The 111,633-nt window shown below is 69.2% G+C and carries 118 protein-coding genes, 4 tRNA genes and 1 pseudogene (1 of these 123 only partly in view); 31 read left to right on the forward strand and 92 right to left on the reverse strand.

The features are described 5' to 3' along the window. Positions 1-105: 105 nt before the first annotated feature. The 41 genes from truA to ABZ342_RS12480 all read right to left on the reverse strand — a co-directional run bounded on the left by truA (position 106) and on the right by ABZ342_RS12480 (position 26,002). Positions 106-945 carry a tRNA pseudouridine(38-40) synthase TruA gene (gene truA, locus ABZ342_RS12280; RefSeq protein WP_155549470.1) on the reverse strand — a complete coding sequence of 280 codons (840 nt, stop codon included), beginning with the start codon at positions 943-945 and terminating at the stop codon, positions 106-108. Between the two features lie 65 nt (positions 946-1,010). Continuing rightward, complete coding sequence (gene rplQ / locus ABZ342_RS12285) at positions 1,011-1,685, reverse strand: 50S ribosomal protein L17 (RefSeq protein ID WP_155548884.1); 675 nt, start codon at positions 1,683-1,685, stop codon at positions 1,011-1,013. 44 nt (positions 1,686-1,729) lie between these two features. Continuing rightward, positions 1,730-2,800, reverse strand: coding sequence for a DNA-directed RNA polymerase subunit alpha (locus ABZ342_RS12290; RefSeq protein ID WP_004558887.1), 1,071 nt, complete (start codon positions 2,798-2,800; stop codon positions 1,730-1,732). 105 nt (positions 2,801-2,905) lie between these two features. Then, positions 2,906-3,511: a 30S ribosomal protein S4 gene (gene rpsD, locus ABZ342_RS12295; protein WP_155548883.1), complete on the reverse strand. Its 606-nt coding sequence runs from the start codon at positions 3,509-3,511 to the stop codon at positions 2,906-2,908. Positions 3,512-3,534: 23 nt separating this feature from the next. After that, entirely contained in the window at positions 3,535-3,942 is a 408-nt protein-coding gene (rpsK, locus tag ABZ342_RS12300; RefSeq protein ID WP_004558885.1) for a 30S ribosomal protein S11, read from the reverse strand. Positions 3,943-3,960: 18 nt separating this feature from the next. Then, a complete protein-coding gene (locus ABZ342_RS12305) occupies positions 3,961-4,146 on the reverse strand; it encodes a hypothetical protein (RefSeq protein WP_086681363.1) in 186 nt (61 codons plus the stop codon). Beyond that, positions 4,143-4,523: a 30S ribosomal protein S13 gene (gene rpsM, locus ABZ342_RS12310; RefSeq protein WP_004558883.1), complete on the reverse strand. Its 381-nt coding sequence runs from the start codon at positions 4,521-4,523 to the stop codon at positions 4,143-4,145. The genes ABZ342_RS12305 and rpsM overlap by 4 nt, the downstream gene beginning before the upstream one ends. A gap of 205 nt (positions 4,524-4,728) precedes the next feature. Then, the gene (gene rpmJ, locus ABZ342_RS12315) at positions 4,729-4,842 is read right to left on the reverse strand and encodes a 50S ribosomal protein L36 (RefSeq protein ID WP_004558882.1); all 114 of its coding nucleotides are present in this window, start codon (positions 4,840-4,842) and stop codon (positions 4,729-4,731) included. Between the two features lie 96 nt (positions 4,843-4,938). Beyond that, entirely contained in the window at positions 4,939-5,160 is a 222-nt protein-coding gene (gene infA / locus ABZ342_RS12320) for a translation initiation factor IF-1 (protein WP_004558881.1), read from the reverse strand. Positions 5,161-5,424: 264 nt separating this feature from the next. Next, positions 5,425-6,201, reverse strand: a complete 777-nt coding sequence (gene map, locus ABZ342_RS12325) for a type I methionyl aminopeptidase (protein ID WP_360471936.1) — start codon at positions 6,199-6,201, stop codon at positions 5,425-5,427. 44 nt (positions 6,202-6,245) lie between these two features. Beyond that, the gene (locus ABZ342_RS12330; protein ID WP_360471939.1) at positions 6,246-6,800 is read right to left on the reverse strand and encodes an adenylate kinase; all 555 of its coding nucleotides are present in this window, start codon (positions 6,798-6,800) and stop codon (positions 6,246-6,248) included. Then, the gene (gene secY, locus ABZ342_RS12335; protein WP_155548880.1) at positions 6,797-8,104 is read right to left on the reverse strand and encodes a preprotein translocase subunit SecY; all 1,308 of its coding nucleotides are present in this window, start codon (positions 8,102-8,104) and stop codon (positions 6,797-6,799) included. Before secY ends, ABZ342_RS12330 begins: the two co-directional genes overlap by 4 nt. 267 nt (positions 8,105-8,371) lie before the next feature. Then, positions 8,372-9,004, reverse strand: coding sequence for a LysE family translocator (locus ABZ342_RS12340; protein WP_360471943.1), 633 nt, complete (start codon positions 9,002-9,004; stop codon positions 8,372-8,374). A gap of 31 nt (positions 9,005-9,035) precedes the next feature. Beyond that, entirely contained in the window at positions 9,036-9,578 is a 543-nt protein-coding gene (locus tag ABZ342_RS12345; protein WP_360471946.1) for a hypothetical protein, read from the reverse strand. Between the two features lie 603 nt (positions 9,579-10,181). Beyond that, positions 10,182-10,763, reverse strand: a complete 582-nt coding sequence (locus ABZ342_RS12350) for a hypothetical protein (protein ID WP_360471949.1) — start codon at positions 10,761-10,763, stop codon at positions 10,182-10,184. A gap of 119 nt (positions 10,764-10,882) precedes the next feature. Then, positions 10,883-11,329, reverse strand: coding sequence for a 50S ribosomal protein L15 (rplO, locus tag ABZ342_RS12355; protein WP_155548878.1), 447 nt, complete (start codon positions 11,327-11,329; stop codon positions 10,883-10,885). After that, positions 11,326-11,511, reverse strand: coding sequence for a 50S ribosomal protein L30 (rpmD, locus tag ABZ342_RS12360; protein ID WP_155548877.1), 186 nt, complete (start codon positions 11,509-11,511; stop codon positions 11,326-11,328). Before rpmD ends, rplO begins: the two co-directional genes overlap by 4 nt. A gap of 1 nt (position 11,512) precedes the next feature. Beyond that, on the reverse strand, positions 11,513-12,160 hold the full coding sequence (gene rpsE / locus ABZ342_RS12365; protein WP_155548876.1) for a 30S ribosomal protein S5: 648 nt from the start codon (positions 12,158-12,160) through the stop codon (positions 11,513-11,515). Between the two features lie 34 nt (positions 12,161-12,194). Beyond that, positions 12,195-12,593, reverse strand: coding sequence for a 50S ribosomal protein L18 (rplR, locus tag ABZ342_RS12370; protein ID WP_230863078.1), 399 nt, complete (start codon positions 12,591-12,593; stop codon positions 12,195-12,197). Positions 12,594-12,595: 2 nt separating this feature from the next. Then, positions 12,596-13,135, reverse strand: a complete 540-nt coding sequence (gene rplF, locus ABZ342_RS12375; protein WP_155548874.1) for a 50S ribosomal protein L6 — start codon at positions 13,133-13,135, stop codon at positions 12,596-12,598. A 16-nt stretch (positions 13,136-13,151) separates the two neighbouring features. Beyond that, positions 13,152-13,550, reverse strand: a complete 399-nt coding sequence (gene rpsH, locus ABZ342_RS12380) for a 30S ribosomal protein S8 (protein WP_155548873.1) — start codon at positions 13,548-13,550, stop codon at positions 13,152-13,154. 88 nt (positions 13,551-13,638) lie between these two features. Further along, a complete protein-coding gene (locus tag ABZ342_RS12385; RefSeq protein ID WP_004558870.1) occupies positions 13,639-13,824 on the reverse strand; it encodes a type Z 30S ribosomal protein S14 in 186 nt (61 codons plus the stop codon). Positions 13,825-13,828: 4 nt separating this feature from the next. Further along, positions 13,829-14,392, reverse strand: coding sequence for a 50S ribosomal protein L5 (rplE, locus tag ABZ342_RS12390; protein ID WP_155548872.1), 564 nt, complete (start codon positions 14,390-14,392; stop codon positions 13,829-13,831). Then, the gene (rplX, locus tag ABZ342_RS12395) at positions 14,392-14,706 is read right to left on the reverse strand and encodes a 50S ribosomal protein L24 (RefSeq protein ID WP_086675498.1); all 315 of its coding nucleotides are present in this window, start codon (positions 14,704-14,706) and stop codon (positions 14,392-14,394) included. Before rplX ends, rplE begins: the two co-directional genes overlap by 1 nt. After that, entirely contained in the window at positions 14,706-15,074 is a 369-nt protein-coding gene (gene rplN, locus ABZ342_RS12400; RefSeq protein WP_004558867.1) for a 50S ribosomal protein L14, read from the reverse strand. The genes rplX and rplN overlap by 1 nt, the downstream gene beginning before the upstream one ends. 78 nt (positions 15,075-15,152) lie before the next feature. Further along, complete coding sequence (rpsQ, locus tag ABZ342_RS12405) at positions 15,153-15,431, reverse strand: 30S ribosomal protein S17 (RefSeq protein ID WP_086675499.1); 279 nt, start codon at positions 15,429-15,431, stop codon at positions 15,153-15,155. Then, complete coding sequence (gene rpmC / locus ABZ342_RS12410) at positions 15,428-15,673, reverse strand: 50S ribosomal protein L29 (protein ID WP_086675500.1); 246 nt, start codon at positions 15,671-15,673, stop codon at positions 15,428-15,430. The genes rpsQ and rpmC overlap by 4 nt, the downstream gene beginning before the upstream one ends. Further along, positions 15,673-16,092, reverse strand: a complete 420-nt coding sequence (gene rplP, locus ABZ342_RS12415; RefSeq protein WP_004558864.1) for a 50S ribosomal protein L16 — start codon at positions 16,090-16,092, stop codon at positions 15,673-15,675. The genes rpmC and rplP overlap by 1 nt, the downstream gene beginning before the upstream one ends. A 3-nt stretch (positions 16,093-16,095) precedes the next feature. After that, positions 16,096-16,935: a 30S ribosomal protein S3 gene (rpsC, locus tag ABZ342_RS12420; protein ID WP_013222607.1), complete on the reverse strand. Its 840-nt coding sequence runs from the start codon at positions 16,933-16,935 to the stop codon at positions 16,096-16,098. Beyond that, complete coding sequence (rplV, locus tag ABZ342_RS12425) at positions 16,935-17,354, reverse strand: 50S ribosomal protein L22 (RefSeq protein ID WP_086675501.1); 420 nt, start codon at positions 17,352-17,354, stop codon at positions 16,935-16,937. Before rplV ends, rpsC begins: the two co-directional genes overlap by 1 nt. 29 nt (positions 17,355-17,383) lie before the next feature. Continuing rightward, the gene (gene rpsS / locus ABZ342_RS12430; RefSeq protein WP_003102083.1) at positions 17,384-17,665 is read right to left on the reverse strand and encodes a 30S ribosomal protein S19; all 282 of its coding nucleotides are present in this window, start codon (positions 17,663-17,665) and stop codon (positions 17,384-17,386) included. An 18-nt stretch (positions 17,666-17,683) separates the two neighbouring features. Then, positions 17,684-18,520: a 50S ribosomal protein L2 gene (rplB, locus tag ABZ342_RS12435; RefSeq protein ID WP_155548871.1), complete on the reverse strand. Its 837-nt coding sequence runs from the start codon at positions 18,518-18,520 to the stop codon at positions 17,684-17,686. Positions 18,521-18,535: 15 nt separating this feature from the next. Beyond that, positions 18,536-18,847, reverse strand: a complete 312-nt coding sequence (gene rplW, locus ABZ342_RS12440) for a 50S ribosomal protein L23 (RefSeq protein WP_003102087.1) — start codon at positions 18,845-18,847, stop codon at positions 18,536-18,538. Next, on the reverse strand, positions 18,844-19,533 hold the full coding sequence (gene rplD, locus ABZ342_RS12445; protein ID WP_155548870.1) for a 50S ribosomal protein L4: 690 nt from the start codon (positions 19,531-19,533) through the stop codon (positions 18,844-18,846). Before rplD ends, rplW begins: the two co-directional genes overlap by 4 nt. After that, positions 19,530-20,186 (reverse strand): 50S ribosomal protein L3, encoded by a 657-nt coding sequence (gene rplC / locus ABZ342_RS12450; protein WP_086675504.1) that lies wholly within the window; start codon positions 20,184-20,186, stop codon positions 19,530-19,532. The genes rplD and rplC overlap by 4 nt, the downstream gene beginning before the upstream one ends. Before the next feature lie 33 nt (positions 20,187-20,219). Further along, complete coding sequence (rpsJ, locus tag ABZ342_RS12455; protein ID WP_003102098.1) at positions 20,220-20,525, reverse strand: 30S ribosomal protein S10; 306 nt, start codon at positions 20,523-20,525, stop codon at positions 20,220-20,222. A 407-nt stretch (positions 20,526-20,932) separates the two neighbouring features. Then, positions 20,933-22,126, reverse strand: a complete 1,194-nt coding sequence (gene tuf, locus ABZ342_RS12460) for an elongation factor Tu (protein WP_155548869.1) — start codon at positions 22,124-22,126, stop codon at positions 20,933-20,935. Positions 22,127-22,257: 131 nt separating this feature from the next. Next, entirely contained in the window at positions 22,258-24,357 is a 2,100-nt protein-coding gene (gene fusA / locus ABZ342_RS12465; protein WP_360471959.1) for an elongation factor G, read from the reverse strand. A gap of 63 nt (positions 24,358-24,420) precedes the next feature. Continuing rightward, positions 24,421-24,891, reverse strand: coding sequence for a 30S ribosomal protein S7 (gene rpsG / locus ABZ342_RS12470; protein WP_003102106.1), 471 nt, complete (start codon positions 24,889-24,891; stop codon positions 24,421-24,423). Beyond that, the gene (gene rpsL / locus ABZ342_RS12475; protein ID WP_003102113.1) at positions 24,891-25,265 is read right to left on the reverse strand and encodes a 30S ribosomal protein S12; all 375 of its coding nucleotides are present in this window, start codon (positions 25,263-25,265) and stop codon (positions 24,891-24,893) included. Before rpsL ends, rpsG begins: the two co-directional genes overlap by 1 nt. A 581-nt stretch (positions 25,266-25,846) precedes the next feature. After that, positions 25,847-26,002 (reverse strand): hypothetical protein, encoded by a 156-nt coding sequence (locus tag ABZ342_RS12480; protein WP_155548867.1) that lies wholly within the window; start codon positions 26,000-26,002, stop codon positions 25,847-25,849. A 164-nt stretch (positions 26,003-26,166) separates the two neighbouring features. Between ABZ342_RS12480 and ABZ342_RS12485 the strand changes: the two genes are divergently transcribed. Genes ABZ342_RS12485 through ABZ342_RS12500 form a run of 4 tightly spaced genes read left to right on the forward strand, consistent with a single transcriptional unit; the run spans position 26,167 to position 28,956 of the window. After that, positions 26,167-26,721, forward strand: coding sequence for a YbaB/EbfC family nucleoid-associated protein (locus ABZ342_RS12485; protein ID WP_360471962.1), 555 nt, complete (start codon positions 26,167-26,169; stop codon positions 26,719-26,721). Then, entirely contained in the window at positions 26,721-27,068 is a 348-nt protein-coding gene (locus ABZ342_RS12490; RefSeq protein WP_360471965.1) for a hypothetical protein, read from the forward strand. The genes ABZ342_RS12485 and ABZ342_RS12490 overlap by 1 nt, the downstream gene beginning before the upstream one ends. Before the next feature lie 11 nt (positions 27,069-27,079). Beyond that, the gene (locus tag ABZ342_RS12495) at positions 27,080-28,333 is read left to right on the forward strand and encodes a hypothetical protein (protein WP_360471968.1); all 1,254 of its coding nucleotides are present in this window, start codon (positions 27,080-27,082) and stop codon (positions 28,331-28,333) included. Then, positions 28,333-28,956: a hypothetical protein gene (locus ABZ342_RS12500; protein WP_360471971.1), complete on the forward strand. Its 624-nt coding sequence runs from the start codon at positions 28,333-28,335 to the stop codon at positions 28,954-28,956. Before ABZ342_RS12495 ends, ABZ342_RS12500 begins: the two co-directional genes overlap by 1 nt. On the opposite strand, the gene ABZ342_RS12505 is transcribed toward ABZ342_RS12500, so the two are convergent. Beyond that, positions 28,940-29,161 (reverse strand): hypothetical protein, encoded by a 222-nt coding sequence (locus ABZ342_RS12505; RefSeq protein WP_155548863.1) that lies wholly within the window; start codon positions 29,159-29,161, stop codon positions 28,940-28,942. The genes ABZ342_RS12500 and ABZ342_RS12505 overlap by 17 nt on opposite strands. A gap of 58 nt (positions 29,162-29,219) precedes the next feature. On the opposite strand from ABZ342_RS12505, the gene ABZ342_RS12510 reads away from it, so the two are divergent. Then, positions 29,220-29,699 carry a GNAT family N-acetyltransferase gene (locus tag ABZ342_RS12510; RefSeq protein ID WP_360471974.1) on the forward strand — a complete coding sequence of 160 codons (480 nt, stop codon included), beginning with the start codon at positions 29,220-29,222 and terminating at the stop codon, positions 29,697-29,699. Between the two features lie 37 nt (positions 29,700-29,736). Here the strand turns inward: ABZ342_RS12510 and ABZ342_RS12515 are convergent, their stop codons facing one another. After that, positions 29,737-30,378, reverse strand: coding sequence for a zinc ribbon domain-containing protein (locus ABZ342_RS12515; protein ID WP_230863075.1), 642 nt, complete (start codon positions 30,376-30,378; stop codon positions 29,737-29,739). 61 nt (positions 30,379-30,439) lie between these two features. Then, a complete protein-coding gene (locus ABZ342_RS12520; RefSeq protein WP_360471977.1) occupies positions 30,440-31,612 on the reverse strand; it encodes an MFS transporter in 1,173 nt (390 codons plus the stop codon). 95 nt (positions 31,613-31,707) lie between these two features. On the opposite strand from ABZ342_RS12520, the gene ABZ342_RS12525 reads away from it, so the two are divergent. Beyond that, positions 31,708-32,058, forward strand: coding sequence for an Lrp/AsnC family transcriptional regulator (locus ABZ342_RS12525; RefSeq protein ID WP_360471980.1), 351 nt, complete (start codon positions 31,708-31,710; stop codon positions 32,056-32,058). Positions 32,059-32,104: 46 nt separating this feature from the next. Then, a complete protein-coding gene (locus ABZ342_RS12530; RefSeq protein ID WP_360471983.1) occupies positions 32,105-32,887 on the forward strand; it encodes a M15 family metallopeptidase in 783 nt (260 codons plus the stop codon). A 49-nt stretch (positions 32,888-32,936) separates the two neighbouring features. Here ABZ342_RS12530 and ABZ342_RS12535 read toward each other — a convergent pair whose 3' ends face one another. The 17 genes from ABZ342_RS12535 to rplJ form a co-directional block, all read right to left on the reverse strand. Beyond that, positions 32,937-34,382, reverse strand: coding sequence for a SpaA isopeptide-forming pilin-related protein (locus tag ABZ342_RS12535; protein ID WP_360471986.1), 1,446 nt, complete (start codon positions 34,380-34,382; stop codon positions 32,937-32,939). Positions 34,383-34,564: 182 nt separating this feature from the next. Next, positions 34,565-38,476 carry a DNA-directed RNA polymerase subunit beta' gene (locus ABZ342_RS12540; protein ID WP_155548859.1) on the reverse strand — a complete coding sequence of 1,304 codons (3,912 nt, stop codon included), beginning with the start codon at positions 38,474-38,476 and terminating at the stop codon, positions 34,565-34,567. 94 nt (positions 38,477-38,570) lie between these two features. Further along, positions 38,571-42,074: a DNA-directed RNA polymerase subunit beta gene (locus tag ABZ342_RS12545; protein WP_155548858.1), complete on the reverse strand. Its 3,504-nt coding sequence runs from the start codon at positions 42,072-42,074 to the stop codon at positions 38,571-38,573. Between the two features lie 1,000 nt (positions 42,075-43,074). Further along, positions 43,075-44,124 (reverse strand): hypothetical protein, encoded by a 1,050-nt coding sequence (locus ABZ342_RS12550; protein WP_360471989.1) that lies wholly within the window; start codon positions 44,122-44,124, stop codon positions 43,075-43,077. 19 nt (positions 44,125-44,143) lie between these two features. Continuing rightward, positions 44,144-44,731 carry a hypothetical protein gene (locus tag ABZ342_RS12555; RefSeq protein ID WP_360471992.1) on the reverse strand — a complete coding sequence of 196 codons (588 nt, stop codon included), beginning with the start codon at positions 44,729-44,731 and terminating at the stop codon, positions 44,144-44,146. A 36-nt stretch (positions 44,732-44,767) separates the two neighbouring features. Next, positions 44,768-46,033, reverse strand: coding sequence for an MlaD family protein (locus ABZ342_RS12560; RefSeq protein ID WP_155548856.1), 1,266 nt, complete (start codon positions 46,031-46,033; stop codon positions 44,768-44,770). Then, complete coding sequence (locus ABZ342_RS12565) at positions 46,033-47,211, reverse strand: MCE family protein (RefSeq protein WP_155548855.1); 1,179 nt, start codon at positions 47,209-47,211, stop codon at positions 46,033-46,035. Before ABZ342_RS12565 ends, ABZ342_RS12560 begins: the two co-directional genes overlap by 1 nt. Next, the gene (locus ABZ342_RS12570; protein WP_360471995.1) at positions 47,208-48,392 is read right to left on the reverse strand and encodes an MCE family protein; all 1,185 of its coding nucleotides are present in this window, start codon (positions 48,390-48,392) and stop codon (positions 47,208-47,210) included. Before ABZ342_RS12570 ends, ABZ342_RS12565 begins: the two co-directional genes overlap by 4 nt. After that, the gene (locus ABZ342_RS12575; RefSeq protein WP_155548853.1) at positions 48,389-49,375 is read right to left on the reverse strand and encodes an MCE family protein; all 987 of its coding nucleotides are present in this window, start codon (positions 49,373-49,375) and stop codon (positions 48,389-48,391) included. Before ABZ342_RS12575 ends, ABZ342_RS12570 begins: the two co-directional genes overlap by 4 nt. Further along, positions 49,372-50,400 carry an MCE family protein gene (locus ABZ342_RS12580; RefSeq protein ID WP_360471998.1) on the reverse strand — a complete coding sequence of 343 codons (1,029 nt, stop codon included), beginning with the start codon at positions 50,398-50,400 and terminating at the stop codon, positions 49,372-49,374. The genes ABZ342_RS12575 and ABZ342_RS12580 overlap by 4 nt, the downstream gene beginning before the upstream one ends. After that, positions 50,397-51,722, reverse strand: a complete 1,326-nt coding sequence (locus tag ABZ342_RS12585; protein WP_360472001.1) for an MCE family protein — start codon at positions 51,720-51,722, stop codon at positions 50,397-50,399. The genes ABZ342_RS12580 and ABZ342_RS12585 overlap by 4 nt, the downstream gene beginning before the upstream one ends. After that, positions 51,719-52,555: an ABC transporter permease gene (locus ABZ342_RS12590; RefSeq protein ID WP_003060266.1), complete on the reverse strand. Its 837-nt coding sequence runs from the start codon at positions 52,553-52,555 to the stop codon at positions 51,719-51,721. Before ABZ342_RS12590 ends, ABZ342_RS12585 begins: the two co-directional genes overlap by 4 nt. 4 nt (positions 52,556-52,559) lie before the next feature. Further along, positions 52,560-53,312, reverse strand: a complete 753-nt coding sequence (locus tag ABZ342_RS12595) for an ABC transporter permease (RefSeq protein WP_086675527.1) — start codon at positions 53,310-53,312, stop codon at positions 52,560-52,562. A gap of 38 nt (positions 53,313-53,350) precedes the next feature. Continuing rightward, complete coding sequence (locus ABZ342_RS12600; protein WP_155548850.1) at positions 53,351-54,547, reverse strand: ABC transporter ATP-binding protein; 1,197 nt, start codon at positions 54,545-54,547, stop codon at positions 53,351-53,353. A 288-nt stretch (positions 54,548-54,835) separates the two neighbouring features. After that, positions 54,836-54,973 carry a hypothetical protein gene (locus ABZ342_RS12605; RefSeq protein WP_155548849.1) on the reverse strand — a complete coding sequence of 46 codons (138 nt, stop codon included), beginning with the start codon at positions 54,971-54,973 and terminating at the stop codon, positions 54,836-54,838. Between the two features lie 107 nt (positions 54,974-55,080). Further along, positions 55,081-55,467, reverse strand: a complete 387-nt coding sequence (gene rplL / locus ABZ342_RS12610) for a 50S ribosomal protein L7/L12 (protein ID WP_155548848.1) — start codon at positions 55,465-55,467, stop codon at positions 55,081-55,083. A 50-nt stretch (positions 55,468-55,517) separates the two neighbouring features. Then, complete coding sequence (rplJ, locus tag ABZ342_RS12615) at positions 55,518-56,072, reverse strand: 50S ribosomal protein L10 (protein ID WP_155548847.1); 555 nt, start codon at positions 56,070-56,072, stop codon at positions 55,518-55,520. 311 nt (positions 56,073-56,383) lie between these two features. Between rplJ and ABZ342_RS12620 the strand changes: the two genes are divergently transcribed. Beyond that, positions 56,384-57,283: a hypothetical protein gene (locus tag ABZ342_RS12620; RefSeq protein WP_360472006.1), complete on the forward strand. Its 900-nt coding sequence runs from the start codon at positions 56,384-56,386 to the stop codon at positions 57,281-57,283. A 1-nt stretch (position 57,284) separates the two neighbouring features. On the opposite strand, the gene ABZ342_RS12625 is transcribed toward ABZ342_RS12620, so the two are convergent. The 6 genes from ABZ342_RS12625 to ABZ342_RS12650 form a co-directional block, all read right to left on the reverse strand. Further along, a complete protein-coding gene (locus ABZ342_RS12625) occupies positions 57,285-58,058 on the reverse strand; it encodes an alpha/beta fold hydrolase (RefSeq protein WP_360472009.1) in 774 nt (257 codons plus the stop codon). Positions 58,059-58,128: 70 nt separating this feature from the next. Beyond that, a complete protein-coding gene (gene rplA, locus ABZ342_RS12630) occupies positions 58,129-58,848 on the reverse strand; it encodes a 50S ribosomal protein L1 (RefSeq protein ID WP_155548844.1) in 720 nt (239 codons plus the stop codon). A 97-nt stretch (positions 58,849-58,945) separates the two neighbouring features. Then, positions 58,946-59,377: a 50S ribosomal protein L11 gene (rplK, locus tag ABZ342_RS12635; RefSeq protein WP_155548843.1), complete on the reverse strand. Its 432-nt coding sequence runs from the start codon at positions 59,375-59,377 to the stop codon at positions 58,946-58,948. 73 nt (positions 59,378-59,450) lie between these two features. Next, positions 59,451-60,281, reverse strand: coding sequence for a transcription termination/antitermination protein NusG (gene nusG / locus ABZ342_RS12640; RefSeq protein WP_360472013.1), 831 nt, complete (start codon positions 60,279-60,281; stop codon positions 59,451-59,453). Between the two features lie 74 nt (positions 60,282-60,355). Continuing rightward, positions 60,356-60,796, reverse strand: coding sequence for a preprotein translocase subunit SecE (gene secE / locus ABZ342_RS12645; RefSeq protein WP_155548841.1), 441 nt, complete (start codon positions 60,794-60,796; stop codon positions 60,356-60,358). A gap of 26 nt (positions 60,797-60,822) precedes the next feature. Then, a tRNA-Trp gene (locus ABZ342_RS12650) sits at positions 60,823-60,895 on the reverse strand. 206 nt (positions 60,896-61,101) lie between these two features. Here ABZ342_RS12650 and ABZ342_RS12655 point away from each other — a divergent pair. Then, a pseudogene (locus tag ABZ342_RS12655) lies at positions 61,102-62,054 on the forward strand (TIGR03619 family F420-dependent LLM class oxidoreductase). 4 nt (positions 62,055-62,058) lie between these two features. Here ABZ342_RS12655 and ABZ342_RS12660 read toward each other — a convergent pair. After that, on the reverse strand, positions 62,059-62,274 hold the full coding sequence (locus ABZ342_RS12660; protein ID WP_155548840.1) for a hypothetical protein: 216 nt from the start codon (positions 62,272-62,274) through the stop codon (positions 62,059-62,061). A gap of 152 nt (positions 62,275-62,426) precedes the next feature. Between ABZ342_RS12660 and ABZ342_RS12665 the strand changes: the two genes are divergently transcribed. Continuing rightward, positions 62,427-63,329, forward strand: a complete 903-nt coding sequence (locus ABZ342_RS12665; protein WP_360472017.1) for an SGNH/GDSL hydrolase family protein — start codon at positions 62,427-62,429, stop codon at positions 63,327-63,329. Between the two features lie 179 nt (positions 63,330-63,508). On the opposite strand, the gene ABZ342_RS12670 is transcribed toward ABZ342_RS12665, so the two are convergent. From ABZ342_RS12670 to ABZ342_RS12695, 6 genes are all read right to left on the reverse strand, one after another. Then, on the reverse strand, positions 63,509-63,907 hold the full coding sequence (locus tag ABZ342_RS12670) for a MaoC family dehydratase (protein ID WP_155548838.1): 399 nt from the start codon (positions 63,905-63,907) through the stop codon (positions 63,509-63,511). Further along, positions 63,904-64,353, reverse strand: coding sequence for a MaoC family dehydratase N-terminal domain-containing protein (locus ABZ342_RS12675; protein ID WP_196425873.1), 450 nt, complete (start codon positions 64,351-64,353; stop codon positions 63,904-63,906). The genes ABZ342_RS12670 and ABZ342_RS12675 overlap by 4 nt, the downstream gene beginning before the upstream one ends. An 81-nt stretch (positions 64,354-64,434) precedes the next feature. Continuing rightward, entirely contained in the window at positions 64,435-64,599 is a 165-nt protein-coding gene (gene rpmG, locus ABZ342_RS12680; RefSeq protein ID WP_005152047.1) for a 50S ribosomal protein L33, read from the reverse strand. A 51-nt stretch (positions 64,600-64,650) separates the two neighbouring features. Further along, positions 64,651-64,723 (reverse strand) — tRNA-Met (locus ABZ342_RS12685). Positions 64,724-64,773: 50 nt separating this feature from the next. Further along, a tRNA-Thr gene (locus tag ABZ342_RS12690) sits at positions 64,774-64,846 on the reverse strand. An 80-nt stretch (positions 64,847-64,926) separates the two neighbouring features. Continuing rightward, the gene (locus ABZ342_RS12695) at positions 64,927-67,572 is read right to left on the reverse strand and encodes an EAL domain-containing protein (protein ID WP_155548837.1); all 2,646 of its coding nucleotides are present in this window, start codon (positions 67,570-67,572) and stop codon (positions 64,927-64,929) included. A gap of 283 nt (positions 67,573-67,855) precedes the next feature. Here ABZ342_RS12695 and ABZ342_RS12700 point away from each other — a divergent pair, with 283 nt between their 5' ends. From ABZ342_RS12700 to lon, 3 genes are all read left to right on the forward strand, one after another. Continuing rightward, positions 67,856-68,794, forward strand: coding sequence for a GNAT family N-acetyltransferase (locus tag ABZ342_RS12700; RefSeq protein WP_360472021.1), 939 nt, complete (start codon positions 67,856-67,858; stop codon positions 68,792-68,794). Positions 68,795-68,864: 70 nt separating this feature from the next. After that, positions 68,865-69,719 (forward strand): SAM-dependent methyltransferase, encoded by an 855-nt coding sequence (locus ABZ342_RS12705; RefSeq protein ID WP_155548835.1) that lies wholly within the window; start codon positions 68,865-68,867, stop codon positions 69,717-69,719. Between the two features lie 100 nt (positions 69,720-69,819). Next, the gene (gene lon, locus ABZ342_RS12710) at positions 69,820-72,222 is read left to right on the forward strand and encodes an endopeptidase La (RefSeq protein ID WP_360472024.1); all 2,403 of its coding nucleotides are present in this window, start codon (positions 69,820-69,822) and stop codon (positions 72,220-72,222) included. A gap of 67 nt (positions 72,223-72,289) precedes the next feature. Here the strand turns inward: lon and ABZ342_RS12715 are convergent, their stop codons facing one another. The 4 genes from ABZ342_RS12715 to ABZ342_RS12730 all read right to left on the reverse strand — a co-directional run bounded on the left by ABZ342_RS12715 (position 72,290) and on the right by ABZ342_RS12730 (position 76,936). Beyond that, positions 72,290-74,854, reverse strand: a complete 2,565-nt coding sequence (locus ABZ342_RS12715; RefSeq protein ID WP_360472026.1) for a DUF4407 domain-containing protein — start codon at positions 74,852-74,854, stop codon at positions 72,290-72,292. Beyond that, positions 74,851-75,708 carry a hypothetical protein gene (locus ABZ342_RS12720; protein ID WP_360472029.1) on the reverse strand — a complete coding sequence of 286 codons (858 nt, stop codon included), beginning with the start codon at positions 75,706-75,708 and terminating at the stop codon, positions 74,851-74,853. Before ABZ342_RS12720 ends, ABZ342_RS12715 begins: the two co-directional genes overlap by 4 nt. Further along, the gene (locus tag ABZ342_RS12725) at positions 75,701-76,492 is read right to left on the reverse strand and encodes an FHA domain-containing protein (RefSeq protein WP_360472259.1); all 792 of its coding nucleotides are present in this window, start codon (positions 76,490-76,492) and stop codon (positions 75,701-75,703) included. Before ABZ342_RS12725 ends, ABZ342_RS12720 begins: the two co-directional genes overlap by 8 nt. A 361-nt stretch (positions 76,493-76,853) precedes the next feature. After that, a tRNA-Tyr gene (locus tag ABZ342_RS12730) sits at positions 76,854-76,936 on the reverse strand. A 118-nt stretch (positions 76,937-77,054) separates the two neighbouring features. Here ABZ342_RS12730 and ABZ342_RS12735 point away from each other — a divergent pair. Both ABZ342_RS12735 and ABZ342_RS12740 read left to right on the forward strand, forming a co-directional pair. After that, complete coding sequence (locus ABZ342_RS12735) at positions 77,055-77,546, forward strand: YajQ family cyclic di-GMP-binding protein (protein WP_155548830.1); 492 nt, start codon at positions 77,055-77,057, stop codon at positions 77,544-77,546. A 173-nt stretch (positions 77,547-77,719) separates the two neighbouring features. Beyond that, a complete protein-coding gene (locus ABZ342_RS12740; RefSeq protein ID WP_360472031.1) occupies positions 77,720-78,118 on the forward strand; it encodes an HIT family protein in 399 nt (132 codons plus the stop codon). A 62-nt stretch (positions 78,119-78,180) separates the two neighbouring features. Here ABZ342_RS12740 and ABZ342_RS12745 read toward each other — a convergent pair whose 3' ends face one another. Next, a complete protein-coding gene (locus tag ABZ342_RS12745) occupies positions 78,181-78,837 on the reverse strand; it encodes a hypothetical protein (protein ID WP_360472034.1) in 657 nt (218 codons plus the stop codon). 146 nt (positions 78,838-78,983) lie between these two features. Here ABZ342_RS12745 and ABZ342_RS12750 point away from each other — a divergent pair, with 146 nt between their 5' ends. Together ABZ342_RS12750 and rfbA are read left to right on the forward strand one after the other, a co-directional pair. Then, on the forward strand, positions 78,984-80,120 hold the full coding sequence (locus tag ABZ342_RS12750; protein ID WP_196425871.1) for a sialidase family protein: 1,137 nt from the start codon (positions 78,984-78,986) through the stop codon (positions 80,118-80,120). Between the two features lie 51 nt (positions 80,121-80,171). Then, positions 80,172-81,053, forward strand: coding sequence for a glucose-1-phosphate thymidylyltransferase RfbA (gene rfbA, locus ABZ342_RS12755; RefSeq protein WP_360472037.1), 882 nt, complete (start codon positions 80,172-80,174; stop codon positions 81,051-81,053). On the opposite strand, the gene ABZ342_RS12760 is transcribed toward rfbA, so the two are convergent. The 3 genes from ABZ342_RS12760 to htpX are packed head-to-tail and all read right to left on the reverse strand — an operon-like array spanning position 81,050 to position 84,368. Continuing rightward, complete coding sequence (locus tag ABZ342_RS12760) at positions 81,050-82,360, reverse strand: NtaA/DmoA family FMN-dependent monooxygenase (RefSeq protein WP_155548825.1); 1,311 nt, start codon at positions 82,358-82,360, stop codon at positions 81,050-81,052. The two genes, rfbA and ABZ342_RS12760, sit on opposite strands and share 4 nt — an antisense overlap. 1 nt (position 82,361) lies before the next feature. Next, positions 82,362-83,456, reverse strand: coding sequence for an LLM class flavin-dependent oxidoreductase (locus ABZ342_RS12765; RefSeq protein ID WP_360472040.1), 1,095 nt, complete (start codon positions 83,454-83,456; stop codon positions 82,362-82,364). A gap of 60 nt (positions 83,457-83,516) precedes the next feature. Beyond that, positions 83,517-84,368: a zinc metalloprotease HtpX gene (gene htpX, locus ABZ342_RS12770; RefSeq protein WP_360472043.1), complete on the reverse strand. Its 852-nt coding sequence runs from the start codon at positions 84,366-84,368 to the stop codon at positions 83,517-83,519. 132 nt (positions 84,369-84,500) lie between these two features. Between htpX and ABZ342_RS12775 the strand changes: the two genes are divergently transcribed. Both ABZ342_RS12775 and ABZ342_RS12780 read left to right on the forward strand, forming a co-directional pair. Further along, positions 84,501-85,469, forward strand: a complete 969-nt coding sequence (locus ABZ342_RS12775) for a hypothetical protein (protein ID WP_360472046.1) — start codon at positions 84,501-84,503, stop codon at positions 85,467-85,469. Between the two features lie 40 nt (positions 85,470-85,509). Continuing rightward, on the forward strand, positions 85,510-86,385 hold the full coding sequence (locus tag ABZ342_RS12780) for an LLM class F420-dependent oxidoreductase (RefSeq protein ID WP_360472049.1): 876 nt from the start codon (positions 85,510-85,512) through the stop codon (positions 86,383-86,385). A gap of 251 nt (positions 86,386-86,636) precedes the next feature. On the opposite strand, the gene ABZ342_RS12785 is transcribed toward ABZ342_RS12780, so the two are convergent. Both ABZ342_RS12785 and ABZ342_RS12790 read right to left on the reverse strand, forming a co-directional pair. After that, positions 86,637-88,106 (reverse strand): hypothetical protein, encoded by a 1,470-nt coding sequence (locus tag ABZ342_RS12785; RefSeq protein WP_360472051.1) that lies wholly within the window; start codon positions 88,104-88,106, stop codon positions 86,637-86,639. A 234-nt stretch (positions 88,107-88,340) separates the two neighbouring features. Then, positions 88,341-88,709: a YrdB family protein gene (locus ABZ342_RS12790; protein WP_196425869.1), complete on the reverse strand. Its 369-nt coding sequence runs from the start codon at positions 88,707-88,709 to the stop codon at positions 88,341-88,343. Positions 88,710-88,906: 197 nt separating this feature from the next. On the opposite strand from ABZ342_RS12790, the gene ABZ342_RS12795 reads away from it, so the two are divergent. From ABZ342_RS12795 to ABZ342_RS12850, 12 genes are all read left to right on the forward strand, one after another. After that, positions 88,907-90,139 carry a class I SAM-dependent methyltransferase gene (locus ABZ342_RS12795; RefSeq protein WP_360472054.1) on the forward strand — a complete coding sequence of 411 codons (1,233 nt, stop codon included), beginning with the start codon at positions 88,907-88,909 and terminating at the stop codon, positions 90,137-90,139. 1 nt (position 90,140) lies between these two features. Then, positions 90,141-90,932, forward strand: a complete 792-nt coding sequence (locus ABZ342_RS12800; RefSeq protein ID WP_360472057.1) for a glucose-1-phosphate cytidylyltransferase — start codon at positions 90,141-90,143, stop codon at positions 90,930-90,932. Then, the gene (locus ABZ342_RS12805; RefSeq protein ID WP_360472060.1) at positions 90,929-91,576 is read left to right on the forward strand and encodes a PIG-L deacetylase family protein; all 648 of its coding nucleotides are present in this window, start codon (positions 90,929-90,931) and stop codon (positions 91,574-91,576) included. Before ABZ342_RS12800 ends, ABZ342_RS12805 begins: the two co-directional genes overlap by 4 nt. Positions 91,577-91,580: 4 nt before the next feature. After that, positions 91,581-92,600 (forward strand): SDR family oxidoreductase, encoded by a 1,020-nt coding sequence (locus ABZ342_RS12810; protein ID WP_360472062.1) that lies wholly within the window; start codon positions 91,581-91,583, stop codon positions 92,598-92,600. After that, on the forward strand, positions 92,600-93,880 hold the full coding sequence (locus ABZ342_RS12815; RefSeq protein WP_360472065.1) for a DUF4910 domain-containing protein: 1,281 nt from the start codon (positions 92,600-92,602) through the stop codon (positions 93,878-93,880). The genes ABZ342_RS12810 and ABZ342_RS12815 overlap by 1 nt, the downstream gene beginning before the upstream one ends. 5 nt (positions 93,881-93,885) lie before the next feature. Continuing rightward, positions 93,886-95,259 carry a hypothetical protein gene (locus tag ABZ342_RS12820; protein WP_360472068.1) on the forward strand — a complete coding sequence of 458 codons (1,374 nt, stop codon included), beginning with the start codon at positions 93,886-93,888 and terminating at the stop codon, positions 95,257-95,259. 7 nt (positions 95,260-95,266) lie between these two features. Then, positions 95,267-96,211, forward strand: coding sequence for a glycosyltransferase family A protein (locus ABZ342_RS12825; protein ID WP_155548811.1), 945 nt, complete (start codon positions 95,267-95,269; stop codon positions 96,209-96,211). Next, a complete protein-coding gene (locus ABZ342_RS12830) occupies positions 96,208-97,392 on the forward strand; it encodes a polysaccharide pyruvyl transferase family protein (RefSeq protein WP_360472070.1) in 1,185 nt (394 codons plus the stop codon). The genes ABZ342_RS12825 and ABZ342_RS12830 overlap by 4 nt, the downstream gene beginning before the upstream one ends. Next, positions 97,389-97,937, forward strand: coding sequence for a dTDP-4-dehydrorhamnose 3,5-epimerase family protein (locus ABZ342_RS12835; RefSeq protein WP_155548809.1), 549 nt, complete (start codon positions 97,389-97,391; stop codon positions 97,935-97,937). The genes ABZ342_RS12830 and ABZ342_RS12835 overlap by 4 nt, the downstream gene beginning before the upstream one ends. A 5-nt stretch (positions 97,938-97,942) precedes the next feature. After that, on the forward strand, positions 97,943-99,259 hold the full coding sequence (locus tag ABZ342_RS12840) for a glutamate-1-semialdehyde 2,1-aminomutase (protein ID WP_360472072.1): 1,317 nt from the start codon (positions 97,943-97,945) through the stop codon (positions 99,257-99,259). A 147-nt stretch (positions 99,260-99,406) separates the two neighbouring features. After that, positions 99,407-100,888 carry a right-handed parallel beta-helix repeat-containing protein gene (locus ABZ342_RS12845; RefSeq protein WP_360472075.1) on the forward strand — a complete coding sequence of 494 codons (1,482 nt, stop codon included), beginning with the start codon at positions 99,407-99,409 and terminating at the stop codon, positions 100,886-100,888. 167 nt (positions 100,889-101,055) lie between these two features. Further along, positions 101,056-101,670: an HAD-IA family hydrolase gene (locus tag ABZ342_RS12850; protein WP_360472078.1), complete on the forward strand. Its 615-nt coding sequence runs from the start codon at positions 101,056-101,058 to the stop codon at positions 101,668-101,670. On the opposite strand, the gene ABZ342_RS12855 is transcribed toward ABZ342_RS12850, so the two are convergent. The 8 genes from ABZ342_RS12855 to asnB form a co-directional block, all read right to left on the reverse strand. Continuing rightward, positions 101,657-102,271 (reverse strand): maleylpyruvate isomerase family mycothiol-dependent enzyme, encoded by a 615-nt coding sequence (locus ABZ342_RS12855; RefSeq protein WP_360472081.1) that lies wholly within the window; start codon positions 102,269-102,271, stop codon positions 101,657-101,659. The two genes, ABZ342_RS12850 and ABZ342_RS12855, sit on opposite strands and share 14 nt — an antisense overlap. 354 nt (positions 102,272-102,625) lie before the next feature. After that, positions 102,626-103,273 (reverse strand): phosphatase PAP2 family protein, encoded by a 648-nt coding sequence (locus ABZ342_RS12860; protein WP_360472084.1) that lies wholly within the window; start codon positions 103,271-103,273, stop codon positions 102,626-102,628. Beyond that, complete coding sequence (locus ABZ342_RS12865; protein WP_360472086.1) at positions 103,270-104,445, reverse strand: glycosyltransferase family 4 protein; 1,176 nt, start codon at positions 104,443-104,445, stop codon at positions 103,270-103,272. Before ABZ342_RS12865 ends, ABZ342_RS12860 begins: the two co-directional genes overlap by 4 nt. Continuing rightward, positions 104,442-105,614: an O-antigen ligase domain-containing protein gene (locus ABZ342_RS12870; RefSeq protein ID WP_360472261.1), complete on the reverse strand. Its 1,173-nt coding sequence runs from the start codon at positions 105,612-105,614 to the stop codon at positions 104,442-104,444. Before ABZ342_RS12870 ends, ABZ342_RS12865 begins: the two co-directional genes overlap by 4 nt. A gap of 82 nt (positions 105,615-105,696) precedes the next feature. Beyond that, complete coding sequence (locus tag ABZ342_RS12875; RefSeq protein ID WP_360472089.1) at positions 105,697-107,217, reverse strand: right-handed parallel beta-helix repeat-containing protein; 1,521 nt, start codon at positions 107,215-107,217, stop codon at positions 105,697-105,699. A gap of 9 nt (positions 107,218-107,226) precedes the next feature. Further along, positions 107,227-109,173, reverse strand: coding sequence for an alginate lyase family protein (locus ABZ342_RS12880; RefSeq protein ID WP_360472091.1), 1,947 nt, complete (start codon positions 109,171-109,173; stop codon positions 107,227-107,229). A gap of 147 nt (positions 109,174-109,320) precedes the next feature. After that, positions 109,321-111,498, reverse strand: coding sequence for a bi-domain-containing oxidoreductase (locus ABZ342_RS12885; RefSeq protein WP_360472094.1), 2,178 nt, complete (start codon positions 111,496-111,498; stop codon positions 109,321-109,323). After that, positions 111,495-111,633, reverse strand: the 3' end of a protein-coding gene (gene asnB / locus ABZ342_RS12890) for an asparagine synthase (glutamine-hydrolyzing) (protein ID WP_360472097.1). The gene runs 1,772 nt beyond the window's last position; only the last 139 of its 1,911 coding nucleotides appear in the window; its start codon lies off the right edge, out of view — the gene reads right to left on this strand; its stop codon occupies positions 111,495-111,497. The genes ABZ342_RS12885 and asnB overlap by 4 nt, the downstream gene beginning before the upstream one ends.

Consider the following 111,633-nt stretch of genomic DNA (forward strand, 5'->3'; position numbering starts at 1 on the left):
GCAAGTACGACGTCGAGGTGCTGGGCGTGCTGGCCCTCGGGGTGAAGGTCGAGTGGACCCAGGACGACCTGGGCCGCGTGGCGACGCTCGCGGCGGGCCTGGCGCTCACTCACGACCGGCAGGCGAGGTGCGGACGTTGCGCGTCTGCTCGGCCCGCGCCGCCAGCTCGGCGTCCGGCGGGTAGTCGACCGCGGTCAGCGTCAGGCCGTGCGCCGGGGCCACCGCGCTGTCGCGGACTCCGCTCGCCAGGACCTGTTCCGGCCAGCCGGGTGCGCGACGGCCGTCGCCCACCAGGAGCAGGGCTCCCACCAGGCTGCGGACCATCGAATGGCAGAACGCGTCCGCCGAGACCGCCACCTCCAGCAGGTGCTCGTCCACCCGGCGCCACTCCAGGCGCTGCAGCTCGCGGATCGTCGTGCCCGTGTCGCGCTGCTTGCAGTACGCCGCGAAGTCCTGCAGCCCCAGCAGTGCCGACGCCGCCGCGTTCATCGCGTCCGTCGAGAGTGGACGGTTCCAGGCCAGCGTGTCCTTGCGGCGCAACGGGTCCACGCCCCACGGTGCGTCGGACACGCGGTAGCGGTAGTGGCGGCGGATCGCCGAGAAGCGGGCGTCGAAACCGTCCGGGGCCACCCGGGCGCCCAGCACCCGGACGTCGCCCGGCAGGAGGCGGTTCCAGCGGCCCGTCATGCGGGTCAGGTCCGGGATGCCGTCGGCGGAGACCGGGATTCGCCCGGCCGAGGAAGCGAGCGGCACGACGTCGACGTGCACCACCTGGCCGGTCGCGTGCACCCCGGCGTCCGTGCGGCCCGCGACCACCACGGACTTCGGCACCGAAGCCCCCGGCGGCTGCCGGTGCAACGCCTCCTCCAGGACCCCCTGGACCGTGCGTCGCGACGGCTGCCGGGCCCAGCCGGAGAAGTCCGTGCCGTCGTAGGAGACGTCCAGGCGCAGACGAACGAGCCCGCCCTCCCCAGGGGGAGTGGCGGGCTCGTCCGGAACGGCTTCCGTCGTCAGGACTCGTCGTCCTGCTGCGACGGCGGCAGCGAGAAGCCCGCGGCTTCGGCAGCCTCGGCGGAGGCGAACCACACCTCGGCCTTGGTCTGCTCGTAGTACGGGCTTTCCTCGGTGTGGTAGTACTTCGACTCGTCGTTGCCCTTGATCGGGAAGCCCTCGGGCTGCGTCCCGTCCTCGAGCGCGGCGTGGCTGCCCTCACCGTAGGGAGCCTCCGAAGCGGCTTCCTCGGTGGCGGGGGCCTCGACCGCGGCGGCCGGCTTCTCGTCCTTCGCGAACTTGGTCTTGCGAGCCCGCTCGGCTTCCGAAGTCACGGTCTTCTCGGGCACCAGTTCGATGACCGCCATCTTGGCGTTGTCGCCCTTGCGCGGCATCGTCTTGGTGATCCGGGTGTAGCCACCGTCGCGCTCCGCGAAGTGCGGACCGATCTCGGCGAACAGCTTGTGGACGACGTCCTTGTCACGGACGACGCGCTGTACCTGACGACGGTTGTGCAGGTCGCCCCGCTTCGCCTTGGTGATCAGCTTCTCGGCCAGCGGGCGGACCCGCTTGGCCTTCGCCTCGGTCGTCGTGATCTTGCCGTGCTCGAACAGCTGCGTGGCCAAGTTGGCCAGGATCAGCCGCTCGTGCGCGGACGACCCGCCGAGCCGGGCTCCCTTGGTAGGGGTGGGCATTGGTTCTCCTACTAGTTCAGCTCGCAGCGTCCAGGCACAGAGCCCTAGAGCTGCTCGGTCTCTGCGTAGTCCTGGCCATCGTCGTGGCCGTCCGAAATCCCGTCGGCGATGCCACCGACACCCTCCGACCAGCCTTCACCGTCGTAGCTGGCGGCAGCCGCGGTCGGGTCGAACCCGGGCGGGCTGTCCTTCAGCGCGAGGCCGAGGCCGACGAGCTTGAGCTTGACCTCGTCGATCGACTTGGCGCCGAAGTTGCGGATGTCGAGCAGGTCCGCCTCGCTGCGCGAGACCAGCTCGCCCACCGTGTGGATGCCCTCGCGCTTGAGGCAGTTGTACGACCGGACGGTGAGGTCCAGGTCCTCGATCGGCATCGCGTAGGCAGCGATGGTGTCCGCTTCCTGCGGCGACGGGCCGATCTCGATGCCCTCGGCGTCGACGTTCAGCTCGCGGGCGAGACCGAACAGCTCCACCAGCGTCTTGCCGGCCGACGCGACCGCGTCGCGCGGCGTGATCGACGGCTTGGTCTCGACGTCCAGGATCAGCTTGTCGAAGTCGGTGCGCTGCTCGACACGGGTGGCCTCGACCTTGTACGTCACCTTCAGCACCGGCGAGTAGATCGAGTCGACCGGGATCCGGCCGATCTCCGCGCCCGCCTGCTTGTTCTGCAGGGCCGGAACGTAACCGCGGCCGCGCTCGACGACGAGCTCGATCTCGAGCTTGCCCTTGCCGTTCAGCGACGCGATGTGCAGGTCCGGGTTGTGCACGGTGACGCCGGCCGGAGGCACGATGTCGGCCGCCGTGACCTCACCGGGGCCCTGCTTGCGCAGGTACATGGTGACCGGCTCGTCCTCTTCCGAGGACACCACGAGCTCCTTGAGGTTCAGGATGATGTCGGTGACGTCTTCCTTCACCCCGGGAACGGTGGTGAACTCGTGCAGCACGCCGTCGATGCGGATGCTCGTCACGGCCGCGCCCGGGATGGACGACAGCAGCGTACGACGCAGCGAGTTGCCGAGCGTGTAGCCGAAGCCGGGCTCCAGCGGTTCGATGGTGAACCGGGAGCGGGTCTCGTTGACCGTCTCTTCGCCGAGAGCCGGCCGCTGGGAAATCAGCATTCTTCCTAATTCCTTTCCAGACGACGCCCGCCATATGACGTCGAAGGGATGGCGCGGCGGCGGCGCACCTGTTGCGCCGCCGCCCTGCGTCCGACCGGGGCCGGACTACTTCGAGTAAAGCTCGACGATCAGCTGTTCCTGAACCGGAACGTCGATCTGCGCGCGCTCCGGCAGCTGGTGGACCAGCACGCGGAGGTTGGACTGGACGACCTGCAGCCACGCCGGGACCGGACGGTCGCCGTAGGACTCCTTGGCCACGACCAGGGGCAGCATCGAGAACGACTTCGGCCGCACGTCGATGATGTCCCACTTCGAGACCTGGTAGGACGGGACGTTGACCTTGACGCCGTTGACCAGGAAGTGGCCGTGGCTCACCAGCTGACGCGCCTGACGGCGGGTGCGGGCGATGCCGGCGCGGTAGATCACGTTGTCCAGGCGGGACTCGAGGATCTGCAGCAGGTTCTCACCGGTCTTGCCAGGACGCCGGACGGCTTCCTTGTAGTACCGGACGAACTGACGCTCGAGAACGCCGTAGGTGTAGCGAGCCTTCTGCTTCTCCTGCGACTGCAGGAGGTACTCGGACTCCTTGATGCGCCCGCGGCCGTGCTGGCCCGGCGGGTAGGGGCGACGCTCGAAAGCCTGGTCGCCGCCGATGAGGTCAACCTTGAGGCGACGCGAAATACGCGTCGCGGGGCCGGTGTAACGAGCCATTTCTTCTTACTCCTCCCCGTTCCTCAGACCCGGCGCCGCTTGGGCGGGCGGCAGCCGTTGTGAGGCTGCGGGGTCACGTCCTGGATGGTGCCGACCTCGAGGCCGGCCGCCTGCAGCGAGCGGATCGCCGTCTCGCGACCCGAACCCGGGCCCTTCACGAAGACGTCGACCTTCTTCATGCCGTGCTCGGCGGCCTTGCGGGCAGCGTTCTCGGCGGCCATCTGCGCGGCGAACGGGGTGGACTTACGCGAGCCCTTGAAGCCCACGTGACCACTCGACGCCCACGCGATCACGGCACCGGTCGGGTCCGTGATCGAGACGATGGTGTTGTTGAAGGTGCTCTTGATGTGCGCGTGACCGTGCGCGACATTCTTCTTTTCCTTGCGGCGGACCTTCTTGGCCCCGGCCGCAGTACGAGACTTCGGTGGCATGTTCTGAGGGTTCTCCTGTTAGCGCGCGTTCTCTTGGTGAGCGGCGACCGCTTCGGCCTGTCCGCGCCGGATGATCGACCCGGCGTCGGTGTACAGGTTGCGGAGCGCCATCGGGCGGGCGTAGAGCGCCTTGGGCGAAACGCAAGCCGTGCCGCGGCGCTGGACGCCGCCCATCTGCACGACCTTCTTGCCCTGGACGCTCACTTCTTGCCAGCCTTCTTCTTGCCGGCGACCGTCTTCTTCGGACCCTTGCGGGTACGGGCGTTGGTCTTCGTGCGCTGACCACGGACGGGAAGTCCGCGGCGCCAGCGAAGGCCCTCGTAGCACCCGATCTCGATCTTCCGACGGATGTCGGCGTTCACCTCGCGGCGAAGGTCACCCTCGACCTTGAAGTTCTCTTCGATGTACGTACGCAGCTTCGCGAGGTCGTCATCGCTGAGGTCTTTGACGCGGGTGTCCGCGTTGAGCTCGGCAGCCTTGATCAGCTGCTTCGAGCGGGTACGGCCGATGCCGTAGATGTACGTAAGCGCGATCTCCAACCGCTTTTCGCGGGGGAGGTCTACGCCAGCGAGTCGTGCCATTGGCGTTGATGCTCCTTCATTGAATTCATCTTCAGGTCTGCTCCCCGTCCGGTTCCGGGACCGACTCGCCTGTCGTGCCCTCTGCTTGCGCTTCGGGTGTCCCGGCCCCGGCCTGAAGTCCGGGGGTGAACCGGACCACTCGCGTGGCCCGGCAGGTGCGGGGAGGTTGTGTAGCCGTCAATCCACTCTGCTCGAGTGCGAGTGATCAGCCCTGCCGCTGCTTGTGCCGCAGGTTCTCGCAGATCACCATGATCCGGCCGTGCCGGCGGATCACCTTGCACTTGTCGCAGATCTTCTTGACGCTCGGCTGGACCTTCACGTCTTCTGCTCTCCTAGTAGCTGCTCTGCCACCCGGGGCTTCGCCCCGAGCCGGGGGCTCCGCCACCCGGAACCCCCGAAAAGCGACTCGTCGTGATCACTTGTAGCGGTAGACGATGCGACCACGAGAGAGGTCGTAGGGCGAGAGCTCCACGACAACCCTGTCCTCGGGCAGGATGCGGATGTAGTGCTGCCGCATCTTGCCGCTGATGTGTGCCAGGACCTTGTGACCGTTCTCCAACTCGACGCGGAACATCGCGTTGGGGAGCGGCTCGACTACGCGGCCTTCGACCTCGATGGCCCCGTCTTTCTTCGCCATGTCCTCCGCATTTCCTTGTCATCAACCGTCTGTCGCCACACCTGATCAACTCGAGCACTAGTGCTGGGTCGGGTGTTGCGTGGCACACTGGTGCCCAGGTCCCAAGATCGTGAAATCACGAGCGCGCGAGATCCGGGCGCGATAAGTGCGCCGACTTGACAGTGTACGCAACCCGTGTCGCGACCCCCAAACTGGGGGTAACCATGCTAGGAGAACGCGCAGGTGCACGTGACCTCGATCACCACGATGGGGTGAATGCGCAGGTCAGGAGTCCTCGGGCGCAGTGAGAACCCACGGGCCCTCTTCGGTGATCGCCACGGTGTGCTCCCAGTGGGCCGCGCGGGAGCCGTCGGCCGTGACGACCGTCCAGCCGTCGTCCAGCTCGCGGGTCTCGCCGCCGCCGCCGGTCAGCATCGGCTCGATCGCCAGCGCCATGCCGGGCTTCAGCCGCGGGCCCTTGCCCGGCTTGCCGATGTTCGGCAGGAACGGGTCCATGTGCATCTGGCGCCCGATGCCGTGACCGCCGTACTCGACGATCATCCCGTACTCGACGCCGTCGTCGCGGCCTGCGCGTTCGGCGGCCGACTGGACGGCGTAGGAGATGTCGGTCAACCGGCCGCCGGCGCTGACCGCCTCGATGCCGGCCCACATCGCCGCCTCGGTCGCCGCGGACAGCGCCAGGTCGGCGTCGGAGACCTCGCCGATGGCCAGCGTGACGGCGGAGTCGCCGTGCCAGCCGTCGAGGATCGCCCCACAGTCGACGGAGATGATGTCGCCGTCGGCCAGCACCTGGGTCTTCGCCGGGATGCCGTGGACGATCTGGTCGTTCACCGACGCGCAGATCGACGCCGGGAAGCCGTGGTAGCCCTTGAAGGACGGCACCGCGCCGGCGTCCCGGATCGTCTGCTCGGCCAGCTCGTCGAGCTCGGCCGTGCTGACGCCCGGTTTCGCGGTGGCGCGGACCGCCGCCAGCGTGCGGGCGACGACGAGCCCCGCGGCCCGCATCGCCTGCAGCTCGTCCGGGGTCTTGACCTCGATCATGCGCCCACGGCGGAGCACTTGCAGAACACGCAACCCTCCGAGATTCACGTGCGGTCGCGCAGCGCTTTCAGCACCCGGCCGGAGATCTCCTCGACGCTGCCGACGCCGTCGACGACCACGAGGATGTCGGCGTAGTACTCCAGCAGCGGCGCGGTTTCCGAGACGTAGATCTGCTGACGCCGGCGGATGACCTCTTCGGTGTCGTCGGCGCGGCCGCGGGACATGAGGCGCGCCACGACGACGTCCTCCGGCACCTGCAGCTGGATCACGGCGTCGAGCGAGACGTCGGCGTCGCCGAGGATCTCGCCGAGGACCTCGGCCTGCTTGGTGTTGCGGGGGAAGCCGTCGAGCAGGAAGCCGGCCTTCGCGTCCGGCTCCGCCAGGCGCTCGCGGACCATCTCGTTCGTGACCGAGTCGGGCACGAGCTCGCCCGAGTCCAGGTAGCGCTTCGCTTCCTGGCCCAGCGGGGTCTCCTGGCCGACGTGCGCGCGGAACAGCTCGCCCGTGGAGATGTGCGGCACGCGCAGCTGCTCCGACAGGGCCTCCGCCTGCGTACCTTTGCCCGCGCCGGGCGGACCCACGAGAACCAGCCGTGTCACTTCAAGAACCCTTCGTAGTTGCGCTGCATCAGCTGGCTTTCGATCTGCTTCACGGTGTCGAGCCCGACACCGACCATGATCAGCACAGCCGTGCCACCGAACGGGAAGTTCTGGTTGTTCCCGCTACCGGTCACCGACAGGAAGAAGTTCGGAAGGATCGCGATGATACCCAGGTACAGCGAACCCGGAAGGGTGATCCGGCCGAGCACGAAGCTCAGGTACTCCGCCGTCGGGCGGCCCGGGCGGATGCCCGGGATGAACCCGCCGAACTTCTTCATCTCTTCCGCACGCTCGTCCACGTTGAACGTGATCGTGATGTAGAAGTACGTGAAGAAGATGATCAGGGCGAAGTACAGCGCGATGTGCACCCAGCTGGACTGGTTCACGATGTAGTTCTTGATGAAGACCTGCCAGCCGGAGTTGCTGTTCTGGTCGCCGACGAGGCGGCTGATCAGGTCCGGCAGGTACAGCAGGGAAGACGCGAAGATGACCGGGATGACGCCGGCCTGGTTCACCTTGATCGGCAGGTAGGTCGACGTGCCGCCGTACATCCGGCGGCCGATCATGCGCTTGGCGTACTGCACCGGGATCCGGCGCTGCCCCTGCTCGACGAAGATGACGCTCGCGATGATCACCAAGCCGAAGACGCAGATCATCGTCAGCGCGACGCCACCGCCGTTGCTGAGGATGTTGCCGCCCTCGACGGGGATGCGCGCGGCGATGTTCAGGAAGATCAGGACGGACATGCCGTTGCCGACGCCGCGCTCGGTGATCAGCTCACCCAGCCACATCATGACGGCGGTGCCCGCGGTCATCGTGATGACGATGATGGCGAGCGAGTAGACGCTGTTGTCCGGGATGATCGGCTGGTCGCAGTCCGGGAAGAGCTGCTTGCGGTCCGCGAGCGCGACCACGCCGGTGGCCTGCAGGATCGCCAGCGCGACCGTCAGGTACCGGGTGTACTGGGTCAGCTTGCCCTGGCCGGACTGGCCTTCCTTCTTCAGCTCCTCGAACCGCGGGATGACCACGGTCAGCAGCTGGATGATGATGCTCGCCGTGATGTACGGCATGATCCCGGTCGAGAAGAGCGACAGCTGCAGCAGCGCACCGCCGCTGAACAGGTTCAGCAGCTGGTAGACGCCTTCCTGCTGCGCCTGGGAGCTACAGGCCTGTACCGCCCCGTAGGAGATCCCGGGTGCCGGGATGGTCGCACCGATTCGGTAGACCGCGACGATGGCTAGCGTGAACAGGATCTTCTTGCGTAGATCCGGCGTCGCGAGAGCCGAGCGGAAGGCGCTGAACACGCGGGGGACCTCCTCGGCGTCGTCGGCCGTCCTCAACCGACGATCGGCTTGGCCGGCACGGGTGGCCGGCGGGAACACACAGCACTACTGGCACGCAAGCCAGGAACGCTTCGGGGCACACTCGTCCCGAAGCGTGTCGCCGACTCTAACAGCTTCACAGGGCGTGTCCGCAGTGCGTGTGCGTTTTCCGTACCAAGGTTGCTCCGGCGGGTTGATCCACATCGCCGGCTTGCCCATAATCCTTGACACAGGGCCACAAGATCCGGTTCAGGCGGTCGACGTCGCGAGCACGCCGGCCAGCCCGACGAGGACCACACCGGTGCCGCGGTCGACGTTGCGCCGCGCCCGCCGCGTCAGCTCGATCGACTTCACCGCGGCGCCGACGCCGACGTACACCGAGCCGGCCAGGAACTCGGCCAGCAGGTAGACCGCGCCCAGCACCGCGATCTGGGCCGAAAAGGGCCCGTGAGCTGCGTCGATGAACTGCGGGACGAACGCCGTGAAGATGAGGATCGCCTTCGGGTTGGTGATCGCGACACCGAACTCCTTGCGCGCGACCCGCCACGCCGTCGCCGGTTCGGCCTTCGCCTTGGGACTGTCCGGTTCGTCGCCCTTGTGCCGGATGGTCGACCACAGGATCCGGACGCCGAGGTAGAGCAGGTAGGCGGCGCCGGCCCACTTGATGATCGTGAGGGCGGTCTCGGAGGCGGCCAGCAGCTGCCCGAGCCCGGCCGCCACGGCGGCGATCAACAGCGTGAACGCGGTCAGGCGGCCGAGCAGGCCGGCGAGGCCGCGGCGAACACCGTGCGTCATCCCGTGGTGGAGACCGAGCAGGTTGTTCGCCCCTGGCGTAAGCGCGATGAGCACGGACGCCCCGAAGAAGACCAGCAGCCACGACATGGTTCTCACGGTAGCTGCCGTGGCGAGCGGGTTATCCGGGCTCTTCCGGGGGCAGCACGGTGATGGCGACGCCGCTGGGCGGGGTCGGGGTGTCGGCGTAGGCGAGCGCGGGGTCGGCCCATTCCTCGCCGGAGCGCCGCCAGGCGGGCAGGTAGGCCAGCACGGCCGCGACGCCGGCCACGACGGTGGCCCCGATCAGCAGCCACATGCCGGCTTCGGTGGTGACTTCGAGGTCCATGCCGTCCGCCAGGGCGGACAACCCGGGCCCGCCCATGCCGACGGTGATGACCACGCCGGCGGTAAAGACGGCACCCGCGGCGATCAGCCACCGCCCGGGACCACGGCCCGGCCGCGCGAAGGCCGTGAAGGCGGCCACGGCCAGCACGAGGACGGCGAGGATCAGCGGGATGCCGACGGGCGATCCCCCCTGCTCGGTGACGTCCTGCCCGGGAATCTCGATGCGGCTGCCCCAGGCGGTTTCGGTCAGGGTGAGCTGCGCCTCGAAGAACCGCTGCCGGACGCTGACGTGCTGCTGCAGCCGGAAGAGCGGCAGGAGGCAGCCGGCGACGGTCATGAGTGCTGCGACAGCGGTGAGGACGGGTGGGAGGTAGCGGAGAAGCCCGGTGGGTGTTTCGGCTGGGGCCTCGGTCACCGGGATCGGTGCGGGCTCGGGTGCCGGGGCTGGAGCCGGTGCCGGGATGGCGGTGACCGAGCCGGGTAGCTCGGCGACCGGGTAAGGGAGCTGCTCGGCCGGGGAGTGAAAGGCGTGCGGATCAGGGGGTGCTGTGGGCGGGAAGAGCGGTGGGTCGGTCGGTGGGGCGGCTTCTGCCGGGAACGCCAGCGGGCTCACCGCCTGGGTAGCTTCCGCGGGACCCGGCGGCGCCGCGTCCGCCGCGGCCGCGAGCGGTGGGACAGCCTCCACCGGGAACCCAAGCGGATTCACAACCGGCGAAGCAGCCTCCGTCGTGACCGCCGGCGACGCAGCTTCCGCCGGGGCACCCAGCGGCTCCCCCGCCCCAGGCTCCACGCCCACCAGCTTCGGGGCCTCGACCGGGAAGCTCAGCGGCGACTCCCCCGCCTCGGGCAGCGGGCCGGGGTGCTCGGGCGGCTTCTGCGACGGTCTGTCCACCCTGTGATCCTCCGTCCGGATCCGCGCGGCGGCAAGGTATCTGTCCGGTCAGTCGTTCTCCGGGGGCAGCACCGTGATCGTCACGCCCGACGGCGGTGTCGTCGTGTCCGCGAACGCCAGCGCCGGGTCGGCCCACCCGGGACGCCCCGCCGCGAACCGGCGGTGGCTCAGCACCGCCGCCCCCGCCGCGGCCAGGACCGCCGCCAGGAGCAGCCACATGCCCGCCAGCACCGTCGTGTCCACCTGGGCCGGGCGGTCGTCGAAGAGCCGGCTCGCGCCGTGCATGCCGATCGTGCAGACCGATCCCGCCAGGAACGCCGCCCCCGCCAGCGTGGTCCGCCGCGCGGCCGGCGACGGACGGCGGGTCGCCGCCTGGCGGATGCCCAGGACCGCCGCGGTCAGGAGGATCGCGCTCGCCAGCAGCAGCGGGAACCCGAGCGGGACGGACGGCGAGCTGAGCTCGGCCTGGCCCGGGAACGAGTAGTCGACCCGCCAGGCCCGCAGCACCGACCGGGCGACCTCGTCGTCGCTCGCCCCCAGCAGCTGCTCGGTGCGGAAGAACGGCAGGAACGTCGCGAGCACCGTCAGCGCGAGAGCGAGCACCACGAGCACCGGGACGAAGAAGGCCAAGCCACGACGGTCCACCCCGCCGATCCTTCCGCCGGAGCAGGCCCACCACAAGCAGCTCCCGGGAACGCCGAAGGCCCGCCTGGCGAACCAGACGGGCCTTCGGGTTACTGCGAAACCGCTCAGTTGGTGGTGGCGGAGCCACCGGCCGCTTCGAGCTTCTCCTTGGCGGAGCCGGAGAAGCCGTCGGCGGTCACGTCGAGCTTGACGCCGTTGACGTCACCGGTGCCCAGCACCTTGACGAGCTTGCCCTTGCGGACGAGACCCGCCGCGGCGAGCTCTTCGGCGCCGACCGTGCCACCGTCCGGGAAGACGCGGGCGATGTCGCCCACGTTCACCGGCTGGTACTCGGTGCGGAAGCGGTTCTTGAAGCCGCGAAGCTTCGGGAGCCGCATGTGGATGGGCATCTGCCCACCCTCGAACCCGGCGGGCACGTTCTTCCGGGCCTTGGTGCCCTTCGTACCGCGACCGGCCGTCTTGCCCTTCGAACCCTCACCACGACCGACGCGCATCTTCTCGCGCTTGGCGCCCGGAGCCGGACGCAGGTGGTGGATCTTGATGGCCGTCATGCCTTGACCTCCTCGACCTCCACCAGGTGGCGGACGGTGTGGATCAGGCCGCGCACCTGGGGGGTGTCTTCACGCACGACGCTCTGGCGGATCTTGCGCAGCCCGAGGGTGCGCAGCGACTCGCGGTGAGCGTGCTTCGTGCCGATCTTGCTCTTGACCTGGGTGACCTTGAGCTCAGCCATGTCAGACCCCCTGGCCCGCGCGCTGGCGCAGCATCCGGGCCGGAGCGACGTCCTCGAGCGGGAGACCGCGGCGAGCCGCGACCTCTTCGGGACGCTGCAGGCCCTTCAGGGCCGCCACGGTCGCGTGCACGATGTTGATCGCGTTGTCGGAGCCGAGCGACTTCGACAGCACGTCGTGGACGCCCGCGCACTCCAGCACCGCGCGCACCGGACCACCGGCGATGACGCCGGTACCGGCGGACGCCGGGCGGAGCAGCACGACGCCGGCCGCTTCCTCACCCTGGATCGGGTGCGGAATGGTGCCGCCGACGCGGGGAACGCGGAAGAAGTTCTTCTTCGCTTCCTCGACGCCCTTGGCGATCGCCGCGGGAACTTCCTTGGCCTTGCCGTAGCCGACGCCGACCTGACCGTCACCGTCACCGACGACGACGAGGGCGGTGAAGCTGAAGCGACGACCACCCTTGACGACCTTGGCGACGCGGTTGATCGTCACGACCTTCTCGAGGTGCGGGGTCTTGTCCTGGCCGGCCCCGCCACGGCCGCTGTCGCGCCGGTCCCGGCCGCCACCGCGACGGTCATTGCGGTCGTTGCCGCCCTGCCCGCCGGGTCCGCCCTGTCCGCCGCCGAATTGCCGTGTACGTCCCGGCATCAGGCTTTCCTTCCGTTAACAAGCTTCTGCATCGTCAGAACTCCAACCCCGCCTCACGGGCGGCGTCGGCGAGCGCGGCGATGCGGCCGTGGTAGGCGTTGCCCCCACGGTCGAACACCACAGCCGAGATCCCGGCGTTCTTGGCACGCTCGGCGACGAGGGCCCCGACCTTGGCAGCCTTGGCCTTCTTGTCGCCGTCGAACGACCGGAGGTCCGCCTCGAGGGTGGACGCCGACGCCAGCGTGTGGCCGGCCAGGTCGTCGATGACCTGCACGGCGATGTGCCGCGAGGACCGCTTGACGACCAGGCGGGGACGCTGCTCCGTGCCCGAAACCTTCTTGCGGAGCCGGAAGTGCCGACGGGCCTTCGCGACGCGGCGGCGGGTCGAGATGTCCTTGCCCACCGGCTTGCGCTTCGTAGTCGTGTCGCTCATGATCACTTACCCGTCTTTCCGACCTTGCGGCGGATCTTCTCACCCTCGTAGCGCAGGCCCTTGCCCTTGTAGGGGTCCGGGCGCCGCAGCTTGCGGATGACGGCCGAGATCTGGCCGACCTTCTGCTTGTCGATACCGGAGACCGAGAACCGGGTCGGGGTCTCCACCTTGAAGGTGATGCCCTCCGGAGCCTCGATCTTCACCGGGTGCGAGTAGCCGAGGGCGAACTCGAGGTCCGAGCCCTTGGCCTGCACGCGGTAACCGACACCGTGGATCTCGAGCTTCTTCTCGTAGCCCGCGGTCACACCGACGACCAGGTTGTTCACCAGGGTGCGGGTGAGACCGTGCAGGGCCTTGCTGGTGCGCTCGTCATCCGGGCGCTTGACCAGCAGAGTGCCGTCCTCGTCGCGCTCGACCGTGATCGGCTCGGCGATGGTGTGCTCCAGGGTCCCCTTGGGGCCCTTGACGCTGATGTGCTGACCGTCGATGGTCACCTCGACCCCGGAGGGGACGGCGACCGGCAGCTTTCCGATGCGTGACATGTCTGTGCCCCCTTCCTTACCAGACGTAGGCGAGGACTTCGCCGCCCACGCTGTTTCGCTTGGCCTGACGGTCCGTCTGCAGCCCCGAAGACGTCGAGATGATCGCGACGCCGAGGCCACCGAGAACGGACGGCAGTTCGGTCGATTTTGCGTAGACCCGCAGGCCGGGCTTGGAGACGCGCCGGAGGCCGGCGATGCTCCGCTCACGGTTGGGGCCGTACTTGAGCTCGACGATCAGGTTCTTGTGCTTCTCGCCCGGCTCGTCGCGGTAGCTCGCGATGTAACCCTCGCGCTTGAGGATCTCCGCGATGTTCGCCTTGAGCTTCGAGTGAGGAAGCACGACCTCGTCGTGGTACGCCGAGTTCGCGTTGCGCAGACGGGTCAAGAAGTCTGCGATCGGGTCGGTCATCGTCATGGTGACCTGTCAACCTTTCTCGCCTGGTTCCCCGCCGTCCGGAGCACGGACGGCGGGGCCTGTGGCGAAGTGGGAGTTCTGTATCGAGTTACCAGCTGGACTTGCGGACGCCGGGCAGCTCGCCCGCGTGCGCCATCTCGCGAAGGCAGATCCGGCAGAGCCCGAACTTGCGGAACACGGCGTGCGGCCGGCCGCACCGCTGGCAGCGGGTGTAGGCACGGACGGCGAACTTCGGCTTCTTCGCGGCCTTGTGGACCAGTGCTTTCTTGGCCATCGGCTCAGTTCTCCTTGAACGGGAAGCCGAGCTTGCGCAGCAGCGCCCGGCCCTCGTCGTCGTTCGTGGCGGTCGTGACGACGGTGACGTCCATGCCGCGCGGGCGGTCGATGGAGTCAGGGTCGATCTCGTGGAACATCGACTGCTCGTTGAGACCGAACGTGTAGTTGCCGTGGCCGTCGAACTGCTTCGGCGAAAGCCCGCGGAAGTCGCGGATACGCGGCAGCGCGATGGTCAGCAGCCGGTCGAGGAACTCCCACATCCGGTCGCCGCGCAGCGTGACGCGCGCACCGATCGGCTGACCCTCGCGCAGCTTGAACTGCGCGATGGACTTGCGGGCCTTGCGGACCTCGGGCTTCTGGCCGGTGATCAGGGAGAGGTCCTTGACCGCACCCTCGATCAGCTTGCTGTCACGGGCGGCGTCGCCGACACCCATGTTCACGACGACCTTCACGACGCCCGGGATCTGGTGGACGTTGGCGAAGGAGAACTCCGCCTGCAGCTGGCCCTTGATCTCTTCGCGGTAGCGCACCTTGAGGCGCGGCGCGACCTTCTCTGCGGTGGTCATCAGATGTCCTTACCGTTCCGGCGCGAGATCCGGACCTTCTTGCCGTCCTCGCCGATGCGGTAACCCACCCGGGAGGGCTTGCCGTCCGAGTCGACGACCATCACGTTCGAGACGTGGATGGGCGCCTCCTGCGTGACGATGCCACCGGACTGCGCACCGCGCTGGGTCTGGGTGATCCGCGTGTGCTTCTTGATCCGGTTCACGCCCTCGACCAGCACGCGGTCGCGCTCGGGGTAAGCCTGGATGACCTTGCCCTTGGCGCCCTTGTCCTTGCCGGCGATGACGACGACCGTGTCGCCCTTCTTCACCTTCATCACAAGACCTCCGGCGCGAGCGAAATGATCTTCATGAACTTTCGGTCGCGCAGCTCGCGGCCCACCGGGCCGAAGATGCGGGTCCCGCGGGGCTCGTTGTCGTTCTTGATGAGCACGGCGGCGTTCTCGTCGAACCGGATGTAGGAACCGTCCGGACGACGACGCTCCTTGACCGTGCGGACGATGACAGCCTTGACGACATCGCCCTTCTTCACCCCGGCAGCCGGGATGGCGTCCTTCACGGTGGCGACGATGATGTCACCGATGCCGGCGTAGCGCCGCCCGGAGCCACCGAGAACGCGGATGCAGAGGATTTCCTTCGCACCCGTGTTGTCGGCTACCCGAAGCCGCGACTCCTGCTGGATCACGTCAACTCCTGTATGTCGCGCCGGTTCTCGCCCCGACGAGCGAGCCTTGCGGAACTAAGGACTCACGAAGAGCCCTGCTTACTTGGCCTTCTCCACGATCTGCACCAGGCGCCAGCGCTTGGTCGCCGACAGCGGGCGGGTCTCCATCAGGGTGACCCGGTCGCCCACGCCGGCCTCGTTGTTCTCGTCGTGCACCTTGACCTTGGTGGTGCTGCGGAGAACCTTCGAGTAGCGGGGGTGCTTCTTGCGGTCCTCGAGCTCGACCACGATCGTCTTGTTCATCTTGTCCGAGACCACGTAGCCCTCGCGGACCTTGCGGTCGTTCCGGGCCGGCGTCTCGGTGGTGGGCTCGCTCATGCGGCACCTTCACTCTCGGCGTCGGGGGCAACGGACAGGCCGAGTTCGCGCTCGCGCATGACCGTGTAGATCCGCGCGATGTCCGTGCGGACGGTGCGCAGACGGCGGTTGTTGTCGAGCTGCCCGGTCGCCATCTGGAAGCGGAGGTTGAAGAGCTCCTCCTTGTATTCCTTCAGACGCAGGACGAGCTCTTCCGCGGTGAGCTCACGCAGCTCCGATGCCAGAGCACCAGCGTTCGCCATCAGAACTCACCACCTTCACGGGTCACGATGCGGCACTTCATGGGCAGCTTGTGGATCGCGCGGCGGAGCGCCTCACGGGCGGTCTCCTCGTTCGGGAACGAGATCTCGAACATCACGCGGCCCGGCTTCACGTTGGCGATCCACCACTCGGGCGAACCCTTACCGGAGCCCATGCGGGTCTCGGCCGGCTTCTTGGTCAGCGGGCGGTCCGGGTAGATGGTCGTCCACACCTTGCCACCACGCTTGATGTGACGGGTCATGGCGATACGAGCGGACTCGATCTGCCGGTTCGTCACGTAGCTGTGCTCAAGCGCCTGGATGCCGTACTCGCCGAAGCTGACCTTCGTGCCACCCTTGGCGGCGCCGTGGCGCTTCGGGGAGTGCTGCTTCCGGTGCTTGACCCTGCGCGGGATGAGCACGTCTCAGCCCTCCGTCTTTTCTGCGGTCTCGGTGGCCGGAGCCGCCGGGGCCTCGGTCGTGGCCGCAGCGGCGGCGCGACCGGCTTCGGTCGAGGTGGCGGTCGTGCCCGAGGCGCCGGAACGACGCGGACGGGACGGCCGGTCGCTGCGGTCACGGTCGCGACCACCGCGCGGCGCGCGCTCGGCGGCGTCACGGGCCTCGCGAGCCTTCAGGCCACCCACGAGCTCACCCTTGTAGATCCACACCTTGACGCCGATGCGACCGAACGTCGTCTTGGCCTCGAAGAAGCCGTAGTCGATGTCGGCGCGCAGCGTGTGCAGCGGGACGCGGCCATCGCGGTAGTGCTCGGAGCGGGACATCTCGGCACCGCCGAGACGACCGCCGCACTGCACGCGGATGCCCTTGACCTGCGGCGAGCGCATGGAGGTCTGGATCGCCTTCCGCATCGCGCGGCGGAACGCCACGCGGTTGGAAAGCTGCTCCGCGACCGCCTGGGCGACCAGCTGGGCGTCGGCCTCGGGGTTCTTGACCTCGAGGATGTTCAGCTGGACCTGCTTCTTGGTCAGCTTCTCCAGCGCGCCGCGGATCCGGTCGGCCTCCGCGCCGCGGCGGCCGATGACGATGCCCGGCCGGGCGGTGTGGATGTCCACGCGGACGCGGTCACGGGTGCGCTCGATCTCGACCTTGGAGATGCCGGCCCGCTCCATGCCCGTGGCGAGGAGCTTGCGGATCTTGACGTCCTCGGCCACGTACTCGGCGTACTGCTTGTCGGCGTACCAGCGCGACTTCCAGTCCGTGGTGATACCCAGGCGGAAACCGTGCGGGTTGATTTTCTGGCCCACTACCGGCCACCTGCCTTCTTCTTGCTCTGAGCCTTCTGCGCGACGGCCGGACGCGACTCCACCTCGACGGTGATGTGGCTGGTCCGCTTGCGGATCCGGTACGCACGGCCCTGGGCCCGCGGGCGGATCCGCTTGAGGGTGGGGCCCTCGTCGGCGTACGCGTTCTTGACCCAGAGCGTCTCCGGGTCCAGCTGAAGGTTGTTCTCGGCGTTGGCCACGGCGCTGGCGAGCACCTTCGCGACCGGCTCGCTGGCCGCCTGGGGGGCGAACCGGAGCACGGCCAAGGCGTCGGCGGCGCTACGTCCCTTGATGAGCTCGATCACCCGGCGCACCTTGGTCGGCGAGTCCCGGACGAAGCGAGCCCGCGCGTACGCCGTAGGCAGTTCAGCCTCGGTCGTCACGTCGTTCTGGGCGTTCATCGCTACTTCCTGTCTGGTTTCGTGCCCGCTCAGCGGCGGCGCGACTTGCGGTCGTCCTTGATGTGACCCTTGAAGGTCCGCGTCGGGGCGAACTCGCCCAGCTTGTGACCCACCATGGCCTCGGTGACGAACACCGGGACGTGCTTGCGGCCGTCGTGCACGGCGATCGTGTGACCCAGGAAATCCGGGATGATCGTCGAACGACGCGACCAGGTCTTGATCACGGTCTTCTTGCCCGATTCGTTCAGCGCGTCCACCTTCTTGAGCAGGTGGTCGTCCACGAACGGGCCCTTCTTGAGGCTACGTGGCATGTTGTTCTACCTCCCTGCTCAGCGCTTGTTCTTGCCGGTACGCCGGCGGCGGACGATGAGGGCGTCGCTCGGCTTGCGCCGGCGCGTACGACCTTCGGGCTTGCCGTTCGGGTTGACGGGGTGACGACCACCGGACGTCTTGCCCTCGCCACCACCGTGCGGGTGGTCGACCGGGTTCATGACGACACCGCGGACCGTCGGGCGCTTGCCGCGCCAGCGGTTGCGGCCGGCCTTGCCCCAGTTGATGTTGGCGTGGTCGGAGTTGCCGACCTCACCGATCGTGGCGCGGTTGCGCACGTCCACGTTGCGGATCTCGCCCGAGGGGAGACGCAGCTGGGCGTACGGACCGTCCTTGGCGACGAGCTGCACCTTCGCGCCGGCGGACCGCGCCATCTTCGCGCCGCCACCGGGGCGGAGCTCGATCGCGTGGATCACGGTACCGACCGGGATGTTGCGCAGCGGCAGGTTGTTGCCCGGCTTGATGTCGGCCCGGGGGCCGTTCTCCACCGTGTCACCCTGGCGCAGCTTCTCCGGCGCGATGATGTAGCGCTTCTCGCCGTCGGCGTAGTGCAGCAGCGCGATGCGAGCGGACCGGTTGGGGTCGTACTCGATGTGCGCGACCTTGGCGGGGATGCCGTCCTTGTCGTTGCGACGGAAGTCGATGACGCGGTAAGCGCGCTTGTGGCCGCCACCCTTGTGCCGGGTGGTGATCTTGCCGGACGAGTTGCGACCGCCCGAACCGCTCAGCGGACGAAGCAGCGACTTCTCCGGGGTGGAGCGGGTGATCTCGGCGAAGTCCGAGACGCTCGAACCGCGACGACCCGGGGTCGTCGGCTTGTACTTGCGGATGCCCATTGTCAGCTCAGTCCTTTACGCGGTGGGTCCGCCGAAGATCTCGATCGCCTTGCTTTCAGGCGAAAGAGTCACGATGGCGCGCTTGGTGTCCTTGCGCTTGCCGAAGCCTGCGCGAGTCCGCTTCCGCTTGCCCTGGCGATTGGCCGTGTTGACACTGACCACCTTGACGCCGAACACCTTCTCGACCGCGATCTTGATCTGGGTCTTGTTGGCGTCCGGGCGGACGATGAACGTGTACTTGTGGTCCTCGAGCAGCCCGTAGGACTTCTCGGAGATGACCGGCGCGAGCAGGATGTCGCGGGGGTCCGGAATGGCGACCGAACTCACTTCTCGTCACTCCCTTCCGTGACCTCGCCCGACCGCGCGGAAGCCTTGACGGTCTTGCCGCGGGCGGGGCCGGCGACGAACACGTCGTACGCGGCCTTGGTGAACACGACGTCGTCGTTGACCAGCACGTCGTAGGTGTTGAGCTGGTCGGCCCAGAGCAGGTGCACCTCGGGCAGGTTCCGCAGGGAAACCCAGCTGTACTCGTCGTCCCGGTGCAGCACCACGAGCACGCGCTTCGCCTGCGTCACCGCGGCGAGAACGGCCTTGGCGGCCTTGGTCGACGGCTTCTCACCCGTCACCAGTTCGGTGACGATGTGCAGCTGGCCGGCGCGCGCCCGGTCGGAGAGGGCGCCACGCAGAGCGGCGGCCTTCATCTTCTTCGGGGTGCGCTGGGAGTAGTCGCGCGGCGTGGGGCCGTGGACGACGCCACCGCCGACGAACTGCGGCGCGCGGGTCGAACCCTGGCGGGCACGGCCGGTGCCCTTCTGCCGGTACGGCTTCTTGCCGCCACCGGAGACCTCACCACGGGTCTTCGTGTCGTGCGTGCCCTGGCGCGCCGCGGCCTGCTGGGCCACCACCACCTGGTGCATCAGCGCGACATTGGCCTGCACGTCGAAGATCTCCTCGGGGAGGTCCACGGTGCCGTCGGCTTTACCGGCCGGGGTCTTCAGCTCGACGCTTGTCATTCGGAGTTACCACCCTTCGCGGCGCTGCGCACGAACAGCAGGCCGCCCTTGGGACCGGGCACGGCGCCCTTGATCAGCAGCAGGCCGTCCTCGGCACGCACGGCGTGCACGGTCAGGTTCTGCGTGGTGACCCGGTCGTTGCCCATCCGGCCCGCCATGCGCAGGCCCTTGAAGACGCGGCCGGGGGTGGCGCAGCCACCGATCGAACCCGGCTTGCGGTGCACGGCCTGGGCACCGTGGCTCGCGCCCTGGCCCTTGAAACCGTGGCGCTTCATGACGCCCGCGTAGCCCTTGCCCTTGCTGGTACCGGTCACGTCGACCTCGACGCCGGCGGCGAACACCTCGGCGGTGATCTCCTGCCCGACCTCGTAGGTCTCGGCGTCGGTGGTGCGCAGCTCGGCGAGGAACCGGCGCGGCGTCACGCCCGCCTTGTCGTAGTGGCCGGTGCGCGGCTTGTTCACCTTGCGCGGGTCGACCGCGCCGAACGCCAGCTGCACGGCCTTGTAGCCGTCCTTCTCCTGGGTCCGAACCTGGGTGACCACGTTCGGACCGGCCTTCACGACGGTGACCGGGACAACCCGGTTCTGTTCGTCGAAGACCTGGGTCATGCCGAGCTTGGTGCCCAGGATGCCCTTCATCTGCCTGTCAGACATGAGTCTCTTATCTCCGCCGCTCGCCCGCCGCTACTACTGGATGTTGACGTCGACGCTCGCCGGCAGGTCGATGCGCATGAGCGCGTCGACCGTCTTCGGCGTCGGGTCGAGGATGTCGATCAGACGCTTGTGCGTGCGCATCTCGAAGTGCTCGCGCGAGTCCTTGTACTTGTGCGGCGAGCGGATGACGCAGTAAACGTTCTTCTCGGTGGGCAGCGGCACCGGCCCGACAACCCGGGCGCCGGTGCGCGTGACCGTCTCGACGATCTTGCGCGCCGAGGTGTCGATCGCCTCGTGGTCGTAGGCCTTGAGCCGGATGCGGATCTTCTGTCCCGCCATGGTGGCTGCTCGTTCCTTGTCGTCTCGTGCCGCTATCTCACAAACCCCGCCGCGGTGTCTCCACTTTGGCCTGGGTTTCCGCAGTTCAACGGCCCTGTCCCCGGTCCACGCGGTCGGGCGTGTCGCGCCCGACGCACAGACGGATCCCGCGGGATCGTCGTCTTGCCTGGTCTTCCTCAACGTGAGGAGGCTATGAGCCGGCTGCGCTTTTGCAAGAACGCCGTCTCACTGCCTTTGCCCGCTCGCCTACCCGAAGGAAGAGGCTCGGCGGACCGTGGCCACTCGCACCAGGGCGGCCGGACCCCGAAGGAGTCGGCCGCCCCAGGACGAGCAACCTGAATAGTGTCGCACACGTGATTTGACGCCCCTGACCCGGGGGTGTATTGCCCCCGGGGTCGGGCGTTAAATCACTTGATGATCTTGGTGACCTGACCCGCACCGACGGTGCGGCCACCCTCGCGGATGGCGAAGCGCAGGTTCACGTCCATCGCGACCGGCTGGATCAGCGCGACCGAGATGTCGGTGTTGTCGCCCGGCATGACCATCTCGGTGCCCTCGGGGAGGGTCACGACGCCGGTCACGTCGGTGGTGCGGAAGTAGAACTGCGGGCGGTAGTTGTTGAAGAACGGGGTGTGACGGCCACCCTCGTCCTTCGACAGGATGTAGACCCGGCCCTCGAAGTCGGTGTGCGGGGTGGTGGTACCCGGCTTCACGACGACCTGGCCGCGCTCGACGTCCTCACGCTTGATACCGCGGACGAGGAGGCCGACGTTGTCGCCCGCCTGGCCCTGGTCCAGCAGCTTGCGGAACATCTCGACACCGGTGACGGTGGTCTTGGTCGACTTTTCCTTGATGCCGACGATCTCGACCTCTTCGTTCACGTTGACCACGCCACGCTCGACGCGGCCGGTGACGACGGTGCCGCGACCGGTGATCGTGAAGACGTCCTCGATCGGCATGAGGAACGGCTTGTCGAGCTCGCGCACCGGGTCCGGCACGTTGTCGTCGACAGCGGTCATCAGCTCGAGAACGGCCTCGGCCCACTTCTCGTCGCCCTCGAGGGCCTTCAGGCCCGAGACGCGCACGACCGGGGCGTCGTCGCCGGGGAACTCCTGCGAGGACAGCAGCTCGCGGACCTCGAGCTCGACGAGCTCCAGGATCTCCTCGTCGTCGACCATGTCGGCCTTGTTCAGCGCGACCACGATGTAGGGCACGCCGACCTGGCGAGCGAGCAGCACGTGCTCACGGGTCTGCGGCATCGGGCCGTCGGTCGCCGCGACCACGAGGATCGCGCCGTCCATCTGAGCGGCACCGGTGATCATGTTCTTGATGTAGTCCGCGTGACCGGGGGCGTCGACGTGCGCGTAGTGACGCTTCTCGGTCTGGTACTCGACGTGCGAGATGTTGATCGTGATGCCGCGCTGCTTCTCTTCCGGCGCGTTGTCGATCTGGTCGAACGCCCGGGACTCGTTGAGCTCCGGGTACTTGTCGTGCAGAACCTTGGTGATCGCCGCGGTCAGCGTGGTCTTGCCGTGGTCGACGTGACCGATGGTCCCGATGTTGACGTGCGGCTTGCTCCGCTCGAACTTCGCCTTCGCCACTGGAATGTCCTCCTGGACTGATTTCGCTTTGTGCTCGGAGGGCAGCGTGGCTGCTGCCCTCCGAATGTTCCTTCGTCGGTGCTAGCGGACGTTCAGGAGAGTCCCTTAATGCCCGCGCGCGGTGAGGGGTTTTACTCCCCCGTCGCCTTCGCGATGATTTCCTTCGCGACGTTCGCGGGAACCTCGGCGTAGGAGTCGAACAACATGGAGTAGTTCGCCCGGCCCTGGGTGCGGGACCGGAGGTCACCGACGTAGCCGAACATCTCCGACAGCGGGACCAGCGCCTTCACGACGCGGATGCCCGCCCGCTCCTCCATGGCCTGGATCTGACCACGGCGGGAGTTGAGGTCACCGATGACGTCACCCATGTAGTCCTCGGGCGTGGTCACCTCGACCGCCATCATCGGCTCCAGGATCACGGGGTGGGCCTTCTTCGCGGCTTCCTTCATCGCCATGGAACCGGCGATCTTGAACGCCATCTCCGAAGAGTCGACCTCGTGGTACGCACCGTCCAACAAGGTGAACTTCAACCCGACGAGCGGGTAGCCGGCCAGGACGCCGTACTGCATCGCGTCCTGGGCGCCCGCGTCGACCGACGGGATGTACTCCCGCGGCACGCGGCCACCGGACACCTTGTTGTCGAACTCGTAGAGCGCGCCGTCGGTGCGCTCCAGCGGCTCCAGCTTCACGATGACCTTCGCGAACTGGCCGGAACCACCGGTCTGCTTCTTGTGGACGTAGTCGAGCTTGTCCACCGTCTTCTTGATCGTCTCGCGGTAGGCGACCTGCGGCTTACCGATGTTCGCCTCGACCTTGTAGTCGGACTTCATCCGGTTCACCAGCACCTCGAGGTGCAGCTCACCCATACCCGCGATGATCGTCTGGCCGGTGTCCTCGTCCAGCTTGACCTGGAACGTCGGGTCCTCTTCGGCCAGCTTCTGGATCGCCAGGGACAGCTTCTCCTGGTCGGCCTTCGTCTTCGGTTCGATCGCGACCCGGATGACCGGCTCGGGGAACGTCATCGACTCCAGCACGATCGGGTTCTGCGGGTCCGCCAGGGTGTCACCCGTGGTGGTGTCCTTCAGGCCGATGACCGCGTAGATGTGGCCGACCTGGGCGTCGTCGACCGGGTTCTCCTTGTTGGAGTGCATCTGGAAGATCTTCCCGATGCGCTCCTTGCGCTCCTTGGTCGCGTTGACGACCTGCGCCCCGGCGGCGACCTTGCCCGAGTACACCCGGATGTAGGTCAGCTTGCCGAAGAACGGGTGCGCGGCGATCTTGAACGCGAGCGCGGCGAACGGCTCGTCGACCGACGCCTTGCGGGTGGCCACGGTCTCGCCGTCGGGCAGCAGGCCCTCGACGGCCGGGACGTCCAGCGGGGTCGGCAGGTAGTCGATGACCGCGTCGAGCATGGGCTGCACGCCCTTGTTCTTGAACGCGGAACCGGCCAGCACCGGGAAGACCTGGCTGGTGATGGTGAGCTTGCGGATGCCGGCCTTGATCTCGGCTTCCGTGAGCTCCTCACCCTCCAGGAACTTCTCCATCAGCGCGTCGTCCGCCTCGGCGACGGTCTCGACGAGCTTCTCGCGGTACTCCGCGGCCTTCTCGGCCAGGTCGGCCGGGATGTCCTCGATCGAGTAGTCCTCGCCCTTCTGGACCTCGCCGCGCCAGGTCAGCGCCTTCATGCGGACCAGGTCGACGACGCCTTCGAAGTCGTTCTCGGCGCCGATCGGCAGCTGGATGACCAGCGGGCGGACGCCGAGGCGCTCCACGATGGTCTTCACGGTGTAGTAGAAGTCCGCGCCCAGCTTGTCCATCTTGTTGACGAAGCAGATGCGCGGGACGTCGTACTTGTCCGCCTGCCGCCAGACCTGCTCGGACTGCGGCTCGACGCCTTCCTTGCCGTCGAAGACGGCGACCGCACCGTCGAGCACCCGGAGGTTGCGCTCCACCTCGACGGTGAAGTCGACGTGGCCCGGGGTGTCGATGATGTTGATCTGGTGGTCGTCCCAGAAGGTGGTGGTCGCAGCCGAGGTGATGGTGATACCCCGCTTCTGCTCCTCCTCCATCCAGTCCATGGTGGCGGCGCCGTCGTGGACTTCACCGATCTTGTAGTTGACCCCGGTGTAGAACAGGATCCGCTCAGTGGTGGTCGTCTTGCCGGCGTCGATGTGGGCCATGATGCCGATGTTGCGGACCTTGTTCAGGTCGGTCAGCACTTCACGTGCCACGAGAGTGTTCCCCTGTTCTCAAGCTTGGGGCCCGGCATGGCTTGGTCGACAGCCGGGCAGTCATCACCAGCGGTAGTGCGCGAAGGCCCGGTTGGACTCGGCCATCTTGTGCGTGTCCTCGCGACGCTTCACGGAGGCACCGAGGCCGTTGGAAGCGTCCAAGAGCTCGTTCTGCAGGCGCTCGATCATCGTCTTCTCGCGGCGAGCCTGCGAGAAGGAGACCAGCCAGCGCAGGGCCAGCGTGGTGGAGCGACCCGGCTTGACCTCGATCGGCACCTGGTAGGTGGCACCACCGACGCGGCGGCTCTTCACCTCGATGGTGGGCTTCACGTTGTCGAGGGCGCGCTTCAGCGTGACGACCGGGTCGGTGCCCGTCTTCTCGCGAGCGCCTTCGAGCGCGCCGTACACGATGCGCTCGGCCAGGGACCGCTTGCCGTCCTTCAGCACCTTGTTCACCAGCTGGGTGACCAGCGGGGAGGCGTAGACGGGGTCGGAGATCAGCGGCCGCTTCGGGGCCGGACCCTTGCGGGGCATTAGCTCTTCTCCTTCTTCGCGCCGTACCGGCTGCGCGCCTGCTTGCGGTTCTTGACACCCTGCGTGTCGAGCGAACCGCGGATGATCTTGTAACGGACACCCGGAAGGTCCTTCACACGACCACCACGCACGAGCACCATCGAGTGCTCCTGCAGGTTGTGGCCCTCACCGGGGATGTAGGCGGTGACCTCGATGCCGCTGGTCAGCTTCACACGCGCGACCTTGCGAAGCGCCGAGTTCGGCTTCTTGGGGGTCGTGGTGTACACGCGAGTGCACACGCCACGCCGCTGCGGGCTCCCCTTGAGGGCCGCGGTCTTCTGCTTGGCAGCCTTGTCCTGGCGGCCCTTGCGGACCAGCTGCTGGATCGTGGGCAATGGACCAGCTTCCTGTCGTGATCTGCTTCTTCGTGTCTTCACCGGCCCCCGCGGTCGGGCGTGTCGGCCCGCGTCACGGTCTGTCGACCGGTAACTTCCCGGAGGGATTTTCCGTCGGAACCCCGACCTGCCGAAGCCGGTGACCGGGTGCCTGAGCACCCCGCCCATGCCGCACGGCACGCGGAGCGGCCCGACGCATGCCGGGCACGGTCTCCAAAGATACCCGCCCGGGTCCGGACGGAACGCGGCGGGGGTCCGTAGGCTGGCGAACCTCCAGCGTACCTCCGGACACCGGCCAGTGGCGGGATGTCCCGGAGTCCGGTCGCGCCGAAGCGGCGCAACGCTTTCCGGCGCCGGTCGCTCCCGGACCCGACGGGGCCCGGGCTGCCGGCCACACCTTGGATAACACACCCGGCCTGCGGAATGTTCCAAGCCCGGCCACGTACCCGGAGGGTCGAGTCGCATACCCAGGCGGTCGGCTCACCGGCCGCCCCTCCGGGTACGCGAGCCGACTCCCCCGGCACGCGACCCGGCTCTCCAGGTACCCGACCCGACCCTCCGGGTACACGACCCGCGGCGGATCAGTCTTCGTCGGGCTTCGCGTGGTCCGGCTTGCCCGGGTTCGGGTCGCGCGAGAGGTCGATGAGCGGGTGCACGCCCGCCCCCTCCGGCGCCGCGTGGCTACCGGTCGACTTCTTCTCTTCGTCGGGCCCCGCGGCCCCTTCGTTGCTGCTCATCACGCACTCCTAGCGCTCATCCCTGCTTCCCCTTGCGGCCGGAAACCTACCCATTACCCGGTCGGGTGACGCAGAGGGATCGGATCGGGCGTTCCGTGCGTCACACCGCCACCGAGGCGTCACGATGGGTGGCGAGCACCGGGCGAGAGGGGAGGGCCAAGAGGATGTCGGGCGAGTTCGACCAGCTGGTAGCCGAGTTCGAGCGGTTCCAGTCGAGCATCCGGAACGTCGACGACCGGTTCGCCGCCGTCGGCGCGATGCGGCAGGAGCTGACCGAGCTGCGGGCGAGCGCGTCCTCGCCGGACGGCGGCGTGACCGTGGTCACCGGACCGGGCGGCGCGATCCTCGACGTCGAGTTCACGGACGCGGCGCTCGCGAAGGGCCCGAAGGCGCTGTCGGCGGCGTTGCTGACGACGCTGCGCGAAGCCGTCGGCGAGGCGGCCCGCCGGCAGGCGGTGCTCGTCGAGGAGCACCTGGGCGACAACCTCGGCCTCGTCGACCAGGTCCTCGAGACCCAGGCCGTCGTGTTCGGAACCACCGTCGAGGAAATGCGGTCGAAGCTGGCGGAAGGAACGCCGGCGCCGCCGGCCCCCGCCGAGGACTTCTCCGAGGAGCGGGTGCTGCGCCAGGCCGACGCGCCGCCCCCGCCGCCGGCACCGCCCGCGGCCGGGTCCGCGGGCGACACCTTCCTCCGCTCCCTGTTCGACGAGGAGGACTGATGCCCGACGGAGCCGGCGGTTACCAGGTGGAGGTCGACGCACTGCGCGGGTACGTCGGCGACCTCGGCAAGTACCGGGAGCAGGGCGCGAAGATCACCGAGAAGGTGGGCCAGGCCGACGTCGGCGACAAGTCGTGGGGCGTCGTCGGCATCTTCACCAAGCACGGGTACGACGAGACGCTGCGGGAGCTGCACGAGCTGCTGGCGTCGATGGCCGACGGCCTGACCTCGGCCCAGGGCAAGTTCACCGACGCGGCGAACGTCTACCAGGGCGTCGAGGACGACCACACGGCGTTCTTCGGCCAGGTCGAGGTCCTGCTCGACGGTCCGCGCGAGCCGAAGCACTGAGGGGGACGCAAGTGGCAGAGGTGGAAGACGTCGCGAGCGGCATCACCGTCAAGTCCGACGACCCGGACACCGTGCTCGGGATGAACGCCGGCAACGCCGTCAAGGCGACGCCGTTCGTCGGCGGCGCGGTGACCGTCGGCAAGGACTTCGTGTCGGTGGCCAAGGCGGTGACCGCGCCGCACCCGGACGGCGCCGACATCACGCTCGGCCTGGGCACGATCGCGACCGACACGGCGGGCTTCATCCAGTCGAGCTCCAGCACCATCACCGACATCGCCACCGACCCGCTCGGCTGGCTGGTCGGGCAGGGGCTGAACTTCCTGATCGGCGTCGTCCAGCCGGTGCAGGACGCGATCCATTTCGTCAGCGGCGACGGCCCGGCGCTCGGCGTCGCGGCGGAGAACTTCGGCGCGATCGCGACCGGTTTGGACCAGCTGTCCAAGAACTTCGGCCAGGTGGCCGACGAGCGGCTCAAGGGCTGGCAGGGCGACGCCGCCAACGCGGCGCGGACGTCGCTCGGCGAGTTCGCGCACGGCATCGGTGGCGTCGCCGGAAAGTCCGGCGACCTCGCCCAGATGCTGCAGCTGAACAGCATGCTGATGAGCTTCATCGAGGAGCTCATCAAGGCGATCCTCACCGAGTTCATCACGTGGCTGGTCATGCTGTGGGTGCCGGCGCTGGCGGCCGCGGTCCCGACCTGCGGCGCGTCGACGGCGGCGGCGGGCGCGGCCACCGAGGGCGAAGCCGTCGCGACGACCGCGCGGACCACGCAGAAGGTGTCGAAACTGCGGGAAATCCTGCAGAAGGTGCTGGACTGGCTGAAGAAGCTCAAGGACAAGCTGGCCGCCACGAAGCTCGGGCAGAAGCTCGCCGAGGGCAAGACCGCGACGAAGCTGTCGGAGATCGCCGAGAAGAACTCGGGCAAGACGCTGCTCGAAAAGACGATCGGCGAGGACGGCATGCTCGGCAAGCGCTGGGCGAAGGCGTGGGAAAACCCGGTCAAGGACGCGGCCGGCAACATCCAGTACAAGTCGTCGATCCTGAAGACGGGCGCCGAAGAGGCCCTGAAGAAGGGCGGCGAAGCGGCGGTCAAGGGCGTGGTGGGGTTCAACCCGGCCAACCCGAGCGAGAACGACGCGAAGAACGTCAACGACCACCTCGGCAAGCTGAACAGCCACACCAAAAACGCCAAGAAGGCCAGCGGCTACGGCTCGACCGGCGAGGACCAGTCCGACGAGGAAACCCGGTCGGAGCTGGACTTCTGATGGTGACGGTCGTCGCGGTGCTCATCGGTGTCGTCGTGGTCGCGGTGGCCGGGGCGATCTGGTGGCGTTCGAACAGCAAGTTCGTGGCAGGACGCCAGGAGCACTGGTTCAAGGCGTTCGCGGCGGAGCGCGGCGGAACGTTCCACAGCGGCGTCGGGCCGGGGCCGTCCCCGACGTTCGGCGTGGCCCACCCCTCGGGCCGGCCGCTGACGGAGAGCTCCCGCGCGGCGTGGGTGGAGTTCCGCCACCGCGAACGCCCGGCGATCGCGGTCGACACGCGCGAGTCGTACCGCCGCTCCGACGACCACACGGGTTTCCGCGACATCCACGTCACGCAGGTGGCCGTGCCGCCGTGCCCGGAGCTGCGGATCGTGCCGGGGAAAGCGCTGTCGATGCCGACGCTGCCGCCGGACTCGCGGCTCGAGGGCGCGCTGGGTCAGTGGCTGGCGGCGAACCCGCGGTTCGGGCAGCGGAACGTCGTGGTGGAGCACGGGTCGGCGCGGACCTGGGCGCCGGGGTGCGCGACGCGGGAGGCCATCGCCGCCGAGGCCGAGTTCCTCACCGAACTGGCCGAGCGGCTCCCCGCGGCGCTGTGGGCCCCGGGGGTCACCGGCGCCGGGTAGTCCAGTGCGTCAGCCCGGCCGAGAGGGCGAACACCAGGCCCAGCCCGACGATGTACGGCCCGGCCAGCAGGGCGAACCCCGCGCCGATGTTGGCGTCGGCCTGCTCGTCGGACCGGAAGCCGAGCGCGCCCACCGACAGCAGGATCGCTCCCACCGTGATCAGCACGACGGCCACCACCGTCAGGCGCTTCGTGACAGTCGTCATGTCCCCATCGTGCCGGGGGCCGGCCGAATTCGCTGGACAGCGGCCCCAGGATGAGGACGTGAACTGGAAGATCACCCAGATCGACGTCGCTCATCCGGACGCCGTCGCGATCATGCGCGAGTACATGGACGAAGTCGCTTCGCGCTACTACGGACGTCCGATCACCGAAGCGGAGCTCACGCGCTACGTGGCCGAGGAACCCGGGACCGACCTGGTGCCGCCCACCGGGGCGTTCGTCGTCGGCTACCGCGACGGCGAGGCCGCGGGCTGCGCCGGCACCCGCGTCGTCGCGCCGGGGGTCAGCGAGCTGACGAAGGTGTTCGTCAAGCCGGGCCACCGCGGCTCGGGGCTCGCCCCGGTCCTGGTGACGGCCGCCGAGGACGCGGCCCGGCAGCTCGGCTCGAGCCTCATGCGGCTCGACACCCGCCACGACCTCGTCGAGGCCCGCGCGCTCTACGCGAAGATCGGCTACGCCGAGGTCGAGCCCTTCAACGAAGGGCAGTTCGCCGAGCACTGGTTCGCGAAGGCCCTCAGCTGACGGGTCTTCACCTTCGCGTAGTTGCCGGGAACTCCGGTCAGAGCTTGGAACCGCAGTCCGAGCAGAACAGGGCGCCGGGCTTGTTGCCCTCGCTCCCGCAGCCGCCGCAGCCGACCTTGAGCGCCAGCGAAGTGCCGCACGACGAGCAGAACTTGCCGCCCTCGGCCTTCAGGCCGCAGCCCGGGCAGGTGACCTTCGCGCGGGTCTCGAGGTCGAGATCGGACGTCCAGTCCTTCTCGCGGGCCTTGTCCCAGATCTGGTCGCGCTGCGCCGACGCCTGCGCCCGCGAGATCTCCTCGGCGACGCTCGGCGAGCAGCGCAGGCACTGCCCGATCTCCTCGTTCCAGCACTGGTCCTGGCACATCCAGTCGCCGCAGCCGCGGCACTGGCGGAAGCTCGGGGTGATCTCCTTGACTGCCGCCGCCAGCGCGCGGTCCTTCGCCGGCGAGTTCGTCGCGCGGTCGTAGCGCCACTGGTCGGCCGAGTTGCTCAGGTCCCTCAGCGTCCCGCCGAAGAACGAGCCGACCGTGCGAAGCACGCTTCGCCCGGTTTCCATGTTGTCGCGCTGGAACGCGGAACGGAAACCGTTGCCACAGCGTTCGCACCGGAACTCGAACTGGTACCCCTGCGTGTTGGAGAGGTCCGAGAAGTTGTCCGTGAAGGGCACAGAGTCAGCCACGGCCCATCTTCGCCAGCGCACCGCGGGCACTGCGACGAGAGATTTGCCGACAACGACCCGGCTACCGGCCGTGACGGGATGCCGTCAGGGCCAACGGAAGCAGCGCCAGCACCCCGCCGACGACGGCGACGAGCGCGTACCCGCCGCCCGCGAACAGCTGTCCTGACCCCAAACCGGCCAAAGCGGACGCGGACCAGACCACCGCGTCCACGGTGCCCTGCACCCGGCTGCGCGTCTCCGGCGCGAGGTCGCGGCTCAGCTGCGCACTGCCGCCGACGAACACCAGGTTCCAGCCGTACCCCAGCAGGAACAGCGCCACCGGCAGCCCGGACGTGTGCGCGGTCGGAGCCGCCAGCGCGGTCGCCGTCGACAGCGCCAGGACGCCCAGACCCGCGTTGATCGTGACGCGCGGCCCCCAGCGGTCGGCGATCCGGCCGGACAGCGGCGCCAGCGCGAACATCCCGATCAGGTGCGCGCTCAGCACCCAGCCGACGACGTCGAGCCCGTGCCCGTGGTCCTCCAGCTGCAAGGGCGTCATCGTCATCACCGCGACCATCGTGAGCTGCGCGGCGACCATCGCGACCAGGGGCCGCGCTACGCCGGTCGCGCGCACCGGCGCGGCCGCCGGCGCTTCCCGTGGGGGCGGGACGTGCCGCGGGAGGAACGCGGCCGCCAGCGCCGCGCCCGCCGTGGCCAGCACCGCGACCGCGACCGGCCCGGACAGCGCCGGCCAGCCGAAGCCGGTGACGACGTTCGCCGCCGGGGCCATCAGCGCCGGGCCGGCGAGAGCGCCGACGGTCCCGGCCCAGACGACGTTCGAGAGCGCGCGGCCCCGGCGTTCCTCCGGGTACAGGTCGGCGGCCAGGTAGCGCGACAGCTGCGCGCCGCCGTTGCCGAGGCCGACCAGCAGGATGCCGAGCAGGAGCGGCGTCAGCGACGTCGTCAGCGCCCCGGCGAACGCGATCAGCGCCCCGGCCGCGGCGACGCCGTAGCCGGCGGCCAGCACGCGACGGCGGCCGTGCCCGGGCAGCAGCAAGCCCGCGCCGAGCGCTCCGGCGGCGGTGCCGAGCACGTTCGCGACGCTCGGCAGCCCGCTCCAACCCGGCCCGTTGCCCGCGGCGACGATCAGCGTCGCCGCGGTGCCCAGGCCGACCGTGGCCGTGTTGAGCAGCGCGACGCCCGCGAACAGCGCGCCCATCGACCTGGTCCGGCCTGCCACCATCGGAGTCCCCATGACCAGCAACTTTAGGAACTCCCGGCGATCTTCCGAAGGGCCCGTCAACGGCAAATCCGTCGCCACGGCCGCTCTTCGGAAGGAAGATGGGGCCCATGACCTTCCGTTCGGAAAAGCCGCTGGACGACGTCGACTGGCGGCTGCTGGACCTGCTGCAGACCGACGGGCGGTTGTCGTTCAAGGAGCTGGGCCGGCGGATCAACCTCTCGCCACCGGCGGTCGCGGAGCGGGTGCGGCGGCTGGAGGAGACCGGGGTGATCACCGGCTACCGCGCGCAGGTCGACGCGCGGCGCGCGGGCCAGCCGCTGCAGGCGTTCGTCGAGATGCGCTGCGCGCTGAGCAGCTGCCTGTCGTCGGTGGTGCTGTCGACGCAGTTCGAGGGACGGCCGGTGCAGCCGCCCTCGGACGACTTCCTGCGCGCGTCGACCTCGGACGGCTGGTCTTGACCGGTTGGCGGCTGTTTGCCCGATGCCCGCCTGCTAAACGAGAGGGATGCCGATCTTCCGCGCTCTCGCCGTCACCCTCGTCACCCTGGCCACGTTCGCCGCTCCCGCGACCGCACAGGCCGCGCCACCCACCGCCCCCGCCGGGTTCGTGGCGCTGTCCGACGTTGCGCCGTCGATCCTGCAGGACATGCGCTACGCCACCCGGCACAACTTCGTCGGCCGGCGCATCGACGGCTACCTCGAGCCGACCTGCATCCTGACCCGGCAGGCCGCCGAGGGGCTGCGTCAGGTCCAGTCCCGGTTGAGGAAGAAGGGCTACACGCTCAAGGTCTACGACTGCTACCGCCCGCAGCGCGCGGTCGACCACTTCGTGCGGTGGGCGAAGGACCTCGCCGACGAGAAGATGAAGGCCGAGTTCTACCCGAACGTCGCCAAGGACCGGCTGTTCGAAGACGGCTACATCGCCGAGAAGTCCGGGCACAGCCGCGGCAGCACGATGGACCTCACCGTCGTGAAGCTCCCGCCGCGGCTCCAGCGGCCGTACTTCCCCGGCGAGCCGCTCGTGCCGTGCTTCGCGCCGAAGGACCAGCGCTTCCCCGACAACATGGTCGACATGGGCACCGGCTACGACTGCTTCGACCCGCTCGCCCACACCGACAACCCGGCGATCACCGGCACCGCGCGCCAGAACCGCGATCTCCTGCGGACCGCGATGATCGCGGCGGGCTTCCACAACCTGCCCGAGGAGTGGTGGCACTACACCCTCGACGGCGAGCCGTTCCCCGACACCTACTTCGACTTCCCGGTGTCGCACCGCAGCCTGCGCTGAACGCGAAAACGCCCCCGGTCCTTTGTGGACCGGGGGCGTTTTCAGGTCGTCAACCGCAGTCCGCGGGGTTGACGGGCACCTCCGGCGCCGGAGCGTCGCCCTCTTCGGCGGCGATCCGGTACGCGTAGTGGTTCGCCGGCGGACCGTGGACCTCGACCCCGGTCGGGTTCTCGTACTTCGTCTTCCAGCCCGCCGGAGTCAGGAAGTACAGCCGGTATTCGGGCCCGGGCGCCACGCCCTCGAAGAGGAAGTGGCCGGTGCCGTCCGTGGTCTGCCGGCCCGCGACCGGGCAGTGCTGGTCGGACACCAGCACGACCTCGGTGCCGGCGAGCCCCTCGGTCACCTCGCCGTTGTCGTCGACGTGACCGATCGTGCCTTCGACGACGGCCTGTCCACCCGGCACCGAGGCCTGGGCGCGCGCGTTCGCGTGGTTCTCGATGTCGACTTCGCTGTACCCGAAGTCGCAGGCGGCCACGACCTTGCCGCGGTCGAAGGAAGCCTGCGGCATCGTCTCGGACACGTCGAACGTCCGGGTCTCCCCGGCGGCGATCGTCACGCCGCGGTTCCACACGAGATCACCCCAGCCGGGGCCGTTGCCGTCCAGCAGGTAGCCGTCACCGATGCGGTTGCACGCGGCCACGATGCCGGTCAGCGGGGTCGAGCCCGAGTTGGCCAGCGTCACGGTGAGGTGCGCCAGGTCACCCGGCTGGTAGCTGTCCTGGGTGAACGCCAGCGACGCGGTCAAGGCGCCGTTCAACGGCGGCGCGCCACGGACGAGCAGGTCCGGGGTGTCCGGGGTGATCCGGACGGTCTGCCACCGGACGAGCCAGCCGTCGACCACGTCACCGCCCAGGGTGTAGTCCCCCGCCGGGAGGTCGAAGGCGAACTTCCCTTCGGCGTCGCTCGTGGCCGTGTAGTTCCTGGAGCCGGTGAAGTACCGCAGGGTGAGCGTGGCGCCGGCGAGCGGTTCGCCGCCGTCGAGGACACCGTCGCCGTTCCGGTCCGCGTAGAAGATCCCCGTCGCGCGACCGGGCACCTTCGTGACCGGCGCCTGCGAGTCGAACGAACCGACCCCGAACCCGGTGTCGTCGGACACGGTGCCGCGCAGGGCCGCCGTGGTCTGCTCGGGGTCCCGGACGTGGCCGGACACCGTCAGCTCGAACGACCCACCGGCCTCGATCGTCAGCCCCGGCCGGTTCTGGAGCGCACCCCAGCCGCCGTAGGGGACGTACAGGTCGATCGGGTCGAAGTACTGGAACACCGTGAGCCCGGTCGCCCGGCCGGAGTTGTTGTTCGTCAGCTTGACCGTGGCGTGGATTTCGTCGCCGGTCCCGTAGGACGGCTTGTCGAAGGTGACCGAAACGCCGATCCGGCCCGAGGCCGCTCCCGCCGGAGCGGCGAACACGCCGGTCAACGCCGCCATCGCCGTGACGAGGACGGCGAGCAAGACCGCCGCTCTTCGCCCGGCTGAACGCATGACAAATGAAGTGGTCAACGCAGTCTCCCCCTGCTACCCGTGTGAATGCGCCAAAGCCCCCGAACGGCGCAGAACCTGCTCACTGTAGGCAGAGTGCGCGAAAAAGGACCAGGCTTTCCGGCCGATTGGCCGGTTCCGGACACACGGGAAAGGCCCCCGCCGGAAACCCGGCAGGGGCCTTTCTCGTGGATCCGGCTTCGTCAGCGGAAGTCGCGGCCGAAGTCGTAGTCGTCCAGCGGCACCGCGGCACCGGTACCCGTACCGAACACGTCCGGGGTGTAGTAGCCGTCGTCGTAGGACGGGATCGCGTACGCCGCGACCCGGGCCTCTTCGGTCGGCTGCACCTGGATGTTGCGGTACTTGTTGATGCCCGTACCGGCCGGGATCAGCTTACCGATGATCACGTTCTCCTTGAGGCCCACGAGCCGGTCCGAGCGGCCGTTGATGGCCGCGTCGGTCAGGACGCGCGTGGTCTCCTGGAACGACGCCGCCGACAGCCACGAGTCCGTGGTGAGCGACGCCTTCGTGATCCCCATCAGCACCGGACGACCCGAAGCCGGCTCGCCGCCTTCGGACACCGTCGAGCGGTTGCGTGCCTCGAACTTGGTCCGCTCGGGCAGCTCGCCCGGCAGGAAGTCCGTGCCACCCGAGTCGATGACCGTCACCCGGCGCAGCATCTGCCGGACGATGACCTCGATGTGCTTGTCGTGGATCGACACACCCTGGGCCCGGTACACCTTCTGGACCTCGTCGGTGAGGTGCATCTGCGCCTCACGCGGGCCCATCACGCGCAGGACCTCGTGCGGGTCCGGGGTGCCCTCGAGCAGCTGCTGCCCGACGTTGACGTGGTCACCGTCGCCCAGCGGGCCGTTCGGGGTGTTCGCGAGCCGCTGACGCTTGGACAGCTTGTCGAAGACGATCTCTTCGCCGCCGTCGTCCGGGATCAGCGTGATCTTCCAGAACCGCTCGCTCTCCTCGATGCGCACGCGGCCATCGACGTCGGCGATCGGCGCCTTGCCCTTCGGGACACGAGCCTCGAAGAGCTCCTGCACACGGGGCAGACCGGTCGTGATGTCGTCACCGGCGACACCACCCTGGTGGAACGTACGCATCGTCAGCTGCGTACCGGGCTCACCGATCGACTGGGCCGCGACGATACCCACGGCCTCGCCGACGTCGACGAGCTGACCGGTCGCCATCGAGCGGCCGTAGCAGGTCGCGCAGATGCCGACGGCCGACTCGCAGGTCAGCACCGAGCGGACCTTGACCTTCGAGATGCCGCTGGAGAGCAGCTTGTCGAGGGCCGGGTCGCCGATGTCGTCGCCCGCGTTCAGCACGACGTTGCCCTTGGCGTCCACCGCGTCCGTCGCGAGGTTCCGCGCGTACACGGAGGTCTCGACGTGCTGGTCGCGCAGGACCTTGCCGTCGCCGATGTCCTCGCCGATCGGCATCATGATGCCGCGGGTGGTGCCGCAGTCGACCTCGCGGACGATGACGTCCTGCGAGACGTCCACCAGACGACGGGTCAGGTAACCCGAGTCGGCGGTCCGCAGCGCCGTGTCCGCCAGGCCCTTCCGGGCACCGTGCGTCGCGATGAAGTACTCCGCCACCGACAGGCCCTCACGGAAGTTGGCCTTGATCGGACGCGGGATGTACTCACCCTTCGGGTTCGACACCAGGCCACGCATGCCGGCCAGCGACCGGACCTGCGTCATGTTGCCCGCCGCGCCCGACTTCACGATCATGGCGATCGGGTTGTCGTCCGGCAGCGCCGTCTCCATGATCTTGTGGACCTCTTCGGTGGCCTGCGTCCACACCTTGACGAGCTCGTTGTTGCGCTCGGTGTGCGACAGCTGACCACGCTGGTAGCGCTTCTCCACCTGGGAGGCCTTGCCCTCGTACTCGTCGAGGATGGCGGCCTTGCCCACCGGGGTGAGCACGTCCGAGATGGCGACGGTGACGCCCGAGCGGGTCGCCCAGTAGAAACCGGCGTCCTTCAGGCGGTCCAGGGTCTGCGCGACCTGCGTCATCGAGTACCGCTCGGCGAGGTCGTTCACGATCGCGGCCTGACGCTTCTTCGGCATCGGCTCGTTGATGAACGGGTAGTCCGCCGGCAGCAGCTCGTTGAAGAGCACCCGGCCGAGAGTCGTCTCGGCCAGCCACATCTTGCCCGGCTCCCAGCCCTTCTCCGCGAGCGCCGCTTCGTCGGCCTTCGCCGGCTGACGGTCGGTGATGCGGATCTTGACCGGCGCGTGCAGGCTCAGCGCCTTGCGGTCGAAGGCCATGATGGCTTCGGCCGTCGACGAGTACGCGTTGCCCGCGCCCTCGGCGTCCTCGCTCAGGCGGGTCAGGTGGAACAGGCCCGTCACCATGTCCAGTCGCGGCATGGCGAGCGGACGGCCCGACGCCGGCGACAGGATGTTGTTCGCCGACAGCATCAGGATCCGGGCCTCGGCCTGCGCCTCGGCCGACAGCGGCAGGTGCACCGCCATCTGGTCACCGTCGAAGTCCGCGTTGAACGCCTCGCAGACCAGCGGGTGCAGCTGGATGGCCTTGCCCTCGACCAGCTGCGGCTCGAAGGCCTGGATGCCGAGGCGGTGCAGCGTCGGCGCGCGGTTCAGCATCACCGGGTGACCGGTGATGACCTCTTCCAGCACGTCCCACACCTGCGGCCGCGAGCGCTCCACCATCCGCTTGGCGGACTTGATGTTCTGCGCGTGGTTCAGGTCGACCAGCCGCTTCATGACGAACGGCTTGAACAGCTCGAGCGCCATGTCCTTCGGCAGACCGCACTGGTGCAGCTTCAGCTGCGGCCCGACGATGATGACCGAACGGCCCGAGTAGTCGACGCGCTTGCCGAGCAGGTTCTGGCGGAACCGGCCCTGCTTGCCCTTGAGGAGGTCGGACAGCGACTTCAGCGGCCGGTTGCCCGGGCCGGTGACCGGACGCCCGCGGCGGCCGTTGTCGAACAGCGCGTCGACGGCCTCCTGCAGCATCCGCTTCTCGTTGTTGACGATGATCTCGGGCGCGCCGAGGTCGATCAGCCGCTTGAGACGGTTGTTGCGGTTGATCACGCGGCGGTACAGGTCGTTCAGGTCCGACGTCGCGAACCGGCCACCGTCGAGCTGCACCATCGGGCGCAGGTCCGGCGGGATGACCGGGACGGCGTCGAGCACCATGCCGCGCGGGTCGTTGCCGGTCGCCTGGAACGCGGCGACGACCTTGAGCCGCTTCAGCGCGCGGAGCTTCTTCTGCCCCTTGCCGTTGCGGATGGTGTCGCGCAGGTTGTCGGCTTCCGCGGCGACGTCGAACTCGGCGGCCAGCTTCTGGATGGCCTCCGCGCCCATGCCGCCGGTGAAGTACTCGCCGTAGCGGTCGACGAGCTCGCGGTAGAGCAGCTCGTCGGCGATCAGCTGACGGGTGTCGAGCTTCGTGAAGGTCGTCCAGACCTCCTCGAGGCGGTCCAGCTCGCGACCGGCGCGGTCACGCAGCTGACGCATCTCACGCTCGCCGCCTTCCTTGACCTTGCGGCGGACGTCGGACTTGGCGCCCTCCGCCTCCAGCTCGGCCAGGTCGGCTTCCAGCTTCTGCGCGCGGGCCTCGATGTCCGCGTCACGCTTGGTCTCGAGGTTCTTGCGCTCGACGCCGATCTCGTTCTCGAGGGTCGGCAGGTCGTTGTGACGCAGCTCCGTGTTCACGCCCGTGATGACGTAAGCAGCGAAGTAGATGATCTTCTCGAGGTCCTTCGGCGCCAGGTCCAGCAGGTAGCCCAGGCGGGAAGGAACACCCTTGAAGTACCAGATGTGGGTGACCGGCGCGGCCAGCTCGATGTGGCCCATCCGCTCACGGCGCACCTTGGCGCGGGTCACCTCGACGCCGCAGCGCTCACAGATGATGCCCTTGAAGCGGACACGCTTGTACTTGCCGCAGTAGCACTCCCAGTCCCGGGTCGGACCGAAGATCTTCTCGCAGAAGAGGCCGTCCTTCTCGGGCTTGAGCGTCCGGTAGTTGATGGTCTCCGGCTTCTTGACCTCGCCGTACGACCACTGACGGATGTCGTCGGCCGTGGCGAGACCAATGCGGAGCTCATCGAAGAAGTTGACGTCCAGCACGTCTAGATCCCCTTGGGGTTGTTTCGGCTAGAGAGGGGTGGCGGGCGAGCGTCGGGGGCCTGCGGGAGGCCGGCCCCCGACGCTCAGCTCGCGATCAGTGCACGACGTCGTCCACCGAGGGCGACTCGTTGCGGGACAGGTTGATGCCGAGGTTGGCCGCGGCGCGCTCGAGGTCCTCGTCGTCGGAGTCGCGCATCTCGATCGCCGCGCCGTCGCTGGAGAGCACCTCGACGTTGAGGCACAGCGACTGGAGCTCCTTGAGGAGCACCTTGAACGACTCAGGGATGCCCGGCTCGGGGATGTTCTCCCCCTTGACGATGGCCTCGTACACCTTGACGCGGCCGACCACGTCGTCCGACTTGATCGTCAGCAGCTCCTGCAGCGTGTAGGCAGCGCCGTACGCCTGCATCGCCCAGCACTCCATCTCACCGAAGCGCTGGCCACCGAACTGCGCCTTACCACCCAGCGGCTGCTGCGTGATCATCGAGTACGGACCGGTGGAGCGGGCGTGGATCTTGTCGTCGACCAGGTGGTGCAGCTTCAGGATGTACATGTAGCCGACCGCGACCGGGTACGGGTACGGCTCGCCGGAGCGGCCGTCCAGCAGGGTCGCCTTGCCGTTCTCCTTGACCATGCGCTCGCCGTCGCGGTTCGGCTTGGTCGCCCCGAGCAGCCCGGTGAGCTCCTCTTCCTTCGCGCCGTCGAACACCGGGGTCGCGGTGTTCGTGTTCGGCGCGACGTCGTAGAGCTCCTGGGAGAGGTTCTTCGCCCAGTCCGGTTCGCCTTCGATCGTCCAGCCCTGTGAGGCCAGCCAGCCCAGGTGCAGCTCGAGGATCTGGCCGATGTTCATCCGTCGCGGCACACCGTGCGTGTTCAGGATGATGTCGACCGGGGTGCCGTCCTCCATGAACGGCATGTCCTCGACCGGCAGGATCTTGCCGATGACACCCTTGTTGCCGTGCCGGCCGGCGAGCTTGTCGCCCGGCTGGATCTTGCGCTTCTGGGCCACGTAGACGCGGACCAGCTCGTTGACGCCCGGGGGCAGCTCGTCGTCGTCCTCGCGCGAGAACACGCGGATGCCGATGACCTTGCCGGTCTCGCCGTGCGGCACCTTCAGCGAGGTGTCGCGGACTTCGCGGGCCTTCTCACCGAAGATCGCGCGGAGCAGGCGCTCTTCCGGCGTCAGCTCGGTCTCGCCCTTCGGCGTGACCTTGCCGACGAGGATGTCGCCGTCGCGGACCTCGGCACCGATGCGGATGATGCCCCGCTCGTCGAGGTCGGCCAGGACCTCTTCGGAGACGTTCGGGATGTCCCGGGTGATCTCCTCGGCGCCCAGCTTCGTGTCGCGGGCGTCGATCTCGTGCTCCTCGATGTGGATCGACGTCAAGACGTCGTCCTGCACCAGGCGCTCCGAGAGGATGATCGCGTCCTCGTAGTTGTGGCCCTCCCACGGCATGACCGCGACGAGCAGGTTCTTGCCGAGCGCCATCTCACCGTTTTCGGTGGACGGGCCGTCGGCGATGACCTGACCCTGCTCGACCCGGTCGCCCTCGTTGACGATCGGGCGGTGGTTGAAGCAGGTGCCGTGGTTGGAGCGACGGAACTTGTACAGTCCGTAGCTCTTCCGCGTGCCGTCGTCGTGCATGATCGTGATCAGGTCGGCCGAGAGCTCCTCGACGACACCGGACTGCTCGGCGACGAGCACGTCACCGGCGTCGACCGCGGCGCGCAGCTCCACACCCGTGCCCACGTACGGGGCCTGGTTGCGCAGCAGCGGCACGGCCTGGCGCTGCATGTTCGCACCCATCAGGGCGCGGTTCGCGTCGTCGTGCTCGAGGAACGGGATCATCGCCGTCGCGACCGAGACCATCTGCCGCGGCGAGACGTCCATGTAGTCGATGTCGAGCGGGTCGATCAGCTCGACCTCGCCACCCTTGCGGCGGGCCATGACCCGGTCTTCCACGAAGGTGCCGTCGTCCGAGATCGGCGCGTTGGCCTGGGCCTTGACGTACCGGTCCTCTTCGTCCGCGGTCAGGTAGTCGACCTGGTCGGTGACCCGGCCCTCGACGACCTTGCGGTACGGCGTCTCGATGAAGCCGAACGGGTTGACCCGCGCGTAGGAGCAGAGCGAGCCGATCAGGCCGATGTTCGGGCCTTCCGGCGTCTCGATCGGGCACATCCGGCCGTAGTGCGACGGGTGGACGTCCCGGACCTCCATGCCGGCGCGCTCACGGGACAGACCACCCGGGCCGAGGGCCGACAGACGACGCTTGTGCGTCAGGCCCGACAGCGGGTTGTTCTGGTCCATGAACTGCGACAGCTGCGAGGTGCCGAAGAACTCCTTGATCGCCGCGCCGATCGGGCGGATGTTGATCAGGGTCTGCGGGGTGATCGCCTCGACGTCCTGCGTGGTCATGCGCTCACGCACGACGCGCTCGGTGCGCGACAGGCCGACCCGGATCTGGTTCTGGATCAGCTCGCCCACGGTGCGCAGGCGACGGTTGCCGAAGTGGTCGATGTCGTCGGTCTCGACCGGGATCTCGGTACCGTTCGCGCCGGTCACCTTGTCCTCGCCGGCGTGCAGCCGGACCAGGTACTCGATGGTGGTGACGATGTCCTCTTCGGTCAGCGTCCCGGTGTCGTACGGGGTGTCGAGGCCCAGCTTCTTGTTGACCTTGTACCGGCCGACCTTGGCCAGGTCGTAGCGCTTCGCCTTGAAGAACAGGTTCTCCAGCAGGGTCTGCGCGCTCTCCTTCGTGGGCGGTTCGCCCGGGCGCAGCTTGCGGTAGATGTCGAGCAGGGCCTCGTCGGTGCCGGCGGTGTGGTCCTTCTCGAGGGTCGCCAGCAGCGTCTCCGAGAAGGAGAAACGCTCGCGGATCGCCTCGGTGGTCCAGCCCAGCGCCTTCAGCAGGACGGTGACCGGCTGGCGGCGCTTGCGGTCGATGCGGACGCCGACGGTGTCGCGCTTGTCGACGTCGAACTCGAGCCACGCGCCGCGGCTCGGGATCACGCGGACGCTGAAGACGTCCTTGTCGGTCGTCTTGTCGACGTCCTTCGAGTAGTAGACGCCCGGCGAGCGGACCAGCTGGGACACGACGACACGCTCGGTGCCGTTGATGATGAACGTGCCCTTGTCGGTCATGACCGGGAAGTCACCCAGGAAGACCGTCTGGCTCTTGATCTCGCCGGTGTTGTTGTTGACGAACTCGGCCGTGACGAACAGCGGCGCGGCGTACGTCATGTCCTTGTCCTTGCACTCCTCGATCGAGGCCTTGACCTCGTCGAAGCGCGGGGCGGAGAAGGACAGGGACATCGACCCGGAGAAGTCCTCGATCGGGGAGATCTCGTTCAGGACCTCTTCGAGGCCGCCGACCGGGTTTTCTTCACCTTCTTCGACACGGCGTTCGAACCACGCTTCGTCCCCGGTGAACCACTGGAACGACTGGATCTGGACGTCGAGCAGGTTGGGCGTGTTGAGCGGTTCGCGAATCTTTGCGAAGGAAACCCGCTTGGGCGCGCCGGGGATTCCCGTGGACTCCGAGCGAGATTCAGCCGAGGTGGTCGCAGCAGTGGCCTGGTTCGCGGGAGAGACTGCCAAGATGCGTCCTTCCGGGGACAATGAGCGGTGACGGCCGCCATAGCAACAGCTATCAGCGACTGTCAAGGGTGCCGTGTGCCCACTATCCTAACTACCGGCTCCGGGCAGCCTGAAAGAGGGCAGCGCAAAGAGGCAGTCTAGCCCGAACGGCGCGGTCTGTCCAGGGGGCGCTCCCGATGGGGCCCAGCCTGCCTCGCGACGTCTTCAGGTATGCCTCCAGGCGAGCCGGTTGTCCCTCCCGCAAGGGCCGCCGGTTTCGCCGTTCGGGAGTAAGCGTGAACCCACCGGGCCCGAGAGTCAAGATGCCACACGGGGGTCCCGCCGGTTGGCGCAGCGTGGAAGAGGTTCAGCGGAGCGTGAGCGGCCGCATAGTGTTCCAGTTACCGGCCGGTAGCGCCAGTAGTAGGGGTCGGACCTGGGGGTTTCCGCATTTCTCCGGCCGTGCGACCTGTGTTCCAGGCCACTTCGGACGGCACCGGTTCCGCCGCCGGCGGCGTGTCGCGGCGGGTTTCGGTAACCGCCGGGGGCGCGTCTCAGGCGCCTCAGGCGTCGCACGCGTCCCGGCCGGGTGGCGGCTCGGAGAGGGCCGGGGAAGCCGCCTCGGGTGTCCGCGTGACGGTTCGGGCCGCGAGCGGCGCAGGGGGCCGCTGAGCCCCCGCCGCGGCCGGGCCGAACCCGCGTCCCGCGTGACGGTTCGGGCCCGTGCGGCGCAGGGGCCGCTAAGCCCCGGACACAGCCGCGGCCCGATCGGTACCGGGCCCAGTCCCCCGACGGTCCCCGGCGACCGTCGGGACAGCATCCCGCGGCGGCTCCCGCGACCGACCAGGCCCGCGAGGGTGCTCGCCGCACCGCACCGAGCGCCGCCCGGCGCCGCGGCCGGGCCGAACCCGCGTCCCGCGTGACGACTCGGGCCCCGCGCGGCGCAGGGGGCCGCTGAGCCCCGGACACAGCCGCGGCCCGCGACCCCTGCTCGGGGTGGCGGGCCGCGGCCGGCGGAGCGCTACTTCGTCGGCGAGGGGGACGCGGGCGGCGCGGAGGACGCCGGTGGCTGGGTGGCCGCCGGGACCTTGGGCGCGTTGTACGTGTCCATGTCCGTGATCTTCCACTTGTCGCCCTGGAGCTGGGCGTTCAGGTGGAGCTGGGCGGTGCCCGCGGTCGTCTTCTTCGTGTCCGTGCGGGTCGACGTCTGGTCGACGAAGACCATCACCTTCGCCAGGTCGTCGTTGAGCATGATCACCGCCGCGCGCGTCACCTTGCAGGTCACGATCATCTTCTGCGCCGGCGCGAGCCGCTTGACCTCGCCCATCAGCGAGTTGTACTTGTTCCGGACCTCGTCGTTGGCGAGCAGGTCGTTCGCCGCGTCCTCGGTCTTCTTGATGTTGTTGAAGTCGTACGAGAACAGCGACTCGGCCGCCTTCGACACGGCGTCCTTGACCTGGGCCGTCTTCGCGACGTCCAGCAGCGCCGTGTTGCTGGTCGCGTCGGAGACCTTGACCTCTTCGGACTTGAACCAGTACGCCAGGCCGCCCAGGAGCAGCGCGACGAGCACCAGGGCGCCGGCGATCAAGTACGGCTTCTGCGCCTTCGGGCCCGCGGCCTTCACCGGCTTCTCGTCCACCGAAGCAACCGAAGCAGCCGCCTCGGCTTCGGAGACGTCCGACGGCTTCGCGATCCCCGTGTCGCGCTTCTTCCGCCGCGGCGCCGGCCGCGAAGGAGCCTCTTCGACGTCCGGTTCGCCGGTGAGCGCGTCGACCTCGGGCTCGTCGTCGGTCTCGACCGCCGCGAACACCGCCGTGTCCTCGGCGGCGGACGGCGCCGTGTCCAACTGCCCGCTCGCGGCTTCGAACGACTCGGGCTTCGCGGCCGGCTTGGGCGCCGGGCGCGGCACGGGCCGGGGCCGCGGCCTCTTGGGCTCGGCCGGCGCGGGCGGCACCTCGGGGAGCTGGCCGGTCCGCTCGGCGGCGGACTCGTCCGAGGCAGGCTTGCGCAGCCCGGCCACGCGGGGCCGGCGCGACGGCGGGGTGCTGGGCTGGCGGCGGGAGGGGGGCACTGCTGCTCCTTCTGCGTGACTACTGGCCGGCCGCGACGAGCGGGACGCTGTCGATGCCGGACAGCTTCCAGTCGTCGCCCACCCGGGTCATCGACACCTCGAGGCGCAGCGGCTTCGCGCTGCTCTTGTCCCCCTGGGTGACGGTCGTGGCGATGGCGGCCAGGAAGCTGGCCTTGCCTTCGTGGTCGTCCAGCTCCTCGACGGCGATGTCCTGGACGTCCGTGGTGACCTTCGTCTTGGCGTCGGCGAGCGCCTTGCGGAACGTCGGCGCCGACTGGTCGATCTGCTGCGACATCTTGTCGTCCGACACGGACTTCTGCCGGGCGAAGAAGCCGTCCAGGTCCTGGTAGTCGACCTCGGTGTAGGCCTTCAGCGCGTTCGTGCCCGCTTTGACCACCGCCTCACGCGAGGCCGCCAGGCCGGCGTTGTCGTCGTTCTCCGCCACCCACCACTGGACACCGAAGATCGCCGCCGCGATCAGCGCGGCCAGTGCCAGCGCCGCGGCGCCGAGCACCAGGATCCGCGAAGAATCCTTCGGCGTCCCGTCGGCCGCAGGCGCCGCTTCGGGCTCCTTCACCGCCACGTCGGCCGGCTCGTCCGAACTCATAGCACTCCAGGGTAGGTAACGGTCATCAAATCCACGTCAGGCCAGGCCGAGCAGCGAACCCAGGCTGGTCAGGCTCACGCCGGGGCTCCCGACGATGCCCGGCACACCCCGGGTGTCCCGCTCCTCGGCCAGCTCCTCCGCCGGCCGGTTGGCGTTCGCGTTGACGTCGCTCGAGGACGGCGCGACCGGCACCCCGCCGTACGGCGCGTTCTGCGCACCCCGCACGTTGATCGGGCTGCCCTTCGGTTCGGCACAGTACGCGTCCTCCTTCGCCGCCTTCGGCGAAGTGTCGGCTCCGGTGCGGTACTGCGAGTACGGCAGGTACCCCTTGGTGCACGCCGGCGGGTTGAAGAGGTTGAGCACCAGGCCGAGGTGGGCGGTGCCGTCGCCGGGCGCCACGCTGCTCGCCGCGCCGGCCAGCGCCGGGTAGGTGACCAGGCCCTGCTCGATGCCGTCGAGCCGCGTCACGGTCAGGTTGGCCGTGGTCAGCAGGTTCGCCGTCAACGCGCCGAGGCCCGGGCCGGACTCACGGAGCACCTGGCTGATCTGCGTCGCCACCTGCGGCGTGATGCCGATGAGCTTGCGCAGGTCGCCGTCGGAGTTCTTCAGGGTGCCGGTGAGCTCGTTGAGGCTCTTGCTGAACGACGCGAAGTTCGCCGCCTCGTCGTTCTGCGTGTCCAGCACCTTGCCGCCCTGGTCGAGCAGCTGGATCGTCTGCGGCAGGTACTCCTGCGCGGTCGTGGTGAAGCTGCGCGCGGTGTCGAGCAGCTTCTGCAGGTCGCCGCCGGTGCCGCGGAAGGCGTCGTAGGACTCGTCGACGACCGTGCGCAGCGAGTCGACCGGGACCGACGCGGCGAGCGTGTCGAGGTCGCCGATCAGCCGCTCGGTGCTGACCGGGGTGGTCGTCTTCGACGCCGGGATGACCGAGCCGGCCGCCAGGTACGGGCCCTTGTCGGCCTTCGGCTTCAGGTCGACGTACTGCTCGCCGACGGCCGACCGGTTGGCGACCACCGCGTCGAGGTCCGACGGCACCTGCGGCGCCGACGGGTCGATGTTCAGGTCGGCTTCGAGCCCGGTCGGGGTCAGCCGCATCTCCCCGACCCGGCCGATGTTGTAGCCGCGGTAGGTGACTTCGGCGTTGGTGAAGATGCCGCCCGACTCGTTGAGCTGCAGCTTCACCGTGTAGCCGCTGTTGCCGAAGACGGTGCCGAGCCCGGCGAACCGGATCAGCGCGTAGACGATCGCGACGATCGAAATGATCGCGAAGGCGACCAACTGGATCTTCGTCCGGCGTACCAGCATCAGCCCGCACCTCCCGGAAGGAGCCCGAAGAGGTTGCCGAGCCCGGGCTGTGATGTCCCCGACTGCTGCCCGGAGCCCGGGATCGGCAGCGGAGGCGGCTGGTTGGCGGGCGTGCCTTCGACGCCACCGGTGAGGCCCGGCAGCGGGATCTGCCCGGCCAGTGCGTTCTGGCGGCTGCTACCCAGGTTCTCGACGACGGTCTTCAGGTTCAGGTCCACCTTCGCGTACAGGTTGAAGTAGTCGCCCTTGACGCCGTTGACGGCCTGGTCGCTGAACGGGAACGTCAGCAGGATCTGCAGGGCCTTCGGCAGGTCGTTGCCCGCCTCGCCGAGCTTCTGCAGCGTCGGGGTCAGCGCCTTCAGGTCGGCGACGAGGTCCTTCTGCGACCGGTTCACCGTGTCGGTGGCGACGCCGGAGAGGTTGTCCAGCGCCTGCAGCATCGTGACCAGCTGGCCCCGCTGCTGCTCCAGCACGCCGAGGCCGGGCCCGAGGTTGTCGACCGCGCCGACCAGCTTGTCCTTCTGGCCGTTCAGGGTCGAGGAGAGCCGGTTGAGCCCGTCGATGGCGCGAGTGATGTTCCGCGACTGCTGGTCGAGGTTCGTGACCAGCTGGTTCGCGTTGTCCAGCAGCGCCTTGATGTCCGGCTCGCGGCCGGACGTGGCGTTGTTGAGCTCCTTGGTGATGGTGTTGAGCTGGTCGACGCCACCGCCGTTGAGCAGCAGCGACAGCGCGCCGAGCAGCTCTTCGACCTCGACGCTGCGGTTCGTCCTGGCCAGCGGGATGGTCGCGTTGTCGGCGAGCTTGCCCTGGGCCTGGTCGTCACCGGGCGAGGCCAGCTCGACGTACTTCTCGCCGAGCAGGCTGGACTGCTTGACGTTGGCGATCGCGTTGGCCGGCAGCTTGATGCCGCCGTTGACCTTCAGCGTCACCAGCGCGTGCCAGCCGTCCTTGGTGAGCCCGACGTTCTCGACGCGGCCGACCGGCACCTCGTCGACCTTCACCCCGGCCTGCGGGGTCAGGTCGAGCACGTCGCGGAACTCGACGTTCACCGTGTACGGGTGGTCGCCGAGGTCGGCGCCGCCGGGCAGCGGCAGGTCGTAGATGCCGTTGAACGCGCAACCGGAGAGCGTCAGCACCGACACGGTGGTGAGCGCCCCGATGCTCAGGAGCTTCTTCACTGGCCACCTCCGTAGAGCTGCCCGGCGATGGGCAGAGGGAGCGGCGGCAGCTGGCCGGCCTGCAGGGCCTGCACGGTCTGCGCCACGGACGGCAGCGGGATCACCTTGTCGACCAGGCCGGCGATGCCCTCGCAGGCGTTGCCGAGCACGTCCGGGATGCCCTTGCTGCCGACCTGCTTGAGCAGCCGGCAGATCATCACCAGCGGCGGCTGGGTCAGCTCGTTGAGGTTCGGCCGGGCGTCGAGCGTGCCCGCCGCGCCGTTGTAGGTGTTGACCAGGTTGCTCAGGCCGACCGGCGCGACGTCGAGGATCTCGGCGAGCGAGCTGCGCTGGTCGACGAGGACCTTCGTGATGCCGGCCAGCTTGTCCACGTTCGACTTGAGCCGGTCGTGGTTCTGGTCGACGAACGCCTGCACCGCGGTGAGCGTCGTCCCCAGCTGCTGGACGGTCGCGGCGAGGTTGTCCTTTTCCGACGCCAGGTAGCCGCTGACGTCGGCGAGCTGGCTCTCGAAGCTGCGGACCGACTTGTCGCTGTCGGCCAGCGTCTGCGAGAACTTGCCGAGGTTCTCGACGGTGGAGAACAGGTCGTCCTTGTTGCCCGACAGGGTCCCGGCGGCCTGGCCGAGCTTGGTGATCGTGTCGTGCAGGGCCTGGCCGTTGCCGTCGACGTTGGCCGCCGCGGTGGTCAGCAGGTTCGACAGCGAGCCATTCTTGTTGGCGCCGTTCGGGCCGAGGGTCTCGCTGACCCGGGCCAGGCTGGACGCCAGCTGGTCGACCTCCAGGGGCACCTCGGTGCGGTCGAGGCCGATGACCGCGCCGTCGGAGATCCGCGGGCCGCCGGTGTAGGCCGGGGCGAGCTGGACGTAGCGGTCCGACACCAGCGACGGCGCCACGATGAGCGCCTTGGCGTCGGCCGGGACGGCGACCGAGCGGTCGTACTCGAACTCGACCTTCACCTGGTTGCCCATGGGCTGGATCTTGGTGACCGTGCCCATGTCGACGCCGAGCATCCGCACGCTGTTGCCCTCGTACAGGCCGACGGCGCCGGCGAAGTACGCGGTCAGGTGGTTGCGGCCGGCGTCCTTGAGGGTCCACCAGATGCCGCCGGCGACGACGAGCGCGAGGACGATCGCGATGGTGAAGCCCCGGGTCAGGGCCATTCCGAAGCGGGTGTCACTCATTTCGTGTAGCACCCCTCTTCGTTGATCGGGCCGAACGACGGCAGCACCAGGCCGCAGATGTAGTTGTCGAACCAGCGGCCGTTGCCGATGGTGTTCGTGAAGACGCGGATGAACGGCGCGAACTTCGCGATGCCCTGGGCGAGCGAGTCCTGGTTGCGCTGCAGCATCGAAGTCAGCTGGTCCAGCGACGTGAGCACCGGGTCGAGCTGCTTGCCGTTGTCGTCGATCAGGCCCTGCAGCTGCGTCGCCAGCTCGCGGGAGCCGTTCAGCAGCGACGTGATCGCGTCTTCGCGCTTCGAGAGCTCGGCGAGCAGCTGGTTGCCGTCGTCGAGCAGCTTCTGCACCTCGGCGTCGCGGTCGACCAGGGTCTGCGACACCTCGCGGGTGTTGGCCAGCAGGTTCGACAGCTGCGTGTCGCGCGAGGCGATCGTGTCCGACAGCTTCGACAGCCCGGACAGCGCGCCCTTCACGTCTTCCGGTGTGTTGGCGAAGGTCTGCGAGATGGTGTCGAAGCTCTGCGCCAGCTGCTTGGTGTCGATGTTGTCGACGGTCTGCGACAGCCCGCGGAACGCGTCGAGCACGTCGTAGGGGGCCATCGTCCGGTCGCGCGGGATCGCCTTGTCCGGGCTCAGCGAGCCCTCGCCCTGCGGGTCCAGGGAGAGGTACTTCTGGCCCAGCAGCGTCTTGATCTTGATCGCGGCGCTGGTCCGGTCGCCCAGCCAGGCGTCCTTGACCTTGAACGACACCTTGACCGACGCGCCGTCGAGCTGGATGTCGCTGACCTTGCCGACCTTGACGCCGGCGACCCGGACGTCGTTGTCCTTCTGCAGCCCGGAAGCCTCGCTGAACTCGGCGGTGTAGGTCGTGCCGCCGCCGATCACCGGCAGGTCGTCGGAGTTGAGCGCGGCGATGAAACCGAGGGCCAGCACGGCGATGCCGACCAGCGCGATCGGGACGGGGTTGCGCTTCTGGAAGGACTTCATCCCTTGCACCTCTCGCGGTTGAGAGGCACCAGCGGGATCGGCACTTCGGGGATCAAGGGGGGCAAGCTGACGCTCCCGGAGAACTCGCAGGCGTAGAAGTTGAACCAGGAGCCGTAGTCCGCGGTGCGGGTCAGCGTGCTCACCTTGGTCGGCAGGAACTGGATGAAGTGCTCCAGCTCCGGCTCGTTCTTGTTCAGCTGGTCCGTGAGGTTCCCGAGGGCGCTGATGTCGTTCTTCAGCGGCTCCCGGACGTCACCCAGCAGGCCGGACGTCGTCTCGGCCAGGGTGCCGAGGCTCTCGATCGCGTCGCCGATCGGCTTGCGGTCCGCGGCCAGCCCGGACACCAGCTGCTGCAGCTTGACGATCAGGTCGTTGAGCTGCGGGGTGTGCGCGTTGACCGTGTCGAGCACCGAGTTGAGGTTGTCGATGACCTGGCCGATCACCTGGTCCTTGTCGGCGATCGTGGTGGCCAGCGACGCCGTGTGCGACAGCAGGCTCTCGACGGTGCCGCCCTCGCCCTGCAGGACCTGGATGACCTCGTAGGACAGCTTGTTGACGTCGTCCGGGTTGAGCGCGGTGAACAGCGGCTTGAAGCCGTTGAACAGCTCGGTCAGGTCCAGCGCCGGCGTGGTGTGGTCCAGCGGGATGGTCCCGCCGGGCTGCAGGGTCTTCCCGGCGCTGTCGTCGCCTTCGCCGAGCGAGACGTAGCGCTGGCCGACCAGGTTGCGGAACTTGATCTGCGCGGTCACCCCGGCCGGCAGCGTGCGCCCGGCGTCGACCTCGAACTCGACCTCGGCCTGGCGCTTGTCGACGATCTTGACGTCCTTGACCTGCCCGACGCGGACGCCGGCGATGCGGACGTCGTCGTTGGGCAGCAGCAGCGTCGCGTCGGTGAAGCGCGCCTTGTAGGCCTTGGTGCTGGTGGTGTTGATGTTGGCGATGCTGATGCCGAGGATCGTCGTGAACAGCACGGTGACGACCACGAAGACGCCGAGCTTGATCAGCGGTGCGAGCAGGCCCCTCACTTCACCGTCACCTCCGCCCCGCGGTAGAGCGGTCCGACGAGCAGCGAGCTCCAGCCCGGGACGTCGGCCGCGTTCATGCCCAGCTGCGGGCCGAGGAGGTCGGCCAGGAAACCCTGCTCGGCGGGCGAGTACGCCAGGTCGCCACCGCTACCGTTGCCACCGGCCGCGTCCTGCTTGAACTTGGCCGGGTTGAGGCCCTCACCGACGGTCTTCGGCGCGGCCTGGTGCTTGGTGCCGTCCTGGAACGCGCCGTCCGGCGGCTCGGACGGGAACGGCTTGGGGATGTCCTTCATGTCGTAGCACCGCGGGCCGCGCTTGTCCTCGAACCGCGGCTCCTCCTTGCCCGCTTGGTACGGCGCGCGCGGCACGATGATCTCGATCGTCGCGTGCAGGCCGGGCTTGTCGGTGCCCTTGCCGAGGGCCTGGTCGATCAGCGGCACGTTGTCGGCCATCTGGGAGATCACGCAGGGGTACTCCGGCGCGTACTTCGCCAGCAGTTCGGCGGTGGGCCGGGCCGTGCTGGCGAGGGAGATGATGTTGTCCTTGTTGTTCTGCAGGAACGTCTGCAGGTCCACCGAAGCCTGGGTCAGGCTGCCGTAGAGGTTCGACAGGTTCTGCTGCTCGTCGACCACGGTGCGGGTCGTCGTGCTCAGGTTGTCGAGGCTCTGCACCAGGTCGGGCGCGGCGTCCTTGAGGTGGTCGGAGAACTCCGCGAGCGCCTTGAGGTTGTGCTGCAGCTCCGGCTCGTGCGGGTTCAGCTCGCCGATGTAGGTGCCCAGCTGCGTCAGCGTGTCGCCGAGCTGGTCGCCGCGGCCCTGCAGGGCGGTCGAGATCGCGGTGAGCGTCGCCGACAGCTTCTGCGGCTGCACCGCCTGCAGCACCGGCATCAGGTGCTCGAACGCCTGGTCCAGCTCGATCGCGCTGGACGTGCGGTCCTGCGGGATGACGTCGCCGCTGGCGATCGTCTTCGCCGACGGGTCCTTCGGGATCTCCAGCGAGACGAACCGCTCGCCGAAGAGCGTCTTCGGCAGGAACCGCGCCGAGACGTTCGCCGGGATCAGCTTCGCCGACTCCGGGCTGAGCGCGAGGGTCAGCTCCGCGCCGTGGTCGGTCGCGACGATGTCCTGCACCGAGCCGACGATCAGCCCGCGCACCTTGACGTCGGACTGCTTGATCAGCTGGTTGCCGATCTTGTCGGCCTGCAGCTTGACCGTGACGACGGGCGTGAAGGCCTTGTCGTACATCGCGATGGACAGGGCCACCCCGCCGACCATCACGGCGATGAGCGCCAGGCCCAGCAGCCTGCGTCGGAGCGTCCTCATCCCGCGATCCTTACCGTGACGTCGGTTCCCCAGATGGCGAAACCGATGAAGAAGTTCATGATCGACACCGTGACGATGGAGAGGCGCACGGCCTTGCCGACCGCGACGCCGACGCCGGCCGGGCCGCCGGTCGCCCGGTACCCGAAGTAGCAGTGCGACAGGATGATCAAGACGCTGAACAGCAGCACCTTGATGAACGAATAGAGCACGTCCTGCGGTGGCAAGAACAGGTCGAAGTAGTGGTCGTAGGTGCCGGCCGACTGGTTGTAGATGTAGATCACGACCAGTCTCGACGCGAGGTACGAGCTCAGCAGGCCGATGATGTAGAGCGGGATGACCGCGACGAACCCGGCGATGATCCGCGTCGTCACCAGGTACGGCAGGCTCGGCACGCCCATGACTTCCAGCGCGTCGATCTCCTCGGAGATCCGCATCGCGCCCAGCTGCGCGGTGAACCCGGCGCCGACCGTGGCGCTCAGGGCGAGGCCGGCGACCAGCGGCGCGATCTCGCGGGTGTTGAAGAACGCCGTCAGGAAGCCGGTGAAGGCCGACGTCCCGATCGAGTTCAGCGCCGAGTAGCCCTGGAGGCCGACGAGGACACCGGTGAACAGCGTCAGGCCGACCATCACGCCGACCGTGCCGCCGATGACCGCGAGCGAGCCGGACCCGAAGCTCACCTCGGCCAGCAGCCGGAGGACTTCCTTCGTGTAGCGGCGCAGCGTCCGCGGCGTCCACAGCAACGCCCGGCCGTAGAACGACATCTGGTCACCCAAGGTGTCCAGTGTCTGAAGAGGACGGTTGGCGACGCGCTTGGCGCCCTGGAGGAACGTCATGGCGCTAGTCCAGCTTTCCGGGCACGATCTGCAGGTAGATCAGGGTGATCACGAAGTTCACGACGAACAGCATGAGGAACGTGATGACCACCGACTGGTTCACCGCGTCCCCGACGCCCTTCGGGCCGCCGGAGGGGTTGAGACCCCGGTAGGACGCGACGACGGCGGCGATGAACCCGAAGATCAGCGCCTTGAGCTCGCCGACCCAGAGGTCGGGCAGCTGCGCGAGGGCGGAGAAGCTCGCCAGGTACGCACCCGGCGTCCCGCCCTGCAGCACGACGTTGAAGAAGTAGCCGCCCAGCACGCCGATGACGCTGACCATGCCGTTGAGCAGCAGCGCGACCAGCATCATCGCGAGGGTGCGCGGCACGATCAGCCGCTGCACCGCGGAGACGCCGAGCACCTCCATCGCGGCGATCTCCTCGCGGATGGTGCGCGCTCCGATGTCGGCGCAGACGGCCGAGCCGCCCGCGCCCGCCACCAGCAGCGCGGTGACCAGTGGACTGGCCTGCTGCACGGTGGCGAGCACGGAGCCCGCGCCGGTGTAGGACTGCGCGCCCAGCTGGCGGGCGAGCGAACCGAACTGCAGCGAGATGACCGCGCCGAACGGGATCGCCACGAGGGCCGTCGGCAGGATGGTCACGCTCGCGATGAACCACGACTGCTGGATGAACTCCCGCAGCTGGAACGGGCGCTGGAACAGGCCGCGGATGATGTCCAGGCCGAGAGCGAACAGGTTCCCGGTCTCGCGGAGCATGCCGATCCCGGGGATCTTCGCCTGTGTTGCGGGAGAGCTCACCGGCCACCTGGCCCGTTGTTCGGTGGCGGCGGCATGCGCCGTGCGCCCGGTCTGGGCGGCTGGCCGCCGGGGATGCGCGCGACCTGGTCGGCGGGCAGCTCACCGTGGTGCTGGTTCGGGACGCCGTCACCCTGCCGGGCACCGGCCGGGACCTGCTGCTGTTGCTGCTGGGCCTGCGCGACGCGCCGCGGGCTGACGCCGTAGTGGCGCTGCTCCTCCGGCGAGAGGGAGGCGATGATGCTCTCCTGCGCGGCCGGCGGCAGCCGGTGCATGACCTCCATGACGCGGTCCTTGCGGCGGACGGCGCCCATCCGGGTCGGCACGCCCGGCGTCGTCTGCATCTGCGGGGGCACCCCGGAGACGTCCTCGACGCCGCCCGCGTGGTGACCGGCGTCGAACATCGCCTGCTCGGCGGCCATCTGGGCGGAGTCCTTCTCCTCGGACATGCCGATCGGGCCCTGCATCTTGCCGTTGAGGAACTGCTTGACGACCGGCTCTTCGCTGGTCAGCAGCACCTCGCGCGGGCCGAACATGACCAGTTCCTTGCGGAAGAGCATGCCCAGGTTGTCCGGCACCGTGCGCGCCAGGTTGATGTTGTGCGTGACGATCAGGAACGTCGCGTCGATCTGCGCGTTGACGTCGAGGAACAGCTGCGAGATGTAGGTGGTGCGGACCGGGTCGAGGCCCGAGTCCGGCTCGTCGACCAGGATGATCTCCGGGTCCAGCACGAGGGCGCGGGCGAGGCCGGCGCGCTTGCGCATACCGCCGGAGATTTCGCCGGGCAGTTTCTTGTCGGCGCCGTTCAGACCGGTCATGTCGAGCTTTTCGAGGACGATCCGGCGGATTTCCGTCTCGGACTTCTTCGTGTGCTCGCGCAGCGGGAAGGCGACGTTGTCGTAGAGGTTCATCGAGCCGAACAGCGCGCCGTCCTGGAAGAGGACGCCGAAGAGCTTCCGGATCTCGTACAGCTTGTGCTCGGAGCAGGTGACGATGTCCACCCCGTTGATCACGCAGCGGCCGCGGTCCGGCTTGAGCAGCCCGATCATCGACTTGAGGAACACCGACTTGCCGGTTCCCGACGGACCGAGCATCGCCGACACTTCGCCCGGGGGCAGTGTCAACGTGACGTCCCGCCAGATGGCCTGCTTACCGAAGGACTTGGTCAGACCTTCGATGACCACCTCGGCACCCATCGCACCTCCAGGAGCTGTTCCGCGTCATTGCGCCCGCTGCCACACCCTTGCCACCCCACGTCGGCGGCGGGTGCGGGCTGTGGGCCCCATGAACCCGCGTCAACCAGGTGCAACGAGCTGAGTGCGAACAGGTTACTCACCAGTTTTCTTTTCTGGCCAGACCCGGATCCATCGTCACCCCGCCGTGATCGGCAATGGGAGGCACGGTAGTCCATTCGGGGCAACGACGCAGATCTCCGAAGCCCCGGTCCCACGATTTAGGGACCCGGGGCCAATCGGACACGGCTCCTAGGGGATCACCGTGAAAGCGGCGAGGACCAGCAGGAACAGCACTGGTGCGAGCACGGCCGCCAGGGAGAGCGTCAGGAGGGGCTTGCGGGCGGACAGCTGCTGCGCGAGGAGCTCGACGTGCTCGGGGTCGGTCATGGTCGTCAGATCGCTCCGAAGCGCGTCCGTGCAACACGGAAGGGGCGGGCATCCGAGTGGATGCCCGCCCCTTCTCGAGGTGGTACTAGGCGCTCACGCGCCCGGAATCACTTGATGGAGATCTTGGCGCCCGCGGCCTCGAGCTTCTCCTTGGCGGCCTCGGCGGCCTCCTTGTCGACCTTCTCCAGGAGGGCCTTGGGAGCGGCCTCGACCAGCTCCTTGGCCTCCTTCAGGCCCAGACCGGAGACGACCTCACGGACGACCTTGATGACCTGGATCTTCTTGTCGCCGGCGCCCTCGAGGATGACGTCGAACTCGTCCTGCTCCTCGGCGACCGGGGCAGCGGCACCGGCGGGGCCGGCGGCGGCCACGGCGACCGGGGCGGCGGCGGTGACGTCGAAGACCTCTTCGAACTCCTTCACGAACTCGGACAGCTCGAGGAGGGTCAGCTCCTTGAAGGCGTCGATCAGCTCGGCGGTGCTCAGCTTCGCCATGATGGCTTCCTCTCAGAAAAACGAACTAGACGTTCGGGGTGGGGGGTGGTTCAGCTCTCGGCGGGTGCTTCGGCTGCTTCGGTACCGGCGGCGTTGCGCTGCTTCTCCTCCAGCGCGGCAGCCAGGCGGGCGACCTGGGACGCCGGCGCCTGGAACAGCGCGGCGGCCTGGGAAAGCTTCGCCTTGAACGCGCCCGCCGCCTTGGCGAGCAGGACCTCACGGCTGTCGAGATCGGCGATCCGGTTGATCTCGTCCACGGACAGCGCTTTGCCGTCCATGTAGCCGCCCTTGATCACAAGCGCGTTGTTGTCCTTCGCGAAGTCGCGAAGCGCCTTGGCGGCGTCGACCGCTTCACCCTCGACGAAGGCGATGGCGGTGGCGCCGACGAACAGGTTCTCGAGACCCTTGACGCCGGCGTCCTCAGCGGCACGCTTGACGAGGGTGTTCTTCGCGACCCGGTACTTGGCACTGGTGCCGAGAGCGCGGCGCAGCTGGGACAGCTGGGACACGGAGAGGCCGGTGTACTGGGTAACGACGGTGGCCGAGCTGGTGCGGAAGCTCTCCGCGATCTCGGCGACGGCCGCCACCTTGTCGGGCTTCGCCATGGTCGCCTCCTCTCTTGGCTAGTGTTTCCACTGGCGCCGAGGGGCCCCCGATACGACGAAACGCCCTCGCGCAAGCAGGCGCGGGGCGTCATACGGCACACAGGATGCCGAGCCTCGTTCCTCCTGCGCGGGCCGCCCGACGAGTTGCGGGACCTTCGTTCCCCGTGCGAACGGGGAAAACCAGCGGTCTTCGGTAGAACTGCCGTGAACTATACCCGGCTGGTTCCGGAGGCTTCACCGGACCCCCGCCCTGACCTGCGTTTAGGGCGGCTGGGGGTTCCGCGGAAGGCCCGGGAGGGCATCATGGTCACGTGGCGGAGCAGCGCGATGACGGAAAGCCGGGCTCGGAAATCGAACCGGCGGGCTCGAACCCGCCCGCCCCCACCGCCGGCGGGGGTTCGCCGGTACCCGCGCAGCCGCCCTCCGGCGAGGGCGCGCAGCCGCCGATGGATCAGGCGCAGCTGGAGCAGTTCCGCCAGTTCCAGCAGTTCCAGGACTACTTGCGATTCACCCAGTCCCAGCAGGGCAACCAGCCGGCTCCCCCGCCGGGCGGCGGAGTGGTGCAGGCCCCGCCGTCGCAGCCGGCTGCCCGGCAGTCCGGTGAGCCACCGGCCATCCCCCCGGGGTACCAACTGGTCCCCACCGAACGCCGCCGGGCGCCGAAGTGGCTGAGCTGGATCGGCAAGAAGGTCATCGCCTGGGCGCTGGCGATCGTGATCCTCGGCCTGGCCGGAACGTGGCTTTACAACCACTTCTTCCCGAACGACGAGGGCAAGACGTCGGCCCAGCTCGCCCAGGAGGGCGGCGGGACCTATCACACCAACCGCATCCTCTCGACCAGTCCGTACGAGGCGGTCCGCGAGGTCTACGACGCCGTCGCGCAGAACCTCGTGCCGCAGGCTTGCGGGCGGATGGACGAGCCGATCCAGCAGAAGTTCGCCCAGGACCTGGGTTACGCCGACTGCCAGGTCGCGGTGCACGAGCTGAACCGCAAGGTCACCAGCAAGAACGACTACGCCGAGTCGATGCCGTCGTACGTGTCGGAGCCCCTCCCCGGCGACCGGTTCACGATCAGCTCGTGCCGGTTCGGCATCAAGGGCGGTCCCGCCCTCGGCGCGTTCACCGTGCAGAAGGTCGACAAGAGCCAGTGGCTCATCGTCGCGCACACCAACGAGCCCACGCCGTGCCCGGTGGCGCCGCCGACCAGCTGACTCAGCGGGGGTGCGGGGCGGTCAAGAACGTCACCAGCGCCTCCGAGAACGCCGGGGACATCACCGCCGTCATGTGGTCGCCCGGGATGCGGACCAGGCGGGCCCCCGCGATCGCCGCCGCCAGGCGCTCCGGCTCGGCCGCCAGCAGGTCCTGGTCGCCGGCCAGCACCAGCGTCGGGACGCCGATCGATGACAGCTCCACGTGTCCCTCCTGCGAAGCCAGCGCCACCGCCGCCAAGGCCTGGCGATCCCCGCCCACCGCGTCGGCCAGCAGGCGGAACGGGACCCCGGAAGGCGGCACCGTCGAAGGATCCTCGGCCAGCAAAGCCGAAGCGATCTCCGCGGGCTTCACCACGCGCAGGTCGACGCCGCCGAAGTCGACGATGCCCGAACCCACGCCGCCCGTGGCCAGGCAGCGGATTCGCTTGTCCGCCGCCGTGGCCGCCAGTGCGATGATCGCGCCCATCGAGTAGCCGACCAGGGACACCTCGTCCAGGCCCAGCTCGTCCAGCAGCGCCGAGACGTCGCGGGCCATGCTGTCGCCCGTGTAGCGGCGCTCGTCGTGGGGCTTCTCCGAACGGCCGTGGCCGCGGGCGTCCAGCGAGATCACCGTCAGGCCGGCGGATCGCAACGCGGCCACCACGCCGGTCGAGATCCAGTTCGCGTTCGTGTCGGCCGCGAAGCCGTGCTGCAGTACCACCGGGCGGTGGGCGGCGTCGCCCTCCCACACGGTGTAGTTCAACCGGAGGCCGTCGAACGACGCGAAAGTCGGCATGACCTCCATGAGACACGAAGAAAGGGCGCCCCCGCAGCAAGCGGGAGCGCCCTTTCCGGTGATGTCCGACTCAGGCGTTCGCGTCCTCGGAAAGGAGGTTGCGGGTGCGCAGCGGGTCGACCGGGATGCCCGGGCCCATCGTCGTGGTGAAGGTGACCTTCTTCAGGTAACGGCCCTTCGCCGACGACGGCTTGGCGCGGAGGATCTCGTCCAGCGCCGCCGCGTAGTTCTCGACCAGCTTCTCCGTGTCGAAGGAAGCCTTGCCGATCACCAGGTGCAGGTTGGCCTGCTTGTCGACGCGGAAGTTGATCTTGCCGCCCTTGATGTCCTTCACGGCCTTCTCGACCGCGGGGGTCACCGTGCCGGTCTTCGGGTTCGGCATCAGGCCACGCGGGCCGAGGATGCGGGCGATGCGGCCCACCTTGGCCATCTGGTCCGGCGTCGCGATCGCGGCGTCGAAGTCGAGCCAGCCACCCTGGATGCGCTCGATCAGCTCGTCGGTGCCGACCGCGTCCGCGCCGGCGGCCTCGGCCTCGGCGGCCTTGTCGCCGACGGCGAAGACGATGACGCGGGCGGTCTTACCGGTGCCGTGCGGCAGGTTCACGGTGCCGCGGACCATCTGGTCGGCCTTGCGGGGGTCCACACCGAGACGCATCGCGACCTCGACGGTCGCGTCCATCTTGGTCTTGGAGGTCTCCTTCGCCAGCTGCGCGGCCTCGACCGGCGCGTACAGCCGCGCCTTGTCGATGAGCTCCGCAGCCTGGCGGTAAGCCTTGCTGTGCTTGGTCATGCTTCTGTCCTTAAGTCAAAAGTGGATCAGTGTGGTCGGAGCCAGCACTGGCTCTCCCACGAACAACTCGCCGCCTCGACGGGTCGAGGCCGGCGACTCAGACGACCGTGATGCCCATCGAGCGGGCGGTGCCGGCGATGATCTTCGCGGCCTGGTCGATGTCGTGCGCGTTGAGGTCGGACTCCTTGGTCTTGGCGATCTCGCGGACCTGGTCCCAGGTGACCTTGGCGACCTTGGTCTTGTGCGGCTCGCCCGAGCCCTTCTCGACACCAGCGGCCTTGAGCAGCAGGCGCGCGGCCGGCGGCGTCTTCAGCTTGAAGTCGAACGACCGGTCCTCGTACACGGAGATCTCGACCGGGACGACGTCCCCACGCTGCGACTCGGTCGCGGCGTTGTAGGCCTTGCAGAACTCCATGATGTTGACGCCGTGCTGACCCAGAGCCGGGCCGACCGGCGGTGCGGGGTTGGCCGCACCCGCCTTGATCTGCAGCTTGATGATCGCCGCAAGCTTCTTCTTCTTGGGTGGCATTTCTTTTCCTGTCCTGTACTACGTTCCCCGCGTACCTGCCGTGGACGTGGGGACTGCGGCCGCGCGGCGGCCGTCAGATCTTGGAGACCTGGTTGAACGACAGCTCGACCGGGGTCTCCCGGCCGAAGATCGACACCAGGACCTTCAGCTTCTGCCCGTCGACGTTGACCTCGGAGATCGTCGCCGGCAGCGTCGCGAACGGGCCGTCCATGACCGTGACCGACTCGCCGATCTCGAAGTCCACCTCGACGGCCGGGCCACCGAGCGGGGCCGCGGTCGTGGCGGAATCGCCCTTGCCGGACTTCGCCGGGGCTTCGCTCTCGACCTTCGGGGCGAGGAACTTCAGGACCTCGTCCACGGTCAGCGGCGACGGCCGCGAGGTGGCGCCGACGAACCCGGTGACGCCCGGCGTGTTGCGCACCGCGCTCCACGAGGCGTCGTTCAGGTCCATCCTGACCAGGATGTAGCCGGGCAGCACCTTGCGCTGCACCTGCTTGCGCTGGCCGTTCTTGATCTCGGTGACCTCTTCGGTCGGGACCTCGATCTGGAAGATGTAGTCCTCGACGTCCAGGGTCGTGGTCCGGGTCTCGAGGTTGGTCTTCACCTTGTTCTCGTACCCGGCGTACGAGTGCACGACGTACCACTCGCCGGGCGCGGCGACCAGCTCGGCGCGCAGCTTGGCGACCGGGTCCTCGTCGTCCGCCTCGGGCTCGGCCTCTTCGCCGGCCGCGGCCTCGGCCACGTCGTCGCCGGACTCGTCAACTGCAGCGGCTTCGTCGACCTCGTCGGACACCTCGACGGGCTCGAGGTGCTCGGACTCCTCGTCACCGAGTGCCGCGTGCACCTGCTCGTCGGAAAGCTCGGTCAGGTCATGACCGGCTGATGTGCCGTTGTCGGAGGTCACGTTCCGTCCTCTCAGTTGATCATTGCCGGGGTCAGGCCGGGACCTGAGCCCCTATCGGCGCGCGCCGAGGCGCGTCAGCCGAAGATCTTGCCGATGCCCCACTTGAATGCCAGATCGAGCACGCTGACGAGGGCCACCATGAACACCACGAAGGCCAGCACGACCGCGGTGTAGGTGACCATCTGCTTGCGGTTCGGCCAGATGACCTTGCGCAGCTCCGCCCACACCTCGCGGATGAAGCGGACCAACCGCGCGAACACCGATGCCTTCTTCGGCTTCTGGTCCCGCTTCGGGGTCGGAGCGCCCTTCGCGTCGGGGGCGGACTTCTCCCCCGACTTCCCGGCCGGCCGGGACTTGTCGTCCGCACGTGCCGCGGACTTGCCCGCCGGACGAGCGGTCGCACGGCGCTCACGCCGGGCAGCGGCTGTGACGGGACGGGACGGGCTCTCGGGCTTCCGCCCGTTACCGTCCTGCTCCTGCTCGCCGCCGCTGGCGTCGCTGTCGCTCACGACCACTCCTCTGCTCCACCAGTTCCGTTACGCAGGGGTGACAGGACTTGAACCTGCAACCTGCGGTTTTGGAGACCGCTGCTCTGCCAATTGAGCTACACCCCTGTGAGGCCCCGATCGCTCGGAGCCCCGGAGGACGCATTCCAGCATCCCCACCATCCAGGCGGGGATGACCGTAGTGCGTTCCAAGTCCCGAAGTCTACGGCAAGCCTCGCGAGAGCCCGCAACCGCGCCCCCCGATCGACCGCCGTACCCCGGCCGGCCGGCGGAAAACTCCCCGCCGACCACCTGATCATGCCAGGATGTCCGCCATGACGAGCACCCCGGACCCCCGAAGAGCGGGCCCGCCGGCCGCGTCCGTCGTGGCCCGGTGAGCGGGATGCGGCTCGGGCTGGCGCTCCCCCAGTACGGCACGCTTGCCGACCCAGCGGCCGTCGCGCGCTTCGCCATCGCTGCCGAGGAACTCGGCTTCGGCTCGCTGTGGGTCGGCGACCGGATCCTGACGCCGCACGAACCGTCCGACCTGTACCCGGGTGGCGGAACGCCGGAGCACCCGTACCCCCGGGAGTTCGAGACCTTCGCGGACCCGTTCACGACGCTGGCCACCGCGGCCGCCGTCACGCGGACCGCTCGCCTGGGGATGAGCGCGCTGACCGGGCCCGTTTATTCCCCGGTGCTGCTCGCCCGGGCCCTGACCTCGCTCGACCTGGCCAGCGGCGGCCGGCTGGACGTCGGACTGGGGCTCGGCTGGCTGCGCGAGGAGTACTTCGCGACCGGCGTCCCGTGGGAGGGCCGCGGCCGGCGGCTCGAGGCGGTGCTCGACGCGCTCGACGCGATCTGGACCGGCGACCCGGTCGCGCACGACGGCCCGCAGTGGCGGATCGCGCCGTCGACGGTCGGCCTGCGCCCGGCGCAGGACCCGCGGCCACCGGTGCTGCTCGGCGGGTTTTCGCCGCCGGCACTGGCCCGGATCGGGCGACGGGCCGACGGCTGGCTGGCCGGCTGGATGCCGCGGCAGTACCTGCACGGCCTCTGGTCGGTCGCCGTCGAGGCGGCGGAGAAGGCCGGCCGGGACCCCGGCACCCTGCGGCGGGTTCTGCGGATCAACCCGCGCGCGGGTACCGGGGTCGAGTCGGTCGCGGACGTCCCGCCGTGCCTGGACGTGGCCCGCGCGGAGGGCATCACCGAGGTGCTGGTCGACCTGCACTACGTCGCGAAGGACGTCGACCACGCCCTGGAACTGGCCGGCGAGCTGACCGCCTGAGCGCTCAGCTCTCGCTGTCGGCGAGGGTCGCGAGCGCCTGGGCCTTCGCCGCGTACTTCCAATTCGCGAGGTCGCGGATGGTCTTGATCTTCAGCTCGGCGAGCAGTTCGTCGTGCTTCGGCGTGAGCCCTTCGAGCGCGGACGGCGGCGCTTCCAGCAGCTCGTTGATGGTCTTGCCCTCGTAGGCCTTGTCGACGAGCTTGTTCAAGTTCAGGCTCACTGCGGTTCCTGCCTTTCCCGGAGACGTCATCGAACGCGCCCACCCTCGCCGCCATCGACGGTCCGCGCAACAGTCAATCCCTCGTTCAGGTTTTCCCTAGTCACCCAGATCGACGCCGCCGGAAACGGTCCCCGTTCGGTAGAAACGAAGGTGTGGCTAAGAACAGCGGGGGCGGCTGCCTCGTCGTGGTGGTCGTGGTGGGGCTCTTGGCTTTCGGGTACTACAAGTGGGATCACGGCTCGTCGTCCGCGCCGCCCGCGGGTGCGGCGACCGGGGACGGCACCGGCCGGTACGTCGCTCTGGGTGACTCCTATACGGCTTCGCCACGGACCGGGAAGAACGTCGGGACTCCGCCTGGGTGCGATCGGTCCGATGACAACTACCCACGGCTCGTCTCGGCGGATCTGAAGCCGGCCGAGTTCGACGATGTCAGCTGCAGTGGGGCGACGACCGCGAACTTGACCGCCGCTCAGAAGACGGGGAACGGTTCCAACCCGCCTCAGCTCGATGCCGTGACTTCGAAGACGACGCTCGTGACTCTGGGTATCGGCGGTAATGACATCGGGTTCCTGTCATTGGCGTCGTCCTGCGCTACCGCGCATCGGTCGTCGTCGCCTTGCAAGGACAAGTTGACCGCCGGTGGGCATGATCAGCTCGCTGATCGGATCGATGCCACCGCGCCGAAGGTCGCCGCCGTGCTGGAGCGGATTCACAAGCAGGCTCCGAAGGCGAAGGTCGTGGTCGTCGGGTATCCCTCTGTGCTTCCCGATGGGGATGGGTGCTGGCCGGTGCTTCCGATCGGGGCCGGCGATGTCGATTACTTCCGTGGGGCGCTCGGGAAGTTGAACAAGATGCTCGAGGATCAGGCTGATGCCCACAAGGCGGGGTACGCCGATACCGCGACGCCGGGGAAGGGGCACGACGTCTGTACCGCGTCGGACACGCGGTGGGTGGAGGGGGTTATTCCCACTCTGCACGGGACTGCGCTGCATCCCAATGCTCGGGGGGAGCAGGGGATGGCTGATGCTGTTCTGGGGGTTCTCAAGCTGTTCTGACGGTGTTCTGACGGTGTGCTCCGGCACCCCGAAGCCCGATGGTGACTACGGCCGGCGCGACCGCGTCAAGGCGGGAAAGATGCCTTGACCCGGTGGCGGCGGCCGTGTTCTGGCTTCGGATCGGGGTGCCTGGGGGCGGTCTGGGTGCTCTTTGCCCTGCTTCTCGTGCCGTCCTGCGTTTACACGCGGACCAGTGCTTGGGGCTTGCCCAGGACCGTCTTGCCCTCGTGCTTGACCACCAGGTCCACTCGGGCGATGCCCTCGTCGTTCACGTTGGCCACCTTGCCGGTGATCTCCAGCAGGGCGCCTTCCTTCGTGTTCGGTACCGGCACCGGGCGGGTGAAACGGGCGCTGAAGTCCACCAGGCGGCCTGGGTCGCCCAGCCAGTCCGTCACCACTCGGCCCGCCACCGCCATCGTCAGCATTCCGTGGGCGATCACGTCCGGGAGGCCGACTTCCTTCGCGAACGGCTCGTTCCAGTGGATCGGGTTGAAGTCCAGGGCCGCCCCCGCGTAGCGGACCAGCTGGTCGCGGGTGATCCTGACCTCCAGGGGGGCCAGCTCGTCTCCGACGTTCACGCGCTCTCCCCTCGCACCACGAGCTGCGCGCGCGTTGTGGCGATGTGTGCTCCGTCGCCGTCCGTGATCTCGGCGCGCAGGTTGATGAAGTCGTTGCCGGCCCTGGCCATGATCCGGTCGATGTGCGTCGTCAGCAGGAGCTCGTCGCCGGCGTGTGCCGGGCGGCTGTACGTGAACTGCTGGTCTCCGTGGACCATGCGGGAGTAGTCGAGGCCCAGCTCCGGGTCGGAGACGATCGAGTTGATCGAGGCCAGGTTGATGATCGTGAGGAACGTCGGGGGCGCGATCACGTCCGGGTAGCCGGCCGCCTTCGCCGCCTCCGGGTCCCGGTAGACCGGGTTCTGGTCGCCGATCGCGTCGGCGAACTCGCGGATCTTCTCCCGGCTCACTTCGTAGCTGGTCTGCGGCGGGTACACCCGCCCGGTGAACGACTCGTCCAAGGGCACCCGGAGAGGCTACCAACAGCAGAAGAGCCGCCCCGGTGGTCCGGGGCGGCTCTTCGAAGCTGGTGCGAACGCGCTACGCGGTCAGCGAGTTTCCTTGTGCGTCCGGTGCGTACCGCAGTTCGGGCAGAACTTCTTCATCTCCAGGCGATCCGGGTTGTTGCGCCGGTTCTTCTTGGTGATGTAGTTGCGGTGCTTGCACTCTTCGCACGCCAGCGTGATCTTGGGTCGCACGTCGGTGGCAGCCACAGCGTTTCCTTCTCTCTCAGGTCCCGGGGGCCAGCCCCAGTCGTTACCGCGTAGCGGTGGCCGGACTTGAACCGGCGACACAGCGATTATGAGCCGCTTGCTCTGCCAACTGAGCTACACCGCCCTTACATGACCCAAGCCGCGACACGCAAACGTGACGCGGCTGAGGTCGTGAGCCCCTTTACGGAATCGAACCGTAGACCTTCTCCTTACCATGGAGACGCTCTGCCGACTGAGCTAAAGGGGCCTGGCCTCTCGCGAGGACTTGGAAAGATTACCAACCCCCGTCACCCGGCCGTGCAACCGGGGTCCCCATAGCACAAAACCTCAGGTCAGCAGGGTCAAGACGGTCTCGGAGTGGCGTCCCGGCGAGCGCGCGGTGCGGGCCTGCAGCCACGCCTCCAGGCGGTCCTCCGGCAGCGGGCGCGAGATCAGGTAGCCCTGGGCGACGTCACAGCCCATCGCCTCGAGCTGGTCCCGGGCCACGTCTTCCTCGACGCCTTCCGCGACCACCGTCAGCCCGAGCGAGTGCCCCAGCTCGACGATCGACCGCACCACCGCGAGGTCGCCGAGGTCCGTGCCCATGCCGAGGACGAAGCTCTTGTCGATCTTGACCTGGTCGACCGGCAGCTGCCGCAGGTACGCCAGCGACGAGTAGCCGGTGCCGAAGTCGTCCACGGCGAGGGTGATGCCCAGCGAGTGCAGCTCACGCAGGATCGGCAGTGCCTTCTGCGGGTCCGACATCACGCCGGACTCGGTCAGCTCGAACGTCAGCAGCTCCGGCGGGATGCCGACCCGCTCCAGCTCGCGGGCCACCTTGTTCGGGAAGTCCTCGTCGGCCAGGTTCCGCACCGACAGGTTGACCGCCACCGAGATGCGCAGGCCCTCGTCGAGCCACTTGCGGCAGCGCTTCAGGGCCTCACCGAGCACGAACGACGTCAGCACGCCGATCAGGCCGGCCGCCTCGATGGCCGGGACGAACTCGTCCGGGCCGAGCCTGCCGAACTCCGGGTGCACCCAGCGGACGAGCGCCTCGACGCCGGCCACCTGCCGGTTCGGCAGGGTGATCTTCGGCTGGTAGTGGACGCTGACCTGGCCGTCTTCGAGGGACTGCCGGAACTGCGTGACCATCTGGAAGCGGCGCAGGAAGATCTGGCCCATGCTCGGCACGTACCCGCGGACCTCTTCGCCGCCCTTGGTGGCGCGAACGGCCACATCGGCGCGCTGGAGCAGGCCTTCGATGTCGACGACGTCGCCGGACTCCTCGGGCGTCGTCGTCGCGTAGCCGATCATCGCGTTGGCTTCGACCGACAGCCGGTCCACCGGGTACGGCGCGGAAAGCTCCTCGCGCAGCCGTTCCGCCGCGGCGTGGGCGTCCTCGGGCGGGCAGCCGACGAGCAGCGCCGCGAAGGACGCGCCTTCGAGGCGGGCGAGCGGGACGTCGGGGCCGAGCGCGTCGCGGATGCGGCGGCCGGCGGCGATCACCATCCGGTCGGCCCAGGCGTAGCCCAGCGCGTCGCTGACCGTCGAGAAGACGTCGAGGTCGATCCGCAGCACCACGGCGTTCGCGAAGTCCCGCAACGGTTCCTTCGCCACCTGCCGGAAGCCCGGCCGGTTGAGGTGCCCGGTGAGCGGGTCGTGGTAGGCGTCGTGACGCAGGGTCGCGAGCAGCCGCCGGTTGTCCAGCGACGTCGCGAGGTGGCTGGCCATCGTGCCGAGCAGCTGGACGTCGTACTTGCCGAAGCCGCGCCAGCGGGACAGCCGGTCGTGCGCCTCGACGACGCCGAGCAGCTGGTTCGCGCTGCGCAGCGGGACGACGAGCGCCTCCTGCGCGCCGCGGTCGAGCAGCGCCGCGCGGACGTCCGGGTTGGCCTCGGTGATCCGGAAGTGCCGGACGTGCGCGCCGGGCAGGCGCAGCAGCGGGTCGTCGGCGGCCGGGTCGGCGGGCGGCAGGTCGTCGCCGGCGACGACGACGCGCATGGTGTCCTTCGGCTCGAGCCGGAGCCGCAGCACGACGCGGCCCGCGGCGAGCTGGTCCTTGATGCGCTCGGCGATCGTGGCCCATTCACGGACGTCGACGCCACCGACGAGCTCGTCGGCGCGGCTGGCCGGGCGCGCCGCCGCCTGCTGGCCGGAGCGCGCCACCATCAGGCTGACGTCCGACAGCGCCTCCATGTCCCGCTGCTCGCGCAGCAGGTCGGAGTAGGCCCAGTACAGCGCGGTCAGGCCGAGGAACACCGCGAGCACCAGCGGCCACGCCTTGGGCGTGTTGGAGATGACGAGGTAGCCGGACAGGCCGACGGACGCGTTGACGAAGCCGACGACCAGGATCCGCGCGGTGAGCCGGACCGCGGTGCTGACCCGCATGCGGCGCCGCAGGACGCGGACCGCGGCCAGCGCCAGCAGCGTGCTGACCAGCGGTGCGGTGAGCGTGCCGGCCAGGGCGGCGACCCACGGGATCTTGTCGCCGACCCCCGCGCCGACGGCGTACTTGACCAGCCCGGCGACCGCGAAGGCACCGGTGATCTCGAGCAGGAACGCGCCCGCGTTGTAGAGGACGCGGCCGGAGACCTTGCGCGCGAGCAGCGTGCCGATGCCGGCGACCAGGTGCGCGGCCAGCACGACTTCGAACGGCGCGACGAAGAACCCGATGACGAGCGGGATCTCGGTGAAGGAGATCGTCCACGAGATGCCGCTGCGGACGTCGACGTTGATGCCGAGCTGCTCGGCGAGCAGGAACGCGACCGCGAGCACCGGCCCGATCCACAGCAGCCGGCTGTCCCAGTGGAACGGCAGCCAGGACCCGACGGCGAACGCGGCGACGAGCCCGATGCTCAGGACGGCGAAGGTGTACGCGCGGAAGCGGCGCTCGTCGGTGCGGGCCTCGACGGAAACGGGCGGTGTCCCGGAAGCGGCTCCCGGCCCGGGCTGCGCCTGTGCGACGGCGTCGCCGTGGGCGTTGGTGTCCGGCATCCGACCTTCCCTCCCGGCTTGTCCACCGGTGCTGATCCGTGACTTCGGGTGTGGACAAGGGCCATACCGTACCCCGTAGGGCGTACCCGCGTCCCTTTCGAGACAGTAGGAGATCACCCCAGGGTTAACAATGCCTCGATGGCGCTGACCTGCGTGGACCAAGGGGTGAAACTCTGCGGCAACCGGGCCGGGGACTCCGCCACCCGGCCCCCGGGAACACCCGTTGGCCGAAGCAGGGGTGGTTCTCTGCGCACGACGTCCCGCGTAGCGCTTCAATAAGTGCATGCACAGCGATGTGATCGCCACCGAACACGCGGCCCGGCTCGCGGCGGTGGATCCCCTGCTCCCCGGTTCTTCTCCGTTCGAAGCGGCCGATAACGCCGTGGTCCTCGAAGTCGCGACCGGCACGTCGGCCGCCTCCGGCCTCGCCTCGCGCATCCAGGTCGACCAGGGCGCGCCGAACGCACCCTGGCGCGCGCTGACCGAACACCGGCTCGACCTCCAGCTCGCGGGTTCGCAGCCGGCGGAGGTCCTGGACGCCCTCCTCACCCGATGGGATGAACATCTGCGCGCGGTCGCCGAGCGTGGCGACACCGAGACCGCCGCGGTGGTGCCTCGCGCCAGCCGCGACGGCGCCGGCGCGCGGGAGATGCTGCACCACGGGTTCGCTCCGCTGCGGGTGATCGCCGTCCGCCCGTCCGAGCGGATGGTCCCGGCGACGCCGCTCGGCACCCCCGGCGTCAAGATCCGCCGCGGCGAGCCCGGTGACCTCGAGACCGCCGTCGCGCTCGGCATGGAACTGCACTCTTACGACGCCCAGTACGGCACGGTGAACTGGCGCGAAGGCGTCGAGGACATCCTGACCAAGGACCTGGCCGAGAAGCTGAACCGGCCGGAGCCCGCGGTGTGGATCGCCGAGCTGTACGGCCGCCCGCTCGGCATGGTGAACGTCCAGCACCCCGGCGAGACCGGCTGGATCAGCGCCCGCGTCGCGGCGGACCGCGTCGGCTACCTGTCGTCGCTGGCCGTCGCGAAGGAGGCGCGGTCGTCCGGCGTCGGTACCGCGCTGGCCACCCACGCCCACCACGTCCTGGACGAAGAGGGCGCCGACGTCGTCCTCCTGCACCACGCGGCGGCGAACCCGCTGTCGACGCCGTTCTGGTACGCGCAGGGCTACCGGCCGCTGTGGACGTACTGGCAGCGTCGACCAGCCGTTCGGTGAACGACTGGCGGATTACCCCTGCTCGCCAGTCCTTATAGGCTGGCGCCCGGAGCAGCGAGGGGAGCCGGAAGTGACCGATCAGCGGGATTCCGCGCCGAGAGCACCCGAAGGCGTCGACACCGAGAAGCCGTCCGCGGCCCGGATCTACGACTGGTACCTGGGCGGCACGCAGAACTGGGCCGTGGACCGCGAGTTCGGCCGGCGCATGGAGCAGCAGTGGCCGCTGGTGCGCCCGGGGTCGAAGCAGAACCGCGAGTTCATGAACCGCGCGGTCCGCGCGGCCTTGAAGGCGGGGATCCGGCAGTTCATCGACCTCGGCTCCGGGGTCCCGACGGCCGGGAACGTGCACGAGGTCGTCGAGGCCGAGCTGCCCGAGGACCACGACGCGACGGTCGTGTACGTCGACTACGAGCCGGTCGCGGTCGCCCACGCGACGCTGATCCTCGAAGAGGAGGCGGCGACGGACTGGGCGGGCATCGTCCAGGCCGACATGCGCGACGCGAAGGCCGTCCTGCGCGCGGAAGAGACGAAGCGGCTCATCGACTTCTCGAAGCCGGTCTGCCTGATGATGATGGCGGTGCTGCACTTCGTCGGGCCGGACGACGACCCGATCGGCCTCCTGAAGGCGTACCGGGACAAGCTCGCGCCCGGGAGCTGGCTGGCGATCTCACAGATGAGCGAGGGCGACGGGACCGGCGAGACCCTGGCCGGGCTGCGCTGGTTCGTCGAGCAGTACCGGAAGACGAGCAACCCGGTGTGGCTGCGCGACCGCGAGGAGATCGAGCCGCTGTTCGGTGACTGGCCGTTGCTCGAACCAGGCATCGTGCACCTGCCGGACTGGCGGCCGGACCGGAAGCTCAACGCGCTGGAGGCGGAGGCGCGGCCGTACGCGTGGTGTGGGATCGCGGAGAAGCCAGGCTCCTGACCTGCGGTTTTCCTGATCGCTGTGGGCGAACGCACCATCGGAAACAAACACACCCTTCGGAGAGTTGAGCTAGGCAGACTCAACTACACGAGGAGTGCACATGTCCGACACCCGCCTCCTGCCCGTGCTCCCGCTCGATGACGACGTCGTGCTGCCGGGCATGGTCGTCCCGCTCGACCTCACCGACACCGAGACGCGGGCCGCGGTGGAGTCCGCCCAGGCCAACACGCCGAGCCAGGCGTCCTTCCCCGGCATCCGGTCGACCGGCGCCACGAAGGCCGAGGTCCTGATCGTCCCGCGCGTCCACGGCGAGTACGCCGAGTTCGGCACCGTCGCGACGGTCGAGCGCATCGGCCGCGTGCCCGGCGGCAAGGCGGCCGTCCTGCTGCGCGGCACGGGCCGCGCGCTCGTCGGCCGGATGGCCGACGGACCCGGCGCCGCCCGCTGGGTGCACGCCGAGGACGCCACCGAGACCACCGACGACCGGACCGCGCAGCTTTCGGCCGAGTACAAGGCCGTCGTCATCTCGATCCTCCAGCAGCGCGGCGGCTGGCAGCTGATCGACGCCGTCCAGCAGGTCGAAGACGGTTCCGCGATCGCCGACCTGTCCGGCAACGCGCCGTACCTCGGCACCGAGCAGAAGCTCGAGCTGCTGACCACGCTCGACGTCAGCGCGCGCCTGGAGAAGGCGCTCGAGTGGAGCAAGGAGCACCTGGCCGAGCTCGAGGTCACCGACACGATCCGCAAGGACGTCGCCGAGGGCATGGAGAAGCAGCAGAAGGAGTTCCTGCTGCGCCGCCAGCTCGAGGCCATCCGCAAGGAGCTCGGCGAGCTCGACGGCACCGCGCAGGACGACGACTACCGCGCCCGCGTCGAAGGTGCCGAGCTGCCCGACGCCGTGAAGAAGGCCGCGCTGGCCGAGGTGGACAAGCTGGACCGCACGTCCGAGCAGTCCCCCGAGGGCGGCTGGATCCGCACCTGGCTGGACACCGTCCTGGAGCTGCCCTGGAACGAGCGCACCGAGGACAGCTACGACATCGCGGCGGCGCGAGCGGTGCTGGACGCCGACCACGCCGGCCTCGACGACGTCAAGGAACGCATCATCGAGTACTTGGCCGTCCGGAAGCGTCGCGCGGAATCGGGTCTCGGCCCGGTCGGCGGACGGCGTTCCGGTGCGGTGCTCGCCCTCGCGGGCCCTCCCGGGGTCGGCAAGACGTCGCTGGGTGAGTCCGTCGCGAAGGCCATGGGCCGCAAGTTCGTCCGCGTCGCGTTGGGCGGCATCCGTGACGAGGCGGAGATCCGCGGTCACCGCCGCACGTACGTCGGCGCGCTGCCCGGCCGGATCGTCCGCGCCATCAAGGAAGCCGGCTCGATGAACCCGGTCGTGCTGCTCGACGAGATCGACAAGGTCGGCGCCGACTACCGCGGCGACCCGACGGCGGCGCTGCTCGAAGTGCTGGACCCGGAGCAGAACCACACGTTCCGCGACCACTACCTCGAGGTCGAGCTGGACCTGTCCGACGTCGTGTTCCTGGCGACGGCCAACGCGCTGGAGACCATCCCCGGCCCGCTGCTGGACCGCATGGAGCTCGTCACGCTGGACGGCTACACCGAGCACGAGAAGGTCACCATCGCCCGCGACCACCTGCTCCCCCGGGAGCTGGAGCGAGCCGGCCTGGGCACGGCCGACGTGGTCGTGACGGACGCCGCGTTCAGCCGGATCGCCGCCGAGTACACCCGCGAGGCGGGCGTGCGCGACGTGAACCGGACCATCGCGAAGGTGCTGCGGAAGATCGCGACGAAGGTGGCTTTGGACGAGGTCTCGCTGCCTCTTTCCATCGACGCCCCCGACCTTCCGGATTACCTGGGCCGCCCGCGGCACATCCCCGAGTCGTCGCTGCCGGCGTCGACGCAGCGCACGGCGACCCCGGGCGTGGCGACGGGCCTGGCGGTCACGGGTGCCGGCGGTGACGTCCTGTACATCGAGGCGTCGCTGGCGGACCAGGAGTCCGGCGCGTCCGGGCTGCAGCTGACCGGCCAGCTCGGCGACGTGATGAAGGAGTCGGTGCAGATCGCGCTGTCTTACCTCAGGTCGCACGGCGCGGAGCTGGAGCTGCCGGTGGGCGACCTGCGCGAGCGCGGCATCCACGTCCACGTCCCGGCGGGAGCGGTCCCGAAGGACGGCCCGTCGGCCGGCGTGACGATGACGACGGCGCTGGCGTCGCTGCTTTCGGGCCGGGTGGTCCGGCCGGACGTGGCGATGACGGGCGAGGTGTCCCTGACGGGCCGCGTGTTGCCGATCGGCGGCGTCAAGCAGAAGCTCCTGGCGGCCCACCGAGCGGGAATGAAGACGGTGATCATCCCCCAGCGCAACGAGCCGGACCTCGACGACGTCCCGGCCGAGGTGCTGTCCCAGCTGGATGTCCACGCGGTGGCGAACGTCCGCGAGGTCCTCGACCTCGCTTTGACCCCGGCTTCAACGCCGGTTCCCCAGGCGGCGTAACCCCGAACGCCGCCACCTGAACGGCCGGTTTCCCTCTCCCCCAAGGGAAACCGGCCGTTTCTCATGCTCAGTGCTCGTCCTCGTCGAACTCGGTCTCGGGCAGCGTCGTCCGGATGGTGCGTTCCCCGTTGCGGCCGTTGTAGGCCCGCAGGGTCACCGTCGGTTCGTCGTCGGTCACGACCGAAGGCGCCGACGGACCGGACAGCGCCTGCGTCGGGACGTCGACCGAGATGATCCCCGACTCCAGTTCGGTCGACGCCGGTCGCGCCGCGGCCGGCCGGTCGAGCCGGACTGCCGTGGCCCCGACGACCAGCTCCGCCTGCCCGGAGTTGTCGATCTCCCGGGCCACCGCCTTGACCGCCTGCTTCAGCCCGGTCGCCGGACGAACGTCGGCCTGGCCGACCACCCGCGCGGCCGGTTCCGGCGACAGCAGCGTGTGCACCAGCCCCGCGACGTCCCGCGGGATGTTCGGCAGGAGCTGGTCGAGCGGGGTGTACGTCGTTTCCCCGGATCGGATGCGCCGGGCCTGCTCCCGCTTGTCGGCGAGCCGGCCGGCCTCCTGGTGGGGAGCCTGACCGGTCAGCAGGTAGTACCAGGTGGCGCCGATCGAATACAGGTCACCCAGTTCAGGGTCGTCCTTGTCTCCCAGCAACGCTTCGGGAGCCGTGTAGTTCGGGGTTCCACCGCCGGCGCTGCTCACTTCGTTCCGGTCCGCCGCGGAGAACACGCGGGCGAAACCCCAGTCCACGAGAACCAGCAGCGGTCCGTCCAGCACGGCGTTGGTCGGCTTGATGTCACCGTGGCTGACGTTGTTGCTGTGCGCGTACTCGAGCGCGTCGGCGAGCTGACCGATGTACTCGGCCGTGCGTCCCAGCGTGTAGCCGATCCTGCCGCGGGCGGTGGCGTTCGCGATCCAGTTGACCAGGCTTCCCGGCGTGTAGAGCGGCGAGGCCGTCCACAGCCATTGGCGATCGACGCCCGAGTTCAGGATCTCGCCGATGTTGCTGTGCTGCAGCCGCCGGGCCGCTTCGACCTCCCGCTGCCACATCCGGCGTCGCGCGGTCCTGAACAACCGCCGCTTGGTGGCTGCCTCGTCGCGGACGGCCTTGATCGCGACTTCCCGGTCGGTGTCCACCTCCCGGCCGCGCAGCATCCGGCCGAACCCACCGGCGTCGGCGCTGTTCAGCGGTTCGATCGCCTGGTACTGCCCACCGAACACCCGGCCGAGCAGTTCGCGGTCCTCCATGTCCCAGTTGTGCGGGATCTTCACGGTGTCGTAAGGCTGCGGCTCTCCGGCCCCGGCGTCCTCCGCTTCGGCGGGAGCGGGTCCTTCGGGCTCGACCGGGTCGTCTTCGACCGGCTCCTCCTCCGACGGCTCCTCCTCGACCGGTTCCCGGGCCAGCTTCGCCAGCTCACGCTCGAGGCGAACCCGTTGCCGTTCTTCCTCGATCTTGCGGGTGGTCTGCGCCTGGAGCTTGGCGACGTCACCCTCGAGATCGGCCTCCAACGTCACGCGGTCGAGCCGTGCCTGCTGCTGCTTCGCGTGCTCCTCACCGCGGAATTCGAGCTCCTTGATGTGGCGGTTGCGCGCGTGCACCACCGTGCTGTCGTAACGCGTCCGCCCTCGGCCGATCTTGATGAACAGCGGCACGAGGTCCAGCAGGATGAAGAAGACCGTCAGCATGATGTGGAAGCCCAGCGCCCAGCCGTCGGAGAAGGCGAACTTCAGCAACGCGTGCCACCGCGCCGCGAGGCCGTCTTCGGCTTTGGCCAGGGCGTCCGCCTTTCCCAGGTCGGCCTGGACGGCCTTGTCGAGCGCGGAGATCTGGCTGTCCAGCTTGGGTCCGTCGTTCGTCTGCGCGGTGGTGGCCCGCGTGAGCTCGGCCTGTGCCTTGGCCGCGTCCGCGTCCCGCTGCCGCGTCAGCCCGCCGTCGCCGCCCCGGCCGCTGATCTGACCCGACTTGACGAGGTCCGGCGGGCACCCCGCCGGCTGCCTCTCGCAGACGGCCACCAGACCGGCTTGCTTGGCCGCGGTGGTCGCGTTCGCGACGTCGGTGTCGAGCTTCGCGCGATCGGTCCGGAGTTTCGCGAGCTGTTGCGCCCGGTCGGTCGGCTGGCCGTCCGCCCCGACGATCAGCTTCCGCGAGGCCTCGACCTGCGCGGCGATGCTGTCGTTCATCGTCCGGTTGATGTCGTCCTCGAAGATGGCCAGCGCGCCCATCTCGGAGATCATGAACCCGAGCAGGCCCGCGCAGATGGCCCTGGCGAGGTAGCTGCGCCGGGCCGCGGTCCGTCTCGCCGGATCGAACACCACCGCGCAGATCGCCCGGTCGAAGCCGATCACGAACAGACCCCAGACCGCGACGAACGGAGCCGCCGCGCCGAAGCTCTGCGTCAGTTCCATGCCGACTGCGGCGAAGGTGGCCAGGCCCCACGCGATGAAGCCGTTGAGCAGCACGAAGAAGCCCGACACCTGGTACGAGGAGCGTTCGTGGCGGTCGTCGAGCGCCCGCCAGGACGCACCGCCCAGCCAGGCGAAACCGTTGCCCAGCATCCAGACCGGCCACAGCGGCCACCCCGGCCGCCGGGTGGCCAGCGCGTCCGGCGACGATTCCTGCGCTGGAGACGTCATGACTGCTCTCCTCGTTCCGTGTCGGCGGCCCGGCGGGCGGGGATGAGCCCCTCGGGTGAGCCGGGCCGCCAGGGATGGGCCCGCTGGACGGAGGCGTAGGTGATGGCTTCGGACTCGATCAGCAGCTGCAGGAGAACCGGGTCGACCCCGCGCCGGCCTCGGTCCTGCCAGGGGAAGTCGGGGTCGGTGTCCGCCGCGCCCACGAGCCGCTTGTAGGCCATGCGGTGGGCGTCGCCCGTGGGGAGCTCGGTCCAGCCGCGGATCCGGCTCGATCCCGCGGGCGGTGGCCAGCGGACGGCGTCGATCAGCGCCGCCACGATCGCGTCCCGCTGGGGCGGTGTCACCTCGATCACGTTTTGCGTCGCCCGCTCGGTGACCGGGCCGGTCTGCTCGGCGGACGAGCGCTCCCGGTCTTCTTCGGTGAGGTCGGCCGTGAGCGTGATCACCCAGTCGTCGGGGCGATCGGTGAGCCGGAACGCGATGAGGCCGTCCCGCGCCTCCCACGCTTGCCCGCTCGCGACGCGCCGCCAGTCCAGCTCGCCCCAGTAGCGGATCCGTCCCGGGTTCGGCACGCCTTCGAGCACCGCCAGGCGGACGCCCCGGCCGGTGTGGTGGACGAGCAGGTGGCGCCGCGAGATCCACGGTTCGGTCGCGGGAATGGTCACGTGGTGGCGCCCGGTTTCGATTCGTTCGGTGGCCAGGTTTTCCCCGCGGCCGACGAGCACGGACGCACCCCGGCGGATACGCACGGCTTTGACGCAGGCGTCGGCGCGCCAAATCGTGAGGGCGCACTCATCACGGCCGGGGGCGAAAAGGCGGCCGGGATCGATCATCGCATCGGCAGGCTTACTCATCGGCGACCACCTCGAGCCGCAACCGGAGTTTCTGTCCGAGGCCGAGGATGTCTCCGTCACGCAGAATCCCGGCTTCGGTCGGGCGCGAATTGATGGACATTCCGTTCGCGCTGGCGAGGTCCTCGACGAGGAAGCAATCGCCGCCCGCACGTGGCCGGATTCGCGCGTGCCGGCGCGACACGGTGGGAGATTCGACGACCACGTCGCACTTCTCGACGTCACGGCCGATGACGCCGCCGGCCGCCGGGATGCGCACGGTTTCCCCGGCCCGGCCGATGACGACCAGCCGCGCGCCGCCGGGCGCGGGGACCGCGGTGGGAGTGTCGTCTTCGAACAGCTTGGTGCGGGCCGGTCCGGTGGTCAGCGCGATCCGCGGGTTGCCCCGGATCGCGGACGGCTCCGGTCGGCACTCCCGGATCCGCGCCTTGACCTGTGGCGATCGTCCGCGACGTCGCAGAATTTCCGGCAGCACCAAGGCGAGGTCCTCCTCGTCCGTGGCGAGGTTGACGCCGAGGAGGCCGTGGTCCTCGGGGTTGATCTCGATGGCCAGCCACAGCGCGCCGGGCGCACGCGTCTCGGCGAACCCGGCCACGGACTCGCCGATGCGGCGCAGCAGGCACTGGCGCTGTTCGACGAATTCCCGGTCCTCGCGCGCAGCGGTGACGCGGAGCCAGTTCAATGCGTCGCGGAACATCCGCCGGGCCATTCCCGGGCCGTCGTAGCGGCCCTTCTTCTTCCACCAAGCGACCGCGCCGACAACGGCGACGATCACCATGATCAGCATCAACACCGGAGACCTCGCAGGTTTCGTCGACTCTGCGGACGAGCATTTCGGACAACATCGAGCCGCGCCAAGCCACCGGCTCGATTCGTTCGTTTCCGAACGCGACAGTCTCCCGGACCCGCACCGTGTACGAGATCAGTAATCGCTCGGCGGGCGGCAGTTGTTTCACCCCGGCCCGTCCGAAAAACGGCAACCGGTGACATGGCGGCCGTGTTACCGGATGACCACCATTAAACGGTAAGCCTATCGAGTGAATCAGGTCGACAATTCGCCGTCGTCGACCGGCTGCTCGCGCGGCAACCGATCCCGGGTAACGCAAAAGCTCCGCGACCTCTTACGAGATCGCGGAGCCTCTGACCTGTGGCGGGTGAGGGATTCGAACCCCCGTAGGCGTAAGCCAACTGGTTTACAGCCAGTCCCCTTTGGCCACTCGGGTAACCCGCCATGACCGGGCGTACCGGCCGGGGAGAAGCTTACCCAAGGGCTCCCGGCGGGGGTCAACCGGGATACCCGGGGCTAGGCTGGGTGGCCCCTGACAAGCGAGTACGAGGTGTGAGGACACGTGGCGGATCCCTCTTTCGACGTCGTGAGCAAGGTCGACCGCCAGGAGGTGGACAACGCGCTGAACCAGGCAGGCAAGGAGCTCGGCACGCGCTTCGACTTCCGCGGCACCGGCACGACGATCAGCTGGGCGGGCGAGGAAGCGATCACGGTCGAGTCCGAGACCGAGGAGCGCGCCCTGGCCGCGATCGAGGTGTTCAAGGAGAAGCTGATCAAGCGCAGCATCTCCCTGAAGGCCTTCGAGGCCGACGAGCCGGCGCTGTCCGGCAAGATCTACAAGATCTCGGGAAAGATCCTCCAGGGCATCGCTTCGGACAAGGCGAAGCAGATCGCGAAGTTCGTCCGCGACGAGGGCCCCAAGGGCGTGCAGGCCCAGATCCAGGGCGACCAGCTGCGGGTGTCCGGCAAGAAGAAGGACCAGCTGCAGGAGGTCATCGCCTTGCTGAAGGGCAAGGACTTCGAGATCGCGCTGCAGTTCACGAACTACCGGTGATTCACCCTCGTTGACCTGCGGGTATCTGGTTTCAGGTGCCCGTAGGCCAACCCGGGCGCGGAGTCCCGGCCGAGGCGGCACGAAAGCGGAATTCAGCCATGAAGAGTGCGTGGCCGAGCGACTGGACAGGCCGGATCAGCGGCCGAGCCTGTCCGATGTGCCAGTCGGAGCGCTTGGACGAAGACACCTACGGGATCCGCATCTTCAGCACCGCCGACGTCGACGCCGTACTCCAGCGAACCGACATCCAGCGCGGGTACACGCTGGTCATCTGGCGTGGTCGGCACGTCGTCGAGCCGTTCGAGCTGAGCGAGCCGGAGGCGCAGTCCTACTGGAAGGCGACGCCGACCGTGGCCAAGGCGCTCGCCACGTTCTACCGGCCGCTCAAGATGAACTACGAGACCTTGGGGAACTCCGTTCCGCACCTCCACACGCACCTGCCGCCGCGGTTCGTCGAGGATCCCGCCCCGGGGAGACCTTTTCCGCTGCTGCCGTTGAGTGGCGAGGAAGCTCGGATCGATCCTGCTGTGCTCGCCGGCGACGCTGACGCTCTCCGAGCGATGCTCGGGTGAAGCCGCCTCGACCCGGCGTGATCGGGCTGGGGGGCCACCCACTTGTAGTGGGTTCCCGCCGCTCAGGACGGTGTGATCGTCCAGCTCGCTTCGTAGCCGTCCACCCTCAGGTACGCCGGTCCCGCTACCTCCACCGTCTTCGACTGGTCGCCGATCGCGTTCACCAGCAGGTCGCGGACCTTCTCCGAATGGACCCACAGGGCCACGTTGCCGCGCGTCTTCGCCGTGAACGCGATCGACTTGACACCTTCCGGGACCCGGAACACCGCGTCGCCCTTGCCTGAGGCCGTCGCGCCCGGGGCGGCCACCGGCAGGCTTCGGTAGTCCGCGATCGTGGCCGTCCACGGGGCGTTCGCGTGGACGGTCACCTTGGTCGTCGGGCGGTCGGGGTTCGTGTTCAGCCACGTGGTGCCCTTGTACTTGCCGATCGCGTTGACCAGGCCGTACTCGCCGCCGTCGGTGTCGATGATCACGTTCGCCGAGCACTTCGGGCAGTCGAACGTGAAGAAGCCCAGCTGGTCCGCCGGCCACGACGTCGCGAACTCGCCCTCGCCCTTGCCCGTGTGCGTCTCCGTCGGCACGTCCTTCAGCACCGGGGCCGCCGACGTCGTGGGCGCGGGGACGACCGGCGTGGACGACACGATCGTCCCGAAACCCGACGACGCCTCGCACCCGGCCAGCAGGACCAGGACCAGAAGACCGGACAACCGAAATTTCATCGCTCCCCCTCGCAGCCACTCCACGTTACCGGTCACCCGAAAGCGCACAGCAAACCCCTCGAACGCGCGAATGCCCCGTGTGACTGTCCACGAAGGACCCCATTCGCGTGCTGTAATCGCGCGGTCACCGCGTGGAGAGGCTCAGGATGCGCCGTTTGCTCGCCTTCGTGCTGTCACTCACCGTGATCTGCGCGACACTGACCCCCGCGAGCGCCGCCGAGCGCAAGCAGCTCCTGCCCGGCCTCGGCTCGTACGCGCGCCTGGTCCGGCTCGATCACTCCATCTTCGGCCGCGGGAACATCGTCGCGGCGCTGACCAGCGAAGACGCCGGCGGCAAGTTCACGCCCGTCCTGGAAAGCACCGACGAGGGCGAGACCTTCCACCAGATCGGCGCCATCCACGATCCCGACGGCCGGTACGGCATGTGCTGCGGCACGCTCTACGAACTGCCGGAGCGCGTCGGCCGCCTGCGCGCGGGCACCTTGCTCTGGGCCGCCTCCTACCGGCAGGACGCCGGGGCGCAGCGGCGCGTCGGGATCAAGGTCTGGGCCAGCCCGGACGGCGGCCGCTCGTGGCGGTTCCTGTCCGAAGCCGCCCGCTCGCACAACATCGACGGCATCTGGGAGCCCGAGTTCACCGTCGACGCCGGCGGCACGCTCTGGCTCCACTTCGCCGACGAGACGCAGGCACCGAAGTACGCGCAGGTCCTCAACCGAGTCGCCTCGACCGACGGCGTGAACTGGGGCACCAAGCAGCTCACCCTGGCCATCCCGCCGGACCGGGTCCGGCCCGGCATGCCGATCATCCGCCGGCTGCCCGACGGCCGCTACTACTTCGCCTACGAGATCTGCAACTTCCGCGACCGCTACTGCGACCCGTACTTCAAGATCTCCCCCGACGGCGCCAACTGGGGCAGCCCCACCGACCCCGGCACGCGCGTCGACACCGCGAACGGCAACTACTTCCAGCACGCGCAGACGATCACGCTCTTCCCCGGCGGCCCGAACGGCGTCCGGATCGTCATGGTCGGGCAGATCTACACCAACGCGAAGGGCCAGCCGCAGCCGAAGAACGGCCAGGTGCTGCTCGCGAACGACAACTTCGGCAGCGGCAACTGGTACGAGCTGCCCGCGCCGGTGCACATCACCGGCATCCACAACAACTTCTGCCCGAACTACTCCTCGACGCTGCTGCCGGTCGACGGCGGCAAGAACGTGCTCGAGATCGCCACCGAGTACAACACCGGCTGCAAGGCCTACTTCGGCAAGGGACCGGCTTTCTGATCCCGCCCGGCCCGTAGGGTGGGGCCGACGCCGGATCCGAGGAGGCAGTTCATGAAGGGCATCGTGCTGGCCGGAGGCAGCGGGACGCGCCTGCACCCGATCACCCAGGCGGTGTCGAAGCAGCTGCTGCCGGTCTACGACAAACCGATGGTCTACTACCCGATCTCGGTGCTGATGCTGGCCGGGATCCGCGAGATCCTCGTCATCTCCACCCCCGCCGACCTGCCGATGTTCCGCAAGCTGCTCGGCAACGGCGACCAGTTCGGCGTCTCGTTCTCCTACGCCGAGCAGCCCAGCCCGAACGGACTGGCCGAGGCCTTCGTGATCGGCGCGGACTTCATCGGCGACGACGACGTGGCGCTCGTGCTCGGCGACAACATCTTCTACGGCCAGGGCTTCTCCGGCCGCCTGCAGCAGGCCGTGCTCGAGCTCGACGGCTGCGTCCTGTTCGGCTACCCGGTGAAGGACCCCGAGCGCTACGGCGTCGGCGAGGTCGACGCGGGCGGCAAGCTGGTCTCCATCGAGGAGAAGCCGGCGAAGCCGCGGTCGAACAAGGCGATCACCGGCCTGTACTTCTACGACAACCAGGTCGTCGAGATCTCGCGCGCGCTCAAGCCGTCACCGCGCGGCGAACTGGAGATCACCGACGTCAACCTGACGTACGTGCGCCAGGACCGGGCGTCGCTGGTCGACCTCGGCCGCGGCTTCGCGTGGCTCGACACCGGCACGCACGACTCGCTGCTCGAAGCCGGGCAGTTCGTGCAGGTGCTGGAGCACCGCACCGGCGTGCGCATCGCGTGCCTCGAGGAGATCGCGCTGCGGATGGGCTTCATCGACGCCGACGAGTGCTACGCGCTGGGCGAGAAGCTGGCGAAGTCCGGCTACGGCGACTACGTGAAGGCAGTCGCCGCAGCCGCGGGAGCTTCGGCCTAGAAGAGCTGCTCGCGCAGCGTCGTCCCGGTGTACTCCGTCCGGAACACCCCGCGTTCCTGCAGCAGCGGGACGACCTTCTCGACGAACTCGTCGAGCCCGCCCGGCGTCAGGTGCGGCACGAGGACGAACCCGTCGGCCGCGTCGGACTGGACGTACTCGTCGATCGTCGAAGCGACCGTCGACGGCGTCCCGACGAACTGCTGCCGCGCGGTGACCTCGATCACCAGCTCGCGGATCGAGAGCTTCTTCTCCTCCGCGATCGCCCGCCACTTGCGCGCGAGCGCGACCTGGTCCTTCTCGTGCCGGACGCGGCCCCAGGTCAGCGGCTCGGCGTCCGGGTCGGGGTCGACCTCCGGCAGCGGCCCGTCGACGTCGTAGTCCGACAGGTCGCGGCTCCACACCTGCTCCAGGAACTGGATCGCGGTGGCGGGGCGGACCTGCTGGAGCCGGATCTCACGCGCGTGCTCTTCGGCTTCGGCGTCGGTGTCGCCGAGGACGAACGTCGCCGCCGGCATGATCAGCAGCTCGCCGTACTCGCGGCCGTACGCGGCCAGCCGCCGCTTGACGTCGTGGAAGAACGCCTGGCCGTCTTCGAGGGTGCCGTGGCGGCTGAAGATGACGTCGGCGGCCTTAGCGGCGAACTCGCGGCCTTCGTCGGAGTCGCCGGCCTGGATGACGATCGGCTGCCCCTGCGGCGTCCGCGGCAGCGTGAACTCGCCGTGGATGTCGAACTGCTGTCCACTGTGGACGAACTTGCCGGGGTCGCGGGCGAAGACGCCGTTCTCCTTGTCCCCCACCAGGGTCCCGGGCTGCCAGCTGTCCCACAGCTCGCGCACGGTGGCGAGGAACTCCTCGGCGCGCGCGTAGCGGTCCTCGCGCTTGAGGAAGCCGCCGCGGCGGAAGTTCTTGCCGGTGAAGGCATCCGGCGACGTCACGACGTTCCACGCCGCGCGCCCGCCGGAGAGGTGGTCGATGCTCGCGACCTGGCGGGCGACCTCGTAGGGCTCGTTGAACGTCGAGGACAGCGTCCCGGCCAGGCCGAGGTGCGTGGTGACGGCGGACAGCGCGGCCAGGACGGTGGTCGTGTTGGGCCGGCCGACAACGTCGGAGTCGAGGATCTTGCCCGCGTGCTCGCGCAGCCGCAGGCCCTCGGCGAGGAAGAGGAAGTCGAACTTGCCGCGCTCGGCGGTGCGGGCGAGGTGCTCGAAGGAGGCGAAGTCGATCTGGCTGCCCGACGCGGGGTCGCTCCACACCGTCGTGTTGTTGACGCCGGGGAAGTGCGCGGCGAGCTTGATCTGCTTGGTCATCTCAGGCTCCCGGGGTGACGGCGTAGGCGTTGACGGCCCGGCCGAGGCCGAGGTGGTCGCGCAGGGTTTCGCCGCGGTAGGCGTCCCGGAACGCGCCGGCCGCGCGCAGCGCCGGGACGACTTCGCCGGCGAGCAGGTCGAGGTCGTCGGGCAGGACGGCGGGCCGCAGGTGGAACCCGGCGACGCCGGTCTCGGCGGCCCAGCGGGGCAGGTCGGCGGCCAGCTGCGCGGGGGTGCCGACGAACGACAGGCCGGCGGGCTCGAACGGGACCAGGGCGTCCAGCTCGTGCTGCCGGTCGCGGGCGCCCTGCTCGGTCTCGGCGAGCACGATCGACACCGTGGCCAGGACCTTGGCTCCCGGGAAGCGGGCGGCCGCGGCGCGCACGGCGTCGAGGTGGTCGGCGCGGGTGATGACCAGGTCGGCGCCGACGGCGTGCGGCGAGTCGCCGTAGACCGCGGTCACCGGGTGACCCTGCGGCGGACGCGGGGTGATCGACGGGCCCTTCACGCTGAAGAAGCGGCCCTCGAAGTCGACGTAGTGCAGCTTCTCCCGGTCGATGAACCGGCCGGTGGCGGCGTCGCGGACGATCGCGTCGTCCTCCCAGCTGTCCCACAACCGGGTGATGACGTCGAGGACTTCCGCCGTCTCGGCCTCCCCGTCCTGCGGGGAAGGGGCCGGGCGACGGCCGAAGTGCGCGGCCTCGGCGTCGGTCGGCGACGGCACCGCGAGCACGCCGGCGCGGCCGCGGCTCGCGTAGTCGAGGGTCGCCACCGACGTCGAGACGTGGAACGGCTCGGTGTGCGTGGTCGTGACGGTCGGGACCAGGCCGATCCGGCTGGTCGCCGGCGCGATCGCGGACAGCGTGAGCAGCGCGTCGAGGCGCCCTCGGACGACCCCCTCGCCGCCGGACTGCAACGCCAGCGAGTCGTCCAGGGTGACGAAGTCGAGCGAAGCGGCTTCGGCCAGCTTCGCGTACCTCAGGTAGTGACCGGAGGTGAACAGCGCGGCGGGCTCGGCCGCGGATACCCGCCAGGCGGCCGGGTGGAACCCGGCCCCGTCGATGGCGACGCCCAGGTGCAGCTCTGCGGAGACCATGCTTACGCAACCGCCGGACCGGAACCGGGATTCCCGCTCCCACCAGTTGAGAAGACCGGGTCAGAGGCTGTGGCGGGCCATCTCCTCGAGCCGCGCGATGCGGTCGGCGATCGGCGGGTGCGTCGAGAACAGCTTGCTCAGGCCTTCACCGGGGCGGAACGGGTTCGCGATCATCAGGTGCGACTGCGACACGAGCTGCGGCTCGGCGACCAGCGGCCGCGCCCGCGTGCCGGCCTCCAGCTTCCGCAGCGCCGAGGCCAGGCCGAGCGGGTCGCCGGTCAGCTTCGCGCCGGACGCGTCGGCCTGGTACTCCCGCGAGCGGCTCACGCCCATCCGGATGACCGCCGCCGCGATCGGCCCGACGAAGATCAGCATCAGGCTGACCAGCGGGCTGCCGTCGCGGTTGTTGCCGCCGAAGAACAGCGCGATGTTCGCGAGCACGCTGATCACGCTGGCCAGCGCGCCGGCGACGCACGAGATGAGGATGTCGCGGTTGTAGACGTGGGACAGCTCGTGCCCGAGCACGGCCCGCAGCTCCCGCTCGTCCAGCAGGTCGAGGATGCCGGTCGTGCAGCAGACGGCCGCGTGGCGAGGGCTGCGGCCGGTCGCGAACGCGTTGGGCGCGACGGTCGGGCTGAGGTAGAGCTGCGGCATCGGCTGCCGGGCGACGTGGGCGAGCTCCCGCACGATCCGGTACATCGCCGGCTGCTCGACCTCGGACACCGGCCGCGCGTGCATCGCGCGCAGCGCCATCTTGTCCGAGTTGAAGTACGCGAAGGCGTTCATCCCGAGCGCGACGACCAGGCCGATGACCAGGGCGCCGCGGCCGAACAGGCCGCTGATCGCGATGATGATCGCCGACAGCAGACCGAGCAGCATCGCCGTCTTCAGTCCGTTCTGGTGCCCGTGCACGCGCTCGCCTCCGTCCGCTCTTCAGGTGAGTTACCCATCGGAAACAACGCGATCGGGGGACGCGAAGTTCCTTCACGTGGGGATCGCGCGGGTTAGGCTCGGAGGGCGAGTTGATCACGAGCGGAGGCGCCGATGCGAGGTCGCCCGATAGGCCGGAGGACCCTGTTCGCCCTGGTCACGGCCGGTGCCGGGGCCCTGGTCGTGCCCGGGGTGGCGCGGGCTGAGGACGTCCGCTCGATCGAGCTCGGCGGGGCGCCCACCGCGGTCACGGTGAACCCCGTCACCGGGCTCGCGTACGTCACCGATCCCGAGGCCGGCACGGTCACGGTCATCGACTCGCGCACCGCCACGGTCGGCGCCGTCATCAGCGTCGGCGGCGCCCCCGGAGACGTCGCGATCGACGCGAAAGCCAACCGGATCTACGTCTCGAACCCGCCGGCCGGCACGGTCGTCGTGCTGGACGGCCGCACCCACGACCTGGTGAGCGTGATCGGCGCGGGCGCCGGCGCGTCCGCGCTGGCCGTGGACGACCAGGCCAACCGCGTCTACGCGGTCAGCGGCAGCACCGGCATGCTCGCCGTGCTCGACGGCGTCAGCTGCACCCTCGCCGCGCTCGTGCCGGGCCCGAAGCCGAGCCTCGGCGGCGTCGCGGTCGACGCCGGCCGCAAGCTCGCCTACTGCGCCAGCACCGGCACGGACTCGCTCGAGGTGTTCTCGATCGACAGCGGGAAGTTCGTCGCCAGCGTGAAGGTCGGTGCGCGGCCGACCGCCGTCGCGGTGCACGCCGCGAGCGGTTCGGTGTACGTGGCCAACTCCGGCATCCACCACATGTCCATTGTGGACGCGGCGACGCGCACCGAGCGCAAGACCGTGTTGCTGCGCAGCGAATCGTCCGCGCTGGCCGTGCACCAGGGCACGAACACCGTCTACACCAACGGCGGCCAGAACGGGCTGAGCCGGATCGACGGCGCGAGCGGGACGCTGACCGGCGAGCTGTCGCTGGGCGTCAACCCCGGCGACGTCGCGGTCGACGAGCGCACGCGCACGGTGTTCGTCACGGATCCCTTGCACGGCAGGGTTTCCCTGATCCGGGATTTCTGAGCAGGCAGCTGGGGTAACTCCAGGTATACGGTCGGAATCTATGAAACTCGGACTGCAGATCCCCGACTTCACCTGGCCGAACGGGGCGTCCGCGCTGGGCGCCGAACTGGCCGCCGTCGTCCGCACCGCCGACAACGCGGGCTTCGACTCCATCGCCGTGATGGACCACTTCTTCCAGATCGGCGGGGTCGGCCCCGTCGAAAACGACATGCTCGAGGCGTACACGACCCTCGGCTTCATCGCCGCGCACACCGAGCGCGCCAAGCTGCTGACCGTCGTCACCGGTGTCCTCTACCGGCACCCGGGCCTGCTGGCCAAGGCGATCACGACGCTGGACGTGCTGTCCGGCGGCCGCGCGATCCTGGGCATCGGCGCGGGCTGGAACGAGAACGAGTCCCGCGGGCTCGGCTTCCCCTTCCCGCCGGTCGCGGAGCGCTTCGAGCTGCTGGAGGAGAACCTCCAGTACGTGCTCCAGATGTGGGCCGAGGGCGACGCGCCGTTCAAGAGCAAGCACTTCGACGCGGCCCGGCTGCTGAACGTGCCACAGGCGCTGTCGGACCCGCGCCCGCCGATCATGATCGGCGGCGGTGGCGAGAAGAAGACGCTGCGGCTGGTCGCCAAGTACGCCGACCAGTGCAACCTCTTCAACGGCCCCGAGCTGGAGCACAAGCTCGACGTACTCAAGCAGCACTGCGAGAACGAGGGCCGCGACTACGGTTCGATCACCAAGACCGTCTACCACATCCTCGACATCGGCGAGAACGGTGAGAAGACCGGCGAGCTGCTGAACGAGCTGGAGCGGCTGCACGGGCTCGGCATCGACATCGCCCTCGGCATGGTCCCGCACGTCCACAACCCGGCCGTGCTGGAGAAGTTCGGCACCGACGTCATCCCGGCGGCGGAGAAGATCGGCTGATCACCGATGGGCTGCCTCGCGGAACGGTTCCGCGAGGCAGCCGTCACGAACTCGTTCCCGCGGCCGGGTTCTCGATATCCTCACTGAGGACGTATTGCAGATCGTATGTCGAAAAAATCGAGAACTTCCCCGTCGCTTTCAAAGCGCCATATGTTCTCTCCATGAAAGAACGAGCGTTATCGACATCCCGATTGAGGGTCCGAAACCGAAGCATGTACGGATGTGTCGCGAACGGCATGTCGTCGTAGATCTCATAACCGTGGTTCACGAACAGTTCGACCGCGACGTCCTCGCGCCGCCCGACGTACGCCTCGTCTTGATATTTCGGTTCCCGCAGAAGCGGCGTTCCGACCAGCTCTGCAATCTCGCCGACGACCGATTGGACGGGCACGGCCTCGAGCGGCCTCAGGAATATTTCGACATGTGTTGCCATTGACGCACACCTCCCGCACCGCCCTCAAGGAGCGACGATCGTCCAGCACTTGCATGACTTTCGTACTGCCCGGATTAGTCGCCTCGATCGTCTTGAACTCGGTCGGCGTCCCGTCGAGGAGCGCGTCCGGCGTTCGAACCCCTGGCTCCGTGGACGGCTTGAGCGCCTTCACGTCATGTCCCTCACCAGCCAGTCGTTCGGCGATCTTTCGCTCAGCCTGGTTGAAGGTGGATTCGGACTGGTCGATCACGCCGGTTCGCTCACCGAGCTCCTCACCGAGCTTCGTGGTGTCCGCCTGCTCGATGTTCGGCTCCGGGGTCCGCTCGACCGCCATCGCCATGGCCGTCACCCCGCCCGCGACCGCACCGAGGACTTCCGCCCCTTCCAGGGTGGCCACCGCTCCGGCCGAGAGCTCCGCGATCGGGCCCGCCAGCACGCCGATGACGTCGATCCCCAGCAGTTCGGCCGCGCCCACGAGGACGTCGAACGCCCCCTCGGTGAGGATGCTGACGATGCCCGCGATCGCGAGCCCGAGCCCGGCCCCGTCGACCACGTCACGGACCGAGTCTTCGATGCGCTGGCGGGTGTCGACGACCCAGACCCGGAAGTCCGCGAATGCCGTCGACAGCTTCCGCAGGAACTGCGGGAGCACGAAGAAGATCGCCGTGTCGTGCCCACCGGCGAGCCTGTCCCAGAAGTCGTTCAGGGCATCGACGTCCGCGGAGTCGTTGTTCTCCACCAGCTCGAACATGCGGTTCTTGAGGTCGGCCGCCAGCGCCTGGACGGCGTCGCCGGCTTGTTCGAAGGCCAGCTGGATGTTGGTCAGCTTCCCGGTGTCGGCGTTCGGCACGTACCGGCCGATCCCGTGCGGCAGCCACCACTCCTCCGACCCCAGCAGACCCGGCCACGCCGGGCTGCCGCCGGCCTTCGGCGGCAGCAGCGGCGTCCACGGCGCCGGACCGGGTTGCGGATGGGAAGAGTTGTCCGCGGCCCAGTGGTTCAGCCCGGCCTGGTCGATGCCCGCGGCGACCGAGCCGAGCACGTCGTAGGCGCGGAAAAAGGCTGCGACCAGGGTGTGCATGGCGCTCTGGTAGCCGCGTTCGAACGCCTCGGCACCGTCTCCCGCGCCGGCCGCACCGGCATTGCCCTCCAGCGCGGTGAACAGTTTCAGCCGGATCTGGCGCACTTGCTCCTGCCCCTCGGCCAGGCCGAGAGCGACGACATGGAAGTCCTCGGGCGTGACGTCGACGACACCCTGCGGCGCACCGCCGTCATCGATCCGGGCCACGCCAGATACCCAGATTGGCCGACAGGGCTGCACCGTGGTTGTCGTGTGCGGTCAGGACGAATTCCCGGATACGCGGTAGGTCGGAGTGCAATTCCCTGACTGCGACAACCCATTCGCCATATGCCGTCGCGAAAGCGTTTTGCCCCTCAGCGTGCCCAATTCACCCTCCCCGGTGACTGACGGCGTCCGACCAGTCACGTTAGCGGCCGAGTCTTGGGTAATCGAACGGTAAAGTCAGCCGTCCTTGGCGACGACGCGGGTGAGCGCCGCGACGCCGATCCCCGCGACGGCGAGCACGATCCCCGCGACCACCCAGCCGACCAGCACCAGCACCGCGCCGGTGGCCGCGAACAGGGCGAACTCCACCAGGAAGCGGGCCGGTTCCGGCAGCCGGCGGCGGGCCCGCGGGGCGATGAACAGGCCCCAGATCGCGGCGGCCACCACCGGCAGCAGGACCGCGTCGACGATCGCCAGCGCCACCCCGCTGCCGAGCTGGGTGCCGGCCAGCGCCAGGCCGCCCAGCAGGGCCAGCTCGGTCAGGAAGCGGACCGTCAGCACCACGCCCGCGAACCCGCTCAGGCGGGGACCCGTCTCCGAAGTCATCGGGCCAGCCTAGGACCCGGGTCCACTGTGGACGTTACGGGTTCGGACCGGCACCGTCCGTGATCTCGGCCACACGACGTGATCATGTTGCGGTTCCGAATCGGTCCACCACGCCGCCACGCGTCGCTGTAACGACGGTCCACCCCTGCTCGACGTGTTAAGCGCATATCGCGACCGCGAGCCAAGGAGCCTGGTAGATGACCACATGTCGACTCTGCGGTTCGACAAACACGGCCAGCGTGGTGGACCTCGGGGCCACTCCCCCATGTGAGCGATTCTTGACCGCCGAGCAGCTCGACGAGCCGGAAGCCACCTTCCCGCTCCACCTCAAGGTGTGCACCGACTGCTGGCTCGCTCAGATCCCCCCGCTGATCGATCCTGACGACACCTTCACCGAGTACGCGTACTTCTCGTCGTTCTCGACGTCGTGGGTCGAGCACGCGAAGCGCTTCGTCGACGGGTCGGTCGAGCGGCTGGGACTCGACGAGAAGTCGTTCGTCGTCGAGGTCGCCAGCAACGACGGTTACCTGCTCAAGCACGTCGTCGGGCACGGCATCCGGTGTCTGGGCGTCGAACCTTCGGTGAACGTCGGGCAGGCGGCGCGAGACGCCGGCGTGCCCACCCTCACGGCCTTCCTCTCCGAGGAGACCGGCCGCCAGGTGCGCGAGGAGCACGGCCCGGCCGACCTGGTCGCCGCCAACAACGTCTACGCGCACATCCCCGACGTCCTCGGCTTCACGAAGGGCCTGCGCGCCCTCGTCGCCGACGACGGCTGGGTCTCCATCGAGGTCCAGCACCTGCTCACGCTGATCGAGAAGAACCAGTACGACACGATCTACCACGAGCACTTCCAGTACTACACGGTCGAATCGGCCCGGCGCGCCCTCGCGACCGGCGGCCTGACCGTGGTCGACGTCGAGCTGGTGCCGACGCACGGCGGGTCGATCCGGCTGTGGGCGCGTCCCGACGAGGTCGCGGGCGAGCCCAGCGAGCGGATGACCGACGTCCTGGAGCGCGAAAAGGCCGCCGGGCTGCACGAGCTGTCCGGGTACACCGAGTTCGCCGAGCGCGTCACCCGCGTGCGGCTGGACCTGCTGAAGTTCCTCATCGAGGCGCGCAACGACGGGAAGACCGTCGTCGGCTACGGCGCCCCGGGCAAGGGCAACACCCTGCTCAACCACTGCGGCATCCGCACGGACGTGCTGCAGTACACGGTCGACCGCAACCCGTACAAGCACGGCCGGTTCACCCCGGGGACGCGCATCCCGGTGCTGCCCCCGGAGCGGATCGAAGCCGACCGGCCCGACTACGTGCTCGTCCTCCCGTGGAACCTCCGGGAGGAACTGACCGAACAGCTGTCGTTCGTGGGTGAGTGGGGCGGAAAGCTCGTGTTCCCCATCCCCCGCCTGGAAATCGTCGAGGTGCAGTGAAGTGAAGGTCGTCCTCTTCTGCGGTGGCTACGGGATGCGGATGCGCAACGGCGCGGCCGACGACGTCCCCAAGCCGATGGCGATGGTCGGTCCGAGACCGCTCATCTGGCACGTCATGCGCTACTACGCGCATTTCGGCCACACGGAGTTCATCCTGTGCCTCGGCTACGGCGCGGCGCACATCAAGAACTTCTTCCTGAACTACCAGGAAACCATTTCCAACGACTTCGTCCTGCGGGGCGGCAAGGCCGAGCTGCTCTCGACCGACATCGCCGACTGGACGATCACCTTCGTGCAGACCGGCATCGAGTCGCCGATCGGTGAGCGCCTGCGCCGCGTCCGCGACTACCTCGACGGCGACGAGATGTTCCTCGCGAACTACGCCGACGTCCTCTCCGACGTCCCGCTGCCCGACATGATCGAGCGGTTCTCGAACACCGACGCCGGCGCGTCGATGATGGTCGTCCCGCCGCAGTCGTCGTTCCACTGCGTGGAGATGAACGAGGGCGGCATGGTCGGCTCGATCACGGCGGTCAGCGAGATGCCGCTGTGGGAGAACGGCGGGTACTTCGTGCTCCGCCAGGAGGTCTTCGACCACATCCCGGAGAACGGCGACCTGGTCGCCGACGGCTGCGGCGAGCTGGCCAAGCGCGGCCGGCTCCTGGCCTACCCGTACCGCGGGTTCTGGAAGCCGACCGACACGGTCAAGGAGCGCGCCGCGCTCGACGACGCGTACACGCACGGCAAGAAGCCCTGGGCGCTCTGGGAGCAGCCCGTCGCGAGCACCGCGTGATCGGGCTGCGGCCGGGACGGCTCGGCGGCGTCGTCGCCCTCGGCGCGCACTGCGACGACATCGCGATCGGCGCCGGCGGCACCCTGCTGACGCTCTGTGCCGGGCGTCCGGGCCTGCGGGTCGACGCGGTGATCCTGTCCGGCGGCGGCACGCCCCGCGAGGACGAGGAGCGGGCGGCGCTCGCGGCGTTCTGCCCGGGCGCGCAGCTCGACGTCACGGTCTTGAAACTCCCGGACGGGCGCTTCCCGGCGCACTGGGAAGAGGCCAAGAACGCCCTGGAGGAGCTGCGGCGGCGGACCGAGCCGGACGTCATCCTGGCCCCGCGCACCGACGACGCGCACCAGGACCACCGCGGGCTCGCCAAGCTGGTGCCGACGGCGTTCCGCGACCACCTCGCGCTGGGCTACGAGATCGTCAAGTGGGACGGCGACCTCGGGGCCCCTTCGGTGTACCAGCCGCTCGACGACGACGTCGCCGAGGAGAAGGTCCGGCTGCTGCAGACGCACTACGCGTCGCAGCGGCACCGCGGCTGGTACGACCGCGAGGCGTTCCTCGGCCTGGCGCGGATCCGCGGGATCGAAGCGGCCGCGAAGTACGCCGAAGCGTTTTTCGTCAAGAAACTCACTCTCGACCTGAAGGGCTGATCCGATGCGGGTGTTGCTGACGGGGCACAAGGGCTACCTGGGGACGGTGATGGCCCCGGTGCTCGCGGCCGCCGGTCACGAGGTCGTCGGCCTCGACTCGGGGCTGTTCGAGGACTGCCTGCTCGGACCCACGCCGGCCGACCCGGCCGGGATCGCCGTCGACCTGCGCGACGTGGAGGCGAAGCACGTCGAGGGCTTCGACGCGGTGATCCACCTCGCCGCGCTCTCGAACGACCCGCTCGGCTCGCTCGCGCCGGAGCTGACCTACGACATCAACCACCACGCGTCGGTGAAGCTCGCGAAGCTGGCCAAAGACGCAGGCGTGCAGCGCTACCTCTACGCGTCGACCTGCTCGGTGTACGGCGCGGGCGGCGACAAGCTGGTCGACGAGGACGCGCCGCTGAAGCCGGTGACGCCGTACGCCGAGTCGAAGGTGCGCGTCGAGGCCGACGTCCACGAGCTCGCCGACGACGGCTTCACCCCGGTCTACATGCGCAACGCGACCGCGTTCGGCTACTCGCCCCGGCTGCGCGGCGACATCGTGCTGAACAACCTCACCGCGCACGCGCACCTGTCCGGCGAGGTGCTGGTGCTCTCCGACGGCACCCCGTGGCGGCCGCTGGTGCACGCCCAGGACATCGCGCGCGCGTTCACCGCCGCGCTGACGGCGCCCAAGGAGGCCGTGCACAACAAGGCCTTCAACATCGGCACCGAGGACAACAACGTCACCGTCGCCGAGATCGCCCAGGAGGTCGTCGAGGCCGTGCCGGGCTCGACGCTGAACATCACCGGCGAGGCCGGCGCCGACCCGCGCTCCTACCGCGTCGACTTCTCGCGCTTCCGCGACGCCATCCCGGGCTTCGCGTGCGAGTGGTCGGTCAAGGACGGCGCCGTCGAGCTCATCGAGGCCTACCGCAAGTTCGGGCTCACCCGCGAGTCGTTCGAGAAGCTGTTCACCCGGCTCGCCTGGCTGAAGAGCGAAGGCGAAGCCGGCCGCATCGACGACACCATGCGGCGGCACTAGTGACGGGCACGCAGCTGCGGTCGGGGGCGGAGCTGCACGCCCTGGTCGAGAGGCTGTACCCGATCTGCCGCAGCATCACCGGCGACGGCGTGCGGCAGACCCTGGACATCATCGGCGAGCACATCGCGCTCGAGCGGCACGAGGTCCCGACCGGCACGGCGGTGCTGGACTGGACGATCCCGCAGGAGTGGAACATCCGGGACGCGTACGTCGCGTCTCCTGACGGCTCGCGCGTCATCGACTTCCAGGAGTCGAACCTCCACGTCGTGGGGTACAGCGTCCCGGTGCGGCAGCGGATGCCGCTGAGCGAGCTGCGGGAGCACCTGCACACGCTGCCGGACCAGCCGTCGTGGGTGCCCTACCGGACCAGCTACTACGCCCCGGCCTGGGGTTTCTGCCTCGCGCAGGAGAAGCTCGACGCGCTGCCCGACGGCGAGTACGACGTCGTCATCGACTCGACCCTGGCCGACGGCTCGCTGACGTACGGCGAGCACGTCGTCCCGGGTCGCGTCACCGACGAGGTCATCGTGTCCTGCCACGTCTGCCACCCGTCGCTGGCCAACGACAACCTGGCCGGCATCGCGGTAGCGGTGTCGCTGGCCCAGCAGCTGGCCGAGTCGCAGCCGCACTACACCTACCGGTTCCTGTTCATGCCGGGGACGATCGGCTCGATCACGTGGCTGGCCCGCAACTCGTCGCGGATCGACAAGGTCAAGCACGGCCTGGTCCTGGCCTGCGCCGGCGACCCGGGCCCGCTGACCTACAAGAAGTCCCGCCGCGACGACGCCGAGATCGACCGCGTCCTGCAGCACGTGCTGCGCTCGCGCGAGCACCGCGTTGTCGACTTCTCGCCGTATGGCTACGACGAGCGCCAGTTCTGCTCGCCGGGCTTCAACCTCGGCGTCGGCTCCCTGACGCGGACGCCGTACGCGGGCTACCCCGAGTACCACACCTCGGCGGACAACCCGAGCTTCGTTTCGCCGACGGCCATGGAGGACACCCTCGGCGCGCTTCGCGACGCCTTCGGCGTCCTGGACCGCAACCGCCGGTACGTCAACCTCAGCCCGTACGGCGAGCCGCAGCTCGGCAAGCGCGGGCTGTACGACTCGCTCGGCGGCCGCAGCGACGCCAAGCAGGCCCAGATGGCGATGCTCTGGGTGCTCAACCTCTCCGACGGCGAGCACTCGCTCCTGGACATCGCCGAGCGAGCCGGGCTGCCCTTCGACATCGTCGACGTCGCGGCCCGTGCTCTGCACGACGCCGGTCTGGTCAAGGAGTGAGCGACGTGGCCAACCACCGCCGTGCGCCGCGCTCGATCTTCCGGTCGGGCGCGGTGCGCGCGATGGCCGGAAGGTTGAGCTGGGGCCTCGGCGACCAGGCGGTGTCCAGCCTGACCAACTTCGCCGTCGGGCTGTACGTGGCCCGCTCGCTCGGGACGTTCGCCTTCGGCATCTTCAGCCTCGCCTGGGTGACCTACGGCGTCGTCTTGAACGTTTCCCGGGGTCTGGCCACCGACCCGCTGATGGTGCGGTTCAGCGCGGTGCCGGAGGCCCGCTGGCGACTGGGGGTCGCCAGCGCGTCGGGCACCGCGATCGGCGTCGGCTGCGCGACCGGGCTGATCAGCCTGGTCGCGGGGCTGGCCGCGGGCGGCCCGCTCGGCAACGCGTTCGTCGCGCTCGCCGTCGTCCTGCCGGGCCTGCTGCTGCAGGACGCGTGGCGCTTCGCCTTCTTCGCCCGCGGCGCGGGCAAGAAAGCCTTCATCAACGACTGTGTGTGGGGCGTGGCGCTCCTCCCGGCGCTGTACGTTGCCGCTCAGGTCCACACGGTCGTCGCGTTCGTGCTCGCCTGGGGCCTCTCCGGCGCGGTCGCGGCCGCCTACGGCTGGTTCCAGACCGGGATCCTGCCCCACCCCCGCGAGGCACTGGGCTGGTTCCGGCGGCAGCGCGACCTGAGTGTCCGCTACCTGGTCGAGAACGTCAGCAACAGCGGCGCGTCCCAGCTGCGCGCGTACGGCCTCGGCGCCATCGCCGGCATCACCGCCGTCGGCGCGGTCCGCGGCGCCGAGCAGCTCCTCGGGCCGTTCCTGGCCCTGCTCATGGGGCTGTCGCTGGTCACGGTCGCCGAGGGCGCGCGGGTGCTCCAGCGGGCCCCGCACCGGCTGAAGCACTTCTGCATGATCCTCGGCGGCGGCCAGGCCGCCGCCGCGCTGTGCTGGGGCCTCGGGCTGCTGCTCCTGGTGCCCGACGGCGCCGGCCGCTGGGTGATGGGCTCGGTGTGGGACTCGTCGTCCCCGCTGATCCTCCCGGTCACCCTGGCCGTGGTCGGCGCGAGCTTCGCCACCGGCGCGGCGGCCGGGCTGCGGGCACTGGGCGCCGCACCGCGGAGCCTGCGGTCGCAGCTGATCGCCTCCCTGTTCTACGTCACGTTCGGCATCACCGGCGCCTTCCTCGGTGATGCCGCCGGGTCCGCGTGGGGCGTCGCGATCGCCACGCTCACCGGCTCCGTCGTCTGGTGGTGGCAGCTGCGGCTCGGGCTGCGCGACTACGTCCCGCCGGAGCCGGGAGCCAACGAGACGACCATCGTCTTCGCCCCGCTCCGGGAAACGATCAACGAAACCACCGTGGTCTTCGAGCCGATCAAAGAGCCGATCAAGGAATGAGGACTCCATGACCACCGTCCCGCGGCTGAGCCTCGGCCTCCCGGTGTACAACGGCGAGGAGTACCTCGCCGAGTCGCTGGACGCCCTGCTCGGCCAGACCTACGAAGACTTCGAGCTGGTCATCTCGGACAACGCGTCCACCGACCGGACCGACGAGATCTGCCGCCAGTACGCGGACAAGGACTCCCGGATCCGCTACGTGCGCCAGCCGAAGAACATCGGCGCGACGCCGAACCACAACTTCGTGTTCGACGTCTCCCGCACCGAGCTGTTCAAGTGGGTCTCCCACGACGACCTCTACGCCCGCGACCTCCTCAAGCGGTGCATCGAGGCCCTCGACGAGCGCCCCGAGGTCATGCTCGCCCACTGCGACCAGGCGATCATCGACGGCGACGGCCGCATCGTCCAGCCGCTCGAGTACACGCTGGACACGGCGTCCCCGCACGCGCCGGACCGCTTCCGCGCGGTCCTGTTCGAGCCGGGCGGCGACGACTTCTACGGCGTCATCCGCACGGACGTCCTCCGCCGCGTCAAGCCGCTCGACAGCTACCACCACGCGGACCGGACGTACTCGGCCGAGATGGCCCTGCACGGCCCGTTCCACCAGGTGCCCGAGCTGCTCTACTTCCGCCGCGACCACCCGGGCCGCGCGGAACGGGCCAACCCGACCATCCGGAGCCGGTGCGCGAATCTGGACCCGCGGCGCGCGAACCGGCTCCGGAACCCCACCGTCCGCCTGCTCGGCGAGTACGTCTTCGGGTTCGCGGACCTGATCCGCCGCGCGCCGATCTCGGCCGCCGACAAGCGCGAGTGCTTCGGGCACCTCGGCGCCTGGCTGACCAACCGGGCGCGCTCCGGCCACGGCGAACGCGTCGAGGACCGCGCCCCGACCGCCTCCGACGTCGCCACGGTCAACGAGATCGTGGCCGGCCGGGAAGGCAGGCTCGCGTGAAGCGTGCCCCGCGCGTCGGCGTCTTCGGCCTGCTCGGCTCGGGCAACCTCGGCAACGACGGTTCCCTCGAAGCCGTGCTCGGCTACCTGCGCACCGAACACCCGGACGCGGTCCTGACCGGCCTGGTGGGCGGCCCGGACATCGTCCGCGAGCGGTACGGCGTCGACACCACGCCCCTGCACTGGAACCAGGCCGAGTACGAGACGGCGTCCGGCCTCCGGTCGATCGTCCTCAAGGGACTCGGCAAGCTGGTCGACATCGGCCGCACGGCCGCCTGGGTCCGCAAGCAGGACGTCGTCATCGTGCCCGGCATGGGCGTCCTCGAAGCGACGCTTCCGTTGCGTCCGTGGGGTTTCCCGTATTCGCTCTTCCTCCTCTCCGCCACCGGGCGGCTCTTCGGCACCAAGGTCGCGCTGGTCAGCGTCGGCGCCAACGAGATCAGCGCGCGGGCCACGCGGACGCTCGTCCGCTGGTCCGGCCGGCTGGCCGCGTACCGCTCCTACCGCGACGACATCTCCCGCGACGCCATGCGCGCGATGGGTGTCGACACCAGCCGTGACGAGGTCTACCCCGACCTCGCGTTCTCCCTCCCCACTCCGGCCGCCGGCGGCGTGCCGGGCACCGTCGGCGTCGGCGTGATGGCCTACTACGGCGGTAACGAAGACCGCGCCGACGGCGACCGCATCTACCGCCACTACGCCGACACGATGAACCGTTTCGTCGCGTGGCTCGTTGACCAGGGCAGACCCGTCCGGCTGTTCATCGGTGATCAGATCGACCGGCAGGTCGTCGACGAGATCATCGAGAAGACCGCTTCCCCGCTGGTGACGGCGGCGTCGGCGGAGACCCTGGGCGAGCTGATGCACGAGATGGCGACGGTGGACAGCGTGGTGGCCACGCGATACCACAACGTGCTCTGCGCCCTGAAGATCGCGAAACCGACCGTAGCAATCGGGTACGCGCCGAAGAACGACGTGCTCATGGCGGAGATGGGCCTCGACGGCTTCACCCAGCGGGCGAAGACCGTCGACTACGACCGGCTCCTCGAGCAGTTCGCCGAGCTGGAAAACCGCTCGGCCGAACTGCGCCAGACGCTCCTGGAACGGAACGACATGAACGCGCAACGGCTCAAGGACCAGTTCGCCGCCCTTTCGGCGGCCCTCTTCGGGGGTGCGCGATGAAGGCCATTCCGGTGCCCGAAATCCAGGGCGTGTACCTGTTCGAACCGACTCCGCACGCGGACGAGCGCGGCTTCTTCAGCCGGACGTTCGACCGCGAGGTCGTCGCGTCGGTGGGGATCGACCCGGACGGCTTCGCCCAGGACAGTCTTTCCCGTTCCCGCAAGGGAGTCGTGCGCGGGATGCACCTGCGCGGCGGCGCCGGCGAGGCGAAGCTGGTGCGGTGTTCGCACGGCGCGATCTTCGACGTCGTCGTGGATCTCCGACCGGATTCGCCGACATTCCGCAATGTCAAAACGTTCGAACTTTCCGGTGAGACGCAGGTTTCCGTATACATCCCGGCAGGCTGCGCGCACGGATTCCAGTCACTCACCGAAATCTCGGACGTGTCGTACCGTATCGATCGACCCCATGACCCGTCCGAAGACATTACGATTTCGTACAAAGACCCAGAATTGGACATTTCGTGGCCACTGTCGGTCACAATGGTCAGTGACCGGGATGAGCGCGCGCCGTCTCTCGGAGAGGCGTTGAAACCAACGAGGTGACCCCCATGGGAACGAACTTGCCCCGCTCCGTCAAGGCTAACGAGCGGCTGCACCGGGTCATCCCGGGCGGTGCGCACACTTACGCCAAGGGCTCGGACCAGTATCCCGACATGATGGCTCCGGTCATCTCCCACGGCCGTGGTGGCCACGTCTGGGACGTCGACGGCAACGAGTACATCGAGTACGGCGCCGGGCTGAGAGCCGTCAGCCTCGGCCACGCCCACCCGCGGATCCTGGACGCGGTCCGGGCCGAGCTGGAGAAGGGCAGCAACTTCATCCGCCCGTCGATCATCGAGGCCGAAGCCGCCGAGCGGTTCCTCGAGAACGTCCCGACGGCCGACATGGTGAAGTTCACCAAGAACGGCTCGGACGCCACGACGGCCGCCGTCCGGCTGGCCCGCGCGGCCACCGGCCGCCGGCTCGTCGCCAAGTGCGCCGACCACGCCTTCTTCTCGACCGACGACTGGTTCATCGGCACCACGCCGATGAACGCGGGTATCCCGGACGAGACGACGGAAGCGGTCGTGTCCTTCCCGTACGGCAACCTGCAGGCGACGGAGGAGCTGCTGCAGCGCCACGAGGGCGAGATCGCCTGCATGATCCTGGAGCCGGCCGCCGCGGTCGGTCCGCCCCCGGGGTACCTCAAGGGACTGCGGGAGCTCGCCACGCGCCACGGCGTCGTGCTGATCTTCGACGAGATGATCACCGGGTTCCGCTGGTCCGCGCACGGCGCGCAGGGCCTCTACGGCGTCACTCCGGACCTCTCGACGTTCGGCAAGGCCCTTGGCAACGGCTTCGCCATCTCCGCGCTGGCCGGCAAGCGGGAGCTGATGGAGATCGGCGGCCTGAACACCGACCGCGAGCGGGTGTTCCTGCTCTCCACCACGCACGGCGCGGAGACCCACTCCCTCGCCGCCGCGATGGCGGTGATGGACGTCTACCGCGACGAGGACGTCATCGGCAAGCTCCACGCCCTCGGCGACCGGCTCGCCGCCGGTGTCCGCGAGGTCGCGAACGGGATCGGGGTCGGTGACCACGTGGTCGTCCGCGGCCGTTCCAGCAACCTGGTCTTCGGCACGCTCGACGAGCAGCTCGTGCCGTCCCAGCCGTACCGGACGCTGTTCCTGCGCGAACTGGTGGCCGGCGGGGTGCTCGGACCGTCCTTCGTGGTCAGTGCCGCGCTCACCGAGGCGGACATCGACAAGACCATCGACGTGGTCGCCGGGGCCTGCACGGTCTACCGCAAGGCCCTCGACGCCAACGACCCGACGCCGTGGATGGGCGGGCGCCCGGTGCAGCCCGTCTTCCGCAAGCACGCCTGATCGATCAGCGGTACCGGCCGGCCAGGGAGTTCGCCCCGGCCGGCACGGGACCGGCTCCCCCACGGACGGGCCGGATTCACCCCTTGGGTCCGATGAGGACACTTGAGGGTGACTGTTTTCCGGCTCGTTCGTGCGTAACTTCCTGCCATGGGCAGATCTCGTGCGGTTCTCGTCGCTGCTTGCTCGCTCATGATCGCCGTGGCGTGCCCGGCGATCGCGCGGGCCACCGACGGGCCCGGGCCGGTGTGCGACCACCAGCCCGCGGAGCACGAGGAAGCGCCTCCCGGGGCCGTCCCCGTCGATCCGGGCGTCGACGGGGACCTCTCGGCCAAGACGGCGGCGAACCCGCCCGGTACGACTTTCTGGCTTCGCCCCGGCACCCACACGCTCGGCACCGACCGGTTCGGCCAGGTCGCCCCGAAGGACGGCGACGTGTACCTCGGCGCGCCGGGCGCGGTCGTCGACGGCCGCGGCGTCAACCAGGCGGCCTTCACCCAGCGGGCCCGCGACGTCGAGATCCGCGGGCTCAAGATCCGCGGGTTCGCCGCGCTCCAGGATCAGGGCGTGGTGAACCACGACTCCGGCGACGGCTGGCTCATCGAGAACACGACCATCGAGGACAACGCCGGCGCGGGGCTGATGGCCGGGGCGCGCCAGGTCGTCCGGCACAGCTGCCTGCGGAACAACGGCCAGTACGGGCTCAACGCCTACCAGGCCGGCGACGGCATCACCGGGCTCGTGCTGGAGGGCAACGAGATCACCGGCAACAACACCGGCGACTGGGAGACCAAGGTGCCGGGCTGCGGGTGCAGCGGCGGCGCGAAGTTCTGGGCCGTGAACGGCGCCGACATCAGCGGCAACTGGGTCCACGGCAACCACGGCGCCGGCCTGTGGGCCGACACGAACAACAACGACTTCCTCGTCGAGGGCAACCTGTTCGAAGCCAACGACGCCGAAGCGCTGTTCTACGAGATCAGCTACAACCTGGTCCTGCGAGGCAACACGTTCCGCGGCAACACCCTGGTCCAGGGCCGGGCGTTCGCGGCGCGTGGCGACAACTTCCCGGTGGCGTCGGTGTACCTGTCGGAATCGGGCGGCGAGCCGCGCGTACCGGCGCGGACATCGTCCGTCGACATCAGCGGGAACACGTTCGAGGACAACTGGGCCGGGATCACGTTGTGGGAGAACGCCGATCGTTTCTGCAACAGCCCGGCGAACACCTCGACCGGCTACTGCACCAAGGCGGCGGCGAAGTCTTCGTGCGCCGCGGGCACGATCGAGAAGTCCCCGGCGTACGACGACTGCCGCTGGAAGACACAGCGGGTGGAGATCCACGGGAACACCTTCCGGTTCGACGCCGGCCGCGTCGGCTGCACGAGCCTGTGCGGGCGGATGGCCCTCCTGGCGAACTTCGGGACGTTCCCGGATTGGTCGCCCTACAAGGGAACGGTGATCGAAGACGCCATCACCTTCCGCCAGGCCAACCGGTGGCACGACAACTCCTATGCCGGGCCGTGGACCTTCGTCGTGCATGACACCTCCAGGACGGTCGACGCTGCGGGCTGGCGGGCGGAGCCCTACTCGCAGGACGAGTGTTCTTCGTTCGACGGTGGGACCGCCGGCTGCTGATCAGGAGCTTGCCGACGGGGTCCGACACTTTTCGCCGCGACTTCGTTCCCTGACCCAGTTTTTCCTTGCTACCAAAGGGAAAAGTCGCGAAAGGAGGATTCCGGACAGCGCGCACTTCACCCATTTCAGTGATGGCGTTCGCACGGGTGTTCGGTACCGTCGGAGACATGCCAGCCATCCCCGACCCCCTCGACCGCGACGCGATCGACGTCGTCCTGTTCGACGCGATGGGCGTCTTGTACTCCTCCGCCGACGACGTCGGCGAACTGCTCGTGCCCTACCTTCGCAGCCAAGGCTGCGTGCTGCGCCGAGAAAAGATCGTCCAGCTGTACCAGGAATGCAGCCTCGGCAAGATGTCCTCCGCGGACTTCTGGGCGACAGCCGGAGCATCCGACGCATCCGACGAGGACTACTGCCGCAACCACCGGCTGACCGAAGGCGTGGTCGCGGTCCTCGCCGAGCTCGACGCCACCGGAGTGCGGCTCGGCTGCCTCAGCAACGACGTCAGCGAGTGGTCGAAGCTCCTGCGCGAGCGGTTCGGCCTCGGCGAGTACCTGACCGACTGGTTCATCAGCGGCGACACCGGAGTACGCAAGCCGGATCCCGAAGCGTTCACCGGCGTATGCCGCCGCCTCGACGTGCTCCCGAACCGGATCCTGCTCATCGACGACCGCGCGGAGAACGTCTCGGCCGCACGCGCCGCCGGCCTGCAAGCACTGCAGTACGGCACGACCCAACTGTCCACAATGGAGAATTTGCGGAAGGAGCTCAGACCGTGGTGAAGCGCGCGCTCGGCTCTCCTCGAAGACGTCCTGCCGGCAGACGCCGGTTGCAGAGGACGAGAAGCAGATCCTGGGCCAGGCCGGTGAGCGGGGTACCGGTGCCGTACGACCAGTCGAGATCATCCGCACGCAGGCCGACGCCGGTCAGATCGGTCCCGAAGTACTTCACTTGCTTCGGCTTGACCCCACCGAGAACCACTTCCAGCCGTTCCGGAGGCACTCGGCGGCCCAGCCCGAGGGCCGTGGTGATGTCGAGGCCGTGGATGACGTCGTGGCTGAGAGCTCCCTCCGGCCCACCGCCGGGCGGCTGCCACGGGTGGTCGGCGTTGTCCCGCAGCGAGGCGACCAAAGCCTCGCGCGAAAGCTCGGAGGCCTCCCGCCGAGCCACGCGATCGGCCATCCGGTTGAAGCGCCCCGCGGACTTCACCATCTCGCGCACGAACCGCCCGGTCGTGAAGCGAAACGGCATGGTCATGTGCGCGACGACCTCAGGAACCCGCCACCCGGCGCACAGGGTCGCCGAGCCCCAGTCGGCCGGCGCCAGCTCACCCAGCACAGCAGCCAACTCCCGCCGCTCGGCGGCGATCAGGTCTTGGATCATCGGTCTCTCCTTCGCGAGCTTCGCGGGTAAGTCACCCCACCGACGAACGCAAGCCGCCCAGACCGACACCGAGACCACACGAAGGAACCCGTTCACTCTGCGGGCAGCCCCGCGGCCGGGTTGAGCCGGGCTCCGCGGAGCCGGAGACCAGGCACTGGGCCGGCAGGGGGGGCAGGGGCCGGGACAGCGCCGGCGTGCGCCGCGCAGGTCCCCGGCCAGCCGGTACGGCAGTGCCCCGAACGGATCGAGCGGCGGGGCTGGGATCCGCTCCGACCGCCGCCCGCAGACGGCCACTCACGTGCGGCTCACCTCAACGACGACACGAACCCCACACCCCGGGCCCGCGCTCGTGAATCAAAGCCGTTCAGCCACGCGGTCCACCAGCCACGCCGTCGCCGGGACAGCCGCCAGCGCCGCACAAAACCCGCCCACCGCGTCCGTCGGGTAGTGCGCCCCCAGGGCTACCTCGGCCCAGCCCATCGCCACCCCCGCGACCACCGCCAGCCCCAAGACCAACACCACCGCCGGGGCCCGACCCCAACCCAGCCGGTCCGCCAACACCAGTGCGATCACCACCGCCAGCGCGGTCGCCAGCGCCGTGTGGCCACTCGGATACGAAAGGAACTCGCCATGGATCGTGCGGCCGACGATCGGCTTCAGCAGCGTCGTCACCGCCACCGTCGCCACGACGCCGAGCACCGTCAGCACGGCCGTCCGGATGCGGTGGACCAGGAAGCACACCAGCGCCAGCAACGCGACCAGGATCGTCGACCCGATCGGCTCGCCGCCGAAGTCGAAGACCAGGGCCACGTACCGCCATGGCGGCTGTACGCCGTCGATCGACGGGAGCAGCGCCGCGTCGATCCCCTTCAGCCCGGACTCGTGGAAGTGCAGGATGCCGAGCGCGACCAGCACCGCCGTCGCCAGGGCAGCCGTCATGGCCAGGGGGGCGCGCAGCGTGGCCGGCAGGGCCGCAGGCGCCGTCCGGACCAGCTGCCTCACCCGCGCGCCTCGATCGCCGCCTCGTATCCGGCGATCAACCGGTCCAAGCCGACCGCCGGCGTGAAGTCCTTCTCGTACCGGACGCGGGCCGCGTCGCCCATCTCGCGGTTTCTCTCGCCGACCACCGTGCGCAGCCGGTCCGCCAGCGAGCCGGCGTCGTTCGGTGCGTGCAGGAGGCCGGTGACGCCGTCGTCCACCAGTTCCGGGAACGCGCCGTGCGACGCCGCCACCGTCGGGACGCCCGCGGCCATCGCCTCGACGACCACCAGGCCGAACGCCTCCAGCCACGTCGAAGGCGCCACCACCGCCACCGCGTCGGCCGTCAAGGCACGGCACTCCGCCTTGTTCTGCAGACCTACGTACGACACGTCAGCACGTCCGGCCGCCCAGGTCGCGACCTCGTCCTGCATCGGGCCGGTGCCGGCGATGACCAGCGGGACACCCAGGGCACCGCCGAGGCGGTCCCAGGCCCGCATCAGCAGGCCGACCCCCTTCTCCTCGGTGACGCGGCCGAGGAACAGCACGTGCTTGCCGTCGCCGGTGCGGCGGACACCGGGGTCGGTGACGAAGTTGTGCTTCACCGCCATCCGCTCGCCGGGCATCCCGGCCGACACCAGGAGGTCACGTTGGGCCGCCGAAATGCAGAAGAACCGGGCGATGCCCGTCCACCACCGGCGCCGGTTCGCGGCCGTGCTCGCCGCCATCGGGAGCGTCGCCACGCGGGAACCGCGGTAGCAGCCGTGCTTCACCGCCGGCAACGGTGCGCCGCCGACGCACTCGGTGCAGATGCGGCCGTCGCGGTGGAGCGTCCCGGGTGGGCAGACCATCCCGTAGTTGTGGAGCGTCGCAACCGCGGGCACCCCCGCGTCCGCGCAGGCCGCGACCACCGACGGCGACAGCAGCGGGAAAGTGTTGTGGATGTGCACGACGTCCGGGCGGGACGCGCGCAGCCGGGCGGCGAGCTCCTTCCGCACCGCCGGGTTCCACGGGACCGTGAGCGGCACCGCGGCCTTGCGGGGCAGCGGCATCGCCGAGATGTCGTCGCTGCGGCGTTCGAACAGCGACACCTGGTGCCCGCCGTCGGCGAGCAGCGTCACCTCGGCGTCCACGACGTTGTTCTCGCCGCTCGGCTGCTCGGACCGGTACCGGTTGTGCACCACGAGCACCTTCACGCGACTGTCCCCTTCGCCGGGATGAATGCTTGTTCGTCGGACTGCGGCACCCCGCGGACCAGCAGCGACGCGGCCAGGGCCAGGTGCAGCAGGTACGGCGACGCGTCGCCGAGACCGGCTTCGGTGTAGGAGGCCGAAATGCAGTAGGTGATCAGGAAGATCGCGCACGCGCGAGCCAGCGACGGCGGCCGCAGCACGGCCACCACGACCAACGTGAGGAGGAACCCCGCCACCAGCGCGATCCCGACGAAACCCTGCTCGTGGTAGATCGCGAGCCAGCTGTTGTCGATCGGCAGGCCGTCGTAGGACTTGTCCGTCAGCCCGACCCCGAAGATGTACTCCGACGTCGTCCGTGGGGCCTCCAGCAGCGCGTCCCACACCTTCGCGCGGCCGGTCAGGCTGGAGAAGTTGTCCGCGCTCTGCCCGCGGAGGAACCACGCCTGCAGCGCGCCCGCCAGCACCACGCCGGCAACTCCGCCGACGCCGACCGTCCACGCGAACACCTTCCGGGCGCGGGCGCTGGTCAGCAGCATCGACAGGAAGGCCACGCCCAGCCCGGCGACCAGGCCGAGCGTCGCCGTGCGGGTGTGCGTGAGCAGCAACAGCCCCAACGCCGGCACCACGATGTACACCGCGCTGCGCCAGGTGGTCCGGCGCCCGAACCAGAGGAGGAGCGTGAGCCCGGCGATGACCGCCGCGTACTGGCCGATCTGCGGCGGGGTCAGCGGCCAGACCGCGCCCGACAGCCGGCCGCCGTACTCCTCCGGCATCGCGTTGCCGGGCGAGATCACGAGGCCGATCGCCACCGACGCGAGCACGACGGAGTACGTCCGAATGTGGGCGCGGACGAACGTGAAGCCGCCGTCCCACCAGCGGGTCAGCAACCAGAGCGTGGAGAGGAACACCGTGAGCCGGAAGCACCGGAACAACGCGCCGGCGCCCTCCTGCAGGTCGGCGCTGGACAGGATGCTCGACACCAGCAGCAACGTCAGCAGCAGCAGGTACGCGCTCGGCCGGATCCGCAGGTGCTTGTTCAGCGCCAGCGCGATCACGAACGCCGTCATCAGCGAGCCCATGGTGACCAGCTGGCTGACCGAGCGCGGCAGCGGGATGACCGTCTTCGCGCCGGTCGAGCCGAGCGTGTTGATGATCAGCAGGGCCCACGCCACCGCGGCCCACTTCGGGGTCGCCGACGCGCGCTCGGCCGCGGCCTCGCCGCGGATGCCCGCGATGCCGGTCTGCGTCGCCATGTCAGCCCCCGCCCTGTGCGGTGTACGTGCTGCCGGTGTCCTGCGAGTACGGCGAGCCTTCCCATTCGCCGACCTCGAGGATGCGGTCAGTGGTGTACGCGATGAAGGTCCACGGGCCGGCGTAGCTGTTGTCGTGCCAGCGGTTGTCCTGCTTGTACGTGATCGCCTCCTGGACGACGGCGCCCTTGTACGGCGACCAGTCCGGGTAGGTGCCGAAGTTCGAGAGCAGGCCCATCCGCCCGCACGACGCCTGGCAGCCGACGACCGCCGGGTCGAGGACGAACTTGTTGTCGTGGATGTCGACGTGCTGGGTCTTCCAGCGGCAGTCGCCCAGCAGCGGCCCGCTCGTGATGGCCGGGTCCGCGCACGTCTTGACGTCCGGCACCAACCGGGTGCAGTCCCCGGACGAGGTGTTGGCCGGGCTGTTGCAGTAGCGATCGGCGTTCTCCCACAACGTGATCCCGGACCAGTTGTTCTCCAGGTAGTTGCGGGAGATCTCGATCTTCGCCGTCCGCGCCTTGATCCGCGGCTCGCCGCCGGACTCGGAGATGTAGATCGCCGGGGTCGGGAAGTTGTCGCCCTTGTCGGCGTACCGGCGGCCGTCGACCCAGTTGTTCTTGCGGATCGTGTTGTCGCGGATGATCGCGTTGTAGCTGATCTCGTAGATCAGCGCGGCACTGTCGTTGTTCTCGATGAGGTTGCCCTCGATGAGGAAGTCGTTGTTGTTCGTGTCGGCCCACAGCCCGGTGCCGTGGTTGTCGTGCACCCAGTTGCCGCGCACGTCGGCGCCGTTGACGTCCCAGAACTTGACGCCGCCGGTGCAGCCGCAGCCGTCGATCTTCGCTTCCCAGTCGCCGGTGTTGTTGCCGGCGATCTCGTTGCCCTCGACGACCAGCGCGGTGATCGGGGTGCTGCCCGAGAAGGCGTTGATCCCGTACTGGCCGTTGCGGCGCAGGCAGTTTCCGCGCACCTGCTGGCGCGCACCCGCCATCAGGCCGGCACCGTCGTTGTCCTGGATGGTCGAGTGCTCGATCACCCAGCCGTCGCCGGAGTCGTGGTTGACCACGCCTTCGTCGCGGGGCGCGGCGAAGCCCTGGACGGTCAGGTACGTGAGCTTGACGTTCGTCCCGTGGCCGGTGAACGCGTACTGGTTGATCTTCCGGCCGTCGACGACCGCGCCGGGAGCGCCGATGTAGGCGTCGCCGTCCTTGGGCGAGACCTGGTCGTACTTGTCGTCGCCGAGGATGTGCTTGCCCGGCTTGAGCCAGAACGTCGTGCCGGCGGCGGCCGAGCGCGTCTTGGTGGCGAGGTCGCCGGGCACCGCCGGGTCGACGACGACCGCACCCGCCGGGGCCGTCGCCGGGCCGGCCGGTTCCTTGTCGCAGACCGCCGCGACCGACCCGCTGGGGGCCGGGGTCGCCTGGGCCGGGCCGCTGCTGTCCGGCCCGCTCGAGCACGCCGCGACCGTGAGGAGGACGCCGAGCAGCGGAGCGGCACGGCGGAGTCGGAAGCGGGCTGTCACGGGCGGGTCCTAACTGAAGCGGAGCAGGGTGGCGAGGTGTCCGGGGGTGCCGGAGCCGACGAGGGTGGTCGAAGGCTCCTTGCGGCCGAAGCCCGCGGAGTACCAGCCGAGGGGTGGGTCGATCTGACCGCGGTGGGCCGTCCACGACAACTCGGACGGCAGTTCGAGCACGGCGGTGTGCACCGGCGCGACCGAACCCGTGGCGGTGCCCTGCCAGCGCAGGTGGGCGACGTTCCCCTCGAGCCGGACGGTGACCGCCGGCCCCAGGTGGAACGCCAGGCGTGCGGCCGGGCGGGTGTCGCCGAGCACTTCGTCGACGATCTTCAGCACGTCGCCGTCGAGCTCGACCGTGCGGCGGTGGAGCGCGGGTGCGTAGCCGTCGTGGGCCGCCGTCCAGCGGGACGGGCCCTCGTCGGGGGTGCGCACGTCGAGCACCTTCGTGACCGCGTGCCGCGTCCACAGGAAGGGCCCGCCGGACACCGATTGGTCGGTCCCCGCCAGTTCGAGCGTGTTGTGACCGAGCGTCGACCGGAAGTACGACCGCCACCGCGGCTCGCCGTGGTAGCAGAAGGTTCCGGGGTCGGCCAGGATGTCGACGCCGTCGTGGCGGACCTCGACCGACAGCGCGTCGGCGTGGGCGTGCGCGGCGATGGAGAGGAAGCCGTGCGGCCCGCCGTCGCAGCGGGCCCAGATCCGGCCCGAGCGCAGGATCGTCATGCCCGCGTCCCGCAGGTGCGCGGGACGGCGGGCGGCGCGAACGCCGGTGGCGCGCGGAGTCCGGGCCACCAGCGAGGCCAGCAACGGTGTGCGGACGTCCTCAGCCGGGACCGGCGGCCACCAGCCGAGGCGGTCGAACAGCGCCTCGCCGGTCGCCAGCAGCGACGCCCAGCGGTCGGTTTCGAGACCGTCGACGATCAGGCCGAAGCCGTCGTCGGCGTCGCCTTGGCGCGGCGGGCGGAACCGATTGTCCACAATGGACACCAGGGCGTCGGTCATCCGGAGCAGGACGTCCCACGTCGAGTCCGGCACCGGGGTGCCCGCGGCATCGGCCTCGACCGCCGCCGCCAGCCCCAGCTCCAGCACCAGGCCGTGGTACTCGGACGCCAGCTCGGCGTTCAGTCCCGAGGCGAAGGTGTTGCGGGCCAGCTGGACGTCGAGGGAGCGCATCGCCTCGGTCCGCCAGCGCGGCGACTCCGGGAACCAGCCGAACGCGCACGCGGCGGCCAGCAGGCCGGCGTCCTCGGCGATGACGTGGTTGTTCGCCGACGAGCCGTGGCTGCGCAGCGTCGAGAGCCAGTTCTGGTGGTGCCACAGCTGCAGCTGGAAGTCCGGGTTGTCCTCGAACAGCTCCCCGGCGCCGGGCCAGCCGTCGAGCAGGCGGCGCGTCCAGACCCACGACAGCAGCCGGATGCCCAGCTCGATGCCGCTGACCCAGTGCGGCCCCTGCAGCGGCGGGTTCTCCGCCCACCACGAACGCAGGTGGGCGGCCACGCGGGAGGCGTAGTCCGAGTTGCCGGTCAGGGCGTACGCCGCGGCCAGCACGGTGAGGTGCTGGTGGCGCGACGGCTCCCAGATCTGCTTGATGTCGCCGACCGTGTCTTCCGAGCGGTACGGCACGTCGAACGCGTACACGTTCGAGGGCGCGCGCCGGCCGGTCTTCGGGTCGAGGCACCAGTCCGGCGACTCGAGATCCGAACGGACCACGCCGAAGTACTCGGCGCGGCCGGCCATCAACTCGTCGGCGGTGGCCAGCAGCCGCTTGACGGCCTCGCCGGACACCTTGTCCAGTGCCCCGGAAGGCAGCGCGGCCGTGAACCGCGGGTGCGACGGCCAGTCCGGCGGGGTCGGCAGGGCGGTCCGCCACTGCCGCTGGACGACGGCGTGCCGCGCACGGCCGACGACCTCCGCCGGCCCCATCCGGGACAGCCGGCGCAGGTACCAGCCGGGACCCATCATGTCCGGGCACCTGCCTTCCGCGGCAGCTCCGGCGCGACGCTCGTCATGCTCCCGGCACCCGCGTTCCGCAGCAGGTCCGGCCGGATCCACGCCCCACTCGTCATGTCCGGGCACCTGCCTTCCGCGGCAGCTCCCGCGCCACATTCGTCATGCCGGCGCACCCGCCTTGACCGGCAGCTCGATCCGGACCGGCGCCGCGTTGGAGACGCTCGCCTGTGCGGCGAGCGTGGCCAGCGTCGTCGCGGCCATCGAGGCGACCGAGATCGGCATCGGGCCGCCTGTCCGCACCGCCGACAGGAACGCGTCGACCTCCGCGGCCTGGCCCTTGTCGCGGCCCTTCGGGATCCGCGAGCTGGCCCACTTCTTGCGCGAGTACACCGACGCGCGCACGAAGTCGTCGAACTTCAGGACCTTGCCGTCCGCGGTGAGGTCGAGGGTCTCCTTCGGGAAGCCGGAGGAGCCGGTCTCGGCGTAGGTGATGACCGCGGTCGAGCCGTCCTCGTACCCGAGCGTCACCTGGAGGTCGCCGGTCGCGTACACCGACACGGGGTCGGCGTCGAGCAGCCAGCTCACGGTGTCGATGAAGTGCCCGCCTTCACCGGCGAAGCGCGAGCCCTCGGTGGCGGTCTGGTTGTACCAGCTGCCGTGGTCGAGGCGGCCGGCGTTGACCAGGTACCGGACCGTCGCCGGGCCGACGCGCGGGCCGAACTGGCCACGGGCCTCGTGCAGCAGTGGCGCGAACCGGCGGTTGAAGCCGACCTGGAGGCGGTCGTTGCCGGACTCCTCGATCGCGTCGAGGACCTTCTGCAGCTCCTCGGGGGACAGCGCCAGCGGCTTCTCGACGAACACCGACTTGCCCGCCAGCAGCGCCTGGCGCGTCAGCTCGGCGTGCGAGCTGTGCCGGGTCACGACGAACACCGCGTCGATCGACGAGTCGCCGAGGACGTTGTCGATGTCCGTGGACGCCGCGGCGAAGCCGAACTTGCGTTTCGCGTTGGCGCCGGACAGCGCCGACGTCGTCGCGACGTGCTCGAGCTGCACGTCCGAACGCTCGACCAGGTGCGGCAGCAGCATCGACGACGCGTAGTTGCCGGCGCCGATGAAGCCCAGGCGCACGGGCTGCCCGGCGGGCAGCCCGGTGGCCGGGGTCGAGACCAGGCCGACGCGGGCGGACGTGACCACGGGCTCCGTGCGAGCGACCGCGTCCGGGTAGCGGAACAGCACCGCGACGGCCTTGAGCTCACCCTCGTTCAAGGACTTGTACGTCTCGACCGCGGAGGAGAAGTCCGCGACGTGCGTGATCAGCGGCTCGACGTCGAGGCGGTCGCGCGCGATCAGGTCGATGACGCACTCGAGGTTGCGGCGCTCGGTCCAGCGGACCTGGCCGATCGGGTAGTCGCGGCCTTCGAGCTCGTACGACGGGTCGTAGCGGCCCGGGCCGTACGAGCGGGAGAACCGGACGTCCAGTTCCTTCTCGTAGTAGGCGTTCCACGGCAGGTCGAGCTTGCACTTGCCGATGTCGATCACGCGGCCGCGGTCGCGCGAGAGCTTCGCGGCCAGCTCCACCGGGTCGTTCGTGTTGCCGCCGGCGGCGAGGTAGGTCTGGTCGACGCCCGCGCCGTGCGTCAGCTCGTCCACGGCGGTGTCGACGATGCCGGACGCCGGGTGCGCGCAGGTCAGCGCGCCGAGGCTCTCGGCGAGTTTGCAGCGCTCGGGGTCGGGGTCGACGCCGACGACGCGCACGCCGGACGACGTCAGCAGCTGCACCACGAGCTGGCCGATCAGGCCGAGCCCGATGACCAGGGCGACGTCGCCGATCTGCGGCTCACCACGGCGCACGCCCTGCATGGCGATCGACCCGACGGTGCCGAACGCCGCGTGCCGCGGGTCGACGCCGGCCGGGACGCGCGAGTAGAGGTTCTTGGGCACCCAGTTGAGCTCGGAGTGCAGCGCGTGCTCGTTGCCCGCGCAGGCCACGAGGTCGCCGACCGCGACGTCGGTGATGCCGTCGCCGACCTGCTCGACGATGCCGCACAGCGAGTAGCCCAGCGGGGTGTAGGAGTCCAGTTTGGACGTCACCTTGCGGTAGGTCGCGGAGAGGCCGTTGGTCGCGACGCTCTGCATGACCTTCGCGACCTGGTCCGGGCGGGCCTTCGCCTTGCCCACCAGGGACATGCTGGCCTCGGACACCTTCATCATCTCGGTGCCGGTCGAGATCAGCGAGTACACCGTCCGCACCAGCACGCCACCCGGCTTGCAGGCGGGTTCGGGGACCTCGAGGAGCGCCAGTTCCCCGCTCTTGTAGTTCTGGACTACCTGCTTCACTTCGCTCCCGCTCCAGACATCGCGTTCCGGTACCAATACTCAAGAGTCAAGACGTGCCAGAGGTGCTTGCCGCGGTCCTCCTGGCCGGCGGCGTCCTCGGCGACCATCCGCTGCAGCGCCTCCCGCTGCAGGAAT

The organism is Amycolatopsis sp. NPDC005961, from assembly GCF_040629235.1.
Classification (GTDB): Bacteria; Actinomycetota; Actinomycetes; order Mycobacteriales; family Pseudonocardiaceae; genus Amycolatopsis; species Amycolatopsis camponoti.

What these genes read in the sequence shown, in the direction of transcription:
- rplQ (WP_155548884.1), bottom strand. Translation starts at nt 1,685, where the DNA reads ATGCCCACCCCTACCAAGGGAGCCCGGCTCGGCGGGTCGTCCGCGCAC.
- ABZ342_RS12290 (WP_004558887.1), bottom strand. Translation starts at nt 2,800, where the DNA reads ATGCTGATTTCCCAGCGGCCGGCTCTCGGCGAAGAGACGGTCAACGAG.
- rpsD (WP_155548883.1), bottom strand. Translation starts at nt 3,511, where the DNA reads ATGGCTCGTTACACCGGCCCCGCGACGCGTATTTCGCGTCGCCTCAAG.
- rpsK (WP_004558885.1), bottom strand. Translation starts at nt 3,942, where the DNA reads ATGCCACCGAAGTCTCGTACTGCGGCCGGGGCCAAGAAGGTCCGCCGC.
- rpsM (WP_004558883.1), bottom strand. Translation starts at nt 4,523, where the DNA reads ATGGCACGACTCGCTGGCGTAGACCTCCCCCGCGAAAAGCGGTTGGAG.
- infA (WP_004558881.1), bottom strand. Translation starts at nt 5,160, where the DNA reads ATGGCGAAGAAAGACGGGGCCATCGAGGTCGAAGGCCGCGTAGTCGAG.
- map (WP_360471936.1), bottom strand. Translation starts at nt 6,201, where the DNA reads ATGATCGAGGTCAAGACCCCGGACGAGCTGCAGGCGATGCGGGCCGCG.
- ABZ342_RS12340 (WP_360471943.1), bottom strand. Translation starts at nt 9,004, where the DNA reads ATGTCGTGGCTGCTGGTCTTCTTCGGGGCGTCCGTGCTCATCGCGCTT.
- ABZ342_RS12345 (WP_360471946.1), bottom strand. Translation starts at nt 9,578, where the DNA reads ATGACCGTCGCCGGCTGCCTCCTGCCGCTCTTCCGGCTGCAGCAGCAC.
- rplO (WP_155548878.1), bottom strand. Translation starts at nt 11,329, where the DNA reads ATGACGGCCATCAAGATCCACCACCTGCGTCCGGCTCCGGGCGCCAAG.
- rpmD (WP_155548877.1), bottom strand. Translation starts at nt 11,511, where the DNA reads ATGGCTGAGCTCAAGGTCACCCAGGTCAAGAGCAAGATCGGCACGAAG.
- rpsE (WP_155548876.1), bottom strand. Translation starts at nt 12,160, where the DNA reads ATGCCGGGACGTACACGGCAATTCGGCGGCGGACAGGGCGGACCCGGC.
- rplR (WP_230863078.1), bottom strand. Translation starts at nt 12,593, where the DNA reads ATGAGCGACACGACTACGAAGCGCAAGCCGGTGGGCAAGGACATCTCG.
- rplF (WP_155548874.1), bottom strand. Translation starts at nt 13,135, where the DNA reads ATGTCACGCATCGGAAAGCTGCCGGTCGCCGTCCCCTCCGGGGTCGAG.
- rpsH (WP_155548873.1), bottom strand. Translation starts at nt 13,550, where the DNA reads ATGACGATGACCGACCCGATCGCAGACTTCTTGACCCGTCTGCGCAAC.
- ABZ342_RS12385 (WP_004558870.1), bottom strand. Translation starts at nt 13,824, where the DNA reads ATGGCCAAGAAAGCACTGGTCCACAAGGCCGCGAAGAAGCCGAAGTTC.
- rplE (WP_155548872.1), bottom strand. Translation starts at nt 14,392, where the DNA reads ATGACCACCGCAGAGAAGGTCGCGCCGCGCCTCAAGGTGCGCTACCGC.
- rplX (WP_086675498.1), bottom strand. Translation starts at nt 14,706, where the DNA reads ATGAAGGTGAAGAAGGGCGACACGGTCGTCGTCATCGCCGGCAAGGAC.
- rpsQ (WP_086675499.1), bottom strand. Translation starts at nt 15,431, where the DNA reads ATGAGCGAGCCCACCACCGAGACGCCGGCCCGGAACGACCGCAAGGTC.
- rpmC (WP_086675500.1), bottom strand. Translation starts at nt 15,673, where the DNA reads ATGGCGAACGCTGGTGCTCTGGCATCGGAGCTGCGTGAGCTCACCGCG.
- rplV (WP_086675501.1), bottom strand. Translation starts at nt 17,354, where the DNA reads ATGAACGCCCAGAACGACGTGACGACCGAGGCTGAACTGCCTACGGCG.
- rpsS (WP_003102083.1), bottom strand. Translation starts at nt 17,665, where the DNA reads ATGCCACGTAGCCTCAAGAAGGGCCCGTTCGTGGACGACCACCTGCTC.
- rplB (WP_155548871.1), bottom strand. Translation starts at nt 18,520, where the DNA reads ATGGGCATCCGCAAGTACAAGCCGACGACCCCGGGTCGTCGCGGTTCG.
- rplD (WP_155548870.1), bottom strand. Translation starts at nt 19,533, where the DNA reads ATGACAAGCGTCGAGCTGAAGACCCCGGCCGGTAAAGCCGACGGCACC.
- rplC (WP_086675504.1), bottom strand. Translation starts at nt 20,186, where the DNA reads ATGTCTGACAGGCAGATGAAGGGCATCCTGGGCACCAAGCTCGGCATG.
- rpsJ (WP_003102098.1), bottom strand. Translation starts at nt 20,525, where the DNA reads ATGGCGGGACAGAAGATCCGCATCCGGCTCAAGGCCTACGACCACGAG.
- rpsG (WP_003102106.1), bottom strand. Translation starts at nt 24,891, where the DNA reads ATGCCCCGCAAGGGTCCGGCCCCGAAGCGGCCGCTGATCTCCGACCCC.
- ABZ342_RS12480 (WP_155548867.1), bottom strand. Translation starts at nt 26,002, where the DNA reads ATGAGCAGCAACGAAGGGGCCGCGGGGCCCGACGAAGAGAAGAAGTCG.
- ABZ342_RS12485 (WP_360471962.1), top strand. Translation starts at nt 26,167, where the DNA reads ATGTCGGGCGAGTTCGACCAGCTGGTAGCCGAGTTCGAGCGGTTCCAG.
- ABZ342_RS12490 (WP_360471965.1), top strand. Translation starts at nt 26,721, where the DNA reads ATGCCCGACGGAGCCGGCGGTTACCAGGTGGAGGTCGACGCACTGCGC.
- ABZ342_RS12500 (WP_360471971.1), top strand. Translation starts at nt 28,333, where the DNA reads ATGGTGACGGTCGTCGCGGTGCTCATCGGTGTCGTCGTGGTCGCGGTG.
- ABZ342_RS12505 (WP_155548863.1), bottom strand. Translation starts at nt 29,161, where the DNA reads ATGACGACTGTCACGAAGCGCCTGACGGTGGTGGCCGTCGTGCTGATC.
- ABZ342_RS12520 (WP_360471977.1), bottom strand. Translation starts at nt 31,612, where the DNA reads ATGGGGACTCCGATGGTGGCAGGCCGGACCAGGTCGATGGGCGCGCTG.
- ABZ342_RS12525 (WP_360471980.1), top strand. Translation starts at nt 31,708, where the DNA reads ATGACCTTCCGTTCGGAAAAGCCGCTGGACGACGTCGACTGGCGGCTG.
- ABZ342_RS12530 (WP_360471983.1), top strand. Translation starts at nt 32,105, where the DNA reads ATGCCGATCTTCCGCGCTCTCGCCGTCACCCTCGTCACCCTGGCCACG.
- ABZ342_RS12555 (WP_360471992.1), bottom strand. Translation starts at nt 44,731, where the DNA reads ATGAGTTCGGACGAGCCGGCCGACGTGGCGGTGAAGGAGCCCGAAGCG.
- ABZ342_RS12560 (WP_155548856.1), bottom strand. Translation starts at nt 46,033, where the DNA reads ATGCTGGTACGCCGGACGAAGATCCAGTTGGTCGCCTTCGCGATCATT.
- ABZ342_RS12570 (WP_360471995.1), bottom strand. Translation starts at nt 48,392, where the DNA reads ATGAGTGACACCCGCTTCGGAATGGCCCTGACCCGGGGCTTCACCATC.
- ABZ342_RS12575 (WP_155548853.1), bottom strand. Translation starts at nt 49,375, where the DNA reads ATGAAGTCCTTCCAGAAGCGCAACCCCGTCCCGATCGCGCTGGTCGGC.
- ABZ342_RS12585 (WP_360472001.1), bottom strand. Translation starts at nt 51,722, where the DNA reads ATGAGGACGCTCCGACGCAGGCTGCTGGGCCTGGCGCTCATCGCCGTG.
- ABZ342_RS12590 (WP_003060266.1), bottom strand. Translation starts at nt 52,555, where the DNA reads ATGACGTTCCTCCAGGGCGCCAAGCGCGTCGCCAACCGTCCTCTTCAG.
- ABZ342_RS12595 (WP_086675527.1), bottom strand. Translation starts at nt 53,312, where the DNA reads ATGCTCCGCGAGACCGGGAACCTGTTCGCTCTCGGCCTGGACATCATC.
- ABZ342_RS12600 (WP_155548850.1), bottom strand. Translation starts at nt 54,547, where the DNA reads ATGGGTGCCGAGGTGGTCATCGAAGGTCTGACCAAGTCCTTCGGTAAG.
- ABZ342_RS12605 (WP_155548849.1), bottom strand. Translation starts at nt 54,973, where the DNA reads ATGACCGACCCCGAGCACGTCGAGCTCCTCGCGCAGCAGCTGTCCGCC.
- rplL (WP_155548848.1), bottom strand. Translation starts at nt 55,467, where the DNA reads ATGGCGAAGCTGAGCACCGCCGAGCTGATCGACGCCTTCAAGGAGCTG.
- rplJ (WP_155548847.1), bottom strand. Translation starts at nt 56,072, where the DNA reads ATGGCGAAGCCCGACAAGGTGGCGGCCGTCGCCGAGATCGCGGAGAGC.
- ABZ342_RS12625 (WP_360472009.1), bottom strand. Translation starts at nt 58,058, where the DNA reads ATGCCGACTTTCGCGTCGTTCGACGGCCTCCGGTTGAACTACACCGTG.
- rplA (WP_155548844.1), bottom strand. Translation starts at nt 58,848, where the DNA reads ATGACCAAGCACAGCAAGGCTTACCGCCAGGCTGCGGAGCTCATCGAC.
- rplK (WP_155548843.1), bottom strand. Translation starts at nt 59,377, where the DNA reads ATGCCACCCAAGAAGAAGAAGCTTGCGGCGATCATCAAGCTGCAGATC.
- ABZ342_RS12695 (WP_155548837.1), bottom strand. Translation starts at nt 67,572, where the DNA reads ATGCCGGACACCAACGCCCACGGCGACGCCGTCGCACAGGCGCAGCCC.
- ABZ342_RS12700 (WP_360472021.1), top strand. Translation starts at nt 67,856, where the DNA reads ATGCACAGCGATGTGATCGCCACCGAACACGCGGCCCGGCTCGCGGCG.
- lon (WP_360472024.1), top strand. Translation starts at nt 69,820, where the DNA reads ATGTCCGACACCCGCCTCCTGCCCGTGCTCCCGCTCGATGACGACGTC.
- ABZ342_RS12715 (WP_360472026.1), bottom strand. Translation starts at nt 74,854, where the DNA reads ATGACGTCTCCAGCGCAGGAATCGTCGCCGGACGCGCTGGCCACCCGG.
- ABZ342_RS12720 (WP_360472029.1), bottom strand. Translation starts at nt 75,708, where the DNA reads ATGAGTAAGCCTGCCGATGCGATGATCGATCCCGGCCGCCTTTTCGCC.
- ABZ342_RS12725 (WP_360472259.1), bottom strand. Translation starts at nt 76,492, where the DNA reads ATGCTGATCATGGTGATCGTCGCCGTTGTCGGCGCGGTCGCTTGGTGG.
- ABZ342_RS12745 (WP_360472034.1), bottom strand. Translation starts at nt 78,837, where the DNA reads ATGAAATTTCGGTTGTCCGGTCTTCTGGTCCTGGTCCTGCTGGCCGGG.
- ABZ342_RS12750 (WP_196425871.1), top strand. Translation starts at nt 78,984, where the DNA reads ATGCGCCGTTTGCTCGCCTTCGTGCTGTCACTCACCGTGATCTGCGCG.
- rfbA (WP_360472037.1), top strand. Translation starts at nt 80,172, where the DNA reads ATGAAGGGCATCGTGCTGGCCGGAGGCAGCGGGACGCGCCTGCACCCG.
- ABZ342_RS12760 (WP_155548825.1), bottom strand. Translation starts at nt 82,360, where the DNA reads ATGACCAAGCAGATCAAGCTCGCCGCGCACTTCCCCGGCGTCAACAAC.
- ABZ342_RS12765 (WP_360472040.1), bottom strand. Translation starts at nt 83,456, where the DNA reads ATGGTCTCCGCAGAGCTGCACCTGGGCGTCGCCATCGACGGGGCCGGG.
- ABZ342_RS12775 (WP_360472046.1), top strand. Translation starts at nt 84,501, where the DNA reads ATGCGAGGTCGCCCGATAGGCCGGAGGACCCTGTTCGCCCTGGTCACG.
- ABZ342_RS12780 (WP_360472049.1), top strand. Translation starts at nt 85,510, where the DNA reads ATGAAACTCGGACTGCAGATCCCCGACTTCACCTGGCCGAACGGGGCG.
- ABZ342_RS12790 (WP_196425869.1), bottom strand. Translation starts at nt 88,709, where the DNA reads ATGACTTCGGAGACGGGTCCCCGCCTGAGCGGGTTCGCGGGCGTGGTG.
- ABZ342_RS12795 (WP_360472054.1), top strand. Translation starts at nt 88,907, where the DNA reads ATGACCACATGTCGACTCTGCGGTTCGACAAACACGGCCAGCGTGGTG.
- ABZ342_RS12810 (WP_360472062.1), top strand. Translation starts at nt 91,581, where the DNA reads ATGCGGGTGTTGCTGACGGGGCACAAGGGCTACCTGGGGACGGTGATG.
- ABZ342_RS12825 (WP_155548811.1), top strand. Translation starts at nt 95,267, where the DNA reads ATGACCACCGTCCCGCGGCTGAGCCTCGGCCTCCCGGTGTACAACGGC.
- ABZ342_RS12835 (WP_155548809.1), top strand. Translation starts at nt 97,389, where the DNA reads ATGAAGGCCATTCCGGTGCCCGAAATCCAGGGCGTGTACCTGTTCGAA.
- ABZ342_RS12840 (WP_360472072.1), top strand. Translation starts at nt 97,943, where the DNA reads ATGGGAACGAACTTGCCCCGCTCCGTCAAGGCTAACGAGCGGCTGCAC.
- ABZ342_RS12845 (WP_360472075.1), top strand. Translation starts at nt 99,407, where the DNA reads ATGGGCAGATCTCGTGCGGTTCTCGTCGCTGCTTGCTCGCTCATGATC.
- ABZ342_RS12850 (WP_360472078.1), top strand. Translation starts at nt 101,056, where the DNA reads ATGCCAGCCATCCCCGACCCCCTCGACCGCGACGCGATCGACGTCGTC.
- ABZ342_RS12855 (WP_360472081.1), bottom strand. Translation starts at nt 102,271, where the DNA reads ATGATCCAAGACCTGATCGCCGCCGAGCGGCGGGAGTTGGCTGCTGTG.
- ABZ342_RS12880 (WP_360472091.1), bottom strand. Translation starts at nt 109,173, where the DNA reads ATGATGGGTCCCGGCTGGTACCTGCGCCGGCTGTCCCGGATGGGGCCG.